At 43.8% G+C, this 115,343-nt stretch carries 105 protein-coding genes, 1 other RNA gene and 2 riboswitches (1 of these 108 running past the window's edge); of the genes, 46 read left to right on the top strand and 60 right to left on the bottom strand.

Annotation, left to right across the window (positions count from 1 at the left end; translation table 11 throughout):
- Nucleotides 1–798 carry the 5' portion of an MATE family efflux transporter gene (locus AA84_RS0100550; RefSeq protein WP_028975604.1) on the bottom strand. 549 nt of this gene lie to the left of the window's left edge, so only the first 798 of its 1,347 coding nucleotides appear in the window; its start codon is at nt 796–798; its stop codon lies beyond the left edge, outside the window.
- 53 nt (nt 799–851) lie between these two features.
- Nucleotides 852–1,550, bottom strand: coding sequence for a 2,3-diphosphoglycerate-dependent phosphoglycerate mutase (gene gpmA, locus AA84_RS0100545; protein ID WP_028975603.1), 699 nt, complete (start codon nt 1,548–1,550; stop codon nt 852–854).
- 200 nt (nt 1,551–1,750) lie between these two features.
- Here gpmA and AA84_RS0100540 point away from each other — a divergent pair, with 200 nt between their 5' ends.
- Both AA84_RS0100540 and AA84_RS0100535 read left to right on the top strand, forming a co-directional pair.
- Nucleotides 1,751–2,251: an Lrp/AsnC family transcriptional regulator gene (locus tag AA84_RS0100540; RefSeq protein ID WP_028975602.1), complete on the top strand. Its 501-nt coding sequence runs from the start codon at nt 1,751–1,753 to the stop codon at nt 2,249–2,251.
- A complete protein-coding gene (locus tag AA84_RS0100535) occupies nt 2,251–3,417 on the top strand; it encodes an aminotransferase (protein WP_028975601.1) in 1,167 nt (388 codons plus the stop codon). Before AA84_RS0100540 ends, AA84_RS0100535 begins: the two co-directional genes overlap by 1 nt.
- A gap of 134 nt (nt 3,418–3,551) precedes the next feature.
- On the opposite strand, the gene AA84_RS0100530 is transcribed toward AA84_RS0100535, so the two are convergent.
- Nucleotides 3,552–4,202 carry a histidine phosphatase family protein gene (locus AA84_RS0100530; protein WP_028975600.1) on the bottom strand — a complete coding sequence of 217 codons (651 nt, stop codon included), beginning with the start codon at nt 4,200–4,202 and terminating at the stop codon, nt 3,552–3,554.
- A gap of 216 nt (nt 4,203–4,418) precedes the next feature.
- Between AA84_RS0100530 and htpG the strand changes: the two genes are divergently transcribed.
- The 3 genes from htpG to AA84_RS0100515 all read left to right on the top strand — a co-directional run bounded on the left by htpG (nt 4,419) and on the right by AA84_RS0100515 (nt 8,522).
- Entirely contained in the window at nt 4,419–6,302 is a 1,884-nt protein-coding gene (htpG, locus tag AA84_RS0100525; protein WP_028975599.1) for a molecular chaperone HtpG, read from the top strand.
- Nucleotides 6,303–6,520: 218 nt separating this feature from the next.
- Entirely contained in the window at nt 6,521–7,621 is a 1,101-nt protein-coding gene (locus AA84_RS0100520) for a DmpA family aminopeptidase (protein WP_028975598.1), read from the top strand.
- Between the two features lie 61 nt (nt 7,622–7,682).
- On the top strand, nt 7,683–8,522 hold the full coding sequence (locus tag AA84_RS0100515; protein ID WP_028975597.1) for a fructosamine kinase family protein: 840 nt from the start codon (nt 7,683–7,685) through the stop codon (nt 8,520–8,522).
- Between the two features lie 251 nt (nt 8,523–8,773).
- On the opposite strand, the gene AA84_RS0100510 is transcribed toward AA84_RS0100515, so the two are convergent.
- A complete protein-coding gene (locus AA84_RS0100510) occupies nt 8,774–9,208 on the bottom strand; it encodes a YrvL family regulatory protein (protein WP_028975596.1) in 435 nt (144 codons plus the stop codon).
- 206 nt (nt 9,209–9,414) lie between these two features.
- Nucleotides 9,415–10,305: an SDR family oxidoreductase gene (locus AA84_RS0100505; RefSeq protein ID WP_028975595.1), complete on the bottom strand. Its 891-nt coding sequence runs from the start codon at nt 10,303–10,305 to the stop codon at nt 9,415–9,417.
- A 202-nt stretch (nt 10,306–10,507) separates the two neighbouring features.
- On the opposite strand from AA84_RS0100505, the gene AA84_RS0100500 reads away from it, so the two are divergent.
- From AA84_RS0100500 to AA84_RS0100490, 3 genes are all read left to right on the top strand, one after another.
- Nucleotides 10,508–10,807 carry a hypothetical protein gene (locus AA84_RS0100500; RefSeq protein ID WP_028975594.1) on the top strand — a complete coding sequence of 100 codons (300 nt, stop codon included), beginning with the start codon at nt 10,508–10,510 and terminating at the stop codon, nt 10,805–10,807.
- Between the two features lie 258 nt (nt 10,808–11,065).
- Nucleotides 11,066–12,049 carry a YeiH family protein gene (locus tag AA84_RS0100495; protein WP_028975593.1) on the top strand — a complete coding sequence of 328 codons (984 nt, stop codon included), beginning with the start codon at nt 11,066–11,068 and terminating at the stop codon, nt 12,047–12,049.
- Between the two features lie 116 nt (nt 12,050–12,165).
- Nucleotides 12,166–12,684, top strand: a complete 519-nt coding sequence (locus tag AA84_RS0100490) for a MerR family transcriptional regulator (RefSeq protein WP_028975592.1) — start codon at nt 12,166–12,168, stop codon at nt 12,682–12,684.
- Between the two features lie 187 nt (nt 12,685–12,871).
- On the opposite strand, the gene AA84_RS0100485 is transcribed toward AA84_RS0100490, so the two are convergent.
- Complete coding sequence (locus tag AA84_RS0100485) at nt 12,872–13,147, bottom strand: GNAT family N-acetyltransferase (RefSeq protein WP_028975591.1); 276 nt, start codon at nt 13,145–13,147, stop codon at nt 12,872–12,874.
- A gap of 216 nt (nt 13,148–13,363) precedes the next feature.
- Between AA84_RS0100485 and AA84_RS0100480 the strand changes: the two genes are divergently transcribed.
- Both AA84_RS0100480 and AA84_RS0100475 read left to right on the top strand, forming a co-directional pair.
- Nucleotides 13,364–13,693 (top strand): hypothetical protein, encoded by a 330-nt coding sequence (locus tag AA84_RS0100480; protein WP_028975590.1) that lies wholly within the window; start codon nt 13,364–13,366, stop codon nt 13,691–13,693.
- A 192-nt stretch (nt 13,694–13,885) separates the two neighbouring features.
- On the top strand, nt 13,886–15,433 hold the full coding sequence (locus AA84_RS0100475) for an amidase family protein (protein WP_037562547.1): 1,548 nt from the start codon (nt 13,886–13,888) through the stop codon (nt 15,431–15,433).
- A 162-nt stretch (nt 15,434–15,595) separates the two neighbouring features.
- Here the strand turns inward: AA84_RS0100475 and AA84_RS0100470 are convergent, their stop codons facing one another.
- Entirely contained in the window at nt 15,596–16,492 is an 897-nt protein-coding gene (locus AA84_RS0100470) for a YitT family protein (protein ID WP_028975588.1), read from the bottom strand.
- A 212-nt stretch (nt 16,493–16,704) separates the two neighbouring features.
- Between AA84_RS0100470 and AA84_RS0100465 the strand changes: the two genes are divergently transcribed.
- The 11 genes from AA84_RS0100465 (at nt 16,705) to AA84_RS0100415 (ending at nt 25,933) form a co-directional block, all read left to right on the top strand.
- Nucleotides 16,705–17,028 carry a nucleotide pyrophosphohydrolase gene (locus tag AA84_RS0100465; RefSeq protein ID WP_028975587.1) on the top strand — a complete coding sequence of 108 codons (324 nt, stop codon included), beginning with the start codon at nt 16,705–16,707 and terminating at the stop codon, nt 17,026–17,028.
- A gap of 19 nt (nt 17,029–17,047) precedes the next feature.
- Entirely contained in the window at nt 17,048–17,860 is an 813-nt protein-coding gene (gene dapB / locus AA84_RS0100460) for a 4-hydroxy-tetrahydrodipicolinate reductase (RefSeq protein WP_028975586.1), read from the top strand.
- 43 nt (nt 17,861–17,903) lie between these two features.
- Nucleotides 17,904–18,317 (top strand): methylglyoxal synthase, encoded by a 414-nt coding sequence (gene mgsA, locus AA84_RS0100455; protein ID WP_028975585.1) that lies wholly within the window; start codon nt 17,904–17,906, stop codon nt 18,315–18,317.
- Nucleotides 18,318–18,353: 36 nt separating this feature from the next.
- Entirely contained in the window at nt 18,354–19,568 is a 1,215-nt protein-coding gene (locus tag AA84_RS0100450) for a CCA tRNA nucleotidyltransferase (RefSeq protein WP_028975584.1), read from the top strand.
- The gene (locus tag AA84_RS0100445) at nt 19,526–20,515 is read left to right on the top strand and encodes a biotin--[acetyl-CoA-carboxylase] ligase (RefSeq protein WP_028975583.1); all 990 of its coding nucleotides are present in this window, start codon (nt 19,526–19,528) and stop codon (nt 20,513–20,515) included. Before AA84_RS0100450 ends, AA84_RS0100445 begins: the two co-directional genes overlap by 43 nt.
- 340 nt (nt 20,516–20,855) lie before the next feature.
- Nucleotides 20,856–21,347 carry a cell wall elongation regulator TseB-like domain-containing protein gene (locus AA84_RS0100440; protein ID WP_051575155.1) on the top strand — a complete coding sequence of 164 codons (492 nt, stop codon included), beginning with the start codon at nt 20,856–20,858 and terminating at the stop codon, nt 21,345–21,347.
- A 39-nt stretch (nt 21,348–21,386) separates the two neighbouring features.
- Nucleotides 21,387–22,571: a pyridoxal phosphate-dependent aminotransferase gene (locus AA84_RS0100435; protein ID WP_028975581.1), complete on the top strand. Its 1,185-nt coding sequence runs from the start codon at nt 21,387–21,389 to the stop codon at nt 22,569–22,571.
- 30 nt (nt 22,572–22,601) lie between these two features.
- Complete coding sequence (asnS, locus tag AA84_RS0100430; RefSeq protein WP_028975580.1) at nt 22,602–23,894, top strand: asparagine--tRNA ligase; 1,293 nt, start codon at nt 22,602–22,604, stop codon at nt 23,892–23,894.
- A gap of 143 nt (nt 23,895–24,037) precedes the next feature.
- The gene (locus AA84_RS0100425) at nt 24,038–24,736 is read left to right on the top strand and encodes a DnaD domain-containing protein (RefSeq protein ID WP_028975579.1); all 699 of its coding nucleotides are present in this window, start codon (nt 24,038–24,040) and stop codon (nt 24,734–24,736) included.
- 14 nt (nt 24,737–24,750) lie between these two features.
- Complete coding sequence (gene nth, locus AA84_RS0100420) at nt 24,751–25,428, top strand: endonuclease III (RefSeq protein WP_169736928.1); 678 nt, start codon at nt 24,751–24,753, stop codon at nt 25,426–25,428.
- Nucleotides 25,403–25,933, top strand: a complete 531-nt coding sequence (locus AA84_RS0100415; protein ID WP_028975577.1) for a YpoC family protein — start codon at nt 25,403–25,405, stop codon at nt 25,931–25,933. Before nth ends, AA84_RS0100415 begins: the two co-directional genes overlap by 26 nt.
- A 626-nt stretch (nt 25,934–26,559) precedes the next feature.
- Here AA84_RS0100415 and AA84_RS16735 read toward each other — a convergent pair.
- A complete protein-coding gene (locus AA84_RS16735; RefSeq protein WP_236628041.1) occupies nt 26,560–29,052 on the bottom strand; it encodes a transglycosylase domain-containing protein in 2,493 nt (830 codons plus the stop codon).
- Nucleotides 29,053–29,134: 82 nt separating this feature from the next.
- On the bottom strand, nt 29,135–29,737 hold the full coding sequence (recU, locus tag AA84_RS0100405) for a Holliday junction resolvase RecU (RefSeq protein ID WP_028975576.1): 603 nt from the start codon (nt 29,735–29,737) through the stop codon (nt 29,135–29,137).
- A 237-nt stretch (nt 29,738–29,974) separates the two neighbouring features.
- Between recU and AA84_RS0100400 the strand changes: the two genes are divergently transcribed.
- Together AA84_RS0100400 and AA84_RS0100395 are read left to right on the top strand one after the other, a co-directional pair.
- Nucleotides 29,975–30,274: a hypothetical protein gene (locus tag AA84_RS0100400; RefSeq protein WP_028975575.1), complete on the top strand. Its 300-nt coding sequence runs from the start codon at nt 29,975–29,977 to the stop codon at nt 30,272–30,274.
- Between the two features lie 109 nt (nt 30,275–30,383).
- Nucleotides 30,384–30,764 (top strand): YppE family protein, encoded by a 381-nt coding sequence (locus AA84_RS0100395; RefSeq protein WP_128166723.1) that lies wholly within the window; start codon nt 30,384–30,386, stop codon nt 30,762–30,764.
- Nucleotide 30,765: 1 nt separating this feature from the next.
- Here AA84_RS0100395 and AA84_RS0100390 read toward each other — a convergent pair whose 3' ends face one another.
- Both AA84_RS0100390 and AA84_RS16730 read right to left on the bottom strand, forming a co-directional pair.
- Nucleotides 30,766–30,969 (bottom strand): hypothetical protein, encoded by a 204-nt coding sequence (locus AA84_RS0100390; protein WP_028975573.1) that lies wholly within the window; start codon nt 30,967–30,969, stop codon nt 30,766–30,768.
- Between the two features lie 77 nt (nt 30,970–31,046).
- Nucleotides 31,047–31,595, bottom strand: coding sequence for a hypothetical protein (locus AA84_RS16730; RefSeq protein ID WP_051575153.1), 549 nt, complete (start codon nt 31,593–31,595; stop codon nt 31,047–31,049).
- Nucleotides 31,596–31,762: 167 nt separating this feature from the next.
- Nucleotides 31,763–31,859, top strand: a riboswitch (TPP riboswitch).
- A 103-nt stretch (nt 31,860–31,962) separates the two neighbouring features.
- Here AA84_RS16730 and AA84_RS0100380 point away from each other — a divergent pair.
- Genes AA84_RS0100380 through AA84_RS0100365 form a run of 4 tightly spaced genes read left to right on the top strand, consistent with a single transcriptional unit; the run spans nt 31,963 to nt 35,589 of the window.
- Entirely contained in the window at nt 31,963–32,559 is a 597-nt protein-coding gene (locus tag AA84_RS0100380) for an ECF transporter S component (RefSeq protein ID WP_028975572.1), read from the top strand.
- Entirely contained in the window at nt 32,546–34,024 is a 1,479-nt protein-coding gene (locus AA84_RS0100375) for an ABC transporter ATP-binding protein (protein ID WP_028975571.1), read from the top strand. The genes AA84_RS0100380 and AA84_RS0100375 overlap by 14 nt, the downstream gene beginning before the upstream one ends.
- A complete protein-coding gene (locus AA84_RS0100370) occupies nt 33,984–34,784 on the top strand; it encodes an energy-coupling factor transporter transmembrane component T family protein (protein ID WP_028975570.1) in 801 nt (266 codons plus the stop codon). Before AA84_RS0100375 ends, AA84_RS0100370 begins: the two co-directional genes overlap by 41 nt.
- Nucleotides 34,785–34,821: 37 nt before the next feature.
- Nucleotides 34,822–35,589 carry an SDR family NAD(P)-dependent oxidoreductase gene (locus AA84_RS0100365; protein ID WP_028975569.1) on the top strand — a complete coding sequence of 256 codons (768 nt, stop codon included), beginning with the start codon at nt 34,822–34,824 and terminating at the stop codon, nt 35,587–35,589.
- A 52-nt stretch (nt 35,590–35,641) separates the two neighbouring features.
- Here AA84_RS0100365 and mbcS read toward each other — a convergent pair whose 3' ends face one another.
- Both mbcS and spoIIP read right to left on the bottom strand, forming a co-directional pair.
- Complete coding sequence (gene mbcS / locus AA84_RS0100360) at nt 35,642–37,231, bottom strand: acyl-CoA synthetase MbcS (RefSeq protein WP_028975568.1); 1,590 nt, start codon at nt 37,229–37,231, stop codon at nt 35,642–35,644.
- Nucleotides 37,232–37,334: 103 nt separating this feature from the next.
- Nucleotides 37,335–38,423 (bottom strand): stage II sporulation protein P, encoded by a 1,089-nt coding sequence (spoIIP, locus tag AA84_RS0100355; RefSeq protein WP_028975567.1) that lies wholly within the window; start codon nt 38,421–38,423, stop codon nt 37,335–37,337.
- Nucleotides 38,424–38,646: 223 nt separating this feature from the next.
- Here spoIIP and AA84_RS0100350 point away from each other — a divergent pair, with 223 nt between their 5' ends.
- Nucleotides 38,647–40,365 (top strand): methyl-accepting chemotaxis protein, encoded by a 1,719-nt coding sequence (locus AA84_RS0100350; protein ID WP_028975566.1) that lies wholly within the window; start codon nt 38,647–38,649, stop codon nt 40,363–40,365.
- An 80-nt stretch (nt 40,366–40,445) separates the two neighbouring features.
- Here the strand turns inward: AA84_RS0100350 and pepF are convergent, their stop codons facing one another.
- A complete protein-coding gene (pepF, locus tag AA84_RS0100345) occupies nt 40,446–42,266 on the bottom strand; it encodes an oligoendopeptidase F (RefSeq protein WP_028975565.1) in 1,821 nt (606 codons plus the stop codon).
- Nucleotides 42,267–42,738: 472 nt separating this feature from the next.
- On the opposite strand from pepF, the gene AA84_RS0100340 reads away from it, so the two are divergent.
- From AA84_RS0100340 to AA84_RS0100330, 3 genes are all read left to right on the top strand, one after another.
- Nucleotides 42,739–44,340: an alpha-glucoside-specific PTS transporter subunit IIBC gene (locus AA84_RS0100340; RefSeq protein ID WP_028975564.1), complete on the top strand. Its 1,602-nt coding sequence runs from the start codon at nt 42,739–42,741 to the stop codon at nt 44,338–44,340.
- A 322-nt stretch (nt 44,341–44,662) separates the two neighbouring features.
- Complete coding sequence (locus AA84_RS0100335; RefSeq protein ID WP_028975563.1) at nt 44,663–45,433, top strand: MurR/RpiR family transcriptional regulator; 771 nt, start codon at nt 44,663–44,665, stop codon at nt 45,431–45,433.
- A gap of 54 nt (nt 45,434–45,487) precedes the next feature.
- Nucleotides 45,488–45,745 carry a hypothetical protein gene (locus tag AA84_RS0100330; RefSeq protein WP_028975562.1) on the top strand — a complete coding sequence of 86 codons (258 nt, stop codon included), beginning with the start codon at nt 45,488–45,490 and terminating at the stop codon, nt 45,743–45,745.
- Between the two features lie 346 nt (nt 45,746–46,091).
- Here the strand turns inward: AA84_RS0100330 and AA84_RS0100325 are convergent, their stop codons facing one another.
- Entirely contained in the window at nt 46,092–46,718 is a 627-nt protein-coding gene (locus AA84_RS0100325) for a cyclodeaminase/cyclohydrolase family protein (protein WP_028975561.1), read from the bottom strand.
- Nucleotides 46,705–47,592, bottom strand: coding sequence for a bifunctional 5,10-methylenetetrahydrofolate dehydrogenase/5,10-methenyltetrahydrofolate cyclohydrolase (locus tag AA84_RS0100320; protein ID WP_420542170.1), 888 nt, complete (start codon nt 47,590–47,592; stop codon nt 46,705–46,707). The genes AA84_RS0100325 and AA84_RS0100320 overlap by 14 nt, the downstream gene beginning before the upstream one ends.
- A gap of 43 nt (nt 47,593–47,635) precedes the next feature.
- Nucleotides 47,636–47,718: riboswitch (ZMP/ZTP riboswitch) on the bottom strand.
- Between the two features lie 214 nt (nt 47,719–47,932).
- Between AA84_RS0100320 and xerS the strand changes: the two genes are divergently transcribed.
- Nucleotides 47,933–49,006 carry a tyrosine recombinase XerS gene (xerS, locus tag AA84_RS0100315; protein WP_028975559.1) on the top strand — a complete coding sequence of 358 codons (1,074 nt, stop codon included), beginning with the start codon at nt 47,933–47,935 and terminating at the stop codon, nt 49,004–49,006.
- A 53-nt stretch (nt 49,007–49,059) separates the two neighbouring features.
- Here xerS and AA84_RS0100310 read toward each other — a convergent pair whose 3' ends face one another.
- The 5 genes from AA84_RS0100310 to AA84_RS0100285 form a co-directional block, all read right to left on the bottom strand.
- Nucleotides 49,060–49,755, bottom strand: a complete 696-nt coding sequence (locus AA84_RS0100310) for a YjjG family noncanonical pyrimidine nucleotidase (protein WP_028975558.1) — start codon at nt 49,753–49,755, stop codon at nt 49,060–49,062.
- A 25-nt stretch (nt 49,756–49,780) separates the two neighbouring features.
- The gene (locus tag AA84_RS0100305) at nt 49,781–50,353 is read right to left on the bottom strand and encodes a xanthine phosphoribosyltransferase (protein ID WP_028975557.1); all 573 of its coding nucleotides are present in this window, start codon (nt 50,351–50,353) and stop codon (nt 49,781–49,783) included.
- Nucleotides 50,354–50,501: 148 nt separating this feature from the next.
- Nucleotides 50,502–51,458, bottom strand: coding sequence for a magnesium/cobalt transporter CorA (corA, locus tag AA84_RS0100300; protein WP_028975556.1), 957 nt, complete (start codon nt 51,456–51,458; stop codon nt 50,502–50,504).
- A gap of 38 nt (nt 51,459–51,496) precedes the next feature.
- Entirely contained in the window at nt 51,497–52,039 is a 543-nt protein-coding gene (locus AA84_RS0100295) for an EXLDI protein (protein WP_028975555.1), read from the bottom strand.
- 619 nt (nt 52,040–52,658) lie between these two features.
- Nucleotides 52,659–53,102 carry a MarR family winged helix-turn-helix transcriptional regulator gene (locus tag AA84_RS0100285; RefSeq protein ID WP_010024159.1) on the bottom strand — a complete coding sequence of 148 codons (444 nt, stop codon included), beginning with the start codon at nt 53,100–53,102 and terminating at the stop codon, nt 52,659–52,661.
- Between the two features lie 206 nt (nt 53,103–53,308).
- Between AA84_RS0100285 and AA84_RS0100280 the strand changes: the two genes are divergently transcribed.
- Entirely contained in the window at nt 53,309–54,790 is a 1,482-nt protein-coding gene (locus AA84_RS0100280; RefSeq protein WP_128166721.1) for a sugar porter family MFS transporter, read from the top strand.
- Nucleotides 54,791–54,906: 116 nt separating this feature from the next.
- Here the strand turns inward: AA84_RS0100280 and AA84_RS16725 are convergent, their stop codons facing one another.
- The 3 genes from AA84_RS16725 to AA84_RS0100265 form a co-directional block, all read right to left on the bottom strand.
- Complete coding sequence (locus AA84_RS16725) at nt 54,907–56,157, bottom strand: class I SAM-dependent methyltransferase (RefSeq protein WP_081791683.1); 1,251 nt, start codon at nt 56,155–56,157, stop codon at nt 54,907–54,909.
- Nucleotides 56,135–57,034 (bottom strand): GNAT family N-acetyltransferase, encoded by a 900-nt coding sequence (locus AA84_RS16720; protein WP_051577711.1) that lies wholly within the window; start codon nt 57,032–57,034, stop codon nt 56,135–56,137. Before AA84_RS16720 ends, AA84_RS16725 begins: the two co-directional genes overlap by 23 nt.
- Before the next feature lie 117 nt (nt 57,035–57,151).
- On the bottom strand, nt 57,152–58,156 hold the full coding sequence (locus AA84_RS0100265; RefSeq protein WP_028975551.1) for an NAD(P)/FAD-dependent oxidoreductase: 1,005 nt from the start codon (nt 58,154–58,156) through the stop codon (nt 57,152–57,154).
- A gap of 205 nt (nt 58,157–58,361) precedes the next feature.
- On the opposite strand from AA84_RS0100265, the gene AA84_RS0100260 reads away from it, so the two are divergent.
- Both AA84_RS0100260 and AA84_RS16715 read left to right on the top strand, forming a co-directional pair.
- Entirely contained in the window at nt 58,362–58,844 is a 483-nt protein-coding gene (locus tag AA84_RS0100260; RefSeq protein WP_128166719.1) for a hypothetical protein, read from the top strand.
- A complete protein-coding gene (locus AA84_RS16715) occupies nt 58,841–59,338 on the top strand; it encodes a hypothetical protein (protein WP_051575149.1) in 498 nt (165 codons plus the stop codon). The genes AA84_RS0100260 and AA84_RS16715 overlap by 4 nt, the downstream gene beginning before the upstream one ends.
- Here the strand turns inward: AA84_RS16715 and parC are convergent.
- The 14 genes from parC to AA84_RS0100190 all read right to left on the bottom strand — a co-directional run bounded on the left by parC (nt 59,335) and on the right by AA84_RS0100190 (nt 77,987).
- On the bottom strand, nt 59,335–61,770 hold the full coding sequence (parC, locus tag AA84_RS0100250; RefSeq protein ID WP_028975549.1) for a DNA topoisomerase IV subunit A: 2,436 nt from the start codon (nt 61,768–61,770) through the stop codon (nt 59,335–59,337). The two genes, AA84_RS16715 and parC, sit on opposite strands and share 4 nt — an antisense overlap.
- 2 nt (nt 61,771–61,772) lie before the next feature.
- A complete protein-coding gene (gene parE, locus AA84_RS0100245) occupies nt 61,773–63,731 on the bottom strand; it encodes a DNA topoisomerase IV subunit B (protein ID WP_028975548.1) in 1,959 nt (652 codons plus the stop codon).
- A 99-nt stretch (nt 63,732–63,830) separates the two neighbouring features.
- The gene (locus tag AA84_RS0100240) at nt 63,831–65,342 is read right to left on the bottom strand and encodes a carboxypeptidase M32 (protein WP_028975547.1); all 1,512 of its coding nucleotides are present in this window, start codon (nt 65,340–65,342) and stop codon (nt 63,831–63,833) included.
- A 106-nt stretch (nt 65,343–65,448) separates the two neighbouring features.
- Nucleotides 65,449–66,585 carry a THUMP domain-containing class I SAM-dependent RNA methyltransferase gene (locus AA84_RS0100235; protein WP_028975546.1) on the bottom strand — a complete coding sequence of 379 codons (1,137 nt, stop codon included), beginning with the start codon at nt 66,583–66,585 and terminating at the stop codon, nt 65,449–65,451.
- Between the two features lie 91 nt (nt 66,586–66,676).
- Nucleotides 66,677–67,065, bottom strand: an RNA gene (gene rnpB, locus AA84_RS18480) — RNase P RNA component class B.
- Nucleotides 67,066–67,134: 69 nt separating this feature from the next.
- Complete coding sequence (gene gpsB / locus AA84_RS0100230) at nt 67,135–67,446, bottom strand: cell division regulator GpsB (protein ID WP_028975545.1); 312 nt, start codon at nt 67,444–67,446, stop codon at nt 67,135–67,137.
- A gap of 155 nt (nt 67,447–67,601) precedes the next feature.
- Nucleotides 67,602–68,183 (bottom strand): SLOG family protein, encoded by a 582-nt coding sequence (locus tag AA84_RS0100225; RefSeq protein ID WP_037562537.1) that lies wholly within the window; start codon nt 68,181–68,183, stop codon nt 67,602–67,604.
- 140 nt (nt 68,184–68,323) lie between these two features.
- Nucleotides 68,324–69,607, bottom strand: coding sequence for a ribonuclease H-like domain-containing protein (locus tag AA84_RS0100220; RefSeq protein WP_028975543.1), 1,284 nt, complete (start codon nt 69,605–69,607; stop codon nt 68,324–68,326).
- On the bottom strand, nt 69,598–71,868 hold the full coding sequence (locus AA84_RS0100215) for a DEAD/DEAH box helicase (protein WP_037562535.1): 2,271 nt from the start codon (nt 71,866–71,868) through the stop codon (nt 69,598–69,600). Before AA84_RS0100215 ends, AA84_RS0100220 begins: the two co-directional genes overlap by 10 nt.
- A 267-nt stretch (nt 71,869–72,135) precedes the next feature.
- Nucleotides 72,136–72,798: an HAD family hydrolase gene (locus AA84_RS0100210; protein ID WP_028975541.1), complete on the bottom strand. Its 663-nt coding sequence runs from the start codon at nt 72,796–72,798 to the stop codon at nt 72,136–72,138.
- Nucleotides 72,799–72,903: 105 nt separating this feature from the next.
- The gene (menC, locus tag AA84_RS0100205; protein ID WP_028975540.1) at nt 72,904–74,016 is read right to left on the bottom strand and encodes an o-succinylbenzoate synthase; all 1,113 of its coding nucleotides are present in this window, start codon (nt 74,014–74,016) and stop codon (nt 72,904–72,906) included.
- The gene (gene menH / locus AA84_RS0100200) at nt 74,013–74,852 is read right to left on the bottom strand and encodes a 2-succinyl-6-hydroxy-2,4-cyclohexadiene-1-carboxylate synthase (RefSeq protein ID WP_028975539.1); all 840 of its coding nucleotides are present in this window, start codon (nt 74,850–74,852) and stop codon (nt 74,013–74,015) included. Before menH ends, menC begins: the two co-directional genes overlap by 4 nt.
- Nucleotides 74,842–76,584 carry a 2-succinyl-5-enolpyruvyl-6-hydroxy-3-cyclohexene-1-carboxylic-acid synthase gene (gene menD / locus AA84_RS0100195; protein WP_028975538.1) on the bottom strand — a complete coding sequence of 581 codons (1,743 nt, stop codon included), beginning with the start codon at nt 76,582–76,584 and terminating at the stop codon, nt 74,842–74,844. The genes menH and menD overlap by 11 nt, the downstream gene beginning before the upstream one ends.
- The gene (locus AA84_RS0100190; protein ID WP_051577709.1) at nt 76,581–77,987 is read right to left on the bottom strand and encodes an isochorismate synthase; all 1,407 of its coding nucleotides are present in this window, start codon (nt 77,985–77,987) and stop codon (nt 76,581–76,583) included. The genes menD and AA84_RS0100190 overlap by 4 nt, the downstream gene beginning before the upstream one ends.
- Nucleotides 77,988–78,164: 177 nt before the next feature.
- On the opposite strand from AA84_RS0100190, the gene AA84_RS16710 reads away from it, so the two are divergent.
- Nucleotides 78,165–78,851 carry a DUF1361 domain-containing protein gene (locus AA84_RS16710; RefSeq protein WP_051577707.1) on the top strand — a complete coding sequence of 229 codons (687 nt, stop codon included), beginning with the start codon at nt 78,165–78,167 and terminating at the stop codon, nt 78,849–78,851.
- A 163-nt stretch (nt 78,852–79,014) separates the two neighbouring features.
- Nucleotides 79,015–80,223 carry an EAL and HDOD domain-containing protein gene (locus tag AA84_RS0100180; RefSeq protein WP_028975536.1) on the top strand — a complete coding sequence of 403 codons (1,209 nt, stop codon included), beginning with the start codon at nt 79,015–79,017 and terminating at the stop codon, nt 80,221–80,223.
- An 18-nt stretch (nt 80,224–80,241) separates the two neighbouring features.
- Here the strand turns inward: AA84_RS0100180 and AA84_RS0100175 are convergent, their stop codons facing one another.
- The 3 genes from AA84_RS0100175 to AA84_RS0100165 all read right to left on the bottom strand — a co-directional run bounded on the left by AA84_RS0100175 (nt 80,242) and on the right by AA84_RS0100165 (nt 85,574).
- Complete coding sequence (locus tag AA84_RS0100175; RefSeq protein ID WP_028975535.1) at nt 80,242–82,074, bottom strand: ABC transporter ATP-binding protein; 1,833 nt, start codon at nt 82,072–82,074, stop codon at nt 80,242–80,244.
- A complete protein-coding gene (locus tag AA84_RS16705) occupies nt 82,071–83,807 on the bottom strand; it encodes an ABC transporter ATP-binding protein (RefSeq protein ID WP_037562532.1) in 1,737 nt (578 codons plus the stop codon). The genes AA84_RS0100175 and AA84_RS16705 overlap by 4 nt, the downstream gene beginning before the upstream one ends.
- A gap of 105 nt (nt 83,808–83,912) precedes the next feature.
- Complete coding sequence (locus AA84_RS0100165) at nt 83,913–85,574, bottom strand: PucR family transcriptional regulator (protein WP_028975534.1); 1,662 nt, start codon at nt 85,572–85,574, stop codon at nt 83,913–83,915.
- 249 nt (nt 85,575–85,823) lie between these two features.
- Here AA84_RS0100165 and ald point away from each other — a divergent pair, with 249 nt between their 5' ends.
- Nucleotides 85,824–86,960: an alanine dehydrogenase gene (gene ald, locus AA84_RS0100160; protein WP_028975533.1), complete on the top strand. Its 1,137-nt coding sequence runs from the start codon at nt 85,824–85,826 to the stop codon at nt 86,958–86,960.
- Nucleotides 86,961–87,375: 415 nt separating this feature from the next.
- On the opposite strand, the gene AA84_RS0100155 is transcribed toward ald, so the two are convergent.
- From AA84_RS0100155 to AA84_RS0100125, 7 genes are all read right to left on the bottom strand, one after another.
- Nucleotides 87,376–89,094 carry an ABC transporter ATP-binding protein gene (locus tag AA84_RS0100155; protein ID WP_028975532.1) on the bottom strand — a complete coding sequence of 573 codons (1,719 nt, stop codon included), beginning with the start codon at nt 89,092–89,094 and terminating at the stop codon, nt 87,376–87,378.
- 26 nt (nt 89,095–89,120) lie between these two features.
- Nucleotides 89,121–91,043, bottom strand: a complete 1,923-nt coding sequence (locus AA84_RS0100150; RefSeq protein ID WP_028975531.1) for an NAD(+) synthase — start codon at nt 91,041–91,043, stop codon at nt 89,121–89,123.
- A 175-nt stretch (nt 91,044–91,218) separates the two neighbouring features.
- Nucleotides 91,219–92,034 (bottom strand): serine hydrolase, encoded by an 816-nt coding sequence (locus tag AA84_RS0100145; RefSeq protein ID WP_037562530.1) that lies wholly within the window; start codon nt 92,032–92,034, stop codon nt 91,219–91,221.
- A gap of 41 nt (nt 92,035–92,075) precedes the next feature.
- Nucleotides 92,076–92,972 carry a C40 family peptidase gene (locus AA84_RS0100140; protein WP_028975529.1) on the bottom strand — a complete coding sequence of 299 codons (897 nt, stop codon included), beginning with the start codon at nt 92,970–92,972 and terminating at the stop codon, nt 92,076–92,078.
- Between the two features lie 13 nt (nt 92,973–92,985).
- Nucleotides 92,986–94,068 (bottom strand): mandelate racemase/muconate lactonizing enzyme family protein, encoded by a 1,083-nt coding sequence (locus tag AA84_RS0100135; RefSeq protein ID WP_028975528.1) that lies wholly within the window; start codon nt 94,066–94,068, stop codon nt 92,986–92,988.
- Nucleotides 94,069–94,114: 46 nt separating this feature from the next.
- Nucleotides 94,115–95,032 (bottom strand): S66 peptidase family protein, encoded by a 918-nt coding sequence (locus AA84_RS0100130; protein ID WP_028975527.1) that lies wholly within the window; start codon nt 95,030–95,032, stop codon nt 94,115–94,117.
- 79 nt (nt 95,033–95,111) lie between these two features.
- The gene (locus AA84_RS0100125; protein WP_028975526.1) at nt 95,112–95,444 is read right to left on the bottom strand and encodes a DUF3870 domain-containing protein; all 333 of its coding nucleotides are present in this window, start codon (nt 95,442–95,444) and stop codon (nt 95,112–95,114) included.
- A 388-nt stretch (nt 95,445–95,832) separates the two neighbouring features.
- Between AA84_RS0100125 and AA84_RS16700 the strand changes: the two genes are divergently transcribed.
- Both AA84_RS16700 and AA84_RS0100115 read left to right on the top strand, forming a co-directional pair.
- Nucleotides 95,833–96,498, top strand: coding sequence for a hypothetical protein (locus AA84_RS16700; protein ID WP_152540334.1), 666 nt, complete (start codon nt 95,833–95,835; stop codon nt 96,496–96,498).
- Nucleotides 96,486–96,923: a hypothetical protein gene (locus AA84_RS0100115; RefSeq protein ID WP_028975525.1), complete on the top strand. Its 438-nt coding sequence runs from the start codon at nt 96,486–96,488 to the stop codon at nt 96,921–96,923. Before AA84_RS16700 ends, AA84_RS0100115 begins: the two co-directional genes overlap by 13 nt.
- Here AA84_RS0100115 and AA84_RS16695 read toward each other — a convergent pair.
- The 3 genes from AA84_RS16695 to AA84_RS0100105 all read right to left on the bottom strand — a co-directional run bounded on the left by AA84_RS16695 (nt 96,893) and on the right by AA84_RS0100105 (nt 99,438).
- Nucleotides 96,893–97,351, bottom strand: coding sequence for a Fur family transcriptional regulator (locus AA84_RS16695; RefSeq protein ID WP_051577704.1), 459 nt, complete (start codon nt 97,349–97,351; stop codon nt 96,893–96,895). The two genes, AA84_RS0100115 and AA84_RS16695, sit on opposite strands and share 31 nt — an antisense overlap.
- A gap of 179 nt (nt 97,352–97,530) precedes the next feature.
- Nucleotides 97,531–97,779: a hypothetical protein gene (locus AA84_RS18475; protein WP_081791682.1), complete on the bottom strand. Its 249-nt coding sequence runs from the start codon at nt 97,777–97,779 to the stop codon at nt 97,531–97,533.
- 108 nt (nt 97,780–97,887) lie between these two features.
- Nucleotides 97,888–99,438: an ABC-F family ATP-binding cassette domain-containing protein gene (locus AA84_RS0100105; RefSeq protein ID WP_028975524.1), complete on the bottom strand. Its 1,551-nt coding sequence runs from the start codon at nt 99,436–99,438 to the stop codon at nt 97,888–97,890.
- 458 nt (nt 99,439–99,896) lie between these two features.
- Between AA84_RS0100105 and AA84_RS0100100 the strand changes: the two genes are divergently transcribed.
- Complete coding sequence (locus tag AA84_RS0100100; RefSeq protein WP_028975523.1) at nt 99,897–100,283, top strand: LSm family protein; 387 nt, start codon at nt 99,897–99,899, stop codon at nt 100,281–100,283.
- Between the two features lie 162 nt (nt 100,284–100,445).
- Here the strand turns inward: AA84_RS0100100 and AA84_RS0100095 are convergent, their stop codons facing one another.
- From AA84_RS0100095 to AA84_RS0100080, 4 genes are all read right to left on the bottom strand, one after another.
- A complete protein-coding gene (locus AA84_RS0100095) occupies nt 100,446–101,897 on the bottom strand; it encodes an NADP-dependent glyceraldehyde-3-phosphate dehydrogenase (RefSeq protein ID WP_028975522.1) in 1,452 nt (483 codons plus the stop codon).
- 518 nt (nt 101,898–102,415) lie between these two features.
- Entirely contained in the window at nt 102,416–102,631 is a 216-nt protein-coding gene (locus tag AA84_RS0100090; protein ID WP_028975521.1) for a hypothetical protein, read from the bottom strand.
- A gap of 66 nt (nt 102,632–102,697) precedes the next feature.
- Nucleotides 102,698–103,201, bottom strand: a complete 504-nt coding sequence (locus tag AA84_RS0100085) for a dihydrofolate reductase (protein WP_028975520.1) — start codon at nt 103,199–103,201, stop codon at nt 102,698–102,700.
- A complete protein-coding gene (locus AA84_RS0100080) occupies nt 103,198–103,992 on the bottom strand; it encodes a thymidylate synthase (RefSeq protein WP_028975519.1) in 795 nt (264 codons plus the stop codon). Before AA84_RS0100080 ends, AA84_RS0100085 begins: the two co-directional genes overlap by 4 nt.
- A gap of 167 nt (nt 103,993–104,159) precedes the next feature.
- Between AA84_RS0100080 and AA84_RS0100075 the strand changes: the two genes are divergently transcribed.
- Together AA84_RS0100075 and AA84_RS0100070 are read left to right on the top strand one after the other, a co-directional pair.
- A complete protein-coding gene (locus AA84_RS0100075; protein ID WP_028975518.1) occupies nt 104,160–105,131 on the top strand; it encodes a hypothetical protein in 972 nt (323 codons plus the stop codon).
- The gene (locus tag AA84_RS0100070; RefSeq protein ID WP_028975517.1) at nt 105,128–105,928 is read left to right on the top strand and encodes a hypothetical protein; all 801 of its coding nucleotides are present in this window, start codon (nt 105,128–105,130) and stop codon (nt 105,926–105,928) included. Before AA84_RS0100075 ends, AA84_RS0100070 begins: the two co-directional genes overlap by 4 nt.
- Here the strand turns inward: AA84_RS0100070 and AA84_RS0100065 are convergent.
- The 3 genes from AA84_RS0100065 to trhO all read right to left on the bottom strand — a co-directional run bounded on the left by AA84_RS0100065 (nt 105,916) and on the right by trhO (nt 109,635).
- The gene (locus AA84_RS0100065; protein ID WP_028975516.1) at nt 105,916–107,397 is read right to left on the bottom strand and encodes an MDR family MFS transporter; all 1,482 of its coding nucleotides are present in this window, start codon (nt 107,395–107,397) and stop codon (nt 105,916–105,918) included. The genes AA84_RS0100070 and AA84_RS0100065 overlap by 13 nt on opposite strands.
- Before the next feature lie 484 nt (nt 107,398–107,881).
- On the bottom strand, nt 107,882–108,562 hold the full coding sequence (locus tag AA84_RS0100060; RefSeq protein WP_028975515.1) for a type II toxin-antitoxin system HicB family antitoxin: 681 nt from the start codon (nt 108,560–108,562) through the stop codon (nt 107,882–107,884).
- Between the two features lie 134 nt (nt 108,563–108,696).
- Nucleotides 108,697–109,635: an oxygen-dependent tRNA uridine(34) hydroxylase TrhO gene (gene trhO, locus AA84_RS0100055; protein ID WP_028975514.1), complete on the bottom strand. Its 939-nt coding sequence runs from the start codon at nt 109,633–109,635 to the stop codon at nt 108,697–108,699.
- Between the two features lie 180 nt (nt 109,636–109,815).
- Between trhO and AA84_RS0100050 the strand changes: the two genes are divergently transcribed.
- On the top strand, nt 109,816–111,078 hold the full coding sequence (locus AA84_RS0100050; RefSeq protein WP_028975513.1) for a BaiN/RdsA family NAD(P)/FAD-dependent oxidoreductase: 1,263 nt from the start codon (nt 109,816–109,818) through the stop codon (nt 111,076–111,078).
- 173 nt (nt 111,079–111,251) lie between these two features.
- On the opposite strand, the gene AA84_RS0100045 is transcribed toward AA84_RS0100050, so the two are convergent.
- Nucleotides 111,252–112,934 carry a formate--tetrahydrofolate ligase gene (locus AA84_RS0100045; RefSeq protein WP_028975512.1) on the bottom strand — a complete coding sequence of 561 codons (1,683 nt, stop codon included), beginning with the start codon at nt 112,932–112,934 and terminating at the stop codon, nt 111,252–111,254.
- A 143-nt stretch (nt 112,935–113,077) separates the two neighbouring features.
- On the opposite strand from AA84_RS0100045, the gene AA84_RS0100040 reads away from it, so the two are divergent.
- Nucleotides 113,078–113,479, top strand: a complete 402-nt coding sequence (locus AA84_RS0100040; RefSeq protein ID WP_028975511.1) for a reverse transcriptase-like protein — start codon at nt 113,078–113,080, stop codon at nt 113,477–113,479.
- Between the two features lie 19 nt (nt 113,480–113,498).
- Entirely contained in the window at nt 113,499–114,428 is a 930-nt protein-coding gene (locus tag AA84_RS0100035) for a DMT family transporter (RefSeq protein ID WP_028975510.1), read from the top strand.
- Between the two features lie 140 nt (nt 114,429–114,568).
- On the opposite strand, the gene AA84_RS0100030 is transcribed toward AA84_RS0100035, so the two are convergent.
- On the bottom strand, nt 114,569–114,796 hold the full coding sequence (locus tag AA84_RS0100030) for an IDEAL domain-containing protein (protein WP_010027219.1): 228 nt from the start codon (nt 114,794–114,796) through the stop codon (nt 114,569–114,571).
- Between the last annotated feature and the right edge of the window lie 547 nt (nt 114,797–115,343).

Here is a 115,343-nt window from a genome sequence, read left to right as displayed (position 1 = left end):
TCCCATATGAACGATTAAACCGAGATAAACCACTTGACCCAGCCGCATAACCAGTCGTTCTCCTGTTGCAGGAATCGATAGTCGGATAATTTCGCGAGTCAATGTGCTGTGCTCAGACGATGTATGACGTTTAAATGAGAAATGTACGGGTGATTTTTTCATTGCAACGATTAAAAGAGCAGAACCAATCACTCGGGTCAATACGGTTGCAATCGCAGCACCGCAGACGCCGAATCCGCTAAATGAAAAAATACCGAAAATGAGTAGATAATCAAGTACAATATGAATCAGATTCATCCAGAAACTGATCATCATTGGCGAAACTGTATTTCCTGAAGCACGCAATACGTTACCTAAATGAAGCATTAACGAAATAACAAACGAAGGGGTGCCAACAATACGGAAATAGAGGGCCGCTTGACGGAGCACTTCACCATCCGCACCCATGAGCTTAAGCAACGGTTCCGCAAGGATTAGTGTAACTAAGCCAAAGATAAAGCCTGCAATCAGTGCGATCCGTGTCGATCTGCATGCGGCTTCCCGAGCCGTTTCCAGATCTCCGGCGCCGATATGCTTCGCAATCAGTGATGAAGTTCCAATACCAATTGCCATAAACACTGCAATATAAACGGCAAGCAATGTATTTGCCACGCCGACGGCTGTAACTTCAGTCAATCCCAATCGCGCAACAAAAAGTGTATCGACAAAACCGACTACAGTTTGCAAAAGACTTTCAATCATCGCCGGAATCGCTAAAACAAGTATGTCACGGCATTTCTTCCTTAATGGTACATTCAAATCCAATCAACCAGCCTTAACCAACACAGCGCCACTCGCTGCGTAAAAATAAATTATGTTTCTTTACTGAGCAGTTCTTTTTTTGAGACAAGCGTCAACGCTTGATCAAACTCAAAGATAACCGGTACCCCTGTAGGAACATCAACATGGACAATCTCTTCATCAGACAGATTTTCAAGATGTTTTACTAATGCGCGCAATGTGTTGCGATGACTGACAACAAGCACATTATTTCCGTCACGCAGTAAAGGTGCAATCTGATCCGTCCAAAAAGGAAGGACACGATCCAATGTTGTTTTCAAACTCTCTCCTCCAGGAAGGGCGTGCGGGTCAATGTTATGATACCTGCGATCATGGACCGGGTGTCTTGGATCGGAAACATTCAACATCGGCGGAAGTGCGTCATAACTTTTTCTCCAGCGATTGACACGTTCTTTTCCTTCTTTTTCAGCTGTTTCGGCCTTGTTTAATCGCTGCAAGGCGCCATAGCTCCGTTCGTTGAGCCGCCATGACTTATGTACAGGAATCCATTCTTGATCCAATCTTTCTAATATGTAGTTTAATGATTTGATGGAACGCTTTAATACGGAAGTAAAGGCAGCGTCGAAACTCAAGTTCTGGTTAGCCAATAGAGCCCCGGCATGTTTGGCTTCTTTAATGCCTTTATTTGTCAAATCAACGTCTTCCCAGCCGGAAAACAGGTTCAATTCGTTAAATTCACTTTCTCCATGACGTACGACAACTAATTTCATGCGTATACCCTCCACACCGCGATCAAAATCAAAAAAACTTGTTACTTGTTAGTATACTTTATTGAAAATGTTTTTCCAATAATCCCGGCGACACAAAAAGGGTTGCCCGCTTTATGATAAAAAAGTGGTTCATGCGGCCAGAACGTTATATAATGTTTTTAGCTTATTTATGCAGGATCATCAAGAGAGGAATGATTAAGGTGAAACTGACCGCAACGGAAATCGAAATCGCGGGTATTTTAGAGAAAGATGCACGTCTCACGAATGATGAGCTTGCAAAAATGACGGATCTGAGTGTAGATCAAATCAGTCAAATTGTGAAAAAACTTGAAGATCAAAAAGTCATTGTTCGTTATGTATCTCTTGTTGACTGGACAAAGATTGACGGACATCAGGGTGTAACGGCAATGATTGATGTTAAAGTGACACCGAAAAGAGATGTCGGTTTCAATGAAGTTGCGAAACGGATCTATCGGCATAAAGAGGTCAAGTCCGTCTATCTGATGTCGGGAACCTACGATTTGTCGGTTCAAGTGGAGGGGCAATCGGTCAATGACGTTGCCCATTTTGTCAGTCAGAAATTATCCACAATCGAAGGAGTCATTTCAACGACAACTCATTTTGTTTTGAAGAAATTTAAGCACGATGGGACAATTTATGACTCGGATGATCGGGATAAACGAATTGTGGTGTCGCCGTAATGGTGCTGAAAACATCATATCTTGCAAATCATGTTCAAAACCTGAAACCTTCAGGAATCCGCAAATTTTTTGATGCGACTGCCGGGATGACGGATGTTATTTCGCTCGGTGTTGGAGAACCGGATTTTGTAACGCCTTGGAATGTGCGGGAAGCAGCCATTCTTTCATTGGAGGACGGCCATACTTCCTACACAGCTAATGCCGGCTTGCTGGAACTTCGTGAAGCGATTGCGAAATACGTTGACGACTATTATTGTGTTTCCTATGATCCGGCGCATGAGATTACCGTTACGGTTGGCGCAAGCGAAGCAATCGACATTGCGCTGCGTGCGATTCTCGATCCGGGGGACGAAGTATTGGTGGTTGAACCGTGCTTTGTTTCTTACGCGCCGCTCGTCACTCTAGCCGGAGGTACTCCCGTTATTGTAGCAGCAGAAAAAGAGAATGATTTTAAGGTGCAAGCCCGTCAGTTGGAAGACGCCGTCACGGAACGAACAAAAGCGATTATGATTTGTTCACCAAACAACCCAACCGGTTCCATGCTGAGCAAGGAAGAGATGGAACAGGTTGCCGGTGTTGCTGAAAAGCATGACCTGCTGATTCTCTCCGATGAAATTTATGCGGAACTCGTCTATGACGATCTATATACTAGTTTTGCCGCAATCGATGGGATGCGGGAACGGACGATTTTAGTGAGTGGTTTTTCGAAAGATATGGCAATGACCGGTTGGCGGCTCGGTTTTGTCTGCGCGCCAGCAGAGATCACGCAGGGGATGCTGAAGATCCATCAATATGCCATTATGTGTGCGTCAACCATGGCCCAATACGCCGCATTAGAAGGGTTACGCAATGGGCGATCCGATATGGCGGAAATGCGCAAAAGTTACCGTTTGCGGCGCAACTTTGTTGTTGAGTCATTGAATGAGATGGGGCTTTCTTGTTACAAACCTGAAGGCGCTTTTTATACATTCCCGAACATTGAATCAACCGGCATGGATTCCGAATCGTTTGCCAAGCGTTTGCTTCATGAGGAACGTGTCGTCGTTGTTCCCGGCAATGCGTTCGGAGACAGTGGCGAAGGGTATGTACGCTGCTCCTATGCGACGTCAATGCATCAATTGAGAGAAGCGATGAAACGTATTCGTCATTTTGTCGACAATCTTTAATCAGCAGGATTATGGGGTCATCCATTTGAAGCTGTTAACTAGTGAGCGATTGAAAGAGGAGGTCTCATGAATTCATAAGATCTCCTCTTTTTGGTTTTCATCAATTGCTTCGCTAAAATTTGTTTAAAATTTGTTTAAAATTGGTTGGTGCGTCCAATGTAGCCAAGCTGAAACTTGTTGTTTTCCAAGGTCAGTTTCGTGACACTGCAATTGGGAACTTTGTCGATCACTTGTTGATCATCGATTAGTGTGTAAACGAGACAGCAGATATATAGGGAATGGGTGACGATCAGAATGTTCGAAGCATGGGTGTGACAAAGTGTTTCTTGAAAGGACTTGATTCTCTTCTGAACGTCGGTATAGTCTTCGGCGTAATGAATTGTGTCTAAACGTTTAATTCCCGAGAGTGCTTTAATCTTACGGCCGATCGATGATTTTCTGCTCATTCCGGTTTCGCCGACAGCAGCACCTCCTTGTGCCCACATTTCATCATTGTCTGCTCCCTCAAAACGGCCAAAAGAGGCTTCACGGAGATGAATGTTTTCCTGAACCCGTGCAGTTGTGTTGTTGGAGGACATCAAAATCTGTTGCACGGTTTGCCGGGCACGCCCGGTATCGCTGCAGAAGGCGCTATCGAAATGGATGCCAGCCTTCCCAAATCTATTTCCTAAGTCAATTGCCTGATCCGTACCCTTTTGTGTTAAAGGGGAATCTGCCCACCCTTGTGAGCGATTAAGCAAGTTTAATAGTGTTTCGCCATGGCGAACAATATAAAGTGTTTTCATTCATTCACCCTCAATTTGTATAACTTTCTTTTGCGATTGTATCATGGATAAGAAAAATAGGTAAACGTTTTATTAGGGAAACAGCGCATCACCATTCATTTGACAAAACCGTTCGTATAGGCTATAAAAAGAGTGTTAGCACTCTTTGCTATAGAGTGCTAATCTTTGCGTAGGAAAACTCATTCACATAGAGGTTCACGAGAAAGGGGATTACTGATGGCAGTAAAAGAATTTAAGGCAGAATCCAAAAAATTGATGGAAATGATGATCCACTCGATCTATTCTCAGAAAGAAATCTTTTTGAGAGAGCTCATTTCTAACGCCAGCGATGCGATTGATAAGATCTATTATCGCGCGCTCACCGATGACGCAATTAATTTTGACAAAGACCATTACTCTATTGAAATCAAAACGGATAAAGAAAACCGTACGTTAAAAATCTCCGATACCGGGATTGGCATGACTGAGGAAGATCTGGAAGAAAATTTGGGCACGATTGCGCAAAGCGGTTCCTTAAAATTCAAATCGGAAAATGAATCGAAAGACGACCATGACATTATCGGTCAATTCGGTGTCGGCTTCTATTCGGCATTCATGGTAGCAGATAAGGTAACCGTAATCAGTAAAGCGCTGGATAGCGATCAAGCATTTAAGTGGGAATCGGAAGGCATCGACGGCTACACCCTCACAACCGCGGACAAGGACTCGGTGGGTACCGATATCATTTTGACCCTCAAGGAGGATACTGAGGATGACAAGTACAGCGAGTATTTGGAAGAATACCGTCTGCGCGAAATTATAAAGAAATATTCAGATTTCATTCGCTATCCAATTAAAATGGAAATCACTGAGAGCCGCCCAAAGAAAGACAACGACAAGGAATTTGAAGAAGTAAAAGACGTTCAAACGATTAACAGCATGGTTCCGATCTGGCGTAAAAATAAATCGGAGCTTAAACCTGAAGACTATGAAAACTTCTATAAAGAGAAGCATTATGGTTTTGACACACCGCTGCGTTACATTAATATTCAAGCAGACGGTATGATTCGCTACCATGCAATCCTCTACATTCCAGAAAACATTCCCTTCGATTACTATTCAAAGGAATATGAAAAAGGTTTGGAACTGTATTCAAACGGCGTCATGATTATGGAAAAATGTGCGGATCTGCTGCCGGACTATTTCAGTTTCGTCAAAGGAATTGTCGATTCTGAAGACCTTTCACTAAATATTTCACGCGAAATCTTGCAGCAGGACAAGCAGTTGAAATTAATTGCTAAGAATATTAATCATAAAATTAAAAAGGAACTGCAAAAACTGCTGAAAGATGATCGTGAAAAGTATGAAACATTTTTTAAAGCATTCGGTCGCCAGTTGAAATATGGCGTTTACTCAGATTTCGGTCAGCACAAGGATGATCTTCAAGACCTGCTGATGTTCTATTCGTCAACAGAAAAGAAAATGGTTACTCTGGGTGAATATGTATCACGGATGCCTGAAGAACAAAAATATATCTATTATGCGGTCGGCGATTCAATCGAAAAGATCAGTAAACTTCCGCAAACGGAACTTGTCGCAGATAAAGGATTTGAAATCCTCTACTTCACTGAAGATATCGATGAATTTGCAATCAAAATGCTTCAGAGTTATAAAGAAAAAGCATTCAAATCGGTATCCAGCAGTGATCTTGGCATTGAGGATGACTCAGAAAAGAAACAGGATGAAGCAGAAGAAAAAGCGAATAAAGGCCTATTTGATAAGATGAAAGAAGTTCTGTCTGATCAAGTAAAGGGTGTTCGTGCTTCGAAACGCTTGAAGTCATATCCGGTTTGCTTTGCAACGGAGGGTGAAGTATCGATTGAAATGGAAAAAGTATTGAATCAAATGCCGAATAATGAAAACATTAAAGCGGATAAAGTTCTTGAAGTGAATACAAATCATGACGTTTTTAAGGCTTTAAAGGCCGCTTTCGATCTAAATGACCAGAACAAGGTTGCCCTCTATACGAGTCTTTTGTATAATCAAGCGCGATTAATTGAGGGGCTTCCAATTCAAGACCCCGTCGCCTTCTCCAAAAATATCTGTGAGTTAATGGGCTGAGGCAGACGAACTCTAATTTAAGAAAGCTGTCGTTTCATGATCAACAGGAAACGGCAGCTTTTTTGTGTTTCTTCAGATGATCGTTAATTCGTGTTCCGCGCGCTGCCAGTCCCTTTTCAGTGCAAAGCATTGATGCTGTTATGATAGAATGGGGAGAAATAGATCTATCTTATTTATCGAATTAATTTTTCGACCATTAAAGGAGTATGCATGCGATTATGGGGTTAAATAAGCCGCTTTATGATGAATTAAGCGTTGGCATGAAAGGACCACTAAATCTAATTACGGATGTACCCGGCGTTACAGTTGGACATTCAACAATCAAAACGGAGCAAATAAACACCGGCGTAACCGCCATTCTTCCGCAAACGAGCAACCTGTTTCAATCCAAACTCCCTGCAGCTGCGCATATAATTAATGGATTTGGCAAGAGTGTCGGTTTAATTCAGATCAATGAACTTGGCTCACTGGAAACGCCGATCTTACTGACAAACACATTTGCTGTGGGCACAGCAATGAATGCGTTGATTAAGTATATGCTGAATCAGAATGCAGACATAGGGGATACAACGTGCACCGTGAATCCGCTTGTTTTAGAATGTAACGATGGGACGATTAATGATATTCGAGCAATGGCGATTCAGGAGCTGCACGTCAATCAAGCAATCGCTTCGGTGGAACATACTTTCGCTGAAGGGGCGATCGGTGCAGGAACAGGCATGTGTTGTTACGGGCTTAAAGGCGGGATCGGCTCAGCATCGCGTCAAGTCGTCATTGATGGGCTTCCCTTTACCATTGGTTCACTTGTACTGTCGAATTTTGGGAGCCTGCGTGATTTAAATATCTACGGATGCCCAATTGGTACGAAGTTGCATCCATTTTTCAAAGAAAATGAAGAAGTGGAGAAAGGGAGCATCCTTGTTATTTTGGCAACGGATTTACCTTTGGATCATCGGCAATTAACACGGCTATGCAAACGTTCCAGTGTGGGCATCTCACGAACAGGAGCGTTTATCGGGAATGGCAGTGGAGAAATTGCACTCGCTTTCTCAACAGCAAATCGTATCCCGCATGCTTCAACTACAATGTTGACCACGCATGTGTCGCTTCACGAAAGTGTCATGGATTCGCTTTTTCGAGCGACGGCATCCGTGGTAGAAGAGTCGGTACTTAGCTCGCTTATCCATGCGGATGCAACCGTTGATCGGCAGGGCAGACCGATTCACTCATTCTGTGACGCAATGAAAGCACTTCAAGCGGAGCAGCCAGACGCGCAAGTTGCTTTTTTGATGGATAAACTTGGACTTAGCATTACGTAATCAGCAAATATTTATATACTGTGGTCGAGTTAAACATGGTACAGACAAGGAGGAACGACTCATGTTATCAAAGCAAATCATAACGCAGCTGCCCCTTAAATCGATTCATGACGTTCAATCGGTACCCGGCGGCGACATCAATGATGCATATAGCATCTATTCAGGTGATCGGCGCTACTTTTTAAAACTTCATAAGCATACCGATAACAACTTTTTCACTTCGGAAGCCACTGGGCTGGAACTGCTGAGAAAGGCCGCTCGTACGCCAAAAGTTATACATAAAGGAGTGATCGGGGCTCAGGATTACTTAATCCTTGAGTGGATTGCAGAGGGGACACGTCGGAATGAAGCAAAGCTTGGCCGCGTCCTTGCACATGTACATCGACAAACGGACACGCGATTCGGCTTTGCATTTAATAGTTACGCCGGTCAGCTGCCCCAGGATAATCGGCGTGAAAAGGATTGGGCAACCTTTTATCTTGAACGAAAACTGGGGCCGCTCATCGGTTACGCAGAAGCGCGCGGGTATTGGAATGTTACGCGTCAGCAGGCCTTTGAACGATTCGGCGAACGATTCAGCCAAACCTACAAAAACCGCACCGTGACACCAAGTCTGCTTCATGGTGATCTTTGGGGTGGAAATATTATGTATGATCGAAACGGTGATCCTGTTTTGATTGATCCGTCTGTTTTCTACGGGAACCGAGAGATGGATTTGGCGATGACGCTGCTTTTTGGAGGATTCGGATCTGAATTTTATCAAGCTTATCAAGAAGCGTATCCACTTGAAGAAGGATGGCAAGCACGCGTTCCATGGTATCAGCTGTACTATCTGCTTTGTCACTTGATCATGTTTGGCGAAGGCTATGGTGCGGCAGTTGATCGTGCGCTAAGAAGCTAAAATAAATTACAGAAATAAAATTATGTAAACATGAGAATTTAAAGGCAAACGTTCCGCTAACTGAATTGAAGCTGTTGAACGAATGCACACCTGGCCAAATCTTCACGAATCAAGTCCAGTTTTTTGGCAGAAACCAAAAACGTCTATTTTGGGATTAAGTGCGAAGATGCGAGACTCCTGAATTGCCCGCGGTCGCGCTCTGTTGATGCGTGCAACCGGAGCGCAGTATCCAATACCCTTTTGGGAAGGCCTCATATTTTGTCCCATTCCATGGCAAGATCGAGTGCGGCGAGGAACAACGAGACAATAAATTTGGTTTCCGGATGAATATAGATCCCGGTCAATTGATCATCAAGCGATGAAATGATTGCGATATTTACAAAAAATGCTGTGAGAAAAAGAAAGATCCATTTAATCTGCCATTTTTTTACTTTGAAGTAGTGAACGACATAAATAAACCCTTTGAGTACGACCTCGCCGATGAGGCTGAACGCGCAATAAAGGATCGTAAACATAAAGAGCGTATTGAAGTCATCATAATGAATCCCTAATAAATTAAATAGGCCAATAAACCCAAAATAAAGCGCACCAATTGTCATGAGAACCGTTGCAATAACGCCGATTGTGATCAGCGTTATGATTAAAGCCTTCAAGCGCAAAGGCAGTTTTTTGGGGTTGTATTTCACGCGAGACACTCCATAAATCTATGTATTCGTACAGCCATGCCAGCGTACTAAAAAAGTATAGCACAGAATGACTAATCGAAAAGTATCAAACAGCAATTCCATTCAATTTTGATGATGATCGACTTGGTGAGGAGGAAAACACGTTTAAACCCGCAGCGCACTTTTGAGCCGCGGGTTAAACGAGGAGCGTTTCCTTGTGCTTGTGATTAGGCAATAGGGATACCGCCGGTGACACCATAAACTTGTCCGGTTACATAACTGGATTCTGCTGAAGCAAGCAATACATACGCAGCGGCTAATTCTGCAGGTTGACCGGCCCTTTTGTAGATTGTGTCTTGACCGAACTTTGCAATGTTTTTTTGTAATTGTCCGCCAGCTATTTGAAGCGGCGTCCAAATGGGACCGGGAGCAACTGAATTGACGCGTATTCCTTGATGAATCAACTGTTTGGCAAGTCCTTTTGTAAACGCAACGATGGCACTTTTTGTCGGCGAATAGGCAAGCAGATCCGGGCTTGGATTGTAGGCTTCAACCGAACTTGTGGTAATAATGGAAGCGCCATTTGGCAAATGCTTTAATGCCGCTTTTACAATCCAATACATGGAGAAAACATTGGTTTCAAAATGTTTGATCAGAATATTGGATGGAATATCGCTGATGCTTTCGTATGCCTGCTGCATCCCGGCGGATAGAACAAGTATATCTAAGCCGTCCAGTGCTTTAACGGTTTGATCGATCATTTGCTGACAAAAACCTTCGTTTGTCAGATCTCCGGGAATCAGGACAGCTTTTTGACCGGCGTTTTCGATGAGCGTCTTTACTTCGTCAGCGTCGGGCTGTTCATAGGGTAAATAACTTATAGCAACATCAGCACCTTCACGCGCGTAAGCAATCGCAGCTGCTCGCGCAATTCCTGAATCTCCGCCGGTAATCAGTGCCTTCCTTCCTGTAAGCTTCCCGCTGCCCTTATAGGTCTGCTCACCGCAATTAGGAATGGGGGTCATACGCGATTGCAGGCCCGGCGCCGGCTGTTCCTGTTTCGGATAGGTGCTTGATGTGTATTCTTTTGTAGGATCATGAACGACAGTATCAACCATTTTTTCTCCTCCTTTTTTAAAGCTGCGTGAATGGTTAGAAGCCATTTTCGTTTATCCGTTATAGGATGAACCGTACGGATTGTTTTTATGTAGCAGTACTTTTCCGCCAGTATGCCAGCATAATCAAGACGCACTGCAATAAAATGAAAACAAGCTTAACATGTGAACTGCTACATCCTTAAGTTCAAAATGGGGGATTCGAATGAATAGAAAATGGGGTGTGCCTTTTCGACCTTGGATAATGCATAGTCTGATTTGTGTGCTTGCTGCTCTTGTCATCACCTTCATGGAAACGCTGCTTCATTTTAAAATTAATGTGATCGGTTTTTTGATGATATTAAGTGCAACAGCACTCGGTTTGTTACTTGTTTATCAAAACAAGCTTCAATTTAAATATTTTTTTCACGGAAAGCAGCGTAGAGCGCTGTCGACAAAACAAACGGTTTGTATCATTGCAGCGATTGTTCTGCTCATTTTCTTGGCGCCATTATTTAGCGTATGATTTTAACAGGTTTGACAAAGTAGCACTGATCACACATCGCGGTCTCGGTGTATAATCAATCTTTGGGTTTATTGAACCAAAAAAGCTTCAATAAACGAATGATGTAAACATAAATAGCTGCTCGTTTTGAAAGAGGTGTACGCTTGAGTCAATGGCATTCAAACTTAATAAGAGAGCGGGTTACTCAGCTTACCCATTCGTTCGCCCTTTCAAGGGCTTGCTTTATGTTTATTAGAAAAAAGGGGAACGATTTGATTTATGTCATCATTTATTGAAAAATTTCCGGGTATTGGACTGGCTGCTGGACTTGCTATTCCCGCATGGCTGGTCGGATCCTATTTTCCGATTGTCGGCAGTCCGGTTATCGGCATTTTGCTTGGCTTGATTCTCTCCTTTTGGAAGAGGCCGGCAGTTTGGCATCCTGGAGTTGTCTTCACGAGCAAGAAGGTCCTTCAGTATGCCATTATTCTAATGGGGTTCGGGTTGAACTTGTTCGATATCCTCCATGTTGGTGGACAAACCCTGCTCCTGATGATCTTCACCTTGACTGCAGCCTTTCTCGGTGCATATCTCGCAGGGAAGCTGCTGCGGACTGAAGGACGAACAACGACATTAATTGCTGTGGGAACGGCAATTTGCGGCGGATCAGCAATTGCGGCTGCCGCTCCGGTTATTCGTGCGAAAGATGAGGAAGTCGCGCATGCCATCTCCACAATTTTCCTTTTTAATGTCATTGCTGCTTTTTTATTTCCATTTCTAGGTCACTTATTTGGCATGAGTAATGACCAATTTGGTTTATGGGCAGGAACGGCAATTAATGATACATCGTCTGTTGTGGCAGCAGGATATACATACAGTCATGATGCGGGCAATTTGGCGGTCATTGTCAAGCTGACGCGGACCTTGATGATTATTCCGGTAACGCTGGCACTCGCATTCATTTTTGCACGAAAGAGCAGCGGACAGGCCGGATCCTATCGTTTTTCAAAAATCTTTCCTTGGTTTGTGCTTGGATTTGCAGCTGCATCCGTCATGACGACTGTTTTTTCATTACCACAAGGTTTAACGGACGCTTTGACAGTAACTGGGAAATATATGATGGTCATGGCCATGGTCTGTATCGGGCTGAATACGAACTTTGTCAAGCTGCTGAAAAACGGAATTCGACCGATCTTTCTTGGATTGATATGCTGGATTGTGCTGGCAATTGTCTCACTATTTGTCCAACATTGGCTGTTTTAATCAAATATCGTCGATAAGTCTTTGACGAATGATCGCAAAGCGAATAGGAAAAGAGGACCTCAATGTGTAACTCTATAAGTAGCATATACTTATAGACTCATTAAGGAGGGACTTTAATGCGTGCGGACGAAGAATCGATCGGTTTTTTCACAAAACTTGCTGCTGAAAAATTAGGAATTACCAAAAATAAACTCAGACATTTGACGATGGCTTTAGAAAAACATGGTTATCAATTTACACGTAATAAAAGCAATCAACGGATCTATTTCCAAGAAAATCTGGAGATGATTGAAAAATTACTCCAAAAAGTTAAAAATGATGTGACCATTGATGAGGCGGCGCAATTACTATGCAAGGCAATAGAAAAGAGTAATCTGCCAGCCATTGAAGAGACCGTACTGCCTCAGGCCCGTAAAAAAGTTTTTTTGCCCGATCCGCAAATCCATTCCATGATTGAAGAAGTTGCCGCCTCTGCGGCTGAACAGGCAGCAAATCAAGTGATGAAAAACTTTAGTACTGAACTTGAACGCAGAATTGAGCTTAGAGACAAGCAGCTGATGCTGCACTTGAGAGAGCTGACGGAAGAGAAAAAAAGGCATAAGAAAGGATTGTTTGCCAAAATCTTAGGTCAATAAAAAGACGGGGTGGCTATTGCCAACCCGTCTTTTTATCGTTACAGAAAGTATGATTTAGCTTTGCTGGTACGATGATCAGCATCCCTTCATCACGAAGTCCGTTACAGACATGAAAACGCTCCGATGCCAGCGAGAAGCTGAAGTGCCGTTCAAGCATGTTGTTGATGTAGGCATAGCCTAGTTTTTCTTATCGATGATATTCAATTGCAGCATAGTCTTTATTTCGTTTGAAGAATGCCTGTGCATAAGAACAAACGGGATTAATCTTTTTTTGGTCGTCCCTAGCTAAAGCAACAACTGCTTGAATTAATTGCTGTGCAATGCCCTTTCCGCGGTAATTCGAATCGACGAAGGTATGATTAATGCTCAATACTGCAGGTTGATCTTCAGTGAAGGTGACTTCACCAATCTCTTTGTCACCATCAAGCATATAAAAACGGTTCGTTCCTTTTTTTAATTCCATTGTCAGCCCTCGATTCTATTCTCTTTTCTTTCATTGAACCATAAATGTATCCGCTTTATCAATTGAAATGCAATCTTATTTGTCTGGAATCGCTGCTTTGTGGCAAAAGGCTCGAAAATTACGCAGATATATTGGATACTTTGTCCCTAACTTTTAAGCCGTTGGCACATAAGCTATTTATGTAAGATCAATAAAGAATCAGGAAGGAGTAATTCTATGGGTTGGAATAACTTCGTATATGGAACTCAGTCCGGTTGCGGGTGTGGAGATAATTACGGTGGTGACTATGGCCGTCGCGATCGCGATTGCGGCAAAAAATTACTGGAAGGCATTTCAAAGAATGATTTTGTTAAGGTCTTCTTGAAAAGTTCAAAACCAGTCACAGGCTATTTCGCCGGGGTTTCTAAAAATGTGTTGACTTTGTTTGACTGTGAGCGTCATTTTGTTTCCACAATCGATATCTGTCTCGATGATGTGGTTGCGATTAAATCATTCGAACCGCGCTTTAAAGACTCAGGGTGTTCACCTTACGACAAGAATGACTGAATCCGCAACAAGAGTGAACTAAACCGATATCTATTGATCGAACTTAAGGGGAATGCCTTAAGTTCTTTTTTTGAACTTAAGCTCAATGATATTGTCCATTCTTGCAAGTTTCGGTTTGAAACGGTAAGATGAGGTTAAATTTGCAGACAGGCTTTACATAAATTAAGCAAATCGATCAATGGAGTGAACCTCATGTCAAAAAAGAGAACGTTTGCCTTTGCAGCAGCCTTAACGGGTGCAGCCGCAGCAGCAGTAACTGCGGGAATGTACCTTCGTCAAGAAGCTGCAAAACGAAAACCGTTTGAAATTGAAGAAATGACGATCAGTAGAATGCAAAAAGCGTTAAAGATTGGGCAAGTGACTTCAAAAGAGCTGGTGCAGATCTACTTGGATCGTATTGAACGCTTTGATAAAGACGGGCCAACATTAAATTCGGTTTTAGAAGTGAATCCGGATGTCCTGCATGATGCGGAAGCATGCGATGTAAAACGGTCAGTTACGAAAGATGTTGGCCCTCTCTTCGGGATTCCTGTGATCGTTAAAGATAATATTAATACAGCAGGCGCGATGCACACGACCGCGGGGGCAATCGCTTTGCAGAACAATCATGCTGCAAAAGATGCTTTTGTGGTCACTCAGCTGAAAAAAGCGGGGGCAATCATTCTCGGAAAAGCAAATCTTACAGAACTTGCTAATTTTGTTTCAGAGGAAATGCCTAATGGTTACAGTTCGCTTGGTGGACAAGTCCGCAATCCGTATGGCGCGTCGTTTGATGTTGGCGGCTCAAGCAGCGGAACGGCCGCTGCGGTTGCTGCCAATTTAGCCGCTGTTGGCATCGGTACAGAGACTTCCGGTTCTATAATCTGCCCGGCCGCTTACCATTCACTAGTCGGCATAAAGCCAACGATCGGCGTGGTAAGCCGGAGCGGCATTGTGCCGATTTCACACAGTCAGGATACTGCAGGACCGATTGCGCGCACGGTGCAAGATGCCGTGCTTTTGTTCAATGCAATGACGGGAATGGATGAAGATGACGAAGAGACGATTTGGAGCCAGGGCGATGTTGCCAAAGATTATACCGTCTTTTTAAAACGCGGTGCGTTAAAGAATGCCCGTCTGGGGATTGATCGGCGCTTCTTGGATTCAGTGAGTGATGAAAAAGCCGCATTGATTAACCGTGCGCTTGACCGTATGCGTGATAAAGGTGCATATATTGTTGATCCGGCGGTCATCCCGTCAACCGATTCGTTAGAAAACCGCGAATCCTCAGTCATGCTGCAGGAATTTAAATATGATATGAATCGCTACTTACACCAATTGTCTGATGACGTTCCGGTACATACGCTCTCTGAACTGATTGCGTTCAATAAGGCGCACGCGGATCAGGCATTAGCCTATGGGCAAAGCCTATTAGAAAAGGCAGATCAGCGAAGCGGCGACCTTAGCGAGCGTCAGTATCTTGTTGACCGTGCGGAAGACTTGCGGCTGTCAAGAAAAGAAGGTATAGATGCCGTGATAAAAACGCGCAAACTGGATGCGCTGATCTTTGCTGATTATCAGGGATCGGATATTGCGGCAAAAGCCGGATATCCTTCGATTACCGTTCCCGCCGGTTATACCTCTGCCGGTGAACCGGTTGGAATCACCTTTGTCGGCATGGCGTACAGTGAACCGCGCTTAATCGAATTGGCCTATTCTTTTGAACAGGCAGCAGAAATACGAGTAAATCCGCTCCTTTAACGAAAAATAGTTTCGAGCCGCCTATGTGCACATGGGCTTCATGCGTTTAGGATTTGCCAAAAATTGTATACTTCTTATTCTGTGAGAAAAAACAGATCGAGCGATCATGCTCGATCTGTTTTTAGTTAAACCGCGTATAACTGCTCCATCGGATCATGCGTTTCATTTATTGTTTTTTTCAGGCTGCCGCTGATTTAATCCGTTATCGGCATCATTGATCGAAAATCCTTCTCCGAACACTTCATGAACGTCATTGACCGTCACAAAGGCGTTGGGATCAACTTCATGGATCAAGCTTTTTAAGCGGAACACTTCATTGGAGCTGACAACACAATACAGTATATTCATCTTCCTTCCCGTGTAGCCGCCCTTTCCGTCAATGAGCGTAACACTTCGATCGAACAATTGAATGATTTGATCCGCAATCCGATCGCTTTGTTTCGAGAAAATCATAACCGCTTTAGCGGCATAGGCACCTTTTTGAATCACATCAATCATACGCGCACCAACAAACACAGCGACCAATGTGTACATCATTTGACGATAGTCCAAGTAGCACAGTGAAAGAACAATGATGACCGCGTCAAGTACAAGCATCGTTTTGCTCATCGCCCACCCATATTTTTTATGGGTAATTCGAGCAATGATATCCGTGCCGCCGGTAGTTCCCCCATAGCGAAAAATGATTCCCAGTCCACTGCCGATGAAAGCGCCGGCAAAGAGCGCAGCAAGGAGAAGATCATGCTTTAATGAAAAATCAAAGGTAATCCAATGCTGAAAGATAAAAAGGAACACGGAGAGGGAGAACGTTCCAATCAATGTATAAATAAATTCATTTCTCCGAAAGAATCGCCAGCCCGCGAAAAATAATGGAATATTAATCACAATATTGCTTACAGCAGGATCAAACGATAATAAATTATATAAAATCAGGTTAATGCCGGTAACCCCGCCCTCGGCCAATGTATTTTTCATATTGAAATTCACTAACCCAAATGAAAACACGGCTGCCCCAAGCAGAATAAAGAGAATATTTTTTGCTTGTAAATTGAGTTTCATGTACCTACAGCCCTTTCGTATCAAAGTCGCAACCTTAATCATACGGTTTACAAAATAATACTTCAATACACATGAGGCAGCAATTATAAAAACAATTGCTTTGTATGATTTTCATCGGGTGGAAAACAGTGGTATAATCCAACTGCAATTAGTGTTTTTTTTTGGCATACCGCTCTTTTTTCGCTAAAATGGAACAGGGGTGAGGGATTGTTATGGAACAGAAAACATTGAAAACGTTTCAAGATGATGTCGATGCATACATCGGTCAATTTAAAGAGGGTTATTTTTCGCCGCTTGCGCTTACCGCTCGATTGACGGAAGAACTCGGCGAACTGGCAAGAGAAATAAATCATTATTATGGCGAGAAGAAGAAGAAACCGACCGAAGCTGAAAAAACCGTTGAAGAAGAGCTTGGCGACTTGCTCTTTGTCGTCATCTGCATGGCGAACAGTCTGCATATTGATTTAGGACAAGCTTTAACAACGGTGTTGGATAAATTCCAAACGCGCGACAAGGATCGGTGGACGAGAAAATAAGGAAGGGAACTTAAACAACATGACTGAGAAAAAAGAACTTCGTATTATTGTAGCCGGACCGAGAGGACGAATGGGTTCGGAAACCATTCGTATGATCGAGAAGGCGCCTGATCTGATACTGGTGGCAGCTGTTGACCATGGTCATGATGGTGCTCGTGTTTCAGAGTTGGTCCCGGGAGCAGAGGGGGCGGATGCAAAGGTTTATACGGACATTGATGCTTGTTTTTCGAATGAGCAAGCAGATATCCTGATTGACTTCACCAATCCTGACTCAGGAAAACGTAATCTTCAAAAGGCAATTGATTATGGCGTACGTCCAGTTATTGGTACATCCGGATTCAGCAATGATGACGTTGCGGCATACCGTTCACAAATGGATGAAAAAAAACTTGGCGGCATCATCGCTCCAAATTTTGCCATTGGTGCCGTTCTTGTGATGAAGTTCAGTCAAATGGCTGCAAAGTATTTCCCCGATGCGGAAATTATTGAATTGCATCATGATAAGAAAAAGGATGCGCCATCTGGAACAGCAGTTAAAACCGCTGAACTGATGACAAAAACGCGCCAAGCAAAAAAACAAGGTGCAGCCGATGAAAAAGAAACACTTCCAGGTGCACGTGGCGCTGATTATGAAGGAATGCGGATTCACAGTGTCCGTCTTCCTGGGTTAATTGCCCATCAAGAAGTCCTTTTCGGTGGTAAAGGGGAACTGCTCACGCTTCGTCATGATTCCATGGATCGTGCTTCATTCATGAACGGTGTGCATTATGCGGCAAAAACAGTGATGGATTTGGAAACGTTAGTATACGGTCTTGAAAATATTCTTGATTAAATGACATGGACGAGCATCCAAGGGATCGAGGTGTGCTAAAAGCATGAAGATTGCATTGATTGCCCATGATAAGAAGAAACCGGAAATGGTCAATTTTACCATCGTCTATAAATCGCTATTAAAAAAGCATGCGTTGTATGCGACTGGAACAACAGGATCGAAGGTCATGGAGGCGACAGGCCTAACGGTTCATCGTTTTCAATCAGGACCGCTGGGCGGTGATCAGCAAATCGGTGCAATGATTGCCGCCAATCAAATGGATTTGGTTGTCTTTCTTCGCGATCCGCTGACTGCGCAGCCGCATGAGCCTGATGTTAATGCTCTGCTGCGATTAAGCGACGTGTACCGTATTCCGCTTGCGACAAATCTCGCTTCAGCAGAGATTTTGATGTATGCATTGATGCATGGCGAATTGCATTGGCGAGAGCTTCTGCACCAGAACAAAGAAAATAAATAAGCACAGTTTTTGTATTGATATAAATGAGGTGTCCTTTTGCGTTTTCCTTTTAAGCAAGCTGAACGATTACTTGATCAATTAATCAACCATGGATTTGGTGCGTATATTGTTGGCGGAGCAGTACGCGATTATTTGCTTGGGCGACCAATCCATGATATTGATATTGCAACGTCGGCACGACCAGCTGACGTTGTCTCACTATTTAAACGGACCATACCGGTTGGCATCGATCACGGCACGGTTGCCGTTCTTTCAGGCGGAAAAACTTATGAAATCACCACGTTTCGTTCCGAAGCAGCTTATGAGGACTACCGTCATCCCAGTCAGGTTGCGTTTGTGTCGTCGGTGGATCAGGACTTGATGCGACGCGATTTCACCATCAATGCCCTAGCGATGGATCGAACGGGAAAAATCATTGACCTATTCAATGGACAACGTGATCTGCGCATGAAACGCATTCGCACAGTGGGGTGTGCGGAGGAGCGGATCAGCGAGGACCCGCTACGCATCATGCGTGGGATGCGGTTTGCATCAGAGCTTGAATTTACACTAGGCAGCAGTGAGCGTCATGCTTTTCGCAAGCAGGCCGTGCTATTAAAAAATATTTCCATTGAACGGGTGAATCAGGAAATGACGCGTCTGCTTGCGGGGAAAGCGGCGACACAAGCACTTCGGCTGCTTTTTGAAACGCAGTGCATCCATGTACTGCCGCTGCTTGAGCAGGCAGATGCTAAGGAGGTCCTTGACGTTCATTTTACTGTGCTTCGTTCTGATGCTGAGCGATGGACTGCATTTCTTTCCGCACTTGGCATAAAGGATAGCTATGCCTTTGCAAAAGCATGGAAATGGTCCAACCGCCTGCGACAGCAAACCGCCCATCTTTTGGATTTATTGAAACTGCGCAAGGCGCAAGCGTGGACGAGAGAAACGATCTATTCAGATGGGCCAGACAATGCCAATGCTGCTGATCGCGTATGCGCTGCACTGGGAATGATTTTGCAAAGCAGCTTGGCTGATCGGGAAAGTGACGTCAGGAGGATATGGGAAGCATGTCCGATTCATTCGCGAGCGGAACTTGCCGCAACTGGAAATGAATTCAAACAGTGGGCCAACAAACGACCGGGACCATGGCTTGCTCAAGTGATCAGTGAACTCGAGCGTGAAGTAGTCAATGAGCGGGTAAAAAATGAGACGGAGGAGATTCGATTATGGTTCAAAGAGTGGAGCACTCAACAAAAGGAGCAATTCTAAAACTGCTCTATACACACAATGATCAATTTCTTTCCGGACAATGGATCTCTGAACACATCGGCTGCTCACGAACGGCAGTATGGAAGCACATTCAATCACTAATCGCTGAAGGGTATCAGATCTCATCGGTACAAAAAAAAGGCTATAAGCTTATTGATGCTCCAATGGGATTAAGTGAAGCAGCGGTAAGCGCCCATCTAACAACAAAGGTAATTGGGCGACACATCTGTTTTTATGACGCAATAGGATCAACACAAAAAGAAGCGCTGCGCCTTGCTGATGAAGGTGCTGAGCACGGAACCGTTGTACTAACCAATGAACAGACAAGCGGGCGTGGAAGACTGGGGCATACGTGGCAATCGCAGCGTGGGACGAACATTGCGTTGAGCTTAATTTTGCGACCGGAGCTTCCGATCGATCAAACGCCGCAGCTTACATTACTAACCGCTGTGGCAGCGGCTGAAACCATTGAAAAACAGGCAGGTTTGTCATGCGGGATCAAATGGCCGAACGATCTATTGTTTGAAGGAAAAAAACTTGTCGGAATTTTAACTGAACTAATGGCAGAGGCTACTTATGTAAAAGCTGTGGTAATCGGCATCGGATTTAATGTCAATACAACTGCTTTTCCCGATCCAATAAAAAGCGAGGCAGCCTCCCTTGCATCGCTGACAGGAAAACAGTTTGCCTTAGCGCCGATTGTGCAGCAATTTTTCGCTTCGTTTGAGACGCTGTATCAGTTGTATTTGAGCGAAGGATTTAAAAAAATACGACCGCTTTGGGAAAAGCGTGCGCTGAATTTAGGAAAACAGATAAAAGTACGTCAACCTGGGGGACGCGTTCTCATTGGTACGGCATTGGGGATTAATGATGACGGAGTGCTGCGATTGAAAAAGACGGATGGAACCATTGCAAATGTATATTCTGCAGATGTTGAGTGGGATTAAAGCGTTTCAATTATCGCACAGAACGAGCAGCATTTTGTTATAATTATTTAAAAGGGTGGAATCACGCAGTTCGTGTATGAGGGCAACCGGTGGTTCGAACAAAAAATGATCTTGCAATCTACCGGAAGAATCGATACGATTATTTTGCTGAGCAAATGAAAATAAACCCGAAAGACCGGGTTTACCCGCAATGCATAAGTCGGTTCAGGAGCTTTTTTCCCATAACTGGGTAGGCGTAGTTTAAACGGAAAGGGTAAGGGTTATACCCGCCAGTATTTGGCAATGGCGGCACCGCGTGACGCGTGGTTCGCCAGATACATAAAGTGATTCGGGTGATTTTTTGAGAACAACACGAACATGGATTTATGTCACTGCTTTTACTGTGTTATTGATCTTGATTTTTGGTGCTTGGCATTTGTATTCAAGCAACATGAGTAATCAAACGCATGACGCGGCAGCAGCGGTTGAGAAAGCAAAGCAGCATTATTCCTTTGATCGCACGCTTTCTGTTTCAGCTTATCATGGGTCAGATGCCTATCAAGTGGTTAAGGCCAAAAGAAATGGGAAAACGGTTTATTTTTGGGTGCCCGATGATTCGAAAAAAGCGGCTTATATTGAACGCAGAGCAAGTGACGGGATAACAAAGAATCAAGTTTTGACCCTTTTTGAACGTCAGAGGTTCGATGTTAAACGACTCATTTCCGTTCGACTCGGGGCGATCAATGGCAATCCGGTATGGGAAATTACCTTTTTAAGCCCGAATCAACATTATAATTATGTTTCATTTTATTTTGATTCTGGGAAAGAAGCACAACGAATTCTAAATTTGTAACTGTGCTGATCTTGATAAATGTTCAGGGAGGAAGAGAGAATGCAATTTGCAAGAAGAGCGGAAATGATCACTCCGTCAAGTACCCTTGCCATTACAGCGAAGGCGAACGAATTGAAAGCAAGTGGGTTTGATGTCATCGGACTAGGGGCAGGACAACCAGATTTTAATACACCTGAATTTATTATTGATGCAGCAACGGAGGCTGCACAAGCCGGACATACGAAATATACGCCTTCGGCAGGTCTTCCAGAACTGAAGGATGCCATTATCAAAAAATTAAAGCGTGATCAAGGATTTGACTATGAACGAAATCAAATTATTGTTGGAAACGGTGCGAAGCACGTTCTTTATTTGCTCTTCCAAGCCTTGCTGAATCCATCTGACGAAGTGATTATTCCTGCTCCATATTGGGTAAGTTACACGGAACAGGTTAAACTAGCTGGAGGTGTTCCAATCACAATTGAGACCTCCGAGCGCGATCATTTCAAAATCACGGTTGCTGATTTGGAAAAAGCGGTTACTGCAAAAACGAAAGCAGTGCTTATTAATTCGCCGAGCAATCCGACCGGGATGATCTATTCTAAAGAAGAACTTGAACCGATTGCTGAGTTTTGTGTGAAACATGATCTTGTGATTATTTCGGATGAAATCTATGAAAAGCTCGTTTATAATGGCAACTGTTTCTTCTCAATTGCACAATTGTCTGAATCAGTGAAAGCACAGACGGTTGTTGTTAACGGAGTCTCTAAATCACATTCAATGACCGGTTGGCGTATCGGCTATGCGGCAGCTGATGCGGCCTTAATTCAAGCGATGACAAATATAGCAAGTCACAGTACATCAAACCCGGCGTCAGTGTCACAATATGCGGCAATTGCGGCGTATAACGGTCCTCAAGAAAGTATCGAAACCATGCGTCAGGCGTTTGAACAACGATTAAATACAATATACCCGAGATTGGTGAACTTGCCTGGTGTGACTTGTGTCAAACCTCAAGGGGCCTTTTATCTCTTCCCAAATATACGACCATTGAGTGATGCATGTGGTTTTTCATGTGTTACAGATTGGGTCAAAGCATTACTAGACGAAGAAAAGGTTGCCGTAGTTCCCGGTGCAGGTTTCGGAATGCCTGATTATATCCGCTTATCCTATGCGACATCCTTAGATAATTTGGAAAAAGCGCTCGATCGCATCGAACACTTTATTAAAGAACATACAAAGTAATTTGTTACATGAATGCGGGGGTCATGGAAAATGAATGTAAGAATTTCTGAAGTGAAAGATCATTTGGGCGATGAAGTGACCATTGGTGCATGGCTGGCCAACAAACGATCAAGCGGTAAGATTGCCTTTTTGGAACTTCGGGACGGCACTGGATTTATTCAAGCCGTTGTTCTAAAAAATGAGATCAGTGAAGAAAATTGGGAAAAGGCGAAAGAATTAACACAAGAAAGCTCGCTCTATGTTACGGGAAGTGTGCGCGAAGATAAACGCGCGCCAAGTGGATTTGAGTTAACGGTCACTGATCTGGAGATTATTCAAATGGCACATGATTACCCGATCACCCCTAAGGAGCATGGCGTTGAGTTCTTAATGGATCACCGGCACCTGTGGCTGCGTTCCAGCAGGCAGCATGCCATTTTGCGTATTCGCAATGAAGTGATCAAAGCAACTTATGATTTCTTTAATGATCACGGCTTTATTAAAGTTGACCCGCCGATTCTGACCGGAAGTTCTGCAGAGGGAACCACCGATCTCTTCCATACAAAATATTTCGATCGTGATGCCTATCTCTCGCAAAGCGGGCAGCTCTATATGGAAGCTGCTGCAATGGCTTTTGGAAAGGTATTCTCGTTTGGACCGGCTTTCCGTGCTGAGAAATCAAAAACACGGCGGCATTTGATTGAGTTCTGGATGATTGAACCGGAAATGGCCTTCTGTGATCATGAAGAAAGTCTAAAGGTTCAAGAAAACTATGTAGCTTATCTTGTTCAACGTGTTTTGAACAATTGTCAATCGGAGCTTAAAGCGATTGGACGTGACACGACAAGGCTTGAGAAGATTAAAGCACCGTTCCCGCGTATCAGCTATGATGAAGCGATTGACTTCTTAAAGAAAGAAGGATTTAATGATATTGAATGGGGCGATGATTTTGGTTCACCACATGAAACCGCAATTGCTGAACATTTCGATGTCCCGGTTTTCGTGACGAAATACCCGACAAAAGTTAAGGCATTCTATATGAAACCGGATCCTGAACGTGACGATGTCGTTCTTTGCGCCGATCTTTTGGCACCGGAAGGTTATGGTGAAATTATTGGCGGAAGCCAGCGAATCGATGATCTGGAACTGATGAAGAAGCGCTATGAAGCGTTCCATCTTACGGATCCTGCGTACCAGTGGTATCTGGAACTTCGCCAATATGGCACCGTTCCACATTCGGGATTCGGGTTGGGGCTAGAGCGAGCAATCGCATGGATTTGCGGATTGGATCACATCCGCGAGACGATTCCGTTCCCGAGATTGTTGAATCGTATCTATCCTTAATCGAGGTTTTTCATGGTGATAGACTCGGGTGTTCCCGAGTCTTTTGCTATTTTTGCGGTGCAATTTGAGAGAATCTCCCTCAGTACATGGACCGCAGTCTGCGATGATCCATGCTATAATGTTCAATGAGGTGTCATAGAATGATGGATATGAATTTCATGCTTGAACTCGTTGGGAACGGCAGTGTCACTGTCCCGTCACTTCTTATTGAAAACTATCACGGGATTGGTTTGAATGAGCAAGAGTGTATGTTGCTGGTTCAAATCCACTCATTTCTAAGTAAAGGTGACGATTTTCCAACGTTTGACGATTTGGCGAGCAGAATGAGCTTTGATGAAACCGCGTGCGCAGATTGTCTGCGCAGCTTAATCCAACGCGGCTATTTGGCAATCATACAAAAAAATGATCGTAAACTATATTCTGAAGCGTACTCGTTGGAGCCGCTTTGGAACAAGCTGATTCGCGCCGCTTACTCAAAGAGGGTGAGCAAGGTGTCAACAGAAAACGATGATAAGCTGTATACGTTGTTTGAAAATGAATTTGCAAGACCGCTTTCGCCAATTGAGTGCGAGACGCTTGCGATGTGGCTGGATCAAGACCACCATTCGCCATCGTTGATTAAAGGTGCCTTGCGTGAAGCGGTTCTATCCGGAAAAATGAATTTCCGTTATATCGATCGCATCTTATTTGACTGGAAGAAAAACGGAATCAAAACATTGGATCAGGCAAAGAAACATGGTGAAAAAATCAGAGCTCACCAACATCGTAACACAGTGACCAAACAAGAAAAAAGCGATGTTCCGAAAATGCCGACGTATAATTGGCTAGGCAAACTCGATTAGGAAGGTGCAAACTCCTGAACCAAAAACAATGTGACTACATCTTAAATACGATAGCAGACATGTTTCCTGATGCCCATTGTGAATTAAACCATTCCAATCCTTTTGAACTGGCGATTGCGGTGATGCTTTCCGCACAATGTACCGATGCTCTAGTCAATCGCGTCACACCGAGTCTATTTCAAAAATATCATGAGCCTGAGGATTACCTAGCTGTACCCATTGAAGAACTTCAAAATGATCTGCGCTCTATTGGGCTTTACCGAAATAAGGCGAAACATATACGGCAAATGTGTCAGATGCTCATTGAAAAGTATAATGGCGAGCTGCCAACAACTCGTAATGAACTCATCAAACTTCCCGGTATTGGACGAAAAACAGCGAATGTGATTGTCTCGGTTGCATTTGGTGAACCCGCTCTTGCTGTTGACACCCATGTTGAACGGGTAACCAAGCGGCTGGGAATCTGCCGATGGAAGGACAGCGTCCTTGAAGTCGAGAAGACATTGATGCGGCGGGTTCCCAGGGAGAAGTGGTCGGAAACGCATCATCGTCTGATTTTTTTCGGACGCTATCATTGTAGAGCACAAAATCCGAAGTGTCCGGAATGTCCGCTTCTTGACGTATGCCGAGAGGGGCAGAAACGAATGAGAAGAGGTGAAAGCAAGTTTGACAAAGCCATTTCTAAAGCTTGAGCTGCCTCAAACGTTTCAAGTTTTCCCATTTTACGAAAAGCAGCAGGTCATTGACGGTGTACTCTCGGAAAAAGAGGTTTATCAGATTCCCTTTCTCTATGATTTACTTTATATAAATGTAAATGCGCCCAATCAGCTGGAAAAGTGGCCCTGGCAGGAAGAGGACAATTTTTTTCATGCGTACTGGAAGGAGCGCAGCGAAGCGCTTCGCGTGCTTTTTCACCAGCGTGATCAAGCTTTGGTTCGAAAGCCGATGATTCGTTGCATTGCTGCATTCATTGATCAGCTTTGCTGGTCTGCGGGCGCTCCGGTTTCCTCATTAGTTCATGACGATTTGATCCAACAGATCAAGGCTGCTCCCTACGCACCATTGAATATTGACGAACGACTTGGTTACTTGCTTCGTCAACCGGCGCGTTATCTGGCGTTTATTCAGTTGGATGAGTTGGAGCAGGAATTTACCAAAAAAAGAGCAGCGAGCATGCGTCGCCTCGAAAATAAATGAGAGAGACAAAATCCCCAACGTCTTGATGATGTCTCCCCGTAAAGTTGATGTAGTTTTAAATGCCTGTTCGGTGGTTAAAATCCGATATTCAATTGGACTTTAACCGCCGAATTTTTCTTTGATTCTTTATTAATTATAATACTTGATCTAAGCACACAAAACCGTTTATAATTTTTCCCTTTAGCACGGGGCATCATTAGAAGTTCGTTTTCTGATTCAAACTCCTGAAGTCACTCCTGTTTAATAAGTAACTTTTGATTCGTTGTTCTTTTTTGACTGCAGACTTTGGATTCTTCGTGCGTTTCCCCCCATAGGGGATGTACTCAATTGGTTTCGAATCCATCTAAATCTGTTACGACTTCACTGATAAATCGATGAAAGTAAAGAGATTGAAATTTTAAATAAAGTGCTGCGCGTTCAAGTGGTGAACGGTTCTTTTTTATATTTTATCGATGTTTTAAGTTTTAATGTCTGCAATGCTTTTTCCCAGATAGCGATGAGTTGCTCTTCATCAGTTTGAAGTATTCTTTTTAAAATCAGTTAAGTATTTAGACATAGCAAACCTCCCTAAAGTTGAATTTTATCTGTCCAACCTTAGGGAGGCCATTTACATTTTTGTTTTAAGGTTACTGATTAGTAGTTGGTGGTGGTGTTCCAGTGTCCACATTATTTCCGTTGTTTCCCGCGTCACCATTATTTCCGTTGTTTTCAGTGTCTCCATTTTTTTCGTTGTTTCCAGTGTCCACATTATTTCCGTTGTTTCCCGCATCACCATTATTTCCGTTGTTTTCAGTATCACCATTGTTTCCGTTGTTTTCAGCGTTTTCATTTTCCCCGGTATCTTCAGTATTTTCATCAATACTTGAGCTGCTGCTTTCACTGCTACCGCTGCTCTCACTACTTGACGAGCTGCTTTCTTCACTGCTACTGCTACTTTCGCTGCTTGAAGAACTGCTTTGCTCACTGCTGCTTTCACTGCTTGATGCATCCGACTTATCTGAGCGGAAGTGATTGCTGACATTTGAATGCATCACAGCCAATTCACCGTTGCCCAATGTCTCAACGGAATTTGGCTTTGTGAAATCCGGAGCACCAACCATAAATTGAGCCATAATGTTTCTGAAAATGGTTTTTGCATATTGTTGTTCGGTCGGCCCGAGAAAAGTACCATAGTCTTTGTCATTTTTTTGCTCATTTTTAACTTCGTAACCCGTCCATACAGCGGTAGTTAATCTTGTATTGTAGCCGACGAACCAAGAAGCGAGGGCACCATGTCTTTGCTGCGTGGCTGATATGCCGTATTGCTTCGCGTAATCATCAGGAATATTATGCGTGCCGGTTTTACCCGCCATGTTTGATCCGCCTATATTTGCACTGCGCCCGGTCCCTTGTGGATTTGTCATGACATCTTTAAGCATATCGGTAACCATGTATGCCGTATAGTCATGCATCGCAACACGACGTGTATGGTTCAGCTGAATCACTTCTCCGTCCGTCTTTACAATTTTTCGTACTGCGTAGGGCTGATTGTATATGCCCTTATTGCCAAAGGCAGCATAGGCGCCGGACATTTCGAGCGGGTTGGAACTGAATCCGCCGCCACCAATTGAATAGCTTTCGCCAAGCTTTTTAAGCGTTTCGCTTGGGATGCCGAGTTTTTTGGCAAATGTACGAATGCTACCTGTGCCTTTTGCCTGATCAACCTTCTGGAACGTTTGCAAAGCAGGAACATTGCGTGACAGGTAAAGCGCTCGGCGCATTGTCATTGAACCAAGGAAACGATTATCAAAATCATTGATCTTTTTTCCCCAACTGTATTTAACATCCGGCGTATCATCGACTTGATAGTCGGTCGGCCATTGTAAATAGTCGATGGCTGGACCATAATCCATAATTGGTTTGGCAGTGGAACCGACATTGCCGCTTCCCGCTGTTTTATAAGAGCGGTTGTTGTTCATTAAATAGGTGTAGTTGCGCCCGCCGCCGAGGGCACGAATTGCCCCGGTTTGCGTATCGATCACCGAAACGCCGGCGTTGAAATTCTTTTGTACAACCGGGAAATTTTGTTTATTATTCAGCACATCCTGCGCCTGATTCTGAATCTCCGGATCCAAAGTGGTGTAGATCTTCAATCCTCCCGAATTGAATTCCTGTTCCGTAATTACTTTTTTATCCTCAACCAGTTCTTTGCGAACGAAATCGAGAAAGGCGCCATATTTGCGATTGCTGACCTTAATCTGCCGATGTCCCTTTGTCATTTGCTTCATCGAAACGGTTTTTGCCTTTGCTGCTTCCTCCGATGAGATGGCGTGATTGTGCACCATCAAGTCAAGAACCAAATCACGGCGTGTTTTTGCCCGATCAGGATGTTTGATCGGGTCATAGTAGCCGGGATTCCGTGTCATCGCGGCAAGCATTGCTGCTTGGTCTAAAGTGACATTCTTAACATTCTTGCCGAAATAGCGTTCAGAAGCAGCGGCTACACCGTAAGTGGGACCCCCACCGAGATAGATTTGATTTAAGTAAAACTCAAGAATCTGCTTTTTGGTGTAACTTTTCTCCAATTGAATCGCTAGATACATTTCTTGAATCTTACGTGTAAAGGTCTTATTCTGAGTGAGCATTGCATTGCGAACGACCTGCTGTGTGATCGTACTTGCTCCTTCAGATTTATACCCCTTCGTAAACTGGGCGACGCCTGCACCCATGATTCGAATCGGGTCGATACCGATATGTTTATAGAAACGAACATCCTCTGTCGCTATATAAGCATCTTGAATCGTTTTAGGGATGTTATCGATATCTGTATACATGCGATGCTCGCCGGAGTCGACATCCGTTGCTTTTTTATCATTTTGATCATAGAGGACCGATGATATTTCATTATGCAATGCATTTGCGTTTAATTTCGGCGCCTGTCCGATCACAGCGAAGACGAAAATCGTCCCAGCCAAGATCAAGAATAAGAAAACCAGCAATAAAAGAATGAAAGTCCGCTTTACCCAATGTTTTTTTCCACCGGATTTCTTTTTCTTTTTTGCAGGTTTATGTGTTTCGTTTTTCTGTTTTTCTGCTTCGGCTGCACGCCGTCTTTCCATTCGGGTATGGTATTCAACCATGACTGATCCTACCTTTCCAAAAAAACCTGTCCCATGGTTTACGTGACATAGTATTCGAGAGTTCCCGCTGATTATGACTTAATTAAAAGTAGACTTCACACACATTTTGAAGATAATCGACACGCGGAAGATACTTTTGCGGAATCAATGAACCATGATCCTGAAAGATTCGTTTCGGGATTGATTTGCGGCCGCCGTTTAAAGATTCGTCCCAAGCCGCCGCTAAATAATCCGCATCAAGCAGGAAAATCTCCGAACGCTTTGTGAATTTGACAATGATAAACCCAATACCGCCGTGTCGTTTGATTCGTTTCATATGCTCGACTTGATGGCGATGAAAATTCTTCAAGGGAATATAGTTCTCGTGCGTTGTTTCTTTTGCCTCAAAGTCTATGTATCTCCCTCGATAGATCCCGTTGTAGTCGGTAGTAGATGCTCTACGAAAATAAGCTTCCGTAATTTTGGCAGCACTTCGCTTCGGATAGTCTACATGGACAATTTGTATTGGTGTCGGCTTTTTGTAAATCACTGCCTGATCCGTTTCAATGTAATAACGGTTTGTCACGTTCAAATCTTCTTCTAAAGACATGCCGCGGTGCCCATAGACGATTTCCGAAGCGGGGCCAGATTGGACCGCTTGACTTTTTCCCTTGTAGGGCTGTCCATTGGGATAAAAGACGCTCATGATGCGGCTGCTCCTTTCCTTTCATTCAAAAGCAATGTCGTCTGCTTTATTCTTAGAACAGTATACCAAAGTACGCTTCGAAGGGGTTAATTTTATTTAAAACGGTCCAATCGGTCATGATTGCTTGCGAGAAAGGGCTAGTTTTGAAAGATTGCTGCTAGTTTTGTCGAGTGTGCAGGTGATCCCTCTCTTTTATGGAACCTCTAAATTAATCTAACTAAGAGAGAAGGGACGTACATGCACTCAGTCAAAAGTCTTGGCATGTCGGTTCGTGAACTGAATTTTCGGATGGATTATTTAACCATGCAATTGGAGCAGTTGGATCATAAAATTATGCGCAATAATAGTGAGTTAATTGAACAACAGTTGGATCTGTGCAAAAAAAAGATGGACCATTCAAAAAGGAAAATGAATCAGGTGGATCGGATGCTTGAAAAAGCGGCTCGTGGAACAGAAATATACTATTCAAACCAGCTAGAGTCGATTTTATTCGAACCGAACACAAACGCTTCGAAGGATCAGAACCGTTCAGCCTGAAAGATGTAACAAGCACGCTTGGGTTGACGCTTCATGAGCAGACTTGGTGAATTGACGATTTGATCATGATACACTAAGTTTAATCAACTTGTTTATGGAGTGAATCAGTGTGCCTATTGAATCAAAGTCCCGGCTGCATCAGCTGACGGTAAAGCTGAGGGAACTCAACCAAACCGCCTATAAACAGTATGCGGAACAAACGCAGGATAAAGCTTATCAGACCGATTTTTATGGCAAGGTCAAGCCGTTTGCCGATGCGATGCAAAAGGTTGTTGATGAATGGCATCCATTAGCGGAACATTGGGTCAGAAAACGCAAACCCAGGTATGTTTTTCCAATACAAATTAAAGATACGAGCGATAATTTAACGATTATATGCGTCACGGCATTTCAGAAGGACACGCGCAGACGGCGATTTTATGAAACCATTAAATCGATTGACTATGTTTTGGAAAATATTCAAGAGCAGTTGGAGCAGGATCTAAAGTGAATCAAGCTGCCATCCGGATAAATGAGATCAGAACAAAGATGAAATAAGGGACTCCCAGAAACAGAATTGCATAATACATGATTTTTGTGACCCATTCAAAGCATTCTTCAGCAGAAAGCTGCTCAATTTTTTGTCTGAGCTGCTGCAGCGAATCATTGAATGGTTCATTTTTTTTGGATAATGGTGTGGTATGTGTTTTTTCCATGAATGCTTCCCCCTAATGACTGCCTTTGATAGACTATATGGCTTGTCCGATGAAAATATGCAAAGTAGGTGGAGGATTCAGTGAAGCATTGGTTTTATCTCAGCAATCGTTTTGCCATTGAATGCTTTAAACCCTTCATTGAGTGCAATTAATTTTCCAGCATAAACCGGATAGACGGCGGCAAATCCTCCATTTAGGATATAATGCTGCGTCTGGCTGTATGATTTCAGGAAAAGAAGGTAATCCCCGTCGGCGAGCGGTCCAGTATATCGATTATTTAGAGGATCCGACGGCTGTGGAAGCGGATCGATCCCGGTGGTCAGCAGTTTGACCGGCGCTTGAACGCTGCCTTTGAGCACTTCATGAATCTGTAGCAGTTGTTCTGCATTGACAAAGCGCGCACCGGAAGGCAAGCGTTTTCCGGTATTCCATCTTTTAATTGATTGATTCAGATGCGTGTATACGATAAGGTCCGATTGTTGGATCATGCGCTGGCTGCTTTCCGGTTGAACAGTTTTGATGAGTTCATTCATTGATTCTGCGTGTATGTGGACAGGATGCCAAATAAGGCTGGAAAGCAGGAGAACAGCGACCAGCAGTGTGTGAGAAGAACGACCTAGCGGCATTTTGAGACAGCTCCGATCTTTTTTTGTTTAGCTTGATTCGCAGCGCTGCATTCTATACATGGGAAAGCATTGCTGGATTGGATTATTGACGATCATTCAAGCGGTTAATCTTGAACATTTCGTGAAGGTATAGTATGTTTAATCTGTTAGAAAAACTAAATGATTGGTTCGTCCACTAGGGGTGCTGTTTGCTGAGAGGGCATGGTCCCGACCCTTGGACCTGATCTGGTTAATACCAGCGTAGGAAAGTGGTAACTCAAACGTTATTCAAACCGCTTTCGTCTTACGATGAAAGCGGTTTTTTAAACTTTTCAAACATGGTGACCGGATGAACGGAGGAACAGTCAAAATTAAAGGGGGAACAGATATGGCTCATGAAAAAAGCCGTAATCTGAAGCTTAATTTAACCGACATTCTTGTAACGATCGTGATTGCACTTGTTTTTGGACTGGTTTTTCGCTTAATGGGACCGGTCTATGATTTGGTACAGCCGCTGGGGATACATCTGGATGCACTTCTGTATGGGATTTGGTTTATCGCCGCACCCTTTGCTGCACTTCTAATTCGCAAACCCGGTGTCGCATTCCTGGCAGAGACTGCTGCAGCGCTTGCTGAAATGCTTTTTGCAGGCAGCGGGGGCATTATCAACCTCTATTATGGTTTGCTTCAAGGGGCATTTTCAGAAGCAATTTTTGCCGCATGGCGCTATAAGAAATTTTCGATCGGCGTTGCTTCATTGTCCGCATTCGCTGCATTAATTGCATCAATCATTCTTGATGCCGGCTATGCATACCTGCCCTTACTCGCCGGATGGAATCTTATCTTATACCTCGTTTTTCGCTTGATTGGTTCCATTTTACTTTCAGGGCTATTTCCCTATGCTTTGGTGAAAGGACTTGAGAAGACCGGTGTCACGCAATCGCTTCGCCCGGTAACTAAGGAAGATTACGATGTCCTTAAGTAAGCGGGAAGAGTGGGGCGTTGATCAACTGCGTCTAGCATTCCCTAAGAAAAAATCGATGTTATTTAAAGATCTTTCCTTTCATTATAAGAAAGGTGAGCGAGTATTGCTCTTAGGACCATCAGGATGCGGTAAGTCCACACTGCTTCAAGTTCTTTCTGGTCTCATTCCAAACAGTATCCAATTACCGATGCGCGCAGAACGCTGCGTGATACCGGAAAACTGGGGGTATATTTTTCAAGACCCTGACACTCAGTTCTGCATGCCGTATGTTGATGAGGAGATTGCATTTGTTTTGGAAAATCGACGTGTACCCCGAGAGCAGATGCCGTCTCTGATTCAGCACTATCTGAACTTAGTCGATCTGAATTTGACCGATAATCATCGGTTGATTCGTACGCTCTCAGGAGGGATGAAACAGCGGTTGGCCATTGCCAGTATTCTCGCACTTGAACCGGAAGTACTGTTCGTGGACGAACCGACGGCATTACTTGATCCATCTGGAACCCGCAAGCTGTGGGAGACCGTGCAACAAATTGGAAATGACCGTACATTGATTATCGTTGAACACAAAATTGACCACGTGCTTGATTTCATTGATCGCGTCGTTCTTTTCAACGAGCAAGGCGCCATTTTTGCCGATGGTCCAAAGCAGGAAATGCTGTCTCGTTACGAAAAAAAGCTTGATGAATATGGGGTCTGGCATCCGGGAAGCTGGATGAACTATCGTATTCATCAGCAAAATGATTCAAAGCAATCCGTTCAAGGCGAGGTTCAACTCAGTCTTCATAATTTTGCCGTACTCAGGCAAAAGGAAGTTAAATTTTTTGCTGAATCTTTAAACATTCACAAAGGGGAATGGATTGCAATCATTGGTGAAAACGGGGCAGGAAAAAGCACGATGATTGAAGGCATTATGGGACTTCTTAAATCAAAAGGCAAATGCGTCTGGTCTTTTGGACATCCTGCCGATCATGTGCAATTTGTCTTTCAAAATCCTGAATATCAGTTTGTTACCGATTCGGTACAGGATGAACTCGCTTTCGGCCTTCGGGTTAGAAAACGGGATGAGCCTGAATGTGCAGATCGTGTTGAAGAGCATCTCCACCATTATTCTCTTGAACAACAGCGCCATCAACATCCGTTCCAACTGTCGATGGGGCAAAAGCGGCGATTGAGTGTTGCATCTGCATTAATCACTTATCCGGATGTGCTGATCTTGGATGAACCGACATTCGGACAGGATGCCAAGAATACGTTTGCACTGCTCGATCTCTTTCAACAGCTCCAACAGAGGGGAACGACACTGCTCATGGTGACTCATGAGATGGAGATCGTGCGACACTTTGCCAGCCGCATTCTGAAGGTAGAGAATGGATCCATTGTGATGGACACGCAAGATGAAGGCGTAGGAAAGGAGCAGGGGCATGGATACGGTTTGGGGAAACACGAACAAATTATTTTTTAAAGTGAATCCAAGTCTGAAATTTCTCCTCGTCTCTTCGCTGTTCATCTTGTACCTGTTTGTCACGAATCTAAATACAATGATTTGGACAGCACTCTTGTTTTTCATCCTGTATTTTTTTGTCAGCGGGTTATCAGGCAAGTGGTCGTTTTGGTTTGTGCTCCTGACCTTAATCGTCTCGCTGTTTAGTGCATCAGCGATGATCTTTTTCGGAAAAGGTAGTTCGGTCCTTTTTCAAAAAGGACTGATCCTCATTACACGGGAAAGTCTGGCTCGAGGCGTACTGCTCGGGCTTCGAACGTTTACGTTTAGCTTAATCGGCATGGTTTTTGCAACAACGACGCAGCCGGTTCCGTTTTTCTATTCATTAATGCAGCAGCTGAAAGTTCCAGCCCGATACGCTTATGGGTTTATGGCCGCTTTTCGCATGATTCCAATGATGGCAGAGGAATTTGTGAAAATACGCCAGGCGATGCGTGTGCGCGGGATGAACCGTCAAAAAGGAGTTAAGGCGTTCTGCGAGCGTATGACCCGTTATTGCCTTTCCATGCTCGCTCAATCGATTCGCCGTGCACAGCGCACAGCCATTGCAATGGAAGCGAAACGTTTTTCAATGACTGCGGAACGGACTTATTATTATAAAATCAGCTGGAGCAGAAAGGATATTTACTTTGTGCTCATTGTTCTTTGTACGGTAACACTCGGCTTTGTGCTTTCGAATGTTCTGCCGATTACTCCGTATACGAATGTTCTTGATCATTGAGTTTCCACGGTGCATGATTGAGGTAGGGAGGGATAGCGTGGTCAAAACAGTATTAATTACGGGCGCTACAAGCGGGATCGGCAATGCTCTCGCAAAATTGTTTGCTCATGAACCGGTCCACCTGATTCTTGTATCACGAAATGAAACCGTGATGGGCAAGATGAAAGATGGGATGCCGCATCGGAACGTTACCCTTATCAAAAAAGATTTAAGTGTTGTGAATGCCGCTCGCGAAGTTTATGAAGAGGTAAAGCAGAGGGGACTGGTCGTTGATCGGCTCATTAATAATGCAGGATTTGGGTTAATTGGTTGTTTCGATCAATTGCCAGTCGAACAGATGAGTGACATGATCCGACTGAATTGCAGCGCACTGACCGAACTCAGCTATTATTTTCTTACCGATCTTAGAAGTCGATCAGGAAAGATCATGAATGTCGCAAGCACGGCTGCTTATCAGCCCGGTCCGTATATGGCGGTGTATTTTGCAACGAAAGCCTTTGTCCTTTCTTTTTCCGAGGCACTTTCTGAAGAACTGAAGGGAAGCGGAGTGACGGTCACTGCGCTATGTCCGGGACCGACTCATACAAATTTTGGCACGACCGCACATGCGGAAGATGTACGGCTTTTCAGCCGCTCGATGGATGCACAACGGGTAGCAAAGCTTGGCTATCAAGCAATGGAACGGGGGAAGCGAGTTGTTATACCCGGGGCGCTTAATCAATTTGGTGCGGTTGCTGCAAAATTTCTCCCGCGAGTCTTGGGCGCTAAGGCTGTGAAGATGGCGACACGACCAACAAAGCACTAAAAAAATCCGAAAGGTCCTAAGCACCTTTCGGATTTTTAATGCCGCAATTTTTTTAGTTTTGCTGTTCTTTTGCGCGCTGAATTTCCAAATCGCGCAGCGCGGAACGCATAATTTTGCCTGATACAGTCTTAGGTAAATCGGTAACAAACTCGATCGCTCTTGGGTATTTGTATGGAGCGGTATTCTTTTTCGTAAACGTCTGCAATTCCGGTATCAAAGTCGGACTTTCTTTGTAGCCTTCTTTCAGAATAACAAAGGCTTTAACAATGTTTCCACGGACTGGATCAGGACTGGCAACGACGGCACAATCTTTAACCGCTTCGTGCTTCAGAAGCACATCCTCAACTTCTGAAGGCCCAATTGTATAACCCGAGCTGATGATGATATCATCACGTCTGCCTTTGAACCAGAAATAGTTGTCCTTGTCCCTTGACGCACGATCACCGGTTAGGAAATAATCACCGATCACTGATTTTTGATACCGCTCCGGCTGCTGGTAATAGGTTTTGAACAGTGCGGGAAAGTCGCGGCGAACAGCAATGTTTCCGACAACGCCTTCAGGGACCTCATGACCTTCTTCATCAATGATCGTAATAAATTCATCAAGGATCGGCTGTCCCATTGAGCCAATACGAATATCTTTACCGACGAGCGTACCGATCAGCAGAGTGCTTTCGGTCTGACCATAGCCATCTTTGAGCTGAAGGTCAAACGTATGCTTGAATACATCGATGACGCCGCGATTCAACGCTTCTCCTGCAGAGCAGGCGGTATGAAGCTGGGAAAGATCATAGTGATCCAAATGGTCGACTTTGGACATCAAACGATATTCGGTCGGTGTGCAGCAAAGGACATTAACTTTGTAATCTTGAAGCAGCTGAAGCTGTTTTTCCGGGTGGAAGCGTCCAAAATAGACGAGACCGGTAACGCCTTTTCCAAGTACAGACAGGAAAGGACTCCAAATCCATTTCTGCCACCCCGGACCTGCCGTTGCCCATACCGTATCACCCTCATGGACATCAAGCCAACGTTCGGGAGCAATTCTGAGGTGAGCATAGGCCCACGCATGGGTGTGCACCACGCCTTTAGGCGTGCCCGTTGTTCCGGAGGTATAGGTGAGAAAAGCCATATCATCTTTCTCGGTATCCACGGTTGTATAGGTCGTTGGCGCTTGATCCATAAGTCGATCCATTGAAAGCCATCCGTTTGATTCGCCGGAAACAGAGATCTTATGTTGAAGCGATGGCATCGTCTCATCGATGTGATCCACCTGTTCGGTGAATGCTTTATAAACGACAATTGCTTTTGCTTCACCCTGATTAATACGATAACTGATATCTTTGGCGCGAAGCATCTCAGAGCCTGGAATAACCGCAATTCCCGCGCGCAACGCCCCTAAATAGATCACGTAAGCGTCGATGATTCTCGGCACGATCGTCATGATTTTATCGCCTTTTTTAATGCCTAAGTGGTTGAGTACATTGGCAAACTGCTTTCCTTTTTGAATGAGTTCATGATAGGTAACGGTTCGTTTTTCACCCGCTTCATTTTCCCAGTACAAAGCGATCCGATCTGAATCAAACCGATCAATTTCATTTGTAAGATTGTATTTCTGTGGTGCAATAAGGTCTGTGAGTTCCATTTTATTCGCCCATCTCCCTATAAGGTTCACTTTTGAAGGAAGCCATTCAAAAGCGATGTTATAAGTTAATATTAATACCTGGTGCTAAATATTACAACTCTTTTCAATTATTTTGTTTGATGATCTTAGCTAGAGCTTCGGCGAATGCTTGAGAGCTGCGTGTGATCTCTTCTTGGTTATTATCGATACCGCCGATTTCAACCAAAAGGGCATTCTTTGACAAATCCTGATTGTAAACCCCGTTTCCAGTTAACTTTGTTTTGCCGACAATGCCACGAACCAGATCTGGATAACGCTTATCAAGTTCAGATTTTACTTTTTTCGCCAGATAAAGGTTGGCGGAGTAATTCGGATTCGCTTCACCAATGATGATACTGATGCGTGCAAAAGAGGTTTTGCCAATTTTCATGGTCGTGACGTTCTTACCAGAAGAATCACGATGAATGTCAATGAGATAGTTGAGGCTCGGTGTTTTTTTCAATTCCTTTTGAACCATCGCTCGTGAACTTTGATAAGCCTCATTATAGCCCCATCCTTGCTTGATCAGGTGCACATAACCAATTCCGTTCTGAGCAAGCACTTGGCCGATTTCTTTTCCATTGATCGCGACACTCTTATTCGGATTGGTTGTCGTGACCTGCCCATTATTGATTGGATGATAAGATTCCCATGGGTGCGTATGATAGATTAACACTGTCTTTTTAAGCTTCGCATTGCTTTTATTGGTTTCATCTGGTTTCGGTTCATCAGGCTCAGGTGTTTCGATATTAATTTGTGACGGCGGGGGGTTGTCTTTCGGGAGATTTGTATAATTCAGGCCCTTTCCGGCGACAAAAATTCGTGTATTGTAAATTGAAAAACCTGGGAGCTCAGAGCCAAACAGGCTGCGATTGTCATCAAAATGCAGCTCCGTGATCGTTTCAAAGATGACGTGAGAAAGCGATTTGGGACGTTCTTGCTTGTCCAATGCATGATTAAAGATGTTATTTTCACTGCCAAAGGTTTCAGTGAGCAGGACCTCGGCGGGCCAATCAGCTTTTTGCATTACGTCTTCAACAGCACCAATTTTGAATTGGCTGATACTGATCAACATCGCCAAACCGTAAACCAAAGTGATAAAAAAAAGGTAGTAGAAGAGGAGCGATGGTTGGGCTGTTTGCTGCATTTTTAGTGTTGGATTGATTTTTTTCAAGCTTGTCCCTCCCGATTTTGCTGCATGCTGCTCTATTAATCTATGATCCGAAGGGGCCAAGATAGACGTGTTTTTTCAAGCGTAGCCGATAAATGAATCCGTCAAAAAGAAATTGTAAAGATAAATTTACATTCCTTTAACGTTTTACCTCTTTATTTGCGTTCGATTTGATTGAATACTTATAGAGTAGGAAATGACACAGGTCAATGGAGTGTGTGAAACGATGAATCGAATGCGCAAACTGTGGGAGAAAAGTACAATCAGCATGAAATTTTCAGTTGGCTTATGGGTAGTCATCATTCTGATGTTTCTCTCAGCTGCGGCATCAACACTTTTGCTTTATCAGTCTATGAAAGGAGCAGAGGAAGCGCGTGCGGCGGGTGAACGTGCGGCGCAGATTACTGAAATTGGAACGCTATTTAAATCAAAAGACGCGCGCATCATTGATTATCTTCTCGATCCTGGGGACCGATCTGTGAAGCTGTACACGCAAGAGCAGAACAAACTCAACCAAGCGGAAAAGAAATTAAAGCCTTATATGAATACACCCGATCAGAAAAAGTGGTTTTCTCAGATTATAACTGATGATTCACGGCTGTTTAATCTTTTTCAAAGTGAATTTGTGCCTGCGGTTCTGATGAATCAGAAAAAGGAACTATCAAGAGTGCATCAAGAACAGAATACGATTCAAGAAAGAAGCATAAAGCGCATTAATCAATTGCGAGATTCAGTCATTGATGAACAGCAGCGGGCGATGGATCTTGTTCGAAAACAAGTCATCGGGGCGATGCTTTTTCTAGCCGTGAGTATCGTCGTGACGCTTTTAATCAGTTGCGCGATTACATGGCGCGTCAGCAAAGAAATGAAGCACTCCTTCAGATACGTCATTGGACTTACCGAACGGATTGCTGCCGGTGACTTAACCGAACATGAGAAAGCAAAAACAAATAAAGACGAACTCGGCTTGATCGCGGATTCTATGGAAAAAATGAAGGCCGATCTGCTCGAACTGATTCGGATGATGGTTCAGGCAGCGAGAAGATCTAAAACAAGTGGACAAGCGTTAATTCAATCGACCCAGTCCGTCTCAACGGAAAGCAAAGAGATGATCCGAATCATGGATCAACTTGCCAATGGTTTTGATCGGCAAGCGGCAAATACCGTCCACATTGCACAGTTCACTGAGAATTTTAGTGAACGCTTAACCAAGGAAGTTGCCATGCTTTCCTCAGTGCTCCATCAGGCACAGGACGCTTCAGACTTAACGGAAACCGGACGGTCAATGATTGAAAACTCGCAACAGCACATGAAGACGATTAAATTGAGTGTGAACGACTCAAGCCGCAAAATGGAAGAGTTTAAGCAGCAATTGGCACAACTGACTAAATTCATTGAATCCATTGGCCACATTGCAGGGCAAACCAATCTATTGGCGTTAAATGCAGCGATCGAAGCGGCGCGAACAGATCAAGAGAGCAGTGGATTCAGTGTAATCGCCGATTCGATACGAAAACTGTCGAATCAAACCTCTAAATCGACAAAGGAGATGTCCCTGATGCTCAGCGCGGTGTACAAGGGATTTGATCGTGTCAATGATGCGCTGAATGCGAGTCAAGAACAGGTAGAAAATGGTGTCCAGCAGATTACAAATACTGGGGAAGTATTATCAGTCATTAATCAGGATGCACTTGATATACGATCAAGCTTAACGGATGTATCGTCAAACTTGAATGAGGTCAGCTTGATCGGTGTGCAAATGAAGCAGTCACTTACTGAAGTTGCTGCAGTCTCTCAGCAATCTGCGGCAAGTGTTGCTCAAGTGAATCAGTCGATGAACAAAATTGAGCGATCCATTGGTCGATACATGAAGGAAGCAAAAATGATCGACGATACGTCCAATCAATTTGAAAAGGTGATTCAGCGCTTCAGACTTGAGCATTAAAATATTCCAGTCAAGTTCTGCAAGCGATTCATTTATCCACATAAAAAAAGAGCTGCCGATGTGATTGTCGGCAGCTCTTTTTAAACAGTTGCTCTGTGTTCGTTGGGCGGAGCACTCTGCATGGCATCCACAAGTGAGCCAACATAACCAACAGCAGCGCGAATCGTTGCCGGATTCGTGATGTCGACATGCGCTTTTTCGATCAATTGCTGCGGGGAAAGACTTGCTCCTGCTTTTAGAATAGAGAGCCAACGATTGATTGCTGGTTGACCTTCTTTTTCAATTTGAGCAGCAACAGCCGTTGCAACCGTTAGTCCGGCTGAGTACGTGTACGAATACAATCCTGAGTAATAATGCGGCTGCCGCATCCAGGTTAAACCATCACGTTCATCAAGTGCAACGGCATCACCCCAAAACCCTTTGAGCGTCTCATTGAACAGCTTGGTCAGTACTGAAGCCGTTAATGCCTCACCATTTTCAGCTAGGCGGAATACTTTTCGCTGATAAACGCCTTCCAGAAGATGGGTAACAAAATTGTGATAGTAGGTACTCAAAATCCTTTCGGTGACCGATCGTTTCATTTCATCTGATTTTGCTTGCTGTTTCAGATAACGGGCGAGAATCAATTCGTTCATCGTAGAGGGTGCTTCAATAAAAAATAGGGAAGGGCGGTAGTTCGCTAACTTTTGATACTTTTGAGAAAGCATAAAGTGACCGGCATGTCCGAATTCATGGGCAAGGGTGAGAATGTTGCGGATGTCTCCGGTCCAAGTCATTAAGATATAGGAATGCGCACCGTATGGAGAAGAACAGAAGCCACCGGTTGATTTTCCAACATTATCGCCGTAATCCACCCACCGGTTATTAAGACCTTCTTCAATGATTGCACGATATTCCGGGCCCATTATTTCGAGGGCTTCAAGAAGTACTTTTTTACTCTCCGCAAAGGTCGTTTGTGGGGCGGACGTGTCAATCGGAGCAAGCAGGTCGGCATAGGTCATGCGATCTAGTTTAAGCTGCTTTTGTTTTATTTTTGCGTAACGCCGCATATGGGGCGCCAATTCTTTGTAGATAATCTCCAATTGGTTCGTGTACATTGATTCGCTTACCTGTTGTTCTTGAAGCATATACTCCGTTGCTGATTTGTAACCGCGCAGTTTGGCAAGTGCAATCGTTTTTGCAACTTCGGCAGCATACACGGCAGCAAAGGTATTCTTATAGGCGGCAAGGGTCTCGGTAAATGATGCATAGGCGTTTCTTCTTAACGTGGTATCCCGACTCGACGCGTATCTGTTTTCATAAAGCGTGAAAGACATGGGCAATGCTCTGCCCTTGCCGTCAGTAACCGGATGAAACTGCATGTCGGCAAGCTTACTGCGTGAATAGATCGTATAGGGAGCATCAAACACCTCCGAAAATGCCTTAATCGTTTTCTCTGCCTCTGGATGCAGACGATGTGGTTTTCGAAGCAAAAGCTTATGAAAATAGGGTGCGTATTCCTTCAGTTCAGGTGTGGTTTTCTCAAAATCCGCCAGTTTGTTTTCATCTACAGCCATCAATTGATCTTCAAAAAAAGACAACTGCGTTTCAATTTCAGTAATGACCGCATCAACGCGAGCGGCATCTGCTTGGTTTTCGGCGTTGCTGCTGTCGGCGGATTGTTTAAGGCTTACAAAAGCAGAAAGCCGCCAAAGCCGACCTTTTAAAGCGAAATAGGTTTCCAAGGCCTGATAGAGCGCTTTGCTGTTGCTGGTTATGCTGCTTTTTTGTGCAATGATTTTCGCTGCTTCAGCATTCACATCATTAAGTTCTTCGACATAGGCTTCTCGAGTAGAGAACAGATCCTTGAGGTTCCAAGTCTGTTCTGTTGGCACTTGCTCTCTTTTTAACCGTTGTTCCAATGCTATCCCTCAATTCTCATCATTCGTTCCTTATAGTTTAGCATACAGCCAGCAAATCTGTAGGTTCTGGCGCACGCAATCAAAAGAAAGCCATTCCATCAGACGACACACAATCGTTTAAGCAAAAAGATGACTGAAAAAATCATCTTGATCGTTCATTGGTAAATTAGCACGAGGGTTCAAGGATCCTTTCTGCAAGTTGCTTTGGCACGTCGGTTAAGGAGCATTGACAGTTTAGATAAAAACCGGAAAAATTCCCGTAAAATGAAACAATGACCACAAATGAAAACGTTTTCACAGAATACTTGGATTCTATTGCATCCCGTACTAAGTCGTGTAGGATAACGATGTAAGCGCTATTAAAGAAGCTAAAAAATAAATTCTCATGGATCTAGCACTTACATGGACGACTCTTAATCGTTTTCTGTGAGAAAGAAATCGCATTTAAAGCGCAAATGAGAGGGGATTCAGAATGATGCAGAAAATACAACGCTTTGGCGGAGCGATGTTCACACCGGTCTTGTTATTTGCATTTTCCGGGTTAATGCTCGCACTTTCAATCTCATTAACGAACCCGATCCTGCTTGGCAGTGTCGCAAACGAAGGAACCCTTTGGACACAGTTTTGGTCAATGATTGAAAACGGGGCTTGGACAATCTTCAATCAAATGGAGTTGCTATTTGTTATCGGATTGCCAATCGGCTTAGCCAAAGAAGCCAGCGGTCGGGCCGCCATGGAATCTGTAGTCGTTTACCTTACGTTTAATTATTTCGTGAATTCAATACTAACTTCTTGGGGCGGGTTATTCGGTGTTGACTTCTCTCAGGACCTTATTGATGGGGCTGCGGGCAGTGGATTGAAGATGATTGCGGGGATAAAGACGCTTGATACAAGTGTACTGGGGGCTCTGGTTATTGCAGGTATCACGGTATGGATTCATAATCGTTATTTCAGCACAAAATTACCTGATTGGCTTGGTGTATTTCAGGGGTCTTCATTCGTGGTCATCATCGGATTCTTTGTAATGATACCCGTCGCTTTTCTGTTTTGCTGGATATGGCCTATTTTTCAGGGAGGGATTGCGTCATTACAGCATTTTATGGCCACTTCCGGAGTTCTCGGTGTGTGGATCTATTGTTTTCTTGAGCGGCTACTCATTCCGACTGGACTACACCATTTTATCTATATTCCCTTTATGTATGGTCCGGCAGCTGTTGACGGAGGAATTGTAAAATATTGGTTCAGCCATATGCAGGAGTTTGCGGATTCAACGAAGCCACTTAAAGAGCTTTTTCCGGAGGGAGGCTTTGCTTTGTATGGGAATGAAAAAATATTTGCCCCCCCAGGAATTGCCGCTGCATTTTACTTTACGGCTAAACCTGAGAAGCGACGAAAGGTTTTAGCATTGTTGATACCGGCAACACTAACTGCCATGCTTGTGGGAATCACTGAGCCGTTTGAATTCACATTTCTTTTCGCTGCTCCTCTGTTGTTTGTCGTCCATGCAATTCTGGCAGCAACAATGGATGCTGCCATGTTTTTCTTCGGCGTTGTCGGAAGAATGACAAATGGGATCATCGACATGATGACGACTAATTGGATCCCGTTATTTGCTAACCATTGGATGATGTACTTGACACAAATCGTGATCGGTCTCATTTTTACATGCATCTACTTTTTTGTATTTCGATTTTTAATTCTCAAATTTAACTTCCCAACACCCGGTCGTGAAGCTGATGATGAGGAAACAAAATTGTTCACAAAACAAGATTATCGTAACAAAGACAAAAAACACACCCCATCAGCTGAGTCAACAAATCAATACGCAACACAAGCAGCCGCTTATCTCGATGCGTTTGGCGGATATGACAATATCAGCGATGTGACAAACTGTGCCACTCGACTCCGCATCACTGTCAAGGACAAAAGTCTGGTGGGACCAGATCGCGCGTTCAAACAGGGTGGAGCACATGGAGTGGTACGCCACGGAAAAGCGTTCCAGGTAATCGTCGGACTATCTGTACCTCAGGTCAGAGAAGAATTTGAAAAATTAATGCAAATGGGTATCAAATAATCTAAGTGGCGCTGATAATGAACAATTTTCAATCGTATCTGCTGATGGATCCTCATTATCCTCGTGTCAGAGTAGGAGAGTGGGGTGCCTAAGATCATAAACCGTGCCCAAGTTGGGTTAATTGAAATAAACGGATTACCCTGTTACGATTAGCTTAACAGGGTAATCCGTTTATTCATGAGGTAATTGTACAGTTAATCAGCCGCTTGTTCAGCGATGGGGTATGACTTATTGCTGTAAATGATTACGCTTACATTTATCTGTTGCTTGAATTGATCGCTATTAGTATCATATATATAGAGAGCGGACAGGAGTGTCATCAATGGAGCTGGAGATGCTGATTAACAAGTATTACAATAATTTAAATGAAAATGATCGATTAACTCTGCGCTATATTATTAATCACAAACGAGAATGTGTTAGGATGAGTATCACAGATCTTGCAACTTACTGTAATCTCTCTAGATCTTCCATATTGCGAATGACGAAAAAATTAGGATTTTCAGGGTTTAGCGAATTTAAGTACTCTCTAAAAAGTGATATTACCTTTAATAAATTGGAAAAGGAAAATTACTACCAGCAGCTAAACATGGCAATTGAGACTACGCTTAAACGATTTCGGGCAACAGACCGCTTACAAATCTATCATCGCATCCAAATGGCTGAACATATCTATGCCTATGGAACAGGCTGGGCGCAGCGCAATGCAGTACTCGAATTAAAGCGGAATTTTCTAAGCTGTGATCGAAGAATTATTGATCTAACTGCAAAAAAAGAGTTTGAAATAGCGCGTCAATATTTTACAGAACGGGATCTGCTGATTATTATTTCGTTAAGCGGTGAAATTAAAGAGATTATAGAAGATATCCGTATGCTAAAATTCAAGCATGTTCCCGTACTATCCATTACTGATTCAGATTTCAAAAATAATGAGCTTGCAACATTGGTTCCATATAATCTTTACTTTCAATCGATAAATTTTTCTCAACGCAAAAATGGGAATTCAATAGTAAATCCCACTTCGCTAGGTACACTTTTTGTGTTAATTGATACTCTGTTTTTTGACTATCTATTTCGTAATGATGATAAATAAGATGATCATTTAGCAGAAATACAGCATCATTTCAGGATTCGTGCAGCGACCGGATTGGAAAGTATTGAAAGAGGGATTCGAGCAACTTGCCTCGATCAGTGTTATGGAAAAGGGCGATTTCAAACAGATACAGGCGTTTGCAAAGACAAAATTGTGCCAGTTGTGCTAGTTGTGGTAAGAAATCGTACGAAAAATCTATTTGAACAGGAAAAAGCTCAGGCAGGGAAGCCGATCCTTACAATCGAACTGGAAAAACTGAATGGATGGATGAAGGAGATTTGCTTCAAATCAAACGAATTGCGACCGATATGAGCAGGAAACTGCTGAACTCGGAGAAACTAACCGATGAAAAAATGCGGAAACAGCGAGGATGACCAGCGTTTGACAATAAGATTCATCGTTCATAAGTATGCGTCTCGTCATAGCATTGACAGCTCTTTGACAAGAGACGCGATAAAATATAGATGCCGTTAAAGTCCAAGAACAATCAAGAACAATATAATGAGCTGCATAAACTTTTGCAACTCTTTAATCTTAAAAGCAAAGAATAAAAGTAATCAATCTTATTCAAGAAGGGGTAAAAATCTCGCCGCTAGATTACTACGTAAAATATAATTTTGACGAAGTAAAGTCCGAGGATTTAAAAATGATGCCTCCATCAGCCGATTTTATCCATGACAACGTTCATGACCGACTGTTTGATTTTTTGTGCATCATTTAATAAATGCATCCCTTGTTTTTCATAATTGCTGTTTGTTTTTTCATTTTTGATTGATGATAAGTTGATTTTAACGGTCAGCCAAGCCGATTGAATCGCTGCATCAAGCGTAATGACGGCCACGCCAAGGTCTGAAATCACATTCTTGTTATAAATTTGCGAGGCTTTTTCAAGCAGTGCCATGATATCCCGGCTTTGAGTCATTAGTCTGAGCGGAACATTTGCTGCTTGAATCGCTGCTTGCTGCAAACACTCGGAACGTTGTGCACGTTTCTCATCGGTGTCTTTTGGCATTTTCAAAGCGTCCATAAACAAACGGAATGATTCCATATCCTGTTTTGCTATTTGTTCGAATTCATCAATAGCGGTTTTTATCTGTGCAATGATTGTATTCATCTGAGCTGCATTTTTTTCAAAACGTGTACCTGTCGAAAGGCTGGCAACCATGGAACCCATTGATGCACCGAGTGCGGCGCTTACCGCAGCGACGCTGCCGCCTCCGGGCGTTGGTGATGCGGAACACGCAGCCTCAATAAATTGGCGAATGGATTGGTCAAAGACTTTCACGCTGGTCAACCTCCCTTTTTCTTTTACTCGTTTGCAGATGCACCGCTTTGATTAGATTTTCAAATAAGAGCATGGTCGTTACTTTACCAACGCCGCCTGGAACAGGTGTCATTGCTTTAACGAATTCTGCTACCTCAGGCTGCACATCACCCATAATCCCGTTCTTCGTTTCGCTGATACCGGCATCAATGATGATTAAATTGCGATGAACCATGTCAGCCGATATTAGGCCGACCTTCCCCACTGCTGTAATGAGAACATCAGCTTTTTCAATATGCATTCGCAGGTCCTTTGTGTATTTATGACAAACGGTCAACGTTGCATTTTCACGCAACAAAAGTTGTACGAGCGGCTTGCCTACGGTCTCGCCATGTCCAATTAACGTAACATTCTTTCCTTCAAGCGTATAGCCGAAATAGTTCATGATTCGGATACATGCTAACGGAGTTGCTGGGTACAGCCCTTTATTGCCGGTAAAACAAGCGAGTTTATTTGACGGTGTCAGGCCGTCAATATCTTTTTCAGGAGAAATGGCCGCTGCCAAGCGCGCTGCATCAAGATGTTTCGGAAGTGGAAGTTCCAAAATGATGCCGTGAATTGTCGGACAACGGTTCAGCCATTTAATGCGTTCAAGAAGTTCTGTTTCCGTTACTTGTGAATGAACGAAGGTGAGCAAATAACGAATGCCCAGTCTGCGCGCAATTCTTTGTTTAACTTTCGCATAGCATTCTGACGCAGGATCGCCCTGAACAACAATCACAGATATAGTGGGTTCAATTCCCTTCTCTTTCAGTTGCTTAACTTCTATACTTAAGTGATCCAATATTTCACTTGCAAGTGCCGCTGTCTCAAGCAATTTTCCCAATGGATACACCTCCATAAACAAATAAAAAAAGTATTTGGTTGGTCTTCTCCAAATACTTTGCCCAGGCGTACGGCTTATCATTACCTCATGTGCTCCCTCATGGTTCCCCATGCTACGCCAGTTACACACGATATGACTATTACATTAATCATCCCTTACAATATAGCATGGATTGACGTGAAAAGAAAAGCAGAATCCGAAAAAAAGATGATGAATGTCACATCTGCTCAAGATTATTGTTGATGAATCTTGAATTGTCCAGCATTTACTTCGTAAAATATTTGCTAAACCGCTATCATTATGTTATTCTATATATGTTAAATATTACCATTTATATGGAGGCATCCTTATGGCTGACGAACGTTCACAACATCTTTATGAACGAATTGATGAAAAAACAGCGCGTCTTCCCTGGTATGTTCGCGAATACGTGGATAAAAAAATGAGGGTGATGTCCCCTCGATCATTGCTCAACTATTGTCATGACTACTTGATCTTTTTTGATTGGATGATCGCTGAAGGATTTCACCAAGGCGATCGTACGTCGGTACCCTTGGACTGTCTCGAGAAATTAACGCCCCAGTCGATCGAGAATTTCCTTTCCTACCTCCAATTTCGGCTGCAAAATGACAAGTTTACCATGAACCGAAAGCTGTCCTCATTAAAATCACTTTTTAACTATTTACAAAATATTGCTGAGACAAGTGAGCTAAAGCCATACCTTACACGTAATGTGATGGCGAAAATTTCATTTAATAAGATTAAGGAAGATCAAGAAACAGTTGCTCAAAAAATGGCTGGGAAAATCCTTTGGCATGATGAATACGAGGCATTCCGTCAATTTGTGGCGAGCGATTATCGCGAAACGGTCAAGGACAATCGGAAGCTGTTAAATTTTCATACGCAAAATGCTGAACGCGATACCGCGATTATCTCACTGATCCTTGGATCAGGCCTTCGGCTCTCCGAGGTGGTTGGTCTTGACTTACATGATGTTGATTTCCAAAAACGAATGGTTCGTGTTGTGCGAAAAGGAAATAAAGAACAATATGTATTTTTCAGTGAACAAGCAGAGTTGGATCTTGAAGATTATCTAAATGTACGTGCAAAAAAGTATCGGCTGCCGGCTTCGAACCAAGCGTTGTTTGTCGCTGCATCGATGGGTCCAAAAGGGACAACACGGCGACTCAGCGCGCGGGCGATTGAGAATCTGGTTAAAAAGTATGCCATCGCCTTTGGCAAGCCTTCCCTCTCTGTACACAAATTGCGTCACTCGTTTGCAACACGTTATCAAGCGGAAAACAACGATATTCCTAAGCTCCGTCGTCAGCTTGGGCACTCATCGATCCAAACCACCATGATCTACACGCATTTATCAAATGATGAACTGAAGCGTGCAGTCGATAATATGGATCACACCTGATCGCGCATGATCAGGTGTGATTTGTTTACATAAATAATTTAAGGTATCCTGAGCTATTCCGATTTGAGGACAATCGTGGACAACTGCTTTAAATCATCAATTTCATAAGTAGGTTTCAAATCAAGCGGATTGTTCAAATGATTTGGATTGAACCAGCATGTGTCCATTCCGGCTCGATTTCCGCCATACATGTCGGAAATCGGTGAATCACCAATAATTAGTGCATGTTCAGAAGTGAAATTGGGAATGTGGCGTGCTACATACTCAAAAAAACGTTGATCCGGTTTATGATAACCCGTATCTTCAGACACAAAGATCGCCCTAAAGAAAGGCGTCAGTGCTGCATCTGCCAGTCGTTTCCGCTGTGTATCGGCGACGCCGTTCGTAACGACATACAAATCAAAATGGCGCTTTAACTTCTCCAATGCGCGACGTGCGCCCGGAACCAATGGATGAGCCTCACCAAGAAAATGACGGTAGTTTTTCTCCATAGCAATTCCATCCACTGTTTTGCCAAATGCTTTGAAAAGTTTTGAAAAACGGGTGAATAATAATTCATCACGTGTTATATCGCCCTTTTCGAAGTTGCGCCACATTTTTTTGTTCATCTTTCTATAATAATTTTCAATTTCCGAAGTCAATTGAATGTTTTGTTTTTTGAACAGCAGCCGAAGTGCTAACTTTTCCGTTTCCCCAAAGTCAAGCAGTGTATCGTCCACATCAAACAATAAAAATTTATAAGGATGCATGTTTTCCTCTCAGTAAGTGTTTAGTTTAGTCCAAAAACTGGACGTGATGATCGTTCAAAGAAGCGATACGCGCTAACGAATAGACGGCATAGCCAGCCCGGTCAAGTCTGCCTCGCCCCTGTTGAAACGATTTTTCAATGACGATGCCGATTCCTGAGACAGCAGCACCTGCTAACTCAACGAGGCGAGTCAAACCAAGTGCAGCTTCACCATTAGCTAAAAAATCATCAATGATTAAGACATGATCTTCTTTAATAATCGTATCTTTTTCAAGTAATACAGTGTTATGTACCTTTTTCGTAAATGAATAAACGTCGGTTGTTAAGCTGTCCTCATTAATCGTTAACGATTTTTTCTTGCGCGCAAACAGTACGGGGACATTCATTTCTAAGCCGGTCATTAGTGCCGGTGCAATTCCGGAAGATTCAATAGTCAAAACTTTTGTAATCCCGGCATTTTGAAAGTGTATGGCGAAAGCTTTGCCAATCGCTTTCATTAATTGCGGATCAATTTGATGATTGAGAAATCGATCAACTTTCAGAATTTCCGAATTAATCACTGTTCCATCCTTGCGAATACGAGACTTTAATTCATCCACTACAATGATACACTCCCTTATTTGATTAAATAGACTGCTTGTGTAAACGAGTATAACACTTGGATCACAGCTAGCACTAGCCTATCAAGACTGCGTCGCTGCAAAAAAGACCTGCTCAAAGCAGGACGAATGGAACCCAATACTTTATTTACTTATCAAACCAGCCTTTTTTGCGGAACCAATAAAACATGATGAGCGCAATCACAGCCATCACGCCTAGAACAATAAAATAACCGTATCGCAAGTTCAGTTCCGGCATATACGCGAAATTCATCCCATAAATGCCGACAATAAATGTTAAAGGCATGAAGATCGTTGTAATGACGGTCAATGTTTGCATAATTCGATTCATACGGTATGTCGTCAACGACAGATAACTGTCGCGAATATCCGAAGTGATTTCCAAATTCGATTCAATCATATGTGTCAGCCGACTTAAATTTTCATTGATATCGCGCAAAAAAAGTTCCTGATCCCGGCTTGTCTTAATCATTGCAGAGCCGATGATCCGGTGAATGATATCCATTAATGGTGCAATGACGCGGCGAAAACTAAGCAATTGACTGCGTAACTGAAAAACTTTGCGGTTGAGTTTATGGATCGGCTCATTTTTTGCATTCAAGTCCAGGTCATCAATCTGATCCTCAAGATCATTGACAGCCATAATATATTGATCGATCAGTCTGCTCATCAATCGACGTAAGATCTCTTCAGGAATGTGTTCGGGTTGAAACTGTTGATCGGATCTGCAATCATGCCAAACATCATTGACTGCTTTCAAATTTTTTCGGTGAAAGGTGATAAGCTTTTGCTCACTGACATATAGATAGAGTTCATGCGTCTTCAATGTATTCGGACTGATCACGCGCATTGAAACAGAGTAGCTGTCCTTGAATAATTTCAGTTGCGGACGATTGGGCTGTTTTTGAACAAGCTTATTCTGCCGGTAAAACTCTGGAAAGAAATGTTTGACTTCTTTTAGCTCTTCTTCCGTTGCCGCACTGATGTCCAGCCAAAAGTTGTCCGAATCCGCGGATGCTAATTTTGAAAGAGCCAAGTTTGAAACCAATTGATTCTGCTGATCATGAGTCAGTATCCGTATCACAGAAACAAGCACCTGCCTTTTGTCGACTCAAGAAATGGTTAGATATCAAGAAATTCTCCATCTTTGATTTCATGCAAGGCATGGTATAAATCAGTGGGCACCTTGCCGATAAGGTCATCAATGGAGTTATAAACACTTAAAATCCGTTTATCTGGGATCAGATCATCCGATTCGGCCGTCAGCGAAAGACCACTGGTACTTTCTCCTGCAATTTTCTCCATAATCCTTTTTCGCAGTTCGTTTTCAATCGATTGTTCCAAAGGGATACGCTTCTGTTCGCGGATGTAGACAGCGTATCGGCCATGGGTCGTTTCATAAACCGTATAGGTTGTTAGTATTGAATGATCCTCATCGTGCACACTGGCAGAAGCAAGTTCACGTCCGATGAATCGTTTCCTTTTATAATAACCATCTTCACCTACAGAGACTTCAATATGTTCAAAACCTTTCCCCTCTCCGATCTTTGTATAAAAGCGGAGTGCCTGTACAATCGTAGCGGACAGATTTTTACCGGATACTTCTTGGGCTTGTTCAAATACTTCCAAATCAGCGTCTGGAACATAAATGGTCTTATTCGGCATCAACGTACGCTCCCTTTCTTCGCCTACTTAGTTTATACATATAAATATACACGCTTTATACGTATATTAAAAGCGGTATATACAGAAAATATACATATATTTTCTGTATATACCTATGTGGGATGTACATATATCGTAAAATACACCTACAAAATAATAAGAAAAACCGGCAAAGAGCACCTGGTCGTTAATCTCCAGCCATATGTGATGGGCTCGTGTCTTCGCGGTGCTGAATCGTCGCTGTGGGTACTTGCTTGCCGCTGGCGCCAGAGTACCTCCGCTTTGGATTCTCGGCCAAGACACGGGTCTATTGGTTTGAAGACGGGGAAAAACGTATACTTTCTTATCCTGCAAAAGAGACGCTGACAGATCGTCTTCTACAGGACAAGACGGATGCTTTTTATCTCAGCTCAGTTTTTAGTCATAAATTGCTTGAGACTGGGCCGATTGCCCTCATTATTATCCGGATCGATCCCATTGGTTTCTTTAAAGCTGATCGACAGAATTATGTAAATCGCTGTAAAAAGGCTGCGCTCAGATGCTTATAAAGCGAACACAGCAATTAAACAAACGTTTATTTAAAACGAAACTTATGTTATATGCGGTCAATCATCGACAATTACTGATTGTCTAATTTTTTCAATAACTGAAGGAACTGTTTTTGTTCTTTGATCGATAATCCTTTAAACCGCTTCAAGAAAAATTGTCTCTGCTCAGGAATCATTTGTTCATACACCGCTCTGCCCTTTTGTGTTAACAGGATGTACTTTGTCTTCCAGTTTTGTTCGCGGTTCAAATAGCCTTCTTTTTCCATCTTTATAATGAGCTGCGTAATGTTTCCTTTTGTGAAAAACATCATTTCAGCGAGCTGCTTTTGCGAGACATGTTCATTTCCCCCAACTTTAACAAGCAGTTCGAGTTGAGAAATCGTAAAGTTCCATTTTTTTAGAAATTGACTGTAACTTTTTAATTGAACATGATAGGCACGAGACAGCTGAAACCACAGTTGGATTGCGGTTTCCGAAAGGTTTTCTGTTGAATTTCCTGTTGTCCTTATTTTCAATTTATTTCACCTTTTTTGACTTAATATCGGTTTAATGCTAAACTTAAAATGCCCCTGATAAACACAGAGTAAAAGAGTTGGATTTTCGCTTCGTTGGTCAAACTTGACTGATCGCGGGTTAATTCCAACAAATTGATCTGTATGCATGAACAAGCAAGGTTTCCTTGCTGCTTTTTACTCTAAGGAGGAGATTTGTTATTAGTAGTATGAATAAACCTTTAGAATCGTCAAACGATCCCGCGAGGTTGGATCATCGTCAGCAACAGAGCAGTACTACAAATCATCCCAAAAGATATTTGAAAACGATTACTCTCATTTCTTCATTCGGTGGCCTTCTTTTCGGGTACGACACAGGCGTGATCAATGGTGCCCTTCCCTATATGGCCAGACCCGATCAATTAAATTTAAGTGCGTTCTTGGAAGGACTCGTTGCGAGTTCATTAATATTAGGCGCCGCATTTGGAGCTGTATTCACCGGAAAATTAGCAGACAGCAAAGGAAGAAAAAGAGTCATCATGTATCTTGCCTTTGTATTTCTGGTGACCACAATCGGTTGCTCATTTGCTCAAAATGCTCAAGTCATGATCTTCTTCCGCTTTTTACTTGGATTGGCGGTTGGAGGAGCTTCCGTTACCGTACCTGCATTTCTTGCAGAGGTTTCTCCAGTTGAACTCCGCGGCAGAATGGTTACTCAAAACGAGCTGATGATTGTTACCGGACAGCTCCTTGCCTACACGTTTAATGCTGTACTTGCAAACTATTCTGGAGGCGTTTCCCATATTTGGCGTTTTATGCTTGTACTTGCTACGCTTCCAGCAATTGTTCTATGGATTGGCATGTTCTTCGTTCCCGAAAGTCCCAGATGGTACGCTTCTAAAGGAAAATTTAAAAGCGCATGGCGTGTTTTAATGAAAATTCGACATCCGAAACGAGCGAAGCTGGAACTCACCTCAATTAAAAAAGCGGTTCATACCGAACAGAAGCTTTCTAAAGCGTCATTTAAAGATTTGGCTATTCCTTGGATCAGAAGAATTGTTTTTCTTGGTATCGGCTTATCGGTCATTCAGCAAGTGACAGGCGTTAATTCAATTATGTACTATGGTACACAAATTCTAAAAGATTCAGGATTTAGCACAAATGTCGCGCTGATCGCAAATGTTGCGAATGGGATCATTTCCGTGCTTGCCGTATTTTTGGGAATTTGGCTGCTTGACAAGGTGAATCATCGTCCCATGCTCATGATTGGCTTCGCAGGTACTTCTTTTGCGTTACTTATGATCAGTATATTTTCAATGACTTTGAACGGAACAGCTCTATTACCCTATTTAGTGCTCAGCATGACCGTCATGTTTCTGGCTTTTCAACAATCGACCATTTCTCCGGTTACTTGGCTGATGCTGTCGGAAATCTTCCCACAGCGTCTTCGTGGGCTTGGTATGGGTGTATCTGTTTTTTGTCTTTGGATAACCAACTTCATGATCAGCCTATTGTTCCCGGTCATTCAAGAATTTATCGGTCTTTCAGCCACATTCTTTCTTTTCTTCCTATGCGGTATTGCTGCCCTTCTTTTCGTCAAACTCGCTTTACCGGAAACGAGAGGAAAATCGCTTGAAGCGTTGGAGATCTATTTCCGCAATAAAGGACGTAAAATTGCAGTCGGCGATCAAAACAGTAAGCTAAGGTTATGAAATAAACCGTTCTATTGGAAAGAGCAGCTTTTTGCTGCTCTTTCTTTGTGTTTGCTAGGATTGATGCAGTTCGTCCTACATCATCCCTAGCAAGTTCACCCTGCTACCCTTTGCGATCAGCATTTTCTCTGTATCTGTTTCGTCCCGCCCGGTTTCACGCAAACAAGCGTAAATAATTTTGGCAGTCCAATATCGTTAATTTTCATATTCGGCTGCTCATCCAAACGGCTTACAATTAAGCCTGCTTGTGCGAACGTTGTGACAATCTCGCCAAGTGTCCATTCTCTCAAGTAGACCGTTCGTTCTTCATGCGCTTTACACTGATGTGACGGATCAAGATGCTTCGTAAACGCAACAGATCGCGTATGAAGAGACTGATCGAAATAATTGCCGAATACAATTTGCCGCTTGCCACGAGTCGTTACGAGTTTTGTCGAGACTGGATGAAACTCCTGAATAATGAAAGTTCCTCCGGGCTTTAAAAGTTGCTCGATCAGATCAGCAAGTGGTTCAAGGTCAATGAAATAATGCAAAATACCAAGTTCCATGAACACTTTGTCATAACGGCCTTTATGTTCAGCGATTGGAAGCTTCAAAACATCAGAAACAATATAGTTTAACGAGACGCCAAGTGCTTCAGCAGTCTTTCCAGCGTAGGCGGCATTTTCTGCCGAGATATCGACAACGGTCACATTTGCACCAAGTAAGCTGAGAGCAAGTGCTTTTCCAGCATGAGAGCCGAGTAAATTGATCACGCACTGATCGTTGCAATCCGTTAGATAGTCCGCAAGGCTGCCTAATCGTCCAATCGGATCACGTTTTATCTTAGCAGCCGCTTCTTCCGGTGTACCAAATCGATTAATCCACGCCCGATATGCTTCATCATTCCAGGCTTGTCCGTTACGGTCTGCGTCTTGTGCCTGCAATTTCTGCATATAGCTTTTGGCGGCTTTTCGACACGTGTCATCCGGATCCGTACAACGCAAAAAGGAACTTAATGATTTAACGGCTATTTGTTCTGTACCTATAGAAATGGACATCCGGTCAGGATCTGTTCGCACAACCGTTCCTAAATACCCGATGATTTTAACATAATAATCATCAAGCTTAAAGGTAAAAAAGCAAATTCGTTTAAATTTATTGAGTATGCTCTTTTGATTGAGCGAACCGTTCTTAAAGAATGTTTCAATCGCGTCCCACTGAACGGAAATTTCGATCCATGGTCCGGGACTGATCGCACATCCATGGAGACGCAAGGCAGCCGCCCCTTCAATCGTTGCTGCAATTCCTTCTTTTTTGACAAGCTGCCACGCGTTAATGATGGCAGGCAGCCATTGATCATCATTATTCCTTACGCTCTCGGTCATAAATCATCGCCTCTGTTTCTTTGACGTGCATGCGGTAATAATTAACGGTGTCTGTCGGAGCAAACCCCACATCTTGATAGATGTTCAGCGCAGCTCGATTTCTGGAGTCAACTTCAAGCCTCACCGTATGCACAGCTCTAGAAAATAATCTGTCTAACAAATGGACAAGAAATGTTTTCCCCAATCCCTTTCCTTGAAAAGCCGAGTCAATGCCCAGTCCGAACAGAAAAGCTTCACCTTCATCGAAACGCGTGTAACAGATTCCGACAATTTGCTTCTTAAACACTGCCATATAGCCTTCCCGATGAGGTGCAAGCAAAGCCATCTCGATAAGCTTCCGCGCTTCTTCACGATCATCGCCAAAGCTTGAGATACTGATCTCAATGAGCCGCTCCAACTCTCGTAACGTCTGTTGCTTGATTTCCAGCCGCTGATCTGTTTTGGGCGGATGGTAGGTTGCGCGATCTAGCGACATGATATACTCTGAAAAATCATAAGAAGCGCCTAGATGATCAAGAATCGAAGTGCCGATTTTTCCAGGTTGAACGACCAAAAGAAGATCCGGAATATGAAAGCGTTTCACCTCTTCCAATGTTCGTTTCAACAGTGCTGAAAAATAGCCCTGCCTGCGGAATTCAGGATCTGTCTGTGCATATAGTTCAGCTTCTGCATCGGTGGGCACAAACAAATGGCTAAAAGCGATCAGCCTCTTGTCCTCGTAACAAAGAAACGTATGATTCATCTCTTTATGAACATTAAGCGAATCATCTAAATCAGTCAAGTAGGCAACGTGATCTGCCTGCGTGCAGCGCTTTTCGAGCGTATGAATTTCTTCCTTTAATCGATAATTCATTACATTTACGGAGCGAATAATCATCAGGAGTCTCCAATCATTGATGATCTAGTTTATATAAGCGAGATCTCGCGTATGTATAAAAAAGTGTCTCGCAGTCAAACGCAGACTTTTGAGACACGCCTTCATTGTTATTGTTTATTATGAAAAAAGATCTCCGGCACTCGAACTGTGCATCGGTTGTGTGCGTGAATCGGGATCAATATAGTGTTTTGCATTATTTACAGCGGTCGGCGCTTCACCAAAACCAGTTGCAATCAGCTTTACTTTTCCAGGATAGCTAGCAACATCCCCGGCCGCATAGACACCTTTAATTGTCGTTTCCATCTTTGTATTCACAACGATCGCATTCTTTTCGAGCTCAAGACCCCAATTTTTAATCGGACCAAGTGCAGAAACAAAACCGTAATTAACGATCAGATCATCAAGCGGTATCTTCTCTTCCGTTTCACCTTTCACCCTTTGAATCGTCAATTGTGTGATTTGATCGCCCGTGCCTTCTACGGATTTGGCTACAAAAGGTGTTTTAATTTTCACCGACGCCTTTTTCATAGCTTCTACGCTGATTTCATGTGCACGGAATTGATCACGGCGATGCACGATCGTGACTTCCTTTGCAACCGGCGCTAATGTATTAGCCCAGTCAACCGCTGAATCTCCGCCTCCTAAGATGACGACACGCTTGTCCTTAAAAACAGATACATCCTGAATGAAATAGTGAATGTTCTTATACGATGAAACCTCTTGATCGACCGACAGCGGCCTTGGCGCAAAAGCGCCGACTCCCGCTGTAATAATGACTGTTTTTGTCCGATGCTTACGGCCGGAAGCCGCTTTAAGTTCAATCACACCGTTTTCATCCGGTACAAGCGCTTCAATTTTTTCATCCAATACAATGTCTGGTTTGAACTGATTCGCCTGTATGATCAAATTGGCGACCAAATCTTTTGCTTTAATTTTTGGAAATCCGGCAACATCAAAAATCTCTTTTTCCGGATACAAGGTACTCAACTGTCCGCCAAGCTGAGGCAGGCTTTCAATGATTTTTACTTTCATTTGCCGCATGCCTGCGTAAAAAGCAGTAAAAAGTCCAGTCGGCCCGCCACCGATAATTGTTATATCAAATAATTCCTGATTCTGTACCAAAACTATCCCTCCAATATCCTCTGTACGGTCTCATTCGGTCATGTACATTCTAATTGAAATTTATTATCAATTCCAATAAAACGGCACATCCAAAAAGTTAATTTAGCAGTACACTGACGAATGATTTACTGCTAAAAGGCGCAATCTAATCAATGAATGAACGGTAAATAGGAATCAACTTTTGTACATGAAAGGCGAGACCAAAATGGCTGTAGCTATTGTAATTTGCTTCGATTGGATCATTATAAATGGATTTATGATGATGCCTAAACGGCTAGATCGTGAAACGTTCTTATTTTTGTTTCTTTTAAGTTCATTGACAATCATGCTGTCGATGATATATTCAGCAGGTGAATTGTATTTCAGCCCAACTTACCGCGACTTTCCGATGCAGGATGCAGTCGCTTTCCATATGAATCGAAATATCACCTTTCCAATGCTGACCTTGGTTGCGTTGAATCTTTGGAAATCCGGACAGCTGTGGGAAAAACTCTTGAGCTGTTTGGGAAGCTATGTCATTTTTCTGCTCTTTTGTCGCATTGATCCCGTCCATACAACCTTCAAATCCATCGGTATTAGTGGATTGACCACCTATTTTAGCTGCTATTATCTGTTTGTTTTAGTTGCACTATCGCTTTTCACAAAGGGTAATAAAAAACGGTCGATTCACCAAAGGAGTTCGCAATGATTTCAAGCCTGATACAGTCCAGCAGTAATGAGCTTTTCATCTTTATAGCAGGGACAGGTGCCTATTTACTGATGCTCGCTCTTCCCCAACGCTTTACCAAACGACAAATCATCACCATGCTGCTGATCAGTTCGTATTGGAGTTGTTTTTTTGACACAACGTTATGTGTGAATCCATTCGATTACTATGATATTAACGATACACCGTTTTTCGACCTTTGGGACCTGTTTTCCTTTGTTATGTTTGGTCCGTACACCTATCTGTTGATTTATGCTTACACCGAAATCCCAAAAAATCGAACCACATATTTCTTCTTTATTATTGTATGGACGTTGATTGCCATCGCTTCTGAAGCGCTCGCTTGGCACGCAAACGTCTACCAGTATAAAAACGGATACCAAATGTTCTACTCACTGCCCATCTATCTCATCGTCATATCGATTACGCTGATGTACCATACATTCTTTGTACGCAAGAAAAATGAGCTTCTTTAATCTTCCGAAGCTACCTCTTTCCACACCTCGGAAACCATTCCGTCCTCTTCTTGATCCAAAATGAAGGACCCATTGCTGTAACGGTCGGACAAGCGTATTTCTGCTGCAGACACGGTGAACAGTTTCCCCTTATTCGTGAAAAGGGTTAGCTTGTCCTTGGGCTGCACACGCTCAAATCCAACGATATGATGGGGCTTTGTCTTTAGTTCACGCAGCACTTGAACGCCGCGTCTCGGCCGACCAGTGCACTCAACTTGTTCTTCAAGTGCCATTTGTTTTACAGCTCCTCGATCCGTCACAATCACAACGTTCGAGGAAGCCTCTTTAATTAGCGATCTGGCGCCCGCAACATAATCCTCTGGTTTTAACTGTACTGCTTTTACACCGGAGGCACGTGTACCGACCTCTCCAGCATCCTCTTCTTTAAAGCGCAGACAATAGCCGTTGTGGGTGACTAACACTAAATCTGAAGTTCCGCTTGTCGCCAATGCGCTCAGACAGGTATCATTTTTCTTAAGCTTTAATGCTGTTAACGGTTTTGAACGTCGCTGCGCGTGATATGCGCTAAGCTTCGTTCTCTTTACCATTCCGTTCTTGGTAAAGAAAGTCATATAGCGCGTTGTTTCTGTAAAATCCTTGACAGGGACTGCTGAAATAATTAATTCATCCGGTTCAATTGGAACAATACTGGCAAGATGCTGGCCGAGTTCTTTCCAGCGCCGATCTTGGATTTCGTGAACCGGCAGGTAAACATAGCGCCCTTTATCCGTAAAGACCAGTAACGTATCGGTCGTATTCATCTGCTGTTGGAAAAGTGTATGGTCGGTCTCTTTCATCGCAACGGAATCATTGCCGCTGGCCGCGTAGGAGCGAAGGCTTGATCTTTTTACATAGCCATGTTTGCTTAAAGCAACCATAACTTCCTCTGAGGCAACCATAACCTCAAGATCGATTTTAATTTCTTCAATTTCCGCTTCTATCGTTGTTCGCCTTGGATCGGCAAACTGATCACGAACAGCCAGCAATTCTTTTCTTATTACAGCAATCAATTTCTTTTCAGAACCAAGAATTCCCTTAAGGCGAGCAATGGTCAAGTCAAGCTGATGTTCTTCTTTCTGCAGCGTCACGATATCCGTGTTAGTCAAACGGTATAGCTGCAAATTGACAATTGCCTCCGCCTGAGCCTCTGTGAAGCCGAATGATTCGGAAAGATTTTGTTTAGCATTCTTTTTGTCTTTAGAGCTTCGGATCACTCGAATGACATCATCCAAAATGGAAATTGCTTTAATAAGACCGTGAACAATATGTTGACGATCAATGCTCTTTTGGAGCTCGTACTTCGATCTTCTTGTAACAACTTCTTTCTGATGCGCAATATAGGCCTGAAGTATATCTTTAAGTCCAAGTTGACGCGGTGTTTTTCGGTCAATAGCGACCATATTGAAATTATAGGTGATCTGTAGATCTGTATTTTTAAAATAGTAATTAAGAATTCCATTGGGATCTGCGTCTTTTTTCAGTTCAATAATGACACGCATACCGCTGCGATCCGTCTCATCCCTAACTTCAGAAACGCCTTCGACCTTATGGTCAAGACGAAGCTCATCCATTTTCTTCACCAGCAGCGCTTTATTGACCTCATAGGGGAGTTCCGTGATGATGATCTGTTTTCGTCCGGTACGCAGAGTCTCGATCTTCGTGCGGCCGCGAAGTACAATTTTACCCTTGCCGGTACGATAAGCCTTCTTAATACCTTCAAGCCCCTGAACGATGCCGCCAGTTGGAAAATCCGGACCTTTGACAAAATGCATCAAATCATCAACCGTAGCTTCTGAATGTTCCATCAGGTGAACGGTCGCATCAATAATTTCAGACAGACAATGCGGCGGGATTTCCGTCGCATATCCGGCAGATATACCCGTAGACCCGTTGACCAGCAAATTAGGAAATTTCGACGGAAATACGGTCGGCTCTTCGGTCGTATCATCAAAGTTGAGAATATAATCGACGGTTTTGGCATCAATATCACGCAGAAGTTCTGCGGAAATTTTTGACAGCCTTGCTTCCGTATAGCGCATCGCTGCGGGCGGATCGCCGTCGAGACTACCGTTGTTTCCGTGCATCTCAATCAGCGGCATCCGTACTTTCCAGTCCTGACTCATCCGTACCATTGCTTCATACACAGAAGAGTCGCCATGCGGGTGATAATTACCGATCACATTACCCACTGTTTTTGCCGATTTGCGGAACGGTTTGTCACTTGTGTTTCCGTCTCGGAGCATTGCATAGAGAATGCGTCGCTGTACAGGCTTCAGGCCGTCCCTCACGTCTGGAAGCGCGCGTTCTTGAATAATGTATTTGCTGTATATGCCAAATCGATCACCCATGACCTCTTCGAGCGTTCGATTTAGCAGTTTTTCATTATTTGCCATAATTATTCAGCACCTTTCACGGCGGTTAGTCCGTCACTCGCATCATCATCAAGACCGAATGCGACATGTGATTCGATCCACTTTCGGCGTGGCTCAACTTTATCGCCCATGAGCGTGGTCACGCGCCGTTCCGCGTATGCCTGATCTTCAATACCCACTTGGATCAAAGTTCGCGTTTCAGGATTCATCGTCGTTTCCCATAATTGATCGGCATTCATCTCGCCTAAGCCCTTATAGCGTTGAATCGTATACCCTTTACCAATCTTTTGAATCGCTTCTTTAAGACCACGATCATCCCACGCATACTCAACGGTCTCTTTCTTGCCAATGCCTTTGCTTACTTTATAAAGCGGGGGCAGTGCAATATAGATTTTGCCGTTATCAATCAGCGGTTTCATGTAGCGATAGAAGAAAGTCAGCAGCAGCACTTGAATATGCGCGCCGTCGTTATCGGCATCGGTCATGATGATGATTTTATTATAATTGCTGTCTTTGATTGAAAAGTCAGAACCGACGCCGGCACCAATTGCATGAATGATGGTATTAATTTCTTCATTCTTCATAATCTCTTCAAGCCGTGCTTTCTGCGTGTTAATGACCTTTCCGCGAAGCGGCAGCACCGCTTGAAACTTACGGTCACGTCCCTGTTTTGCAGAGCCGCCGGCCGAATCTCCTTCGACAAGATACAATTCATTACGATCAGCATTTTTAGAAGATGCCGGTGTCAGTTTACCACTGAGCATCGATTCTTTTCGCTTTGATTTTTTGCCGCTTCGCGCATCATCGCGTGCCTTACGCGCAGCTAAACGCGCTTGTCTCGCACGCAGCGCTTTACGAATCAGGTTCTCACTCGATTGCGGGTTCTCTTCAAGATAGTAGGCAAGCTGCTCTGAAACGACTGTGTCGACGGCAGAACGTGCTTCGCTTGTTCCTAGTTTTCCTTTCGTTTGTCCTTCAAATTGAAGCAAATGTTCTGGAACTCGGATTGATACAATTCCCATAAAGCCTTCGCGAATATCGTTACCTTCCAAATTCTTGTCTTTTTCCTTCAAAATGCCGGCTTTGCGCGCATAGTCGTTAAATGCGCGAGTTAAAGCCGTTCTGAAACCGGATTCATGCGTGCCGCCATCCTTTGTCCGTACGTTGTTTACGAAGGAAATCAGATTTTCTGAATAGCCGTCATTAAACTGGAAGGCAACCTCGACCTCAATCTCATTTGCTTCACCTTCAAAGGCAACAACGGGGTGCAAAACATCCTTGTCTTCGTTCAAGTAAGCTACAAATTCTTTAATGCCTTCTTCAAAATGAAAGACTTCTTCTTCATCACTGCGTTCATCGGTCAGAACGATCTTCATTCCTTTAAGTAAGAAGGCGGATTCGCGCAACCGTTCACTCAGAATATCGAACTGAAAGTTTGTTGTGCTAAAAAGTGCAGCATCCGGTTTAAAGCGAATCAGTGAACCGGTTTCTCGGGTGGTGCCGATTTGTTCCAAAGTCGTTACCGGATGGCCACCGTGTTCAAAGCGCTGTTTGAACACCTTTCCATCGCGCCAAATCGTTACTTCAAGCCACTCAGACAGTGCGTTGACAACGGATGAACCGACACCATGAAGTCCCCCGCTTGTTTTATAACCACCATTTTGGCCGAATTTCCCACCGGCATGGAGTACCGTAAAAATAACCTCGACCGTTGGTTTTCCTGTGCGGTGCATCCCCGTCGGCATCCCGCGACCAAAATCGCGTACACCAACACTGCCATCCTTGTGCAGGCGTACGCGAATTTCATGACCGTAACCTGCAAGCGCTTCGTCAACTGCATTATCAACGATTTCATAAACGAGATGGTGCAGTCCCCTGGAATCGGTTGAACCGATATACATCCCCGGTCGTTTGCGTACTGCTTCTAGTCCTTCAAGTATTTGAATGGTATCGTCATCATAGGCCGAAACATTTTTAGTCAAATAAAGAACCCCTTTCTTGATCCTGCCATTCTTTCGGCAGGACGTGCATCAACAACCGACGGCATCCATGTCATAGTTCCTATCATGAACATCGATGCATCAAAGATGATAAATTTCACTGTATTTTTCCGTTAGATAATGAAGCAGATATTCGGGATTCGGACCTTCCCCGGTCGCCTCTTGTAAGAGCTCAAGTGGTTTTTTTAAGCTGCCATACTGATGAATATGCGTACTGAGCCAATGGGTGATTTCATGCAGCTTTCCCGACTGCAGACGATCTTCAAAGTCGGGGATATCCTTGAGCATTGCATGTTTAAACTGAGCAGCATAGACGTAGCCCAATGCATAGGATGGGAAATAGCCAAAATCGCCGCCTGGCCAATGAATATCTTGGAGCACTCCTTCGCGATCATTTTTTGGGGTAATTCCAAGATATTCATTCATTTTTTCATTCCATACTCCAGGAAGATCTTTAACCTGTAAATCACTATTAAAAAGTGCCTTTTCAAGATCATAGCGTACCATAATATGAAGCGGATAGGTTAGTTCATCTGCTAAAGTACGAATGAGTGACGGATGAGATGCGTTAATTGCACGATAAAAATCATTCAATGAAACACAGCTCAATTGACCCTCTGCATAGCGTTTCAATTCGTCATAATGATCGGACCAGAAGGCTCTGCTGCGTCCAATAAAATTCTCGAAGAACAGAGACTGCGATTCATGGATGCCCATGGATGTTCCTTCGCAAAGTGGTGTGCCCACCAGTTCGCGTGAGATATGCTGTTCATACAAGGCATGACCACCTTCATGGATCGTACCCAGAATCGTAGAAATAAAGTCATGTTCTTGATAATTGGTGGTGACGCGTACATCTCCAGGATTTAGCGTCAGCTCAAAAGGATGCTCTGTCTCATCAAGACGTCCGGCATTAAAATCATAGCCGATCTCCTTTAATAAGTGTAGGCAGAGTTTCTTTTGACGATCAACCGGAAAAGGCTGCGCTAAAAACTCCTTTTTAGGCTGACTGCCCGAGGCGACAACCGCTTCTACGAGGGGAACGAGCCCGTTTCGCAGCGATTCAAAGACCTGATCGATTGTTTTGACGGTCAGGCCTGGTTCGTACAAATCAAGCAATGCATCGTATTTGTTGTGATGAATCCCCCAATACTCAATAAATTGTCGTTTATAGTCAACCATTTTTTCAAGATACGGTTGCAACAGGGAGAAATCGCTTTTCGCTTTTGCTTCTTGCCACACGCTTTGTGCTTCAGATTGGAGTATGACATATGCTTTATATTCTTCAGCCGGAATCGACACATAATGATCATATTCTTTTTGCGACTTTTCAATCATTTTCTTGGTAACCGAATTCAGTTGACCCTGTATCGTTGGATCAGTGAGCGCATCTATGTATCCTTTCATTTCATCTGATGTCGATCGCTTGAACACTTCTTCTGAAAGTGTTCCAATGACCTCTGCTCTTTGCTTCACGCCTTTTTTCGGCGCACCCGTGCGTAGATCCCATTCTGCCAACGCAATGGATTCATTAAAATCCATGATCTTTTTTACATAGTGAGTGTATGAAGCGACCACTTCATCTGTTGTCATGATAACCGTCCCTTTTCTTTGTCATAAATGTGGATTTTATCCAATCATTCTCTTTTTTATAGGCAATGTCCTTCTTGTTTTCTGAAGAAGCTTACGTTTTGAGCGGTTAGTCCGAATACTTTTTCCCAAAATATTGATAGAAATCGGTACGAATACGTCCATTATAGAGCTTTCTTTTTTTGCTGGCCGGACGCCCAAAATCGGATTCAAATTGCGCGTAGGAAGAAATAAAATAAAACGACCAAGTTTTGTTTGTTTTAAACAAAAGGCCCAAGGAACGGCATATGTCTCTAATTTGCTGCTCACTGCCCATTCGTTCACCATACGGCGGGTTTCCAAGCATACATCCGTATTTGCTTTTCGTGGTAAAATCAGCAACCTGCATCTGTTTAAAGGTGATCAATCCGCTAAATCCAGCTTCTTGTGCATTATGTTCTGATAATTCAATCATATTGTGGTCAATATCACTGCCCGTAATCATTAACGGTTGATCATAGTTTGCTTTACTTTCGACTTCATCACGAGCGCGCGTCCAACACATTGAATCAATAATCGGCCATGATTCCGAAACAAACGAACGATTAAATCCAGGCGCTATATTCTGTCCAATCATAGCCGCTTCGATTGGGAGCGTTCCTGAGCCGCAAAAAGGATCGACGAACGGCTGATCAGGCGTCCAGCGGCTTAATAAAATCATGGCACTTGCTAATGTTTCCTTCAGAGGCGCTTCGTTATGCAGGCGTCTATATCCGCGCCGATGCAAGCCATCACCGGATGTATCGATTGAGAGCGTGACCTGATCTTTATCCAAGGCAACCTGTATCTTATACATCGGTCCGTCTTCTTGAAACCATTCTTTATGATAGTGTTGTTTCAAGGATTCAACAATTGCTTTTTTGACAATCGCTTGGCAATCGGGAACGCTGTGCAAAACCGATTTATGTGATTTCCCGGTTACTGGAAATTGTGCCTGCTCAGGAAGCAAATCGGCCCAAGGCAATGCTTTAGTTTGTTCGAATAAGCTGTCAAAAGTGACTGCTTTAAAATAGCCAACGCGAAGGCGGATTCGGTCTACCGTCCGCAACCATAGATTGCTTCTGCAAAGATCAATCGGGTCGCCTGAAAAGATGATCTTACCATTTTCAACCTTCAGATCATTATAGCCTAAATCGTTTAATTCACGAGCTGCAACAGCTTCAAGTCCCATTGCAGTTGTGGCAATGAGCGTCAATTTTTGTGTCATTAATAGAATCCCTTCTCAGGTTAATTGCCATAAATAGCAAAAAAAAGCCCATTTTAGGGCTTTTTTCTTTAATATAAATGCATTATCCATGTTCTGTAAGCCATGTTCTGTACTCTCGCACTCAAACGAAGCAAACGGCTTCTCGTACAAAAGCGGTAATCATCTATCTACAGAATCATCTGTCCCTTTTTCCGTTTGGTTCCTTCCAAAGGGGTCCTCTACCAAGTTTGAGTTTCCCGCTCGAGGGGTTTACCGCGTTCCACTTCTTTTGTTTCCAAAAGACATCGTCACTATGGCACTTTATGGGATGGCAAACCATATTCCAAAAGGAACACAGGTCTCTCTCCCGCCGTTAGTCCAGATCACTCCGAACTACCCTGGCTTATGACTTCGCCAGGCACGAACACTACGGTCATCACAGACCGTGCGAGCATGGACTTTCCTCTATATTCACAAGGAATACAGCGATTACCCGAACATAAATAATGTCACAAGTAGATATTATAATCTCATTTCACTAAAGATGCAACCCATATTTAACATATTTATTTATTCGCCAAGACGATTCCCGAAAACATGTTTTTCGAGATTAGACAACCGCTTCAGAATATCATAATTCGTTAGGCCTTGGTTTTCCAATGGTTTCGAAACTCTTTGTTCCTCCCCTTCCGTAACTTGATTTTTTAATCGTTTATTTTCTTCGCGCAAACGCTTAATTTCTGCATTGAATACATCGTAATCGCTAATGATGATGTCAAGAAATTGGTCAACTTCATCTTGTTGGTAGCCATGAAACCCTGATTTGAATTCTTTGTGAAGAATATCGTTTTTGGTTAATCGAATCGTTTTTTGCTCCGCCATGCTGGTCCACTCCAAACTAATGATCTCTCGTCTTATTTTTTCAAATTTAATCTATGGTGTCAATGTTCTATTCAGTACTGTTTTCCTGTCAGCTCGGTATTTACGTGCGTTTTAGTGTTTGGGTTTCAAAAGATGGTGATGCATGCAATGGTTTGTCATTGCGTCCAGTAATTCGGGTTCTGCTGCTGCAGATCCTCAGCAGCAAAGTCCAGATCGTAACGATTAATGCTTTGAATTGGATAGTCATGATTTCGTTTCTTTCTTTTGGCCGCAGCTAAATAATATTTTGGCGTGCCGGGGGCTTCTTCATCATAAACAATCAGCATCGCTTCTGTCTTTGCTACGAGAAAATCATTTTTCAGGCGGAGCTGCGCGGGATTCTCATAGGGGCGGTTGCTGATCGCCCCTGTATAATCCGCCTGACCCAGTACATCGGTATAAAGCTCCTGCTGCCACTCCTTATAATGCTCTTCTTGATTTAAAAAAGGAACAAGAACGGCTAAGTGCACATTCAGCTTCTCTTCGTCTCTTAATTCGATACATACGCGTCCAGCCCACAGTTCAACACCCGTTTGTCCGCTGATGACAAACCATTGTGCACCCTGATCAGCAAATTCGCGCATGCTTTTCTTTAATGCGTAACGGATCACGGAGATCCCTTGATGATCTGCTGAGTATATACCGAGTTCATGTGCTTTGTAGCCGGTGACAAGGATCGCTTTTCCCTCTTCAGTCAAATCATTTCCCCCCTGTTTTTTTATATTACGCGAGAAAGCAGGCAAATTGTCGAATCGATGCTGATTGATTAGGCAGAACATGACGAGTTATGGCGATTCCGGGCAATATCTGCGCTTGCCCGGGCAATAGTCGTATTTCTTCAAGAAAATTTCTTAGCGTGTTTCCGATTTAAGCGATTGAGCCTTTTCAAGCAGGCCGCCTTTTTATATTGATACATCTTTTCATCATTCTGCTGATGACCGATCTGAATCATTGCCGACTTTGTATACTGAATTGCCCGCGAATAATCATGAAAGCGATGTTCCAATAATTTGGCGGCCTCAATGGAAATCAGTCCGCCCTCATCCCCTCCTGCAGCAATAACCGATTCAAAAAGCATCAGAGACTGCCTATAGTCCCCTTTTCGCTTTAAACATGCTGCAAGTCGTGCCTTTGCCGGTATCTGGAAAGCAGAATCCTTTTGAATGAGTGTTTTCCAAATGGTCTGGGCATGCACGTGATCGCCAATCTGTTCAAACCAACGTGCTATTTCATAGTTTTCTTCTGGGTCAACCGCCGCCTTGCCAAGTATTTTATTTGAGAGATGGATATAAAGACTGACCAAAGTGAGCACATCTTCTCGATTATGCTCAATGATCCCCTTAACTAAGCCCGGCTCAGGATGCTTCAGAAACTGGAAGTAAAGAAAGGGAGCCAATTTTCCCGGCACATCGTTTTCTCTGTTCATTGATAATAGTTTCGATTCAATGGATTGAAGCCGTACCGACTCTAATCGATTTTTCCAAAGGCGGCGGGACGCATGCAGAAGATCAAAATGACCAAATGCCGGCAGTTTCGGCACTTGATCGCGAACAAATTGATGGCGTGTCTTTACTCTTGGCCAGTCAAACGCCTTGCCGTTAAACGTCACCAAATGCTTTAAAGATGTGCAGTCCCTTAAAAAAGAATCATAGAAAGCGGCCTCGTGACCCGGCCCGGGTAAAAAATATTGTTTTAATTCGAGAAAATGATCCGTCATTCGGGCGAGGCCAATTAAAAAAATCATTTGCCCGGAACCTGAACCTAATCCAGTGGTTTCGGTATCGAAAAAAAGCAGATCTCCTGCATGTAATCCTTTCGCTGATAACGGATGCGCCGCACCAAACGCTTGCCATGAAGCAACCGTTTGCCATAAGTCGCCTAATGCGTACGGACCGATTCGTGTTGCTAAGGGCAAGCGTTCGGAATGAACAAGGACGTATTGATCCTCAAACGTTCGCAAATCAGCAGCAAGTGCTGTAGCCGCGCGTCGGATCGCTTGGTTCTGTCGCTCGTCATTTAGCGTCGGATCCTGTTGTTGCCGATTCAGCGATGATTCCTGGGCTGCACGGTTCTGCTCATGCAATTGTTTTCGATAGAGTTTTAACTTTTGTGCTAGTGACACGTTGATCGTTCCTTTAGCAGCCGAATCAATGCTTGTTTTGCCGCTCTCCCCTCATTAACAAACCCAATGCAAGACGGACAACCGGATTCACAAGGGCAGGTTTGCGCCATATCGCTTGCTTTTTCGAGCAGTCTCGGCATCAGCTGATACAGGTTTTCACTTAATCCGACACCGCCAGGGTATTTATCATAGATAAATACCGATGGTTTCTCATTATGCGGTGCTTTGATCTTCGGAACAACCGAGAGATCATTTTGATCACACAGCACGAAAAGCGGTGCCACATGGCGAAGCAAATGGCTCAGACCAACCAAAGCCCCTTGAAACACATCTTTTCCGAATTGATCCAAATAGATCGAATCAAAACTGATCCACGCAGCATTGGTATGCATTTCCAGTTCTGGAAGATGGATCTTTCCCCATCCGATATTTTCATAGGTTTCAAAACGAATTTTTTTAAATACAGTCGGTAAAGCACGTACGGAAACATCACCGTAGCCCTTTTCAATATGCGCATTGTCAAAGGCTGCATGCTTATCCATTGCCAGTACATCGAGCTGGACGGCAAGGTCTGAATCCGTATAGTAATTTACATTCACTTTTCGCACGTAGGCCTTCCGTTCATTCAAATCCAGTTCATCCACGTGATACTGCGTGCCTTGATGAATGTAAATTGCATCTTCATACAGCATGGTCATGGCACCAAAGCGGTCTTCTTCACCGATTACTTTTGCATGGCCTCGATCGGTGACATCAATAATAGCAAACGAATCCTGAGCAGCTGATCTTAAGTTGACGTTATTTGCCGGGAACCCATCGCTCATCCAATACCACTTGCCACGTTGATAGTGCAGCAAATCTTCATCGGTCAAGTAGTCACAAAGTTCATCTACCTGTTCGCTTCCAAACTGCTCGCCTTTTTTGAAAGGAAGTTCATAAGCGGCACACTTAATATGCTCCATCAGAATCATAATGTTATCCGGATTAATCCGCACACTCTCGGGTTTTCGTGCGAAAAAATAGTCTGCATGATTTGCCATGTACTGGTCAAGCGGATTCGATGAGGTAACCATGATAATCACCGCGTCTTCCGCTCTTCTGCCCGCTCTTCCTGCTTGTTGCCAGACACTTGCCATATTTCCAGGGTATCCGGTGAGAATACAAACTTGAAGCTGACCGATATCAACCCCAAGCTCTAATGCATTGGTAGTCACGACGCCCATGATTTCACCTTGACGCAGTCCTTTTTCAATGCCCCTGCGTTCAAGCGGCAAATAGCCGCCGCGATATGCTCGGATTGTCGCACGATCTTGTCTGCCACGATTTATTTTCTGGAGGTGACTGACAAGAAGTTCAACCTTTAACCGGCTTTTTGCAAAGACAATGGTCTGTATTTTATTCTTTAAAAATTCACCTGCAAGCCGAACCACGGAATGCGTTTCATCCTCGCGCACATTAAGCTGCTTATTGGTAACCGGAGGATTGTAGATTAGGAAGTGTTTCTTTACGCTTGGAGCCCCATTGCGGTCGATAAGCAACATTTTGCGTCCGGTCAGCGCTTCTGCATGTGCCCGCGGATTGGCAATCGTCGCCGACGTACAAATAAATTGAGGATTGCTGCCGTAATAGTGGCAAATACGCTTCAGTCTGCGAATGACATTAGCTACATGACTGCCAAATACGCCGCGATAGGTGTGAAGCTCATCAATCACAACGAAGCGCAGATTTTCAAATAAAGAGACCCATTTTGTGTGGTGCGGTAAAATAGAGGCATGCAGCATATCCGGGTTGGTCATCACAATTTGACCGGCTTGGCGAATTTTTTGCCGGATCGATCCGGCAGTATCGCCATCATAAGTATGGCTCTTGATTGGCAGTCCGACCGCATCAATGAGGTCAGCCATCTCATTCTTTTGATCCTGAGCCAATGCTTTTGTCGGAAAGAAATAAAGTGCTCGGCTCTCCGGCTGTTCAATCATAGTCTGGAGAACCGGCAGATTATAGCACAAGGTCTTTCCAGAGGCGGTCGGCGTGACAAGGACGAGGTCTGCACCCATCATCGCCGAGTTATAGGCCTCCGCCTGGTGGGTATAGAGCGAATGGATCCCGCGTCGACGCAAAGCATCTTTAAGATGCTCGTCCAAATCGTCTGGAAACGGTGCGGTATGTGCTTCTCGCCCCGGTATCGTTTGCCAATGCACTGTATTCTGATCGTTTTTCAATCGATGAAGAAGGTCCTCGATGGTTTGTTTTCCGATCAATTGTGTCACCTCTAAATCTCAATGCTTCTGACGTTCTTTTGTTCAATAGTATAGCATAACGAATGAATGTTCGCCATTTTGATTTGCTGTCCGCGAGGTCGGTTGGTTCATGAAGTGTGCCTAAAAATGAAAATGTCCCGCACTGCTCAATCTAGCGTGCGGAACGATACTCAACGAATCGTGTTCTATTTGATAAAACCGTACATGGCCTCATGGCAGTTCACTGGATCAAAGCAGATTTTACACCTTTCTCCTGATGTCCTGATTTTATGGCCGGTCACTCAATTTATTATCCAGCATAGCGATAAATTGCTCGACTTTTGTCCAATAGAATTCTGGTTTCGCCGGAAATTCACTGGACTGTGCCATTTCCAGCCATTGTACGGCAGCGGTATGAATGCCTGCGGCTTTACCGGCCAACGTATCCCCGTTCGCATCGCCAATATAGATGGATTCTTCCGGCAGCGCGTCAAATTTTTTGAGCGTCCGATTGATGCCTTCAGGATCCGGCTTTGCAGCACTGACGTCGTCTCCGGTAATAATACTGTCGAACTTGCCGCCAAACCCGAGTTTCTTCTCGGAAATGAGATAAGACCTTCTTGCTTTCCCTGTAATTAAACCAATGTTGATGTTGCGGTCACGCAACAGATGCAACAGTTTGAAAATTTCCGGATTCTTTTCCACATATGCGTCATGTTGCTTTTCGTAGATAACGAAGTAGAATTCAACAGCTTCGGCAACGTCTGCCTGATTGGTGAGATTCATCGAAATCATCTTTTCTTCCGGCGGGCCAAACATCGCGATGACTTCGTCTGTTGTGACGGTTCTGCTGTCAAATCTTTTGAAAACTTTTTTCATTGCATGGACGGTGAGCGGAAGCGTATTTGCCAGCGTTCCGTCGAAATCAAAAAGTACATTGTGCAGTCGCATGAAAACATGCCTCCAAGTTCAAGTTTGCAAAACATCTAACTAAGACTAGTATCCTATCAAACGGAAACATTTGTCAAAGTGTTTTGAAGTCAACTGCCAAATAAATCAACGATGGACAAAGGATTGAACGTCACACGTCAAATGGGCTAATGCGTCATGATCAATTGAAAAGCCTATGCCAGGACAATCCTTGGGAACGGAAATGACGCCATGATCGACAGTGATCTTTGGCGAAATAAGATCACACGTCCAATAGTGATCCGAGGCATAAAAGTCGCCAGGTAATGTAAAACCGGGAAGTGATGCAAGTGCCAGATTATGTGCTTTTGCAATGCCAAACTCAATCATCCCGCCGCACCAAAGCGGAATCGAATGTTGGAGGCAAAGCTTATGAATGCGCGCAGCCTGAGTCCAGCCGCCAACGCGGCCCATTTTTAAAGCAACAACGTTTGCACTTTGGAGCATGACGGCACTTGCAGCCGCAGCGTAAGAGCTAATGCTCTCATCAAGGCAGATCGGTGTTGCCAAGTTTTTTTGCAGTATTGCGTGTTCCGATAGATCATTATAGGCCAGGGGTTGTTCGATCATCATTAGCCGGTACCGATCCAGTTCTTGAAGATGGTCTTTATCCCGAATGGTGTAGGCCGAATTTGCATCAGCCATGATGGGAAGATCAGGAAATGCTGTACGGATGCCTTCCAACAACGGTCGGTCATTTTCCCGTGATATTTTTATTTTATAACGCTTATAGCCTTTTTTCAGCAACGGCTCGATTTGACGGATCGCCTGTTCCGATGTGGCTGCGGTAATGACTGCACCAGCGTCTACTTCTGCTTTGCGCCCACCAAATAGTTTCCCAAGATAAGCGTTCATTTGTTTTGCATAGAGATCCCAAACCGCTTGGCCGAGCCCTGATTTGGCCATCCGATTGCCACGCACCGCGGACCATCTTTGTTCTAGCTCTTCTGGATGGTTTATCGGAACATGGAGTAGAATTGGGATCAGGAATTCGCGCAACACGTAGCGACAGGTTTGAATCGTTTCTTCAGAATACCAGGGAGATGAAAAAGGATCGGCTTCGCCGTAGCCGATCCGGCCGTCAGTATCCATGACCTCCAGAATCAGTGCTTCACGCGTCGACACCTGTTGCAAATGCGTGGTGAAAGGCACCTTCAGCGGCGAAGCGATGAGGCGCATCGTTACCGAACGAATCTTCATGCCCTTCCCTCCTCTGATGATGCAGAAAATCGATGAATAAACGAAACCAATGCGCTTTTAAACGGTTCCGGTTTTTCTAAATGAACCGCATGTCCAGCATTCGGGACCATGTACCATTCTGCACACGGCAATGCTTGCTTCATTTCAGAAGCAAGGGTACAAAATTTGCGATCACGGGTTCCGGTGATCAAAAAGGTCGGTACATGCAAGGTTGTCAACTGAGTCCACCAAGACGGTTGAACCCCGGTGCCCATACCCATTAAACTGCAGGCCAGTCCATGTTCGCTGTTCGCCAATCTCTGATCGCGCAATGATGATCGCACATTCTTCGGCAAGTCTTTTTGCGAGGCGAACAACGGAATATTTTCCCAATCGTTAACAAAAGACAAAAGGCCATACTTTTTGATCCGCTCTGCAAGATGAACATCTCGATCACGTCTTTTCTGTCGCTCCATCTCCGTCTTCAAGCCTGGCGAGGCACTCTCAAGGGTTAACGTTCGGACACGCTTTGGAAACATACACGAGAAACTAAGCGCGAGCCTGCCACCCATTGAATAGCCGACGAGATGTACCGCATCAAGCTTCAGAACATCAAGCAGTGCAGCGAGATCTTTTGCCGCTTCAGTGATCGCGTATCTGTTTGGGCGTTCAGGACATTCGGTTAACCCATGCCCAATAATATCGACGGTGATCAGTCGAATCTTTTGCTCCGCTGCCTCTTTTTCAAGAAAATGCCATGTCGTCGAACTGCCTGTAAACCCATGAAGCAAAAGTACCGGTGTCCCTAAGCCGGTTTGTTCATAATGATAGTGAACGCCGCGCAAGTTAATCTTCAACGGAATTTGCCTCCTTAAAGCGTTTAACCAGGCGGGACCGTAATGCTTGATGTTTCTGCACATTATCTCGACGCTTTGTCGGCACCTCAAGGATTGTTAGTCCCTCTTCTTTTATCGCTTTACGAAATGCTGCGTCAAACATCGGCCAATCAACAATCTTTGTATAGTGAGCGCCAAAAAGCATTGCTGCATGCGAAAAGTCGAGACCATGCGGTGTTCCGAACAGTGATTCAAAATACGTTTCTTCGGACGCTTGAGGTAAAAACGAGAAAATGCCGCCGCCGTCATTATTAACCAATACAATGGTTAGGTTGGCATGGTTTTGTTTTGCCGCGAGTAATCCATTCATACTATGGAAAAAGCTAAGATCACCAATGACAAGAATCGCTCTTCCTTTTGACAAAGCGACCCCGACTGCAGTTGAAACGACTCCGTCGATTCCGTTCGCTCCCCGATTTGCAAATACATGAACCGGTTTTGAACTCTTGAACATAAACGTATCAAGTTCACGAATCGGCATGCTATTTCCGACAACAAGATCGGCTTGTTCCGGTAACTGTTCGCACAGTTTCAAAAACAGCTTTTCTTCACTGAGCATGGGTTCATCGCGAATCGATTGCAGGGTTGATCGAGCCAACGCGTTAATCGTTTGCCATAATCCTGCCCAAGCTGCATTGACATGTCGATTAATTTGAGACTGCATGTGTTCACAAAAGTACTGCTCATCACAGTAAACCATATGTGTTGCTTTGCAGGCAGGATCTCTCCAGTCTGCCCCTGCATCGATCACCAGATTGGCACATTCCTGATCTTCCATCCACAGTTTAACGCTTTTGCTTACTGGTGGTGCACCAAAACGGATGATTAAATCCGGCTTGAAGCATGACGCAATTTCTCGACAGCGCAAAAACAGATCATAATTCTCAATGACTAATTTTTGTTCATGCACACCACGGCGAAGCTGCGATAACGGATCCGCAAGAATGGGAAAGCCGGCGTGACGGGCCAATGCAAGGATACTCGAACGCGCCTCGCGTGCCAATGCGCCGCATAGAATGATCCCGCGCTGAGCAGCGTTAATACGGGCGGCAAGTTCTTGAAGCTGATTTACAGTTAAAGACCGCGTGCCTTGAGTAACCGATGGTGCGGCCATGGCGTCATGCGCATTATCGAATTTATGAATCAATAGATTAGGAACAAGCGGTTCGCGAAGCGGAATATTAATATGTACCGGTCCTTGTGGCATGCGGATTGCACATGCGGCAGCACGACTGGCCAAGGCCTGGTTGTAATGAAGCAGACTTAAATCATGTTCCGAGAATTCAAGCTGAAAGAATTGCTTGACATGTCTGCCGTACATCTCCGTTTGATCTATAGTCTGAGGTGCGGCGACATGCTGCAATTCATAGGGACGATCCGCTGTGATTACAATTAACGGTACACGTGCCAAAGATGCTTCAATAATCGCCGGATAATAATTTGCGGCTGCAGTTCCAGAGGTGCAGACCAAGGCAACCGGTTTAGCTGAAGCCTTAGCAATACCAAGTGCCAAAAATGCAGCGGAGCGCTCGTCGATATCCAAATGGGTGGTGAAATCCGGATGCGCATCAAAGAGCATGGAAAGCGGCGTTGAACGCGAACCTGGGCTGATGACAACGTGACGCACATCGTGTTCATAAAGAGTCTGAATGAATGATGACAAGTAGTTTGTGAGCAGATCTCGATGATTCATAGTGTCCCCCTCATCAATGCATGCTGCATCGGCTGAAACTTAACATCGGTTTCTTGATATTCCTGAATTGGATCTGAATCGGCCAGTACGCCGCAACCCGCAAACAAAACAGCTTCATTGCCGCGAAGCAGTGCAGCGCGTATACCGACATCAAATTCACCATGATCTCCCGAATCAACCCAACCGATCGGAGAAGCGTAAAAACCGCGATCCATTGCTTCATGGGTACGAATCCAAGCCATAGCATCTTTTTTTGGCAACCCGCCAAGGGCTGGTGTTGGATGCAATCGAGCAACCAGATCAATTAACGATGTTGCTGACTTGCATCGCCCTTTAACCGGTGTATATAAATGTTGAATATTCTTGTTTTTCATCAGGACCGGTTGCTTGGGTATGGACAAGCTTGTACACAACGCATTTAATGCGTCACGTACCGATTCAACCACATACTGATGCTCCTTAAGATTTTTGCCGTCATTTAACAGCCACTTGCCGAACTCATCATCCTCTTGCTGCGTTTTTCCACGTGCAGCCGAACCGGCCAGACAAGCGGATTCAATTGAACGTCCGCTTTTTTTGATCAGTCGCTCCGGCGTTGCGCCAATAAATGCTGCCGACCCCTTTTCCAGACAAAAAATACAGGTTCCCTTTTGCTGCTCGCTCAAGACACGCAGCAATGCATGGCGAGAAAGTTTCCTTTGATAGATTAAGCTTCGTGCGCGTGCCAATACTATTTTTTTCATCGGTGTCTCTTGCATCGTTTGCACCGCTTCAGCAACCAGCCGACACCATGTATCTTGATCTTGATCATTCTGGTCCAGAAGCTGCTGATCGTGCGCGCCCGGCTCTGCATGCAACACGTTGTCAAAGCGTTCATGAGGCTGAGCTTCCAAAGCGCCCACCCGTTCGGCGACGTCATCATTCGGCCTGCACAAAATGGTGTGTGTGAGATAGCAGCGACCATGGCGAACCGTCAATAAAAACTCTGGAAGGATAAAATAAGCAGAGCCGAAATCCTGCCACATTTCCGCCCGTTCCTTCTTTGAATCAAAAGAAAATCCACCTAAAAAAATCGGTCCTGTACCGGCAACACGCTGCGTACCCAACGTATAGGCGTTACGAAAGAGTCGCGCTTGTGCTTGTCTAACCTGCACAGCGGCATCTTCTTGTTGGGTTGAGATCGTGGCAGCACTCCCCGCGCCAACCAACTGCAACTCTCCCGATGAGTCGCTCCAGTAACAACGCTGACCGCTGTATCGCCTGCCCGCATGTTGATAAAAATCAAGCGGTTGAATCCGATTCAGTTCTTCTATTTTACTAACCACGCAAGACTGATGTGATCGACGTGCATGGTCAATCGCTGCATGGACCGTTCCGGACAAAGATGTAACATTTCCAATCAAATAAATCACCTGTTATCGTTTACAATGTGAACATATTATGTCTTTTAAAGATAACTCTTCGCATTTAGATCTGTCAATTTGCAGACGTTCGGCGGCTTGCTTTCATGAATCCTAAATCTTGTCCTTAATTAATATAATCCATGATGAGACGGTGACCATGGAAAGGATTAAGATGCTATGTTCTACAGAAGAAGACACGCGCCGCATCCAATCGTATACTGCACTGCATGCTATGTTCTCATCAGCCTGCTTTTATTTATAATCACAAAACGCAGCGTCCATCTTGTCGTTCTTTGGAACGTGTTTTTGGCCAATATCCCTTTGCTCCTTGTTTTATTGATGTGTCTTGAAGATCAGCGGCGCGACAGCTTTCGGACTGGATTGCTCGGCGTTCTATGGCTAATTTTTTTCCCGAATGCTCCCTATTTAGTCACTGACTTTATTCATTTACAGAACATTACTTTTTACACAACCGAAACGACAGATGTCTATACTACGAATTTTTGGTCATGGTTGGGACTGATTCAAATTGGCACTGCGGTTTTTATTGGGCTCTTTTCCGGTATGCTCTCGCTGTGGATCATTCATCACCGTTTTCTGAAACGGCTCATTTCGCCGCTTGCTGAACTTGCGTTGCTCATGATCTTTATCACAAGCGGTGCTGCCGTCTATATTGGACGCTTCTTAAGGCTTAACTCTTGGGATCTCTTTTACCCGGTGCATTTTATCACGCAAATCACCGGTCAGATTAACTCATTTTCGATTGCCTTTTCGCTGATGTCTGCTGGTGCTGTTGGTATTGGATATTGCGTTTTCTCAGTGCTGCTCATGACAGCGGCAAAAATCAGCCGTCTGCATCGATAAAGGGATTGCCGCTTTTGGCATGGTTAAAGCATTCCTTGTATCGGGTATTCTGCACAGAAAAACGTATAAAATTGAAACGGTTTAATCATTTTCCTTTACTTCTTTTCATTTCTGACCGATAAAAAGTTAGTAAAATAATAACGATGTGACGCAGGATGATCTTATGGATATATATGTTGCACGACAACCAATTTTTGATCGAAAGATGAAACTGTATGGTTATGAACTTTTGTATCGAGAGAATCAGAATAATCAATTTAATGGGCTCAGTGACAAAAAAGCAACGGCCTCTCTTTTGTCTAACTCATTTCTCGTCCTTGGTTTTGATGAGTTGATCGAAGACACCCATGGGTTTATCAATTTCCCTGAAGAATTTCTGATTCAGCAGCTTCCCCGTCTGCTTCCGCAACAGAAAATTATCGTCGAGGTACTGGAGCGCGTGAATCCGAGCGAGAAGGTGATTGAGGCATGTCGCGCGTTAAAAAAGGACGGCTATATTTTGGCACTCGATGATTTTGTTTTTGACCGCAACGGATACGGACCGCTTATTGAACTTGCCGATATGATTAAAATTGAATTTTCAAGAGCTACAATAAAAGAGCAATTGTTGTTACTGCAAAAGTACCGAGGCAAAAAAATGTTTCTTGCCGAAAAAGTAGAAACCATGAATGATTACCGCTTAGCTCTTGCTATGGGCTATGACCTCTTCCAAGGTTATTTTTTTAGCAAGCCGGTTATTGTAAATGCGAAAGAAATTGGTTACCAAGAAACATTGCTCGTTAGAATTCTCAAAGAACTGCATAAAAAAGAACCGGATTTGAATCAGCTCACCAATTTCATCAGTGCAGATATCGGGCTTGCTTATAAGTTGCTGCGCGCTGCCAATACGATCCAATACGGATCAAAATACCCTATCCATTCCATACGTCAAGCATTATCACGTATTGGTGCTAAAGAGATGATTCAATGGATTCATATCATGATGATCAAAGGCGCAGAACGCAGCGAGAATTCGGAACTCATCAAAAGATCGCTGATCCGCGGCAAACTGCTGGAGTTGCTTGCCTGCAGAAGCGGTTTGGTACAGAAAGGTTCCAACTTTTTTATCACCGGTATTTTTTCTTCATTGGACCAGATTCTTAATCAGCCGATGAAAAAAATTCTGGCAAAGCTGCCGCTGGATCAAGAAGTAAAAGATGCATTAATGGGGAAGCCAAACAAGATTCGCATTTTTTTAGATGCAATTGTTTCGTTTGAAAAAGCGGACTGGCAAGCGTTCAGTGAATTTATCAGTAAAAGCAAATTCACGGACAAAGCATTTATGGAACTGTATTTAAAAGCGATTCACTGGCAACACTCCTTAAATGAATAAAAAAATCTCGTCGGCAACTCACGAAGAGAATTGATCTCGGTACAATGAGTAATAGTGCCCTTTTTTCTCTAAAAGCTGTTCATGACTGCCCTGTTCGGCAATGCGTCCGTTTTCGATTACTAAAATTTGATCCGCGTGACGAATTGTCGAAAGGCGGTGGGCAATGATAAAGCATGTACGACCTTTGATCAACTGAGCCATTCCATTTTGAATGGCTTGTTCTGTTTGTGTATCGATGTGACTCGTCGCTTCATCCATAATTAAGATGGCAGGATTCGCCAAAAGGGCACGTGCAATGGTCATCAATTGTCTCTGCCCCTCACTCAAATTTCCACCATTTCCCTGTAGGATTGTATCGTATCCTTTTTCTGATTTTCGAATGAACGAATCGGCGTGGACAGCCGTGGCAGCACGAATCACTTCGTCTTTGGAAGCATCCAGCTTTCCATAGCGTAAGTTATCTACGAAACTGCCATGAAACAAAAACGTTTCTTGCAGCACCATTCCGAATAATCCGCGGTAATCAGAACGTCGATACCTTTTTATGTCGATGCCGTCCACCTGTACCGAACCGCTGCTCGGCTCATAAAACCGCGTTAACAAATTTACAAGGGTCGATTTTCCTGCACCGGTTGCTCCGACAAGTGCAATGACTTGGCCCGCATGGGCATGAAAGCTGATTTCTTTCAAAATTGGCTGATGCTTAGCATAACCGAAGGAAACCTTGCAGAAGCGGACATCACCTTTACAGTGATTGCGGTTAATCGAACGCGCATCCCCTGGATCAGCCTCTTCCTCTTTTTGATCTAAAACAGCAAACACTCGCTCTGCACCAGCAACCGCTGACAGAAGTGTATTAAAAATACTGGCAACATCATTGAGCGGACGTGAGAATTGTCTTGAGTACGCTAGAAAGCTGGCAACCATGCCGATTGTGATTCGATCGTTTGCTGCTAATAACCCACCAACCGTCGCTACAGCGGCAAACCCTAAGTTATTGATGACATTCATTAGCGGCATTAAAAAACCCGACCATATTTGCGCTTTTGTCCCCACTCGGGTCAGCTGCTCATTCTGCTTGGAAAAACGTGCAATTTCCTGTTTTTCATGGCTGAATACTTTAATGACGGACAGGCCGGAGATCGATTCTTCAATCTGACCATTTAATGCACCCAGTTCTTTTTGCTGTTTTATAAACAGCTTAGATGTACGTGAAGCAATTGTTTTTGTTAATAGAAGGACAAGTGGAACCATAATCAGACTGGCCAGAGTTAACTGAGGACTGATCCAGAGCATTATGATAAGAGATCCGCTGATCATAATCAGATCATTCATCAGCTGCACCGTTGATTGTGAGAGCGTTGTGTCAATGTTTTCAATATCGTTGCTCAGACGGCTCATAATCTCTCCGTGACTATGACGATCAAAGAAGGCAATCGGCAGCTTTTGCAGTTTCTTGAATAACTGTTCACGGAGATGCGACACCAAGCGTTGTCCTGCCGACGCCATCAGCCAACCTTGAAGGAAGGTCAGCACAGCATCACCCACGTAAAATGCGACAAGGCTAATAAGTATGAAACAAAGCATTGAAAAATGGACATATTGCCTGCGAATACCGATTTGGTTAATTGCCATCCCAATTAAATAAGGGACCAATAACGACACGACCGCATCGAGAAATACGAACAGAAAGACAACCAGGAGCATCCGTTTCTCTCTTGCAAAATAGCTTCCTAATCGGTGCAAGGTTGAACGCATTTGTTTTGGTTTTTCAACGGGGGCAAAGCGGGCAGCCCCTCGCCTCGGATTGCTTCTGCCAGATCCCGGGCGCTTCTCACTGCGTTCATTCATTCTTCCGTCGCCTCCTTTTCCTCAAGTTGCTGTTCACATATGCTGTGATAGAATGAAGAGCAAGTCATCAACCTTTGATGATCGCCGACAGCCTCAATTCGTCCCTGGTTAAGTACAATGATCTGATCTGCGTCTTTTAATGTCGACGCTTTTTGAGAGATGAGAATACAAGTCATCTGATTTTGCCCATTTTTAAGCCGGGAACGGATTGTTTTGTCCGTACGCGCATCCACGGCACTCGTTGCATCATCGAGAATGAGAAGATCCGGATGACGAATTAACGCACGTGCAATCGCGATGCGCTGTTTTTGTCCACCGGAAAGATTGACACCGGCTTGGCCGACTCGCGCATGATATCCGCCGGGAAGCTTGCGGATAAATGCATCCGCATCCGCAATGTCGGCAGCTTCTCGTACGGCTTTATCACTTGCCTCCTCGCTTCCCCAACGGATATTGTCGCTCACCGACCCGCTGAATAAAAGCGAGTGCTGCGGAACAATAGCAATTTTTTTGCGTAAATCATCCTCACCAAATGTCGTGAGGTCTTGGCCATTAAATCGAATCGTCCCTTTGACCGGGTCATATAGGCGAAGAATGAGCCGTGTCAGCGTTGTTTTACCTGAAGCAACCGGCCCAATGATACCCAGTGTCTCCCCCCGATTGACTCGAAAGGTTAGATCATGCAGCACCGGCAATCCTGCTTGGTAAGCAAAGGTAACATGATCAAAAAGGAGTGTCCCTTGACATGGCGGTGCATCAGTCGGTTTTGATTGTGCAGGAAATCGTTTGACCGGCGGAAGATTCATCACTTCTCCGATGCGTTCTGAAGATGCCCGTGCACGAACCATCATCGTGAATGCATGATTGACCATCATAATCGCAAAAAGCAGCTGCGTCATATAATTAGTAAAAGCAATAATCGATCCTACTTCCATAGAGCCTTGATGAACCCCCATCGCACCAAACCAAAGAATGGCGATTATGCCGGCGTTTACCGTCAAATTGACTAAGGGACCAAAGAGGCTGCTGATTTTTGTAGCAGCAGCTGCTTTGGCGCTAAAATCCTCATTGTATTTTCGAAATTGTCTTTGTTCAAAATCAGAGCGATTAAACACCTTGATGACCCGTACACCCGCCAGGAAGTTCTGCATAGCACGATTAACGGAGTCAAGTGCAGTCTGCACTTTGTGAAAATAAGGATACGTGATCTTCATGTTTAGAAAAATGATCGCAGCAATAATCGGCGCGATGCCAAGTAGCACCAATGATAACCGCGCGTTTAAATGAATAGCCATCATTAAGCTTCCGATACCAACAAGTGGCGCTTTAACCATGATCCGCATCAGCCCATTTACAAACGTCTGAATGCGTGTCACATCGTTCGTTAGCCGAGTAATTAATGACGCATTACCGATTTGATCGACTTGTTGCTGTGAAAGGCTTTGTATTTTTATGTATAGATCCTGTCGTAAATCTTGAGCAAATCGCTGAGATATGATTCCTGAGAGCAGATTCCGAAAACTCGCGCAAATCGCTCCCATTGCTGTAATCGCCAACATGAGAAAGCCCAAACGCTCAATAACATTCATATTCCTTAAAGCAACGCCTTGATCTACAATGCGGGACATAAGCGCCGGTTGTAACAGATCGGCAAGCGCTTCTCCTGATAAAAAGAGTAGCGCCAGCAAAAATCTGATTCTATAGTTCGTCCAATAGACGCGTAAATAGCCCATAAGACCCCTTCCTTCATGGTAACGCTCTAGTGTTTATATGCTGCTTGTCTGCCTGATGTCCTGCTGCAGGTCCGCGCTTGCCATGACGCGCAGCCTATCTTTCATTTATTGATCTGCATGATAGGATTCGATGAGCGGATAGCCGAGCATAGCCATTTCCAAACAATGACGCCGCTGCGGCTGAAAATAATCTTCTCCGAGAATATCGCTGATTTTGTCCAATCGATTGTATAAGGTTTGTCGATGAATAAACAGGCGTTTGGCGGTCTCCCCTTTTGAACCCATACATTTGAAATACATGGCTAACGTGTCAATGAGATGGAGATGATGTTTGTTTTCATAAGCAATCAGATCACCCAGCTGATCCTGAACGAAATCGCTGAGAATCGGATAGGGTACCGCGTGTAACAGTTGATACACGCCGATACTTGCATAGTAATGATTCTGTTTCATCGCTGGAACCGTTTGTGAAAGTTCGATCACTTGAAAAGCTTCTTTAAAGCTCATCCAAGCATCAAGAAGCATTGTTCTAGCTTTGCCAAAGCCAATATGAAAATGGAAATGAGGCCATGCTTGATTGATGTATTTATTCAAACCGTCGATCAATCCTTGAATTTTGTGGTACAGACTCGATTCCGAATCTTTTCCAATGCGTGCTTTGGCACACAGTAAATAGATTTGATTGTTTTTCATCATCAACACATGGTGCATTCGATCTCGTTTCAAAAGCGAACGAATCAATACTAAAATATCTTGATTGCGCGATTCCATGCGTTCGGGTCCTGCTTCAATAACATTATGCTCAAATTCAATGATTCCGCCAACAAAAATATACTTTTCACCATTTGGCGACGGTAGTCCCATACGCATCTGCGCCTGTTCCTCACTGTCAATGCTGCGATTGAGAATATCCTGAATCAACTCATTCTGATTGCTGAGAATTTTCTCTTCAAGAAACTGTGTGCGAAGCAAAACAGTCGCTACAGCCTTGGATGTATAGTCCACTAATAATTTCATATATTCAGTAGGATGTGCTTGGTGCAAAAGCATACCGACATAGGAAAAAACCTGACCGAAACAAACGACCGGTTGAATGAGAACGTAGCGATGCTCATCCATTGTCCACAGCTCCATTTCCTGGATCTGATCAGAGTGCTTCATCTGTTGATTACAGAATGTATTGATCGCTTCACGCGTCTCCTCAGGCAAAGGCGGAAAATAAGTGTTGGCTTCAATGCGAGACAAATACAAAATCTGATGTTCGGAATAGCTTTGCAGCAAACGCAGAATGGCAGGAATATCTGTACTCTGCAGGATGAGCTGTTGTTGTTGCTGAGAGAATTGCTCTAATTTTTTCAGCAGTCCGAAATGTTGGTTGATGATGTGTGCATGAATGTCTTGGGTGATTTCTTCAAAACGAACCGGCTGGCGGAACAAAATCAACGGAAAATCATACGAATCGCACAGATCAATGATTTGATCGGGTATTTCATCAACGGTCGTACCGAATTCAATGCATAATCCTGCAGTTTGGTGCTCAATGATCTGTCGCATGTACTCGAGTCCCGATTTTGCGGACCGCTTCAACCAAAGTCCGGTTGTCAGAATCAGGTCATGTTTGCTGACATAAGGAGCCGCATGAATGATTTCTAGAATATGTACCCAGCGTACCTCACGATAAATTCCTTGTGCACCCGCAAGAACAATTGCACGTTGAAATAGTGGACGGTTAAGTACATCACGAACACAAAACGGTATTTCATCCATGTATGAATACCTCCAAAGATTGCCTATAAGCGGCTGTGTGTTGTCATATTATCTAACAGGTACATCAAATGTCAAGTAAATTGCCGAAACTGTAGACAAAACGTACGATGAAAAACTGTTTCATTGTTTGTAAGATTCTAATTAAAGGATAACACATACTGAATCGATTCAAGCAGACGAAAGGCAGGAAATCGAAGTATCTGTTATTCAATGAGCTATCAAAAAAAAATAACTGGGAGGCTTTAATCAATGATTATCGGTATTCCAAAAGAATTGAAGAACAACGAACGTCGTGTGGCGATCACTCCTGCAGGCACGTATCACTTGGTGCAAGAAGGTAATAGTGTCTATGTCGAAACAAACGCAGGCGCAGGTGCAGGATTTTCCGATCAACAGTATGAAGAAGCAGGTGCAGTGATTACCTCGGCTGAAAAAGCATGGTCTGCCGATATGGTGATTAAGGTTAAAGAACCAGAACCGGAAGAATACCACTTCTTCCATGAAGGACTGATTCTGTTCACCTACCTGCATCTTGCCCCAGCCGTTGGTGCTGAGTTGACGAAGGCACTCGTCTCAAACAAAGTTGTTTCAATCGCTTATGAAACGGTTCAGCGTGCAGACCGAGTACTCCCGTTGCTTCAGCCTATGAGTGAAGTAGCCGGAAGAATGGCGGTTCAAATTGGTGCACAATATCTTGAAAAATTCAGTGACGAAGCAGGAAAAGGAATTCTTCTTGGCGGCGTCCCGGGTGTCTCCCGCGGTAAAGTAGCAGTCATCGGCGGCGGAATCGTCGGCACGAATGCTGCAAAAATTGCTGTTGGTCTCGGAGCTGATGTTACAATTCTTGACATCAGTGCAGATCGTTTGCGTGAACTTGACGACATCTTCGGCAATTCGTTGAATACCTTGATGTCAAATCCATACAACATCGCAGAAGCAGTTAAAGAAGCGGACCTTGTTGTCGGATGTGTTCTGATTCCGGGCGCGAAAGCACCGAAACTGGTAACTGAAGAAATGGTGGCAACAATGAAAGACAACTCAGTAATTGTCGATGTTGCAATCGACCAAGGCGGTATTGTCGAGACATCGGATCACAGTACAACGCATGATGATCCAACCTATGTAAAACACGGTGTCATTCATTATGCCGTTGCCAATATGCCGGGTGCTGTACCGAATACATCTACCTTGGCTCTGACAAACGTAACGATTCCTTATGCAGCAAAAATTGCAAGCAAAGGTTATATCCAAGCTTGTCTTGAAGATGAAGCCCTACTAAAAGGTTTGAACACGTTGGACGGTTACGTGACCTTCAAAGCAGTCGCCGATGCACATGGCTTCGACTACAAGTGTGCGAAAGATCTGCTGCAAGCAGCTAAGGTCTGATCGGCCAGGTAAGAACGATGTCATTTTATTAACTAGGAAACAGCGGCTCTTGTATGAATGATCAACACCCTGCGCGTTAGGAAGCAGGGTGCTTTTTTTCTGCAAATAAATTGCAGTGCTTACTATTTTTTATCGTACTAGAAAACGGATTCATCCCAGCAGCATTCATTTAGTTTACATAATAAATATTATGTTATTATTTTTGCAGAACGTTTTTCAGCCACCGTTCTTTTAGTGTTCTCGAACGATTGAAGTTCTTTTTTCCAGTCAATGCCCGCTTCAACAAAAAGAAAGCTATCAGGACATTTCCTTCATCAATGAATAAGCAAAAAAATGTACCGGAAACCCATTTACCGGTACACAGACGATACTTATTCTTCTATATTAATGGGCATTTGCACTTACTTGCGGTAACTCATCTTGTCAAAGCAAACTGCGATTCATAGAGCCGGCTATAGACACCGCCGCTCTTGATCAGTTGTTCATGAGTCCCCTGCTCGCTAATTCCATTTTCAGTTACAACGACAATTCGATCTGCATGCTTTATCGTGGCTAAACGATGGGCGATGATCAGCGTTGTACGCCCTTCCGATAACTTCTCAAGCGCTTGTTGGATTGCCGTCTCAGTCTCTGTGTCAAGTGCAGATGTTGCTTCATCCAGAATGAGAATCGACGGATCTTTCAAGAACATCCGCGCAATGGATAAACGCTGTTTCTGTCCCCCGGACAGCTTGACACCGCGTTCGCCGACTACCGTATCCAATCCATCCGGCATGTTGGCGACGGTTGCTTCGAGTCGAGCGAGACGTAAGACACGCCAAATCTCTTCGTCGCTCGCATTCAATTTACCATAAGCAACATTCTCGCGAAGTGTCCCTGAGAAGAGAAAAACATCTTGCTGTACCAAGCCGATATGATGACGCAATGAAGAAAGTTTGAACGCACGGATATCGATCCCATCAATTAAAATCTGTCCTTCATTAACATCATAAAAGCGTGGCAGCAAACTGCACAACGTCGTTTTTCCCGCTCCGGTTGGCCCGACAAAAGCAACGGTCTCTCCTGGCTTTATTTGTAAATTGATGTGGCTCAGTACCTGTTTCTTCCCTTCATAGCCAAAGCTGACATCCTGGTAATCAATCCGGCCTTGAATAGTCGTCACATTAACCGCATTCGGTTGGTCGACAATTTCTGGAGCCTGATCTTTTAAGGCTAAGAATCGTTTAAACCCAGCGATCCCTTTCGGATAAAGTTCAATAATGGCATTAAACTTTTCAATGGGTTGAACAAAAATATTCGCTAAGAGTAAAAATGCGACAAATTGTCCGCTGCTTAATTCACCGTGGATCACAAACCAGGAACCGCTGATTAAAGTAAACAAAGTAATCAAGCGCATAAAAAAATAGTTTGTCGTCACACTTGTTGCCATAATTTTGTACGAGAACAACTTTGCTTTTCGGTACAATTTGTTGTTTTCTTTAAAAAGTTTTTTTTCATGGTTTTCGTTTGAAAAGGCCTGAACAACTCGGATACCGCCAACCGCATTTTCAACGTTGGCATTGAAAACAGCGATATCTTGATAAATTTTATCTGTTGCATGCGTCATTTTCACATTAAACAGAGTAATAAAAACACCAAGGATCGGAACGAGTAGAAAGGTAATCCAGGCGAGTTTCCAATTGATCGAAAGCATCAAGGCGAAGGAGCCCAATAGCGACATTAATGCAATGAAAAGATCCTCCGGACCATGATGGGCGGTTTCGCCGATATCAAATAGATCGGTGGTCAGCCGTGACATCATGTGTCCGGTTTTATGATTATCAAAGAAATGAAAAGACTGACGCTGTATATGTTCGAACAGTTCCTGGCGGATATCGGTTTCAATACTGATTCCAAGCATATGGCCCCAATACGTGACAATATAATGCAGAATAGTATTTAGAATATAAAAAACGAGCAATCCTGCTGATGCGAGCACGATAATCGACCAATCGCGTCCGGGCAGCAGCCGATCAATCACTTGATTAACCGCCACCGGGAAGACCAGCTCCAGCAGTGCAAGCAAAACGGCGCAGGAAAAATCAAGGAAAAATAATTTCTTGTATGGTTTGTAATACGAGAAAAAGCGTTTCAATGCGCACGCCTCGCCTTCCTATTAAGTTAGATTTCCTTCATCCAGATCGAGCGGCTGGCATCCGAAGGCATCCGCCAGTCACCGCGCGGAGACAGACTGACCGTGCCCACTTTCGGTCCGTCAGGAATGGCGGAACGTTTAAACTGCATCGCGAAGAATCGGCGAATGAAAATCTGCAGCCATTTACGAATCGTCTCTTCATCATAGCAGTCGGCAAATGCCTTCGTTGCGAGATAAAAAATTTTAACAGGCGGATAAGCAGCGCGTACAAAATAATAGAGGAAGAAATCATGCAGCTCGTAAGGCCCAACAATATCTTCCGTTTTCTGTGCAATTTTTCCTTTAACATCTTTAGGAAGCAATTCGGGCGTTACCGGTGTGTCGAGTACATCAAGCAGTATGGAACGAATCTCCGCTCCCGTCTCTTCTTCAGCAACATAGTTGACAAGATAGCGAACCAACGTCTTGGGAACAGAACAATTGACTGCATACATGGACATGTGATCGCCATTATAAGTGCTCCATCCCAGTGCCATTTCCGACAAATCGCCGGTCCCGATCACAAGACCACCTTCCTTGTTGGCAATGTCCATTAGAATCTGTGTCCGTTCTCGCGCTTGAACATTCTCATAGGTCACATCATGAACATCCGGATCATGTCCAATATCTTTGAAGTGTTGCAAACACGCAGCCACGATATTGACTTCGCGAAAATCCGTTTCAAGTTTTTTACAAAGTGAAACCGCATTTTGATAGGTCCGGTCTGTTGTTCCGAATCCGGGTAATGTGATGGTTATGATGTCTTTTCGTGAATAGCCAAGCAATGCAAAGGTTTTCGTAATAACGAGCAAAGCAAGCGTCGAATCAAGCCCTCCGGAAATACCGATGACCGCTTTTTTTAAGCCTGTATGCTGCATTCGTTTCGCGAGCGCGGTTGCTTGTATATTAAAAATTTCGCTGCATCGCTGCTCGCGTTGTTTTGCATTTTCAGGAACAAATGGATGCTTGTCAATCAATCGATCAAACATACCAAAGTTGTTATTCTTAAATGAAAAGGATACGGTTCTGGAAGTCCAAGGTAAGGTCGTTGCCGCTTCACGAAAGCTGATGTTTTTGATGCGCTGCAGGTTCAACCGGTCTAGGTCGATCAACGCACTGACGACTTCATTGTTTCTTTGAAACCGTTTGTTTTTTTGTAGCATATTACCGTTTTCAGCAATCAGCAATTCACCGCCGAATACAACATCCGTGGTCGATTCGCCGGTACCGGCTCCGGCATATACATAGGATGCCATGCATTTTGCACTTTGTGCCGAAACAAGCGACTGGCGATAATCTGACTTGCTGACCACTTCATTTGAAGCGGACAGGTTACCAATAATCTGGGCACCTTGTAAGCTAAGAAAACTGCTCGGAGGGACAACGCTCCACAAATCTTCGCAAATCTCGAATCCAAATTGCACAGCACCGCTTTCGAAGCGTAAATCAACGCCAAATGGGATATCTGTTTGAAACGGCAAATTGATTGTCTGATTTCTAATGTCTTTACCTGAGGTGAACCAGCGTTGTTCGTAAAATTCTTCATAATTGGGTATATAACTTTTCGGCACAATACCCAGTATCTTTCCGTCGAACAGAAGATACGCGCAGTTATAGACAGAGGTTTGCGTGTGAAGCGGGGCACCAACAGCAATCAAGATGTCCTTGCCCTTGCTGTAGGTGAGCAGTGCTTCAATCCCGCGTTCCGACTCATCAAGCAGCTGTTTCTGCAAAAACAAATCGGAACAGGTATAAGCAGTAACACATAATTCTGGAAAAACAACAAGTTTTGCTTGCTGATTTAGCGCTTCAGTAATACATTTTTTTATATTCTCTATATTAACAGGAATATCTGCGACGCGTGTCACCGGACATGCTGCCGCAACACGGATAAAGTTCATTGACTCCATTGTATTCACTACCTCCGAATTTCAATTCATCACAGTTCTATCATACCCTGAACGCTGAAACTGTACAAAAAGCCCCTCATTTTTCAGAGAGGCTGATCATCAAAGTCCATGCTTTTTAAACAATTATTTTTATTTTATAGTGACTTCCAAAGTTTGTCAATAAAAGGAATAGGGTTCATTCCAGCGACTCGGCTTGTGCCTGTGCGACGTTGATCAGGTAGTTCTGCACATGCATACCGATGTTTTGTATGGCAAACAAGGCCGCCTGACGGTTTAAAAAGCCACTTGTCATGACCGTAACTGCCATTGAATGCTTTTGATAAACAAAAAATCCGGCATCATGGTCAATTGCTTCCATCTCGCCCGTCTTGTTGTAAACGGCAACCGGCTGATCTTTCTCATCGAACAACCCAGACAATTTATATCTGAATTGTTGTTTTAACAGCCATGATTGTGCTTCTTTTGGAAGAGCGCCGCTTCCAATAAATATTTGCTGAATCATTCTATTCGCATCGCGCGCACTGATCCAGTTCGTCCGCCCTTCTTTTTGGGCGGCCTCATCCATCAATTTGCGTTCAATCTTGGTTTCAAGAAATCCTTGATCCCTTACCCATTTCTGCAGATTACTGATCCCAAAAAAGTCGATCATTAAATTCGTTGCCGTATTATCGGATACGTTGATCATTAGCGCCAAAAGATCGCTCAGTTTCCATTCTCTTGATGAGAGAATTTGAAGAACGCCGGAACCACCGACAATCTGCTGGTGATCAAAGCGGACAACCTGTTCGAACAGCTTTTTATGACGATCCCTTTCTTTAAATGCGTAAAGCAGAATCGGCAATTTGATCAGACTTGCGGACATCATTGGCATGCCGGCTTGATACGTAAATGAAAATCCATCGGACCCCTCGGCAGCAACTGAAATCTGATCCTCGTGCAGGCGCACAATTTTCATAAGATCCTTATGTAATTGATCGTTCAATACAACCAATGACGTGTCCCCCTTTCAGTGCTCCTGGATGCGAACTTGATTTACTCATTCCAATATCTGCGAACGGCACATAATTCCCGTTCATATTTCGTTCCTTTTAATTCCGTAATGCTGAGGATTGTGCCAGGTGTTGGCGAATGGATCATTCTTCCGTTGCCATCATAGATGCCCACATGATGAACAGCACCCTTTCCATTCTCATAGGCAAAAAAAAGCAGGTCCCCGGGCAAGGCGGCTTCAATCGGTATAGCGCTACCGCAAACGGCTTGATCATCGGCATCACGCGGAATAAGATAACCGCCTGCACGCAAAAGTGTATAGCTGAAACCTGAGCAATCAAATCCATAAGCGCTCATTCCTGCCCATAGGTAGGGAAGTTCCAGAAAACGAACAGCATTATTGACGATCTCTTCGCCGCTTTGCCGATGTTGCTGATCCGGCATGAGCACATCTTGCTTCTGTAACAGCCCGGGCCCAATTGGGCTATCCACTTTAACAACGGACTCTGAATCATCGATTAGCGGCAAAAAAACAGAAAAGCTTAAATCAAACCTTTTCTCTTGGATCAGAGCATAAAAAGAGGCGGACTTGCTTTGAACCATAATCTTCTTTTTATTTTCTGTCATCTCTGAACTCACAGACTGATTCAGCGGCATCCAGCCAGGATAGCCACGTTGATCCTTAAACGTGGCTTGACTTGGGATGCATACTTTCGCCCATGTCCCCTTCACCGACTCAATGATGATCTCTTCACCAAATAGGACTTGAGTCTGAATTCTCTTTTCACGGCAAAGCGCAATCGTCTCATCGCGACTCATTTGATCCAACCATTCCGTCATATCCGGATCTTCTCGAAATGCCGGTTGGTCAATCGATCGGATCGATTCGGGTGTGGACCAGATCGTTGCAACCGGAACGGCTGTTCTTCTCTTTTTCATGCAACTTCCTCCATCAGTTAGTTTGAACACTGCTGATTCCGAGTCCGGGATGGTCCGGAAGCAAAATACAATTATGCTTATATTCAACGCCGCCGGCAACTGGATTTTCAGCGAACATCAGCGGGGTATCCAAATCGCAGCGCGTAACGTTGGCTTTTGCAGCTGCAAAATGGCATGCTGCAGAAATCGCAACGTTGGATTCTACCATGCAGCCGATCATACATTCGACTCCATAAGCTTCGGCAAGTGTGTTAATTTTCTCTGCTCCGGTGATACCGCTTGCCTTCATTAACTTAATATTAACAATGTCGCAGCCGTGCATTGCCAATAAGCGTGCACAATCGGTGGGACTGAAGATACTTTCATCAGCCATGATCAATGTATCCACATGCTCCGTAATGAACTTCATTCCCTCAAAATCAGCGGCGGGTACGGGCTGCTCAACCAGTTCAATGGCTAATCCCATATCTTCCATATGGTGAATGGCGTACACTGCTTCTTTTGCATTCCAGCCTTGATTCGCATCGAGTCTTAATTTTATTTGATCACCAACTGCTTGCCGCAAAGCTTTGACGCGTTCAAGATCCTCTGCAATTGTCGCGTTACCAACTTTTATTTTTAGTGTTTTAAACCCTTTTTCTACATAATCTAGGGCATCCTGTACCATCTCATTAACAGGGTTCACACTGACTGTAAAGTCCGTTTCGAGCTGGTTGCTGTTGCCACCTAACAGCTGGTAAAGCGGAAGCCCTGCTCTTTTAGCAAGACAATCGTAGACGGCGATATCGAGCGCTGCCTTGGCGCTAGTATTGTGTATCATGGCTTGGTTAATCACGCGGTTGATTCTTTCTTTTTGTTCAATCGACATGCCGATCATAAGTGGACCGATTACATGCTTTACCGCATAATCGATACTTGCCAAACTATCGCCGCTGATCACATGTGTTGGAGGGGCTTCGCCGAATCCCACTGTCCCATCGTCACAGAAAATCATTACGATAATGCTTTCTGCAGTATTCACTGTACGCAGTGCTGTTTTAAAAGGTTTAATGAGCGGGATTGACAGTTTTTTCGTTTGTATATCAATGATTTTCACACTTTTCATCCTTTCACGTGACACGTCCAACCGTTTCCATTCGTGCTTACATAACGCCAGGCTGAATCCATAATTGTTTTCTGTCCGCATCAAGAAGCGCATCGACACCGAGCGGTACGGAGAAATTCGGCGCGCAGTGACCGATCAAGAACCCACTGACAGCCGGTTTTCCTAATCCGCCTAAGTAGGTATGAAAAACCTCCTGATAGGTCAAGCTGTCCGGATCATCCGAATTTTTTTGATGAAAATCGCCGATGACAAAACCGGCCGCTTGGTTTAGTTTTCCGGACAAACGGAGCTGATTCAGCATACTGTCGACCCGATAAGGCGCTTCGCCGATATCCTCAATGAGCAATAAATTGCCCTTCGTATCGATTTCAAAAGGCGTTCCTAGTGAACTCACGAGCAGCGATAAGTTTCCGCCGACCAGTTTTCCTTCGCTGCTGCCTGCACTGATGCACGCTAGTGGAGATAAATGCTCATCGTAGCGTAGCGACATCGGCTGAAAAAGCTGGGAAAATAACTGTTTTGAAAGCAAAGGCGCATCAGGATCGCCCAAGTCAGACGCAAGCATTGGACCATGAAAGGTCACTAATCCTGTTTTTTGTCGAATGGCCGTATGTAGGTAAGTAATATCGCTGTACCCCCAAAACACCTTTGGATGGCTTCGCACCAATTCATAGTCGATACGCTCGGCAAAACGTGCACAACCGTACCCCCCTCGGGAACAGATAATTGCCCGAACCGAATCATCTGCAAACATCGTGTGAAAATCGTCAAGCCGCTCATCATCAGAACCGGCAAGATAGCCATATTTTTTCGTGCTTCCAGTACCTAAACGGACATGAAATCCGAGTTGCTTAAGCCATTCAGTCCCTACGGCCAAACGTTCTCTATTCGGTGATCCAGCTGGACTGATTACACCAATTGTATCGCCTTCAAATAAACGACTTGGAATGATCATGTGTACACCCCTTTCAAAAGATAGTGATAAAAAACAAAATCCAGTCCCACTAATTGGGTGAACTGGATTTTGTCTAGGCTTATTTAGACAAAGCAACGTCGCTTTGATACTGTTTGAATTTCTTAAGCGCATCACCAAAAGCAACGATCAGTGCTTTTTGCGATGAGCCAAAATAGCGTTTCTCAATCTCATTGAGAACATTCGGATCGTCCATGAAACGCCCCATAAGCAAAGAGCGTACAAATCGTGACGTCAGTTTAATGGTTGCTGAACAATCTGCATCAATAATTCTTCCATTAGTCGGATCAACAACGAGTCCGATAAAGAACTGACTGTACTGAAAAGTAATCGGGTTCTTCTGGGAGGATTTTGCATCACCGATCAAATATATTGTATCTCCAGGGTATGTCATAAAAAAGTCCTTCCTCAATAGGATTCAGCTAATTGAAGTGGCCGACAAGCGGTTACTTTCGGATTCTTCAATTAAGAAAGCTTAAGGAACAGTTCAAGTATATTCGTCAAAAGATACTTTGTCAATATTTAAAAAATTCAAGAATAGTTCTTTCCTTTATCTGCAAATGGTTTCAAAACTCTGCTTTGTCTGCATGAATCACCCAAGCCGGTGGAACACTACTCCCATCTAGGCAAAATAGGTCAATACCTGTAAGCGCGATTGGAGCTTAATGATGAAGAGAAGACGAGCCAAAGCAGAATTAAACTTTTGGGGACAAACCGTACTCTGTCACAAACCGCCTATTGTGATCGCATGGTGGTCTGCTGCGTTGCCTGGTTTGGGACATATGCTGCTTGATCTGCATTTAAAAGGCTTTATTCTTTTTTTATTTGAGATTATAATCAATTATCACGCCAACTTAAATTCGGCAATGGTTGATACGTTTATCGGCGAATTTGATAAAGCCAAAATCGATTTAAACGCACAATGGGCGCTTATTTATATCCCCTTCTATTTTTTTAGTATTTGGGACAGTTATCATTCTGCAATAAGTATAAATGGACAAAATGCATTGATGCAAAAAAGCCCAGTACATGTGCCTATGCTCACCATTCATACTTTTGGAATGAACTATTTGGAAAAAAAACTGCCTTGGGTTGGTGCTGCCTGGTCGGCGCTGCTTCCGGGGGCCGGTCAGTTTTATCTTCGCCGCATCATTCCTGCGCTATCATTATTTATATGGTCAGTGATGATTTATGTGAACTGTCACGAGTTAGACAGCTTGCAATTGCTTATCGACGGGCATGCCATCGATTCAATGAAAGTGCTTAATCCTGAGTGGCTGCTCTTCTTACCTTCTGTCATTTTTGGCTCTGCTTATGATGCCTACTGCAAAGCTATTGAAATCAATCAACTCTTTGAAAAGGAACAACGCGCTTACTTAAAAAAAGAATGGTCGTCTGACTCAAACTTTTTATTTCAAAGGTGGGACCCACACGAATGGCAACAGTAATCGGCATATTCCGTTCAGGTCTGCAAGTTGAGCTCTCACTTCAGGCGCTTAAGCGAGAGGGCTTAACACGAGAGTCCATACATTGTCTTTTTCTTGATCCGCCCAGGTCCCTACAATCTCAGCATGATTCTAAAGCGGACGGCCGTACGAAAAAAGCAGATCTAGGCTTTATTTTTGCGACCATTTTTGGGGTTGTTGGAGCCAGTATCGGGTTTAGGATGCTTTTGGGACCGATTTTCTGGGGAATTCTGTCCAGCTTGATCGGTTTTTTACTCGGTTTACTGATCAATTTTTGTTATACAAAAACATTCAAGGAACAAACGGCTTTTGTAATCATTGCCGTGAACTGCCCTTCTCGTTTGCAGCAAACCATTGAACAAGTCTTTACGGTCAATCACGCTCTTGGTCTTAAAGTTGACTCATGACTTTGTTCCCCCGACATTTTCTTTTGACATGCCTTGCAATAACCATAGATTTCGAATTTATGACCGGTCACTTGGAATTCAGGATCGATCTGCGATAAATCTTGCATCGGACAGACATCGACCGTCCGTGTTTTTCCACAGTTCAAGCAAATCAGGTGATGGTGGTGGTGCTCCGTACAATGGAACTGATAGATCTTTTCACCATCTAGCTCTGTTTCTTCAAGGATCATTAATTCACGAAAGAGCGACAGATTACGATAGACGGTGTCAAAACTGATACCCGGATAACTGTCCTTCAAAGCAAGTTGAACTTCTTTCGCCGAGAGATATCCGCCTTTCTGTTCAAATAGATCAAGAATATCTTCACGTTTATCCGTATGTTTATATCCCTTATTTTTCAATAAATCCATAGCTTCTGTTTTGTTCACTGAGAATCACCTCTGTTTCAGCAAATCAACTTATTCTAAGCTTCAGCATAACATTTTTCGATTGAAAAGCATAACCTTGTAAATTCATTGAACAGGAACACGGGCAATTCAAGAGCAGTTTCTCTGCATATAAAAAAAGCTTCTCTCTTGGAGAAACTTTTTTACAGATCGCTTTTCCTTCACCATAGAAAACCGAGAGCCAGTATTGCTGCAATGGATGCAAGTGCGACCGGGAAACCCCAGCCATATCCTCCCCAGAGAAACAATCCTGGATTTGAAGTGGAATTCGTGTCCGGCATTTGCAGATAAGCATTCGTTCGGTCAACATGTGTGAGAATTCCCCGATGGATGGATCCATCATAACAACGAATTTCAACGGGTTGATTTAGCATGTGGCAGCATTGAGAATAAGCGGATGGTTTTGGCATTCATGATCGCCTCAATTCATTGGATATTCTCTAGTACTATATGTCCCTTATGCCGCTGCTGAATCGGCTTTTGCCATCAGCTATCTGCCCGTTCTACGAAATATGATTTTATCGCTTACTGCTTTTAGCCCATGCTTCAACATTCAAGGTTTTTGTAATCCATTGTTCATAAAAACTTGGTTCATGGCTGACAACCACAACCGTACCTTCATAGTCATTGAGCGCTTTACTCAGCGCTGCCTTGGCGTCAACATCCAAGTGATTGGTCGGTTCGTCAAAAATAAGGACATTGCTCTTTTGCAGCATTAATCGCCCGATTCTCACTTTTGTCTCTTCGCCTCCGCTCAGTGTATCCATTGGCTGGCGCATGTGCTCTGCATAGACACCGCATTGAGCGAGATGCTGGCGAAGCACTTGTTCTGGAAGGTCTGGAAACTGTTGCTTCAACCATTCAATTGGTGTCAAATGAAGCGGTGCAGAGAGCTGAGAAAAATAACCAGGCAGAACACGATCACCAGATACAACGCTTCCGGACAAAGGTTTTCGTTCACCGAGCAAGGTACGAATCAATGTCGTTTTTCCAATGCCGTTATGGCCAACGAGCGCAACTTTCTCACCACGCTCGATGGTTAAATTAATCGGCGGGAACAGTGGCCGGTCATAGCCGACATAAAGGTTTTCCGCAGAGAAAACAACACGGACCGGCTGACCTGCAACTGTGAATTGGAAAATCGGTTTTCGCTGCTGTGCCGGAGGATCCAGTCGATCAATCTTGTCCAATTGCTTCTCTCTGCTTTTGGCTTGTTTCGCTGTTGAAGCACGGACCTTATTCTTTTGTATATAGGTCTCCAGTTTCTTAATCTCGCGTTGCTGCTGGCGAAAAGCAATTTCCTGTTGCTCCAGTCGAGCTTCATGTTGCTTGACAAACATTTGATAGTTGCCCACATAGCGAATGAGACGCTGGTTTTCCAAGTGATAGACAAATTGAGCAATTTGGTCCAAAAATTCCGTATCGTGAGAAATCACAATAAACGCATGAGAATACGTGTTCAGATAGTTGGTCAACCAACGAATATGCCCAACATCCAAGTAGTTTGTTGGTTCATCCAAAAGCAATATATCCGGATTCTCCAATAGCAGTTTGGCCAAACACAATTTAGTCAACTGACCACCGCTCAATTGGTTTATTTTCTTTTCTAACCCGATTGCCGACAGCCCTAAACCATCTGCCATTTCCTTTATTCGCGCATCGATCGTGTAAAAGTCATTGGTGATAAGCTTCTCTTGAAGTTCTCCATACTGATTGATCCATTCCGGATCTGCATCTTGCTCTTGCATTTTCATTGCTAATGCATTCATCTTTCGCTCCGCATTGAACAAATCGCCAAATGCATCCTGCAAGACTTCGTAGATGCTTTTCTCTTTTTCAAAATGTAAATGCTGCTCGATTACACCGATATTTAAATTGTGTCGCTTCTTAATTGATCCACTGTCTGGCAGAAGTTGGCCCAGCAAAAGCTTTAGGAACGTTGACTTCCCAGCACCATTATGACCAACAAGCGCAATATGTTCACCTTCCATAAGTCTGAAATTCATATCTTGATAAATTTGCTTATCTCCATATGAGAAAAATACGTCATTTGCTTCTATAAGCAGCATAAATGCTCACTCCCCTTTTTATTCGGCCAAACTGATTGGGGAAACAGATACAAGATTTTCTGAATCCATGCAAAAAGAGCGAAGCAGGACGCTTCGCTCTTTGAGTTACCTCTCACCCGTTAGAAACAGAAACATCTCTGGTCCGTTGTCACGCAATCCATTGGCCTAAAGTCTTTCGTGAAGAAGACATACTTCACCCATCTCAAGCCAATTTGAGTTGCAGACAATCAGACAAAAACATCGATATTTCCACTCCTTCTTTAAATACTTATTTCATTTTAATCCCCGGCAACTCGAAAAGCAACTCCTGCACGAACAAAAACTTTCCTATAATCGGAAAATCATTTTAAGAATCAGCGGTTTCATGTGCATTTGCCCATTCCTTTTGGTGAACGATCGCATAATCTGAAATTAGGCTATTGTTCAGCCAAAGCAAGAATTGATTAGGAGGTACATTCATGTCAAATCAGCAGTATTGGGAAAAACTGCTCCATCAACCTGTCGAGATTGAATGCAGTGATGGGTCCGTTCATATGGGAATTATCGAGTCCTTCGACCAAAATAACGTTTATCTTAAACCTTTGAGCAATAATCAAACACTAGATGAAAATGAATCTAGAGGCGATGATCGATTTTTCGGTGGCGCATTCGGTCCGCAAGCCTTCTTAGGCGGCTTTGCAGGCGGCCTGCTTGGCGTTGGACTGGGCACAATTATTGGCGTACGTCCATGCCCGTTCTGCCCGCCGAGGCCTGGATATTGGGGCGGCTATGGTCCGCGTCCACCCTATGGCGGTGGTGGCGGATTTTATGGCCCCGGACCAAGCGACGGCTCCTACTATTACTAAACCTTATTATTGAGTGATGATCGCTGAAACATTCATGATGGTAAGAAAAGGATCAAAACGATTGGCTAGAGATGTTTTGATCCTTTCTTCTACATTGTAATGAAAATTACCATTAAAAAAGGTGTCCCAAGTAGAGACACCTTTTTTATCCTATAACCATCTTTATTTGAGATTGAGAACGGTAACGCGTTCGCGAGACATCGACAGAAGACTGTGATGAATCCCTTGCACGCCCATACCGGAAGCTTTGACACCAAGGAATGGGAAGTGATCCGGACCACGTTCCGTGCGACCATTAATTTGAACAGTACCTGCTTCAACTTGTCGTGCAACTTCAAGAGCACGATCAATGTCTTGTGAGAAGATGCTCGCTTGGAGACCAAATTCAGATCTATTCGCCAATTCAATCGCTTCTTCATCTGACTTTACGCGAATGACTGGCAGAACCGGACCAAATGGTTCGATCCAAGCGACATCCATATCCTCAGTGACCTTGTCAAGCAGTGTCGGATAAATCAAATTGTCTTGGCGCTTGTTGCCGGTTACCAAGGTCGCCTTCTTGTTCAGCGCATCATCAATCAAGCCTTGAACAAAGTCTGCAGACTTGTCATCAATCAAAGGAACAATGGTGCTGTCTTCTTCAGGAGAGCCAACCGTTAATTTTTCAATTTCAGACTTCAGTCGGGCAACAAGTTCGTCAGCTACTTTCTCATTTACGAGAACACGCTTGATTGCCGTGCATCGTTGACCTGAGTAAGAGAATGCACCGTTCATGATACTCTTTACCGCAACATCCATATCGGCATCTTCTGCAACAAGTGCAGGATCTTTGCCGCCAAGTTCCAGAACAAGCGGAATCATTGCCGTTTGTTTTGACAAGTGGCGTCCGGTCCCGGAACCTCCGGTGAAACTGATCATATCAATTCCCTTATGTTCAACGAGATAATCACCGATCACTGAACCGCGTCCGGTAGTCAAGCTGAGCAGTCCCTTTGGAAGACCGGTTTTATCGAGTGCTTGAATCATTTTAATCCCGCTGATTGATCCTTGCGTTGCCGGTTTAAAGATTACACCGTTTCCAGCCATCAGTGCCGGGGCAACTTTTGATGCAGCCAAGTTTACCGGATAATTAAACGGTGATATAGCAAGCACAACACCTAATGGTGCACGTTCAACAATACCGATTTTTTTCTGATCGCCGCCCGGGAAGCCATCGCCTTTCAAGCTTTCGCCATGCATGTGCAATGCTTCTTGAACAGTATAGCGAATAAGGTCTGCTGTACGGACAACTTCTTTTTTGGCATCTTTAAAGCCTTTGCCGACTTCCTGCATAATTGCAGTGGCAATATCTTCGCTGTTATTGACGAGTTCATCCGCCCATTTATCCAAATAAGCGCCTCGCTCACTTAAAGACAATTCAGCCCATGACTTCTGAGCCTTATGTGCTGCTTTGATTGCTTCATCCACTTCACCCTGTGTGACCGCTTGAACATAACCGATCGTTTTTCTTAGATAAGGGGATTGAATGGCAATGGTCTCGTCAGATGAACTCTTCTTCCATTCACCTTGGAGGTACGCCTTGTAGGTAGTCAATTCTGATACATTTGATGCCATACCTGTACCTTCTCCTTTTTTCTTTTTTTGCCAACTGTTTGCTGTAAAATAGAGTAAATATTAAATCATATTCCAAACTTAATGAACAAGCGCTGACAATTACTTTCACCTGCTCCGTGCAGAAAATCATAAGAGTTTTCACTGGGAACTATTAATGAATAGTTTTATTCTCCCACGAAACACAGTTGATTTCCAATTTTCTGCTCAAAGCAAGAAATAACCCATCGAATTAAAGCAATGATCATACCAATTTTAACCGTTTATCATTATTTTTTAAAGCAAATTCATCTGTTTGTCAAGAAAATAAATTCAATTTTGATTCATTGATCACGATCTTTCCTTTCAATTTATAGCGAAGAACGGCGTCAAATCTTTTGATTTGAACGTGTTTCTCTTAAGAGCTTGTCCTTATTGAATCCGCCCAATCCGATACCAAAAAAAAGTAAAAAGATGCATGCGGTGAACCCAGAGAAGCAAGATGCAGATGAAAAGGCTCCCCCATCCAGGAGCCTTATCATTCAAAAATCTGTTTCCTGAAGTCGATAGTGATTGGCAAACGGTGCAGCAAGCAAGGAAAGTATAACGACAGGGAGCCAAACTGCTGCAGCAAGAAGAATCAATGCGAAATATTTCATCGTCAATCTGCGTCCTATCGGAAAAAAGCCGATCATTGATCCCATAATCAGTCCGATCAATCCATAGCAAAGCCAAATTTGCAGATTTGATACGATCATTTTTATCAACTCCGTCACTCTTTTTAACAGTTTATGCACCGGAGTCGAAGTGGTGCAGATCGCGATTTAATGCAAATTCAGAACAGACTTTCGTTCATATACATGAAAGTCATGCGGATAGATGTTTTTTTGATCGAGCTTGCCGGATACTTGACTGACGAGCTGCCAATCCTTTTCTCGGAACCCTGTAAAGTAGGTATCTCCTTCAAATTCAGCGTCAATCTGCGTAATATAAAGGCGGTCAGCATAAGGAAGAAACAGATCGAAAATTTTCGCGCCACCGATGACAAAGCATTCGTTTCCATAAGCTTTTCCTGCATGTAGAAATGCTTCTGCTGAATGATAATAGGTCACCCCGGGAGCTGAAAAATCGAGATTCTGTGTCAGCACGATATTCTCTCTTCCAGGCAAAGCCTTTCCAATCGATTCAAATGTTTTTCTGCCCATAATAACCGGATGACCCCAAGTTGTTTTTTTAAAATAGCGCAGATCATCTGGAAGATGCCAGGGAAGCTTATTGCCTCGTCCAATTAAACCGTTGCGATCCATGGCGAGTAGAAACGAAATCATACGGACACCTCGCCCTTGATCGTTGGGTAAGGGTTATAGCCTTGAAACACAAAATCGTCATAATCAAAATCGAAAATAGAAGAAACAGACCTTCTAATTTCTAATTCTGGAAGTGGTCTTGGCGTACGATCCAACTGCGTTTTGACTTGCTCCAAGTGATTCAAATAAATATGTGCATCACCGAGCGTATGTACAAAATCGCCCACCTCGAGACCAGTAACATGAGCAATCATATGCGTTAATAATGCATACGAAGCAATATTAAATGGAACACCGAGAAATATATCTGCACTGCGCTGATACAACTGGCAGCTCAGCTTGCCATCATTGACATAAAATTGGAACAAACAATGGCATGGCGGCAACGCCATGTTCGGAATATCCATAGGATTCCAAGCAGTGACGATCAAGCGTCGTGAATTCGGATTCTTTTTTATTTCATCGACAACATTAGCAATTTGATCGATGGTCCCGCCGTTCTTGCCCGGCCATGACCGCCACTGATGCCCGTAAACGGGACCAAGATCACCCTGCGCATCTGCCCATTCATTCCAGATGCGGACACCATGTTCTTGCAAATACTTGATATTGGTATCTCCTTTTAAGAACCAAAGCAATTCATAAATGATCGATTTGTAGTGTAATTTCTTCGTCGTCATGAGCGGAAATCCATCCTGCAAATTAAAACGCATTTGATACCCGAAAGTACTGATCGTACCGGTACCCGTGCGGTCTCCCTTTTGATGACCTTCCGAAAGAACTTTACGGCAAAGATCAAGATACTGTTTCATACTGATCACTCCACTCTTCTTTGCTGAATCTTAGTTTACCATTTTTAATGCTCTTGTTCTACACTCTCCTCATCAAGAAGACAGCTCTGCTGATAAATGAACGTGAATAATCCCATGTTCCCATCAATAAATATCCTACAAGATTGAATTGATTGGAGGAGGTTGCAATGAGCGCTGATAATCCGTTAAATCAAATAAGACAGGAACAGCCGGGGATGCTCAGCAACGAATGGGATCGAATTAATAAAGATGATCCTGAACATGCTTTGGCAATCATCAATGATCCAAAACTAGACTTTCCAGTCCTCTACATGCTCCGAGATCAATTAGATACGCGAAGCGAAGCATTAGAATCGCGCCCTCGCATTGCGCTATCACAAATAAGAAATATTCTTCATGGCGCAGATCTTGGTATTGATCAGATGGCATCATTTGCAAATCAGCACCACCAAGTCGTTGAAGCCATGCATTGGATGCTCAGCACAGGCTGGAAAAATATCGTGTCAATGGACTATACGCAAATCATTGACCAAACGGCGATTAACTTTCTGCATACCTATCATGAAAATTGGCTGAAAGAAATGGTAGATCTGGTATTTTACCGTTATAAGAATAAAAGTCAGCGCCATTACTTAATTAGTGCCATGTGGGAAACAGCCAATCCGCTTTGCCTCGTTTATCTAGCCAACTATCTGCTATCCAACCAATCAGTAGAGAGCAACTATGCGCGGCGCATGCTGCATTTCATACCCGAGGTAAAGCACGCGAACGACAATGCATCAGCGTTTCTCGCTTTTGAAACATGGTATGAAGAGAATGCACATTATTTAGTTTATACGGGTGAAACCAACGATGCGGTTCCTGGTGGAAGACCCTACCGGATTCATTACAGTGCAAAATACCTTGGAAAATATGTTTCGCCGCGAAAAGGAGAACCGCTTCAGGCCTTAATGTCCAATGAAAAAGAAAACTATTATGGATTCGTTCGCTTGCCGGTGCGTCAGCAAATCAATTTGTCGACCTACTCTTGCCGATTACGAAAAGAGCAGCCAAAGATTTGGCGTTCATGGATTGCTCTGAACTTGAACGAACAATTGCAATCGATCAGTATGCCTGTGCACGGGAGGTATGAAGGATGATTATTGCTGCAAACGAGCAACTTCTCAGTGAGGATTTCGCCGGTTATTCGAGTATTGGCCGCTTTGCCGCAACCATTTACCGGGCAATGGCTGATTCTCATGAATGGTTTGCATTTCCGACGAAACGCGAGCTTAATTTTGAAATCAAGCTGAGAAACGAGACCATTGAGGCCTCGTACGCGCTTTTGGAAAGTGGTGCATCTTTTGCAACCTTCTACTATTCGGAGTGTAACGATTATTACTGGACGCTTACCGGAGACGGTGGTTTTGAATTGAAACCTGGAGTCCCCGCCGCTCAAGCGGTCAATGATATTTTTGTGAATGGCGAGGCATATGCGTTTGAATGCGCAACAGCAATGATGATCATTTTTTATAAAGCGCTAATCAACACCATTCCTAACGAACGCTTTAACGAAGTGTTTCAACATCTTTATCTCTGGGATTGGCAGAACCACCCATTCTTTCCATTGAGAAATGTGCCAGGAGTCGGTGCGGGAATTCCTGGGGATGTTCGCTATTTTAAAAATCCGGAGGTCAGTCCGCAAACGCCGCAATGGCAAGGAGAAAACGCCGTTGACTTAGCGGATGATCGGTATTATGGGCATGGGATCGGCATTTTGTCGGCGAACCAGATCATTACTGAATTAAATAAATTCCGGCGCCCGGGTGCAATGACCTCAGCCTTTTTGATGCGAAATGCGACACGGCCCAATTACCTCTCGCTGTCCGCACTTTCTGACGGCACGCAAACAGACGGCATTCGCATCGCAGCAGGTACTTCTTTTTATTCGTTATGAACTGAGGCAGTATGTTTTGGAAGCAGCAGTGCGACTGTGACTGCTACAGCAGCAAGAACAAAAAACAAGATAAATACGTGATGAATACTGTTAAAGAGAACTTCACGCAGCAAGTTGCGCACGGATGATGCAAGTTGTTCGTGCCCTTCCGGATGGACGAGCTGATTTAATTGATTGGCCGACATCGCAGCTGTCCCTTGTTCACGAATGCTCTGGCCGACTTGCGTATTAAAATACATGCCGAAAACGGCTGCACCAACCGCTTGTCCAACACTGCGAAAAAATTGATTGGAAGCCGTTGCTGCTCCGCGCATTGCCCGATCCGTTGCAGATTGTGCAGCAATTGTCGTCAACGTCAGCGTAATGCCAAAACCGATTCCGACAATCGCTGTGATGAAATAATACGATAATGGATGACTTTCCATCCGCAGCAACATCAGCAAAAAAGTGCCGATCATTAGAACAAGTGCGCCGACTGCTTCGCCGATTTTCAAACCGAATTTTGTCAGCAAATGCCCGGACAGAAAGGAACCGATCATCCAGGTAAGTGACATGGGGGTCAAAACGAATCCAGACGTCATCGCACTATAACCAAGCAGTCCTTGCAGCCACATCGGCATATAAATATCGTTGCCAATCAAGACAATACTCGCAAGAAAAGCCAGTATATTGGTCATAAGAACGATCGGGTTTTGTAAAATTGTAAGCGGCATCACCGGCTCCCTTACTCGGCTTTCTACGAGAACAAACGCTGCCATCAGGCAAAAAGAGCTAATCAATAATCCGATATTCAAGAGATTATGCCAACCGTATTCCCCAATCCTTTGAAGGACAAAAAGAAACAGGCCCATCGCAGCTGAAAAAACAGCAATGCCCGCATAGTCGACCGTCTTCTGTTCGTGACTTATTTTCTCCATAAGCCCGATAGAAATGAGCGAAACGGTTAAAATGCCAAAGGGAAGATTAATAAAAAAGATCCAATGCCAAGATAATATATCGACAAAAAAACCGCCCACGAGCGGTCCAAGTATCCCTGCGATTCCCCAAATCATGCCCATCATCCCGAACATTTTCGCCCGTTTTTCTACTGGAAAAATATCGCCAATGATCGTCGTACTCAATGTCATTACGGCTCCGGCACCTACTCCTTGAATACCACGAAAAACGATCAGTGCAGCCATCGACCATGCAAAGCCGCAAAGCACAGATCCGGATAAAAAAATTAACGTTCCAATCGTAAATACTTTCTTCCTGCCGAAAAGGTCAGCAAGTTTTCCGAAAAGCGGAACGGTGATCGCTGAAGTGAGCATAAAAATAGAAAAGACCCAATCCATAACTTCAATGCCTTGTAAATCGCCGACAATTTTAGGCATGGCTGTGCTGACAATCGTTCCTTCGATCGCCGTTAAAAACGTACCGATCATCAGGCCAATCAGCACCGTTGTTTTATTTGTTTTCTGTTCCCTCATTGTTGCCTCCGAAATAAAACGTTCAATCGTTTTATTTTACTTGAATGCAACGAATTTCGTCAAATGATTCATAGTTCTTTCATACTTTAAATGAGAAAAAACAGGCAAAAAGCGCCCGGGACATACTTTCACAGGATGTGATGACTTTCGCGTTGCATACAGGACATATGCGCACTTAGCGAAAGTTCCTTTAGGAAAGTTCCTTTAAGAAAGTTCCTTTACAATCAGGAAAGTTCCTGCAGCCATGTGTGATGGGGTCGTGTCTTTTCGGTGCTGAATCGTCGCTTCGGTTACTCACTGGCACGCATCGACTAAGCGCGATCCCGCTGGCGTCAGAGCACCTCCGCTTTGATTCTCGGTCAATACACGGGCCTATTGGATTAAAGACAGGACAAAATCACATTCTTTCTTATCTCGGAACAAAAACAGCTCATGGTTAGAACTTGAGCTGTCCTCAACTACAATGTAGTTTGTTAATGAACAATTATCGATTTAATTTATCAATGAGACGATTTATTTTTTCGTTGAGTTGCTGGTATTCATTTGAGTTTTTCAACCGATCTGCCACTTCATTTAATTCCTGTTTGATAAGGTCAATGTCTTGTTTCAAAGATTCTTTAACGGAAGTTTCTTTTTTCTCTGATGCATCATCACTTGCTCTATTGACATGGACACGAATTTTGGACAAATCCTTCAAACTTTTCTTGACTTTCTTGAGCTGATTATTTAAACGATCCTGAACTGAAAAAGAATTGCCACTTTCATCAATGTTCAGTTCTTCCTTCAGTGCATCTTGCAAAATCCGTGAATAGTTCAATCCGGCTTCCTTTGCCGCATCATCAAGCCATTTAGGAATCGTCAGTGTTTTTTTTACGGCTTGATTTTCCATTTTCTTACGGAAAGGAGGCATCCATGTATCAATGAGCGTAACAAATTGATCCGGATCCCCTTTCTCAAACGCAGACAGCTCTGAAGGAGTAGGCGGATTCTCCTTTCTTTCTTCGTAATCAAATAGAACATGTGCCAGCGCTTCTTTCGCTTGTGCAAATCCGTCTTCAACCGTTTTCGCCTTCACTTGAGTATCCGGGAAATCAAGAAAAGTGATGGTGAACTGGTCATTGGCTTTCATAATTACAGCAGGGTAAATATATTGATCTTTAAACACTGTTCCTCACCTCTCTTTGATTATAACACGTATCGGACACGTACAACACGTGTTCGATACATATTATCTAAGAAAAATAACATTGAAACAGAAAAAGATCGGACCCGAGGCCGACCCTTTTTCCTTGCTTTTACTTATGAAACGGTTTGTTTCTCCGCTGCCTGAACGACTTCCACTTTATATCGATTTCTCGGGTGATGACGGCATGTGTCGCTGCATGAACGGTGGTGCTGCTTCTCACATGCTTCACAACAAATAAACTGTACATTGCATTCTGGATTTGCGCAATTAACGATGCGGTCGCACGACTTTCCGCAATGGTGGCAGTGACCAACGACCACGTCTTCATCCGTTTGATTGACCGGTACCGAAATACGCTGATCAAAAACATAGCACTTTCCATCGTAGAGTTTGCCTTTTACTTCCGGATCCTTGCCGTACTCAACAATTCCGCCATCAAGCTGGCTGACATCCTTAAACCCGGCGCGGAGCAAATAGCCGCTAAACTTCTCACAGCGAATACCGCCGGTGCAATAGGTGAGCACTTTTTTATCTTTTTGATCAGCGAGATGCGTCTCGATCCATTTTGGCAGATCACGAAAATTACGGATATTCGGCAGAATTGCCTTTTGAAAATGACCGATTTGTGTTTCATAATCATTGCGGGCATCAATGACAAGGACGTCATCGTGCTGCAGTTCTTTATAAAATTCCTTAGGTTTCAAGTGTTTCCCGGTGAGTTGTTTCGGATCAATATCCTCATTTAGTTTCAACGCAACAATCTCTTTGCGCGGGCGCACATGCATCTTCTTAAAGACATGACCATCTGCCTCATCGATTTTAAACGGCATCGTTTTAAATCGGGGATCGCGGTGCAACGTGTCCATGTAGCTTTGGGTTTGCTCCGTAGTACCGGATACCGTTCCATTTAATCCTTCACGGCCAACTAAAATGCGTCCTTTTAGTCCGAGTGCTTTGCAAAATCGTAAATGTTCTTCAGCAAACTGCTTCGGATCATCGAGCATTACATAATGATAGTACAACAGTACTCGATAGGGTTTTCCTTCTGTCAATCCAATCACCTCATATAGAAATCCGCCACTGACGGCATCGCTGCAAATTGTTCTGTGTCTATCCTATCAAAATTCACCGTCTGTGACAATTATCACACCAGAAAACAGCCATCGCTTGATGAAAAGGATCATGAAATCTGTTAAGGTTACGATAGTAAATGAATAAAGTGAGGAAAAGTCATGAACTATGATGTGATTGTGATTGGTGGCGGTCCTGCCGGGTTAATGGCAGCCATCGCCGCGGCTGAACAGCATGCGCGTGTGCTACTGCTCGACAAAGGAGACAAGCTCGGAAGAAAATTAGCCATTTCAGGCGGCGGACGCTGCAACGTGACCAATGCGATGCCTATTGATGAATTGATTAAGCATATCCCCGGCAATGGCCGCTTCCTATACAGTGCCCTATCATCATTTGATAATCAGGATATTGTTTCCTTCTTCAAACGGCTTGGTGTTGACTTAAAAGAAGAGGACCACGGTCGTATGTTCCCGAAGAGTAATGATGCAAAATCTGTAGTTCAAGCTTTGCTTAGAAGGATGCGCGAACTAAATGTTACACTTAAAACAAATACACCCGTGCAGGCAGTCCTTTATTCAGATCGTGTATCCGGAGTCAAAACGGTGAACGGAAGGATCTATTCAGCACATTCTGTTATTGTCGCTGTTGGCGGAAAAAGTGTCCCAAGTACCGGAAGTACAGGAGATGGGTATACGTGGGCCAAGACGGCCGGTCATACAATTACTGAACTCTATCCAACCGAAGTTCCGCTCACCTCAAACGAATCCTTCATCAAAGCAAAAATACTGCAAGGGCTTTCCTTATCTGATGTCGCCGTAACACTAATCAATTCAAAAGGCAAACCGATTCAGACGCATCGCTGGGATATAATCTTCACCCACTTCGGCTTATCTGGACCGGCAATTCTTCGACTCAGCCAATTCGTTGTCAAAGCCTTAAAGAAATTTAAAACAAACGAAGTCACTGTTTTGGTTGATGCCAAACCTGACTTAAGCGAACATGAAATTTACGAGCAGCTGCTCCAGCTTGCCGCATCCGATCCAAAGAAGACAGTGAAGAACGCGTGGAAAGGCATTGTTCCTGAGCGCTATCTGAGTTTTCTACTTGACTCTATTGCCTTATCGCCGGATCGTCATTTTCATGAGTTTTCAAAAGAAGCGGTTCGAAAAATGGCGCATGCGTTGAAGGCATTTCCTGTCCGAGTTTCCGGTACGCTTTCGATTGAAAAGGCATTTATCACAGGCGGCGGCATTTCACTGAAAGAGATAAATCCTAAATCCATGGAATCTAAACTCATGCCCGGGCTTTATTTCTGTGGCGAGATCTTAGATATCCATGGCTATACAGGTGGGTATAATATAACAAGTGCTTTTACGACCGGACATGCTGCCGGATCAGCAGCTGCACAATTTGTCGGGCTGTAAACAGTAATGTGAAATGTCACCATTGCCTTCATTCATTGCTGATTAATTCCTAGAGTAAAATCCGCACCGTGCTCATCCTGATTTTACGCTTGACTCCCCATAAAAGTAAAAAGCATCTCAGAGTCATAAACAGACTTTGAGACGCTTTTTTAATGAATACATTTGGTAATGGATCAGAACAAACCGAGTACTCTTCCCTCTTGATCAACATCCATGTCTAATGCTGCAGGATGCTTTGGCAGACCTGGCATCGTAAGCATATTGCCTGTCATAACAACAATAAATCCTGCACCTAAAGATACCTTCAATTCACGTACATGAATCGTAAAGTCTTTTGGTCTGCCAATCAATTTTGGATTATCGGAAAGTGAATATTGTGTTTTCGCCACACATACCGGTAACCCACCCCAACCATTTTCTTTGAACGTCTTTAACTGTTTGCGTGCTTTCGCTGAGAACTCAACATTTTTTCCACCATACACCTGAGTAACAATGGTTTGAATTTTCTCTTGAATTGACGTATTCAAATCATAGAGCGGTTTAAAGTGATTTTCATTTTTTTCCACAGTATCGACAACGAGTTGTGCAAGTTCCTTGCCGCCTTCCCCGCCTTGTTCCCAAACCTTCGCCAAAGCAACCGGGTGCTTTTCAGCGGTGCACCACGCTTTAACAAGGGTAACTTCCTGTTCTGTATCGTAGATAAAGTGATTAATCGCAACAATGTATGGCAGGCCGAATGACTTGATTGTATCAATATGGCGGGCCAAGTTGTCCAAGCCTTGTTTCAATGCATTCAGATCTTCATGCTTTAATTGATCTTTAGTCAGTCCGCCATGCATTTTAAGCGCACGAATTGTTGCAACGATCACTACCGCGCTTGGCTTGAAATGTCCGGCACGTGTCGTGATGTCCAGAAACTTCTCCGCACCTAAGTCTGCGCCGAATCCAGCTTCCGTAATGAGATAATCGCCGAGTTTTGCTCCTAATTTTGTTGCCAGCACACTGTTGCAGCCATGCGCGATATTGGCAAATGGACCCCCATGTACAAAAGCTGGAGTATTTTCCAACGTTTGAACAAGATTTGGGTGAATGGCTTCCTTCAAAAGAAGTGTCAGCGCTCCTTCCACATGCAAATCACGTACAAAAACAGGCTTTCGATCATAAGTATAGGCAATCAGCATGTTGCTGAGCCTTCTTTTCAGGTCGTCAATGTTTTCCGACAGACAGAGGATTGCCATGATTTCGGAAGCGACGGTAATGTCAAATCCGTCTTCGCGTGGAATTCCGTTTGCGTGACCGCCAAGTCCGACAACAACGTGTCTAAGCGCTCGGTCATTTAAGTCAAGGACTCGTTTCCAAACAATGCGCCTAGGATCAATATTGAGTGCATTTCCTTGGTGAATATGATTGTCCAATAAAGCTGCCAATGCATTATGGGCGGTTGTAATCGCATGAAAATCGCCAGTGAAATGAAGATTAATGTCTTCCATCGGAACAACTTGAGCAAACCCGCCCCCAGCTGCCCCGCCTTTTAAACCCATTGTCGGGCCAAGCGATGGTTCGCGTAAAGCAATGACCGCCTTTTTACCAATCCTATTCAAGGCTTGTCCTAGCCCCACAGTAACTGTAGACTTCCCTTCTCCGGCAGGTGTCGGATTAATGGAAGTGACCAGAATAATGTTGCCATCTGGTTTTTCGGTTAACTTTTTTAACGTGTTTGCCGATACTTTCGCTTTATATCGGCCATAAGGTTCCCAATCCTTTTCCTCGAGCCCAAGCTGTTCTGCAATAGATCCAATTGGTTTGAGAACCGCATCTTGAGCGATTTCAATATCGGATTTTACTGTTTTTGACATTGTCTTTTACTCACCCATTCGAAAATTAAATTATTCCAGCCAATTTACTTTTATTATGATAACATAATGAGTGTTACGCTGACATCGCATCGATGGATGAAGCATGAACTTTTTTAAACAATACCTGAGAGGTTGTCCTTAAATTGATCGAGGTTTCATTTGATGGTGCTGCTTCTAGCAACCCCGGTCTTGCCGGCGGTGGAATTTACATAAAAGATGGAAAAGGTCACGAGATGAGACATGCCCTTCCTTTTGGTATCCTGTCAAGCAATCATGAAGCAGAATTTGCCGCTTGCGTTGCCGCACTTCGCATTGCTTTGGAAAATAATTACCGTACCGTTTCATTCCGCACCGATTCCCAACTGGTGAATCAAGCACTGGAAAAGCGATACGTCAAAAATAGTCTCTATGCAGCTTACTTAAAAGATGCCTTACATTACATCGATCAGTTTGACTTGTTTTTTTGCAAATGGATTCCAGATAAACAAAATAAAAATGCTGATGCTCTGGCAAGATTAGCCATTAAACAACAAAGCGAAAAATAAAGACAGGGGTTCACAGCTAATGAATCGAAAACGTGTGCTTATCGCTGATTCCGCTCTGCTCGGTATCACTTTTGTATGGGGAACAACGTTCATTGTTGTTCAAAATATTCTCGATAAACTAACGCCGCTTACTTTTAATGCTTGGCGTTTTCTTATTGCCGCCCTCTTTTTACTTCTTTGGCAATACGTGCGCCGCAAAAAAAGTGCACATACACTGAAAAACATCAACTGGCCACTAATAGGATCTGGAACGTTGTTAGGCGGATTGCTATTCGCCGGTTATGTTTGTCAAACGATTGCTCTTCTCTACACTTCAGCGTCAAACGCAGCATTTATCACCGGTTTGAGCGTCGTGCTTGTGCCAATTTTTTCAGCCTTCTTGTTACATCAAACGCCGCGCCGTACAGCACTCCTTAGTGTACCTTTGGCAGCAGTGGGGCTGTTTTTCCTCACCACACATGGTTCGTTTGTCTTAAACAAAGGCGACTTAATTGTTCTTGTCAGCTCCGTTACTTTTGCATTACATATCGTTTTCACTGCAAAAGTAACGGAGCGTTATGATAGTTATGCATTGACCATTGTTCAACTATTTACGGTTTCCTGCCTCGCCTTTGCATTCAGTCTTTTTTTGGAAGGCGGCAATGCATTTGCGATTCAACAGATTGTACAATTGGATGTTCTTGTCATCATTCTTTTTATGGCGCTGTTTGCAACTGCACTTGCCTTTTTGCTTCAGACCGCTCTTCAGAAAGATACACCGGCAACTCATGTCGGTATTATCTACATTATGGAGCCTGTTTTTGCCGCATGGACATCGATACTCTTTCAAAATGCACAATTTGGTACACATGAAATCGCCGGATCTTTACTTATTTTGGTCGGGATGCTGCTTGCTGAATGGCCGGAAAACCTGCGAAAGCCGAAGCAATCGCAAGAATACAGAACCTGAATGGAAATGAAAGGTGAATGCACAAAAAAGAAACAGAGATGCGCATCTCTGTTTCTTTTTGTGTACCGATAAAGGCTTGAGAACAAATGGGTAATACAAACACAAGTATCGATTCATTCTCTTTTATAGAGCTCGCTTTACTAACGAGTTAATGCCGCGTATTCTGCAGTGAGTTTCATAAAGAGTGCTTTGTTCCTTGAATCCAAACTTGCATCAATCTGTTTGCGAAGGTATTTTGCTTTTTGATTGAATTCCATTTCATCAAGGATCATTTGGGCATACATTTCAACAACCGAGACTTTAGCTTGTTTCTCTTTGTAGACAACAAGCGCGTTCGTATTCTCCTGAGTAGAGTGATCATTGTTCATTTTTATTGCCCCCTTTGCACTTTTTACTATCTTACACTACTTTTCTGAAAGTTACAACCATTTCATCCCGCCTAATATTAATATTTCTAAATATTATGATTTAAATGGATAGGATTAACAGTTTAGCCATTATTTTTCCGCTCATCTTTCACTGTTCTTAGCGCCAGAGCACTTTCGCGTCTCGCTGATCGTCGTACCACAAAGTAAAATCATAAACTTTCTTCCAAATGAGAAAAACCAAGCTGTGCTTGGTCCTCTATCTCCAGCCATGTGTGATGGATTCGTGTCTTTTCGGTGCTGAATCGTCGCTTCGATTACTCACTTGCCGCGGGCGCACCGCGAGCCTCCTCAGACAGGGCAAGAATCTGCGGGGTCTCGCTGGCACGCTGTTCCCGCAGGCGTCTCGCATCTCCGCTTTGATTCTTGGCCAAGACACTGGGCTATTGGTTTGAAAACAGGGCCTATGTGTAAAATGTTTCTCGGGGGATAAATTTGATGTGGGCGTAAGAGGATGCGATGGCATGCAGTTCTTTCTTTATTTCTTTTT

Source organism: Sporolactobacillus terrae DSM 11697 (genome assembly GCF_000648615.1).
Lineage (GTDB): Bacteria > Bacillota > Bacilli > Bacillales > Sporolactobacillaceae > Sporolactobacillus > Sporolactobacillus terrae.
Note: the sequence above shows the minus strand (reverse complement) of the source record. Positions and strands in the feature narration are given on the sequence as shown.

Bases quoted from the DNA above. Each gene is read 5' to 3' on its own strand.
- AA84_RS0100175 (WP_028975535.1), bottom strand. From the start codon at position 82,074: ATGAATGAACGCAGTGAGAAGCGCCCGGGATCTGGCAGAAGCAATCCG.
- ald (WP_028975533.1), top strand. From the start codon at position 85,824: ATGATTATCGGTATTCCAAAAGAATTGAAGAACAACGAACGTCGTGTG.
- AA84_RS0100470 (WP_028975588.1), bottom strand. From the start codon at position 16,492: ATGAAACTCAATTTACAAGCAAAAAATATTCTCTTTATTCTGCTTGGG.
- AA84_RS0100105 (WP_028975524.1), bottom strand. From the start codon at position 99,438: ATGCTGCTTATAGAAGCAAATGACGTATTTTTCTCATATGGAGATAAG.
- AA84_RS0100350 (WP_028975566.1), top strand. From the start codon at position 38,647: ATGAATCGAATGCGCAAACTGTGGGAGAAAAGTACAATCAGCATGAAA.
- menC (WP_028975540.1), bottom strand. From the start codon at position 74,016: ATGAAGATTCGTTCGGTAACGATGCGCCTCATCGCTTCGCCGCTGAAG.
- AA84_RS0100035 (WP_028975510.1), top strand. From the start codon at position 113,499: ATGAATCGAAAACGTGTGCTTATCGCTGATTCCGCTCTGCTCGGTATC.
- AA84_RS16715 (WP_051575149.1), top strand. From the start codon at position 58,841: ATGATTTCAAGCCTGATACAGTCCAGCAGTAATGAGCTTTTCATCTTT.
- gpsB (WP_028975545.1), bottom strand. From the start codon at position 67,446: ATGGCGGAGCAAAAAACGATTCGATTAACCAAAAACGATATTCTTCAC.
- AA84_RS0100070 (WP_028975517.1), top strand. From the start codon at position 105,128: ATGATTATTGCTGCAAACGAGCAACTTCTCAGTGAGGATTTCGCCGGT.
- AA84_RS0100520 (WP_028975598.1), top strand. From the start codon at position 6,521: ATGGGGTTAAATAAGCCGCTTTATGATGAATTAAGCGTTGGCATGAAA.
- AA84_RS0100150 (WP_028975531.1), bottom strand. From the start codon at position 91,043: ATGGAGTCAATGAACTTTATCCGTGTTGCGGCAGCATGTCCGGTGACA.
- AA84_RS0100400 (WP_028975575.1), top strand. From the start codon at position 29,975: ATGCACTCAGTCAAAAGTCTTGGCATGTCGGTTCGTGAACTGAATTTT.
- AA84_RS0100030 (WP_010027219.1), bottom strand. From the start codon at position 114,796: ATGAACAATGATCACTCTACTCAGGAGAATACGAACGCGCTTGTTGTC.
- AA84_RS0100445 (WP_028975583.1), top strand. From the start codon at position 19,526: ATGGTTCAAAGAGTGGAGCACTCAACAAAAGGAGCAATTCTAAAACTG.
- mgsA (WP_028975585.1), top strand. From the start codon at position 17,904: ATGAAGATTGCATTGATTGCCCATGATAAGAAGAAACCGGAAATGGTC.
- AA84_RS0100140 (WP_028975529.1), bottom strand. From the start codon at position 92,972: ATGAAAAAGAGAAGAACAGCCGTTCCGGTTGCAACGATCTGGTCCACA.
- AA84_RS0100375 (WP_028975571.1), top strand. From the start codon at position 32,546: ATGTCCTTAAGTAAGCGGGAAGAGTGGGGCGTTGATCAACTGCGTCTA.
- AA84_RS0100130 (WP_028975527.1), bottom strand. From the start codon at position 95,032: ATGATCATTCCAAGTCGTTTATTTGAAGGCGATACAATTGGTGTAATC.
- AA84_RS0100210 (WP_028975541.1), bottom strand. From the start codon at position 72,798: ATGCGACTGCACAATGTACTTTTTGATTTCGACGGAACGCTGGCAAAT.
- xerS (WP_028975559.1), top strand. From the start codon at position 47,933: ATGGCTGACGAACGTTCACAACATCTTTATGAACGAATTGATGAAAAA.
- AA84_RS16710 (WP_051577707.1), top strand. From the start codon at position 78,165: ATGTTCTACAGAAGAAGACACGCGCCGCATCCAATCGTATACTGCACT.
- AA84_RS0100495 (WP_028975593.1), top strand. From the start codon at position 11,066: ATGTCATCATTTATTGAAAAATTTCCGGGTATTGGACTGGCTGCTGGA.
- asnS (WP_028975580.1), top strand. From the start codon at position 22,602: ATGAATGTAAGAATTTCTGAAGTGAAAGATCATTTGGGCGATGAAGTG.
- AA84_RS0100535 (WP_028975601.1), top strand. From the start codon at position 2,251: ATGGTGCTGAAAACATCATATCTTGCAAATCATGTTCAAAACCTGAAA.
- AA84_RS0100100 (WP_028975523.1), top strand. From the start codon at position 99,897: ATGTCAAATCAGCAGTATTGGGAAAAACTGCTCCATCAACCTGTCGAG.
- AA84_RS16725 (WP_081791683.1), bottom strand. From the start codon at position 56,157: ATGACCGAGAGCGTAAGGAATAATGATGATCAATGGCTGCCTGCCATC.
- AA84_RS0100045 (WP_028975512.1), bottom strand. From the start codon at position 112,934: ATGTCAAAAACAGTAAAATCCGATATTGAAATCGCTCAAGATGCGGTT.
- AA84_RS0100310 (WP_028975558.1), bottom strand. From the start codon at position 49,755: ATGCATCCTTATAAATTTTTATTGTTTGATGTGGACGATACACTGCTT.
- AA84_RS0100095 (WP_028975522.1), bottom strand. From the start codon at position 101,897: ATGGCATCAAATGTATCAGAATTGACTACCTACAAGGCGTACCTCCAA.
- AA84_RS0100370 (WP_028975570.1), top strand. From the start codon at position 33,984: ATGGATACGGTTTGGGGAAACACGAACAAATTATTTTTTAAAGTGAAT.
- AA84_RS0100515 (WP_028975597.1), top strand. From the start codon at position 7,683: ATGTTATCAAAGCAAATCATAACGCAGCTGCCCCTTAAATCGATTCAT.
- AA84_RS0100235 (WP_028975546.1), bottom strand. From the start codon at position 66,585: ATGACACAAAAATTGACGCTCATTGCCACAACTGCAATGGGACTTGAA.
- AA84_RS0100065 (WP_028975516.1), bottom strand. From the start codon at position 107,397: ATGAGGGAACAGAAAACAAATAAAACAACGGTGCTGATTGGCCTGATG.
- AA84_RS0100380 (WP_028975572.1), top strand. From the start codon at position 31,963: ATGGCTCATGAAAAAAGCCGTAATCTGAAGCTTAATTTAACCGACATT.
- AA84_RS0100465 (WP_028975587.1), top strand. From the start codon at position 16,705: ATGGAACAGAAAACATTGAAAACGTTTCAAGATGATGTCGATGCATAC.
- parC (WP_028975549.1), bottom strand. From the start codon at position 61,770: ATGGCAAATAATGAAAAACTGCTAAATCGAACGCTCGAAGAGGTCATG.
- AA84_RS0100240 (WP_028975547.1), bottom strand. From the start codon at position 65,342: ATGACAACAGATGAAGTGGTCGCTTCATACACTCACTATGTAAAAAAG.
- menD (WP_028975538.1), bottom strand. From the start codon at position 76,584: ATGAATCATCGAGATCTGCTCACAAACTACTTGTCATCATTCATTCAG.
- AA84_RS16735 (WP_236628041.1), bottom strand. From the start codon at position 29,052: ATGGTTGAATACCATACCCGAATGGAAAGACGGCGTGCAGCCGAAGCA.
- AA84_RS0100085 (WP_028975520.1), bottom strand. From the start codon at position 103,201: ATGATTTCGTTTCTACTCGCCATGGATCGCAACGGTTTAATTGGACGA.
- gpmA (WP_028975603.1), bottom strand. From the start codon at position 1,550: ATGAAATTAGTTGTCGTACGTCATGGAGAAAGTGAATTTAACGAATTG.
- AA84_RS0100335 (WP_028975563.1), top strand. From the start codon at position 44,663: ATGGAGCTGGAGATGCTGATTAACAAGTATTACAATAATTTAAATGAA.
- AA84_RS0100340 (WP_028975564.1), top strand. From the start codon at position 42,739: ATGATGCAGAAAATACAACGCTTTGGCGGAGCGATGTTCACACCGGTC.
- mbcS (WP_028975568.1), bottom strand. From the start codon at position 37,231: ATGGAACTCACAGACCTTATTGCACCACAGAAATACAATCTTACAAAT.
- AA84_RS0100260 (WP_128166719.1), top strand. From the start codon at position 58,362: ATGGCTGTAGCTATTGTAATTTGCTTCGATTGGATCATTATAAATGGA.
- AA84_RS0100080 (WP_028975519.1), bottom strand. From the start codon at position 103,992: ATGAAACAGTATCTTGATCTTTGCCGTAAAGTTCTTTCGGAAGGTCAT.
- AA84_RS0100480 (WP_028975590.1), top strand. From the start codon at position 13,364: ATGGGTTGGAATAACTTCGTATATGGAACTCAGTCCGGTTGCGGGTGT.
- recU (WP_028975576.1), bottom strand. From the start codon at position 29,737: ATGAGCGTCTTTTATCCCAATGGACAGCCCTACAAGGGAAAAAGTCAA.
- AA84_RS0100050 (WP_028975513.1), top strand. From the start codon at position 109,816: ATGAACTATGATGTGATTGTGATTGGTGGCGGTCCTGCCGGGTTAATG.
- AA84_RS0100075 (WP_028975518.1), top strand. From the start codon at position 104,160: ATGAGCGCTGATAATCCGTTAAATCAAATAAGACAGGAACAGCCGGGG.
- AA84_RS16730 (WP_051575153.1), bottom strand. From the start codon at position 31,595: ATGCCGCTAGGTCGTTCTTCTCACACACTGCTGGTCGCTGTTCTCCTG.
- AA84_RS0100425 (WP_028975579.1), top strand. From the start codon at position 24,038: ATGGATATGAATTTCATGCTTGAACTCGTTGGGAACGGCAGTGTCACT.
- AA84_RS18475 (WP_081791682.1), bottom strand. From the start codon at position 97,779: ATGCCAAAACCATCCGCTTATTCTCAATGCTGCCACATGCTAAATCAA.
- AA84_RS16705 (WP_037562532.1), bottom strand. From the start codon at position 83,807: ATGGGCTATTTACGCGTCTATTGGACGAACTATAGAATCAGATTTTTG.
- dapB (WP_028975586.1), top strand. From the start codon at position 17,048: ATGACTGAGAAAAAAGAACTTCGTATTATTGTAGCCGGACCGAGAGGA.
- AA84_RS0100475 (WP_037562547.1), top strand. From the start codon at position 13,886: ATGTCAAAAAAGAGAACGTTTGCCTTTGCAGCAGCCTTAACGGGTGCA.
- AA84_RS0100485 (WP_028975591.1), bottom strand. From the start codon at position 13,147: ATGGAATTAAAAAAAGGAACGAACCGTTTTTATATGCTTGATGGTGAC.
- AA84_RS16720 (WP_051577711.1), bottom strand. From the start codon at position 57,034: ATGATTATTCGCTCCGTAAATGTAATGAATTATCGATTAAAGGAAGAA.
- AA84_RS0100500 (WP_028975594.1), top strand. From the start codon at position 10,508: ATGAATAGAAAATGGGGTGTGCCTTTTCGACCTTGGATAATGCATAGT.
- AA84_RS0100165 (WP_028975534.1), bottom strand. From the start codon at position 85,574: ATGGATGAAATACCGTTTTGTGTTCGTGATGTACTTAACCGTCCACTA.
- AA84_RS0100180 (WP_028975536.1), top strand. From the start codon at position 79,015: ATGGATATATATGTTGCACGACAACCAATTTTTGATCGAAAGATGAAA.
- AA84_RS0100280 (WP_128166721.1), top strand. From the start codon at position 53,309: ATGAATAAACCTTTAGAATCGTCAAACGATCCCGCGAGGTTGGATCAT.
- htpG (WP_028975599.1), top strand. From the start codon at position 4,419: ATGGCAGTAAAAGAATTTAAGGCAGAATCCAAAAAATTGATGGAAATG.
- AA84_RS0100490 (WP_028975592.1), top strand. From the start codon at position 12,166: ATGCGTGCGGACGAAGAATCGATCGGTTTTTTCACAAAACTTGCTGCT.
- AA84_RS0100295 (WP_028975555.1), bottom strand. From the start codon at position 52,039: ATGCCGAATAAGACCATTTATGTTCCAGACGCTGATTTGGAAGTATTT.
- AA84_RS0100115 (WP_028975525.1), top strand. From the start codon at position 96,486: ATGGCAACAGTAATCGGCATATTCCGTTCAGGTCTGCAAGTTGAGCTC.
- AA84_RS0100435 (WP_028975581.1), top strand. From the start codon at position 21,387: ATGCAATTTGCAAGAAGAGCGGAAATGATCACTCCGTCAAGTACCCTT.
- AA84_RS16700 (WP_152540334.1), top strand. From the start codon at position 95,833: ATGCTGCTTGATCTGCATTTAAAAGGCTTTATTCTTTTTTTATTTGAG.
- AA84_RS0100530 (WP_028975600.1), bottom strand. From the start codon at position 4,202: ATGAAAACACTTTATATTGTTCGCCATGGCGAAACACTATTAAACTTG.
- AA84_RS0100505 (WP_028975595.1), bottom strand. From the start codon at position 10,305: ATGGTTGATACTGTCGTTCATGATCCTACAAAAGAATACACATCAAGC.
- AA84_RS0100125 (WP_028975526.1), bottom strand. From the start codon at position 95,444: ATGACATACCCTGGAGATACAATATATTTGATCGGTGATGCAAAATCC.
- AA84_RS0100390 (WP_028975573.1), bottom strand. From the start codon at position 30,969: ATGGAAAAAACACATACCACACCATTATCCAAAAAAAATGAACCATTC.
- AA84_RS0100090 (WP_028975521.1), bottom strand. From the start codon at position 102,631: ATGATCGTATCAAATCTGCAAATTTGGCTTTGCTATGGATTGATCGGA.